At 65.0% G+C, this 85,446-nt stretch carries 89 protein-coding genes, 4 tRNA genes and 2 riboswitches; of the genes, 37 read left to right on the top strand and 56 right to left on the bottom strand.

Annotated features, from left to right (window positions below; genetic code table 11):
• From ACOQFP_RS01715 to ACOQFP_RS01725, 3 genes are all read right to left on the bottom strand, one after another.
• The coding region (locus tag ACOQFP_RS01715) for an acyl-ACP desaturase (RefSeq protein WP_421583254.1) at positions 1-342 on the bottom strand (342 nt) is incomplete at its 3' end.
• A gap of 260 nt (positions 343-602) precedes the next feature.
• Positions 603-678: transfer RNA gene (locus ACOQFP_RS01720), tRNA-Lys, on the bottom strand.
• Between the two features lie 68 nt (positions 679-746).
• Positions 747-1,970 carry a lipase family protein gene (locus ACOQFP_RS01725; protein WP_421583255.1) on the bottom strand — a complete coding sequence of 408 codons (1,224 nt, stop codon included), beginning with the start codon at positions 1,968-1,970 and terminating at the stop codon, positions 747-749.
• 684 nt (positions 1,971-2,654) lie between these two features.
• Between ACOQFP_RS01725 and ACOQFP_RS01730 the strand changes: the two genes are divergently transcribed.
• From ACOQFP_RS01730 to ACOQFP_RS01755, 6 genes are all read left to right on the top strand, one after another.
• On the top strand, positions 2,655-3,323 hold the full coding sequence (locus tag ACOQFP_RS01730; protein ID WP_341245526.1) for a TetR/AcrR family transcriptional regulator: 669 nt from the start codon (positions 2,655-2,657) through the stop codon (positions 3,321-3,323).
• A 79-nt stretch (positions 3,324-3,402) separates the two neighbouring features.
• Positions 3,403-3,475, top strand: a tRNA-Glu gene (locus tag ACOQFP_RS01735).
• A 124-nt stretch (positions 3,476-3,599) separates the two neighbouring features.
• Positions 3,600-3,673: transfer RNA gene (locus tag ACOQFP_RS01740), tRNA-Asp, on the top strand.
• A 56-nt stretch (positions 3,674-3,729) separates the two neighbouring features.
• Positions 3,730-3,806, top strand: a tRNA-Phe gene (locus tag ACOQFP_RS01745).
• Positions 3,807-3,943: 137 nt separating this feature from the next.
• Complete coding sequence (locus ACOQFP_RS01750; protein ID WP_341244875.1) at positions 3,944-4,510, top strand: DUF6584 family protein; 567 nt, start codon at positions 3,944-3,946, stop codon at positions 4,508-4,510.
• 81 nt (positions 4,511-4,591) lie between these two features.
• Positions 4,592-4,894 carry a hypothetical protein gene (locus ACOQFP_RS01755; protein WP_421583256.1) on the top strand — a complete coding sequence of 101 codons (303 nt, stop codon included), beginning with the start codon at positions 4,592-4,594 and terminating at the stop codon, positions 4,892-4,894.
• A gap of 13 nt (positions 4,895-4,907) precedes the next feature.
• Here the strand turns inward: ACOQFP_RS01755 and ACOQFP_RS01760 are convergent, their stop codons facing one another.
• The 8 genes from ACOQFP_RS01760 to metE form a co-directional block, all read right to left on the bottom strand.
• Complete coding sequence (locus tag ACOQFP_RS01760) at positions 4,908-5,207, bottom strand: ANTAR domain-containing protein (RefSeq protein ID WP_421583257.1); 300 nt, start codon at positions 5,205-5,207, stop codon at positions 4,908-4,910.
• A 90-nt stretch (positions 5,208-5,297) separates the two neighbouring features.
• Positions 5,298-5,882: a helix-turn-helix domain-containing protein gene (locus ACOQFP_RS01765; RefSeq protein WP_206487992.1), complete on the bottom strand. Its 585-nt coding sequence runs from the start codon at positions 5,880-5,882 to the stop codon at positions 5,298-5,300.
• Between the two features lie 54 nt (positions 5,883-5,936).
• A complete protein-coding gene (locus ACOQFP_RS01770; RefSeq protein WP_206487994.1) occupies positions 5,937-6,857 on the bottom strand; it encodes a pseudouridine synthase in 921 nt (306 codons plus the stop codon).
• Between the two features lie 90 nt (positions 6,858-6,947).
• Entirely contained in the window at positions 6,948-7,943 is a 996-nt protein-coding gene (locus ACOQFP_RS01775) for an NADP-dependent oxidoreductase (RefSeq protein WP_421583258.1), read from the bottom strand.
• 11 nt (positions 7,944-7,954) lie between these two features.
• On the bottom strand, positions 7,955-8,380 hold the full coding sequence (locus ACOQFP_RS01780; protein ID WP_421583259.1) for an organic hydroperoxide resistance protein: 426 nt from the start codon (positions 8,378-8,380) through the stop codon (positions 7,955-7,957).
• The gene (locus ACOQFP_RS01785) at positions 8,377-8,835 is read right to left on the bottom strand and encodes a MarR family winged helix-turn-helix transcriptional regulator (protein ID WP_206487999.1); all 459 of its coding nucleotides are present in this window, start codon (positions 8,833-8,835) and stop codon (positions 8,377-8,379) included. Before ACOQFP_RS01785 ends, ACOQFP_RS01780 begins: the two co-directional genes overlap by 4 nt.
• A 53-nt stretch (positions 8,836-8,888) precedes the next feature.
• Positions 8,889-9,929 carry an iron-siderophore ABC transporter substrate-binding protein gene (locus ACOQFP_RS01790; RefSeq protein WP_421583260.1) on the bottom strand — a complete coding sequence of 347 codons (1,041 nt, stop codon included), beginning with the start codon at positions 9,927-9,929 and terminating at the stop codon, positions 8,889-8,891.
• A 109-nt stretch (positions 9,930-10,038) separates the two neighbouring features.
• Entirely contained in the window at positions 10,039-12,294 is a 2,256-nt protein-coding gene (metE, locus tag ACOQFP_RS01795; protein ID WP_421583261.1) for a 5-methyltetrahydropteroyltriglutamate--homocysteine S-methyltransferase, read from the bottom strand.
• 138 nt (positions 12,295-12,432) lie between these two features.
• A riboswitch (cobalamin riboswitch) is annotated at positions 12,433-12,641 on the bottom strand.
• 237 nt (positions 12,642-12,878) lie between these two features.
• On the opposite strand from metE, the gene ACOQFP_RS01800 reads away from it, so the two are divergent.
• Positions 12,879-13,967, top strand: a complete 1,089-nt coding sequence (locus ACOQFP_RS01800) for a 3-deoxy-7-phosphoheptulonate synthase (RefSeq protein ID WP_421583262.1) — start codon at positions 12,879-12,881, stop codon at positions 13,965-13,967.
• 31 nt (positions 13,968-13,998) lie between these two features.
• Here ACOQFP_RS01800 and ACOQFP_RS01805 read toward each other — a convergent pair whose 3' ends face one another.
• The 3 genes from ACOQFP_RS01805 to ACOQFP_RS01815 all read right to left on the bottom strand — a co-directional run bounded on the left by ACOQFP_RS01805 (position 13,999) and on the right by ACOQFP_RS01815 (position 16,886).
• Positions 13,999-14,619 carry an alpha-ketoglutarate-dependent dioxygenase AlkB gene (locus ACOQFP_RS01805; RefSeq protein WP_421583263.1) on the bottom strand — a complete coding sequence of 207 codons (621 nt, stop codon included), beginning with the start codon at positions 14,617-14,619 and terminating at the stop codon, positions 13,999-14,001.
• Positions 14,620-14,697: 78 nt separating this feature from the next.
• Complete coding sequence (locus ACOQFP_RS01810) at positions 14,698-15,717, bottom strand: AraC family transcriptional regulator ligand-binding domain-containing protein (protein ID WP_421583264.1); 1,020 nt, start codon at positions 15,715-15,717, stop codon at positions 14,698-14,700.
• On the bottom strand, positions 15,714-16,886 hold the full coding sequence (locus tag ACOQFP_RS01815) for a pyridoxal phosphate-dependent aminotransferase (RefSeq protein ID WP_421583265.1): 1,173 nt from the start codon (positions 16,884-16,886) through the stop codon (positions 15,714-15,716). Before ACOQFP_RS01815 ends, ACOQFP_RS01810 begins: the two co-directional genes overlap by 4 nt.
• 61 nt (positions 16,887-16,947) lie before the next feature.
• Between ACOQFP_RS01815 and ACOQFP_RS01820 the strand changes: the two genes are divergently transcribed.
• Positions 16,948-17,934 (top strand): LLM class F420-dependent oxidoreductase, encoded by a 987-nt coding sequence (locus ACOQFP_RS01820; RefSeq protein WP_206488013.1) that lies wholly within the window; start codon positions 16,948-16,950, stop codon positions 17,932-17,934.
• Between the two features lies 1 nt (position 17,935).
• Here the strand turns inward: ACOQFP_RS01820 and ACOQFP_RS01825 are convergent, their stop codons facing one another.
• From ACOQFP_RS01825 to ACOQFP_RS01835, 3 genes are all read right to left on the bottom strand, one after another.
• Positions 17,936-18,604 carry a DUF3239 domain-containing protein gene (locus ACOQFP_RS01825; protein ID WP_206488015.1) on the bottom strand — a complete coding sequence of 223 codons (669 nt, stop codon included), beginning with the start codon at positions 18,602-18,604 and terminating at the stop codon, positions 17,936-17,938.
• A gap of 65 nt (positions 18,605-18,669) precedes the next feature.
• The gene (locus ACOQFP_RS01830) at positions 18,670-20,325 is read right to left on the bottom strand and encodes a DNA repair helicase XPB (RefSeq protein WP_206488017.1); all 1,656 of its coding nucleotides are present in this window, start codon (positions 20,323-20,325) and stop codon (positions 18,670-18,672) included.
• Between the two features lie 88 nt (positions 20,326-20,413).
• Entirely contained in the window at positions 20,414-22,705 is a 2,292-nt protein-coding gene (locus ACOQFP_RS01835) for a helicase-associated domain-containing protein (RefSeq protein WP_421583266.1), read from the bottom strand.
• A gap of 61 nt (positions 22,706-22,766) precedes the next feature.
• Here ACOQFP_RS01835 and ACOQFP_RS01840 point away from each other — a divergent pair, with 61 nt between their 5' ends.
• Entirely contained in the window at positions 22,767-22,955 is a 189-nt protein-coding gene (locus ACOQFP_RS01840) for a hypothetical protein (RefSeq protein WP_008719333.1), read from the top strand.
• A gap of 87 nt (positions 22,956-23,042) precedes the next feature.
• Here ACOQFP_RS01840 and ACOQFP_RS01845 read toward each other — a convergent pair whose 3' ends face one another.
• The 3 genes from ACOQFP_RS01845 to ACOQFP_RS01855 all read right to left on the bottom strand — a co-directional run bounded on the left by ACOQFP_RS01845 (position 23,043) and on the right by ACOQFP_RS01855 (position 24,737).
• Positions 23,043-23,654 carry a resuscitation-promoting factor Rpf1 domain-containing protein gene (locus tag ACOQFP_RS01845; RefSeq protein ID WP_206488020.1) on the bottom strand — a complete coding sequence of 204 codons (612 nt, stop codon included), beginning with the start codon at positions 23,652-23,654 and terminating at the stop codon, positions 23,043-23,045.
• A gap of 8 nt (positions 23,655-23,662) precedes the next feature.
• Positions 23,663-23,865: riboswitch (cyclic di-AMP (ydaO/yuaA leader) on the bottom strand.
• Positions 23,866-24,141: 276 nt separating this feature from the next.
• On the bottom strand, positions 24,142-24,516 hold the full coding sequence (locus ACOQFP_RS01850) for a YccF domain-containing protein (RefSeq protein WP_206488022.1): 375 nt from the start codon (positions 24,514-24,516) through the stop codon (positions 24,142-24,144).
• A gap of 2 nt (positions 24,517-24,518) precedes the next feature.
• Positions 24,519-24,737, bottom strand: a complete 219-nt coding sequence (locus tag ACOQFP_RS01855) for a hypothetical protein (protein ID WP_206488024.1) — start codon at positions 24,735-24,737, stop codon at positions 24,519-24,521.
• A gap of 254 nt (positions 24,738-24,991) precedes the next feature.
• Here ACOQFP_RS01855 and ACOQFP_RS01860 point away from each other — a divergent pair, with 254 nt between their 5' ends.
• On the top strand, positions 24,992-25,408 hold the full coding sequence (locus tag ACOQFP_RS01860; RefSeq protein ID WP_206488758.1) for a cold-shock protein: 417 nt from the start codon (positions 24,992-24,994) through the stop codon (positions 25,406-25,408).
• Positions 25,409-25,426: 18 nt separating this feature from the next.
• On the opposite strand, the gene ACOQFP_RS01865 is transcribed toward ACOQFP_RS01860, so the two are convergent.
• From ACOQFP_RS01865 to ACOQFP_RS01875, 3 genes are read right to left on the bottom strand one after another with little or no spacing between them, the layout of a single operon-like run.
• The gene (locus tag ACOQFP_RS01865) at positions 25,427-25,939 is read right to left on the bottom strand and encodes a DUF2771 domain-containing protein (RefSeq protein ID WP_206488026.1); all 513 of its coding nucleotides are present in this window, start codon (positions 25,937-25,939) and stop codon (positions 25,427-25,429) included.
• Positions 25,936-27,609, bottom strand: a complete 1,674-nt coding sequence (locus ACOQFP_RS01870) for an MFS transporter (RefSeq protein WP_421583267.1) — start codon at positions 27,607-27,609, stop codon at positions 25,936-25,938. Before ACOQFP_RS01870 ends, ACOQFP_RS01865 begins: the two co-directional genes overlap by 4 nt.
• Before the next feature lie 4 nt (positions 27,610-27,613).
• Positions 27,614-28,480 carry a glutaminyl-peptide cyclotransferase gene (locus ACOQFP_RS01875; protein ID WP_421583268.1) on the bottom strand — a complete coding sequence of 289 codons (867 nt, stop codon included), beginning with the start codon at positions 28,478-28,480 and terminating at the stop codon, positions 27,614-27,616.
• Positions 28,481-28,539: 59 nt separating this feature from the next.
• Here ACOQFP_RS01875 and ACOQFP_RS01880 point away from each other — a divergent pair, with 59 nt between their 5' ends.
• From ACOQFP_RS01880 to ACOQFP_RS01890, 3 genes are read left to right on the top strand one after another with little or no spacing between them, the layout of a single operon-like run.
• The gene (locus ACOQFP_RS01880; RefSeq protein WP_421583269.1) at positions 28,540-29,574 is read left to right on the top strand and encodes a DUF3027 domain-containing protein; all 1,035 of its coding nucleotides are present in this window, start codon (positions 28,540-28,542) and stop codon (positions 29,572-29,574) included.
• Positions 29,571-32,300, top strand: coding sequence for a sacsin N-terminal ATP-binding-like domain-containing protein (locus tag ACOQFP_RS01885; RefSeq protein ID WP_421583300.1), 2,730 nt, complete (start codon positions 29,571-29,573; stop codon positions 32,298-32,300). Before ACOQFP_RS01880 ends, ACOQFP_RS01885 begins: the two co-directional genes overlap by 4 nt.
• Complete coding sequence (locus tag ACOQFP_RS01890; RefSeq protein WP_421583270.1) at positions 32,290-32,841, top strand: phosphatase PAP2 family protein; 552 nt, start codon at positions 32,290-32,292, stop codon at positions 32,839-32,841. The genes ACOQFP_RS01885 and ACOQFP_RS01890 overlap by 11 nt, the downstream gene beginning before the upstream one ends.
• Here ACOQFP_RS01890 and ACOQFP_RS01895 read toward each other — a convergent pair.
• Both ACOQFP_RS01895 and ACOQFP_RS01900 read right to left on the bottom strand, forming a co-directional pair.
• Positions 32,810-32,953 carry a hypothetical protein gene (locus ACOQFP_RS01895; RefSeq protein WP_198289516.1) on the bottom strand — a complete coding sequence of 48 codons (144 nt, stop codon included), beginning with the start codon at positions 32,951-32,953 and terminating at the stop codon, positions 32,810-32,812. The two genes, ACOQFP_RS01890 and ACOQFP_RS01895, sit on opposite strands and share 32 nt — an antisense overlap.
• Before the next feature lie 141 nt (positions 32,954-33,094).
• Positions 33,095-33,334 carry a DUF2530 domain-containing protein gene (locus ACOQFP_RS01900; RefSeq protein WP_206488032.1) on the bottom strand — a complete coding sequence of 80 codons (240 nt, stop codon included), beginning with the start codon at positions 33,332-33,334 and terminating at the stop codon, positions 33,095-33,097.
• 80 nt (positions 33,335-33,414) lie between these two features.
• On the opposite strand from ACOQFP_RS01900, the gene ACOQFP_RS01905 reads away from it, so the two are divergent.
• Genes ACOQFP_RS01905 through ACOQFP_RS01915 form a run of 3 tightly spaced genes read left to right on the top strand, consistent with a single transcriptional unit; the run spans position 33,415 to position 36,676 of the window.
• The gene (locus tag ACOQFP_RS01905) at positions 33,415-34,866 is read left to right on the top strand and encodes an NCS2 family permease (protein ID WP_206488034.1); all 1,452 of its coding nucleotides are present in this window, start codon (positions 33,415-33,417) and stop codon (positions 34,864-34,866) included.
• Positions 34,867-34,918: 52 nt separating this feature from the next.
• Complete coding sequence (locus ACOQFP_RS01910) at positions 34,919-35,347, top strand: MarR family winged helix-turn-helix transcriptional regulator (RefSeq protein WP_206488761.1); 429 nt, start codon at positions 34,919-34,921, stop codon at positions 35,345-35,347.
• Between the two features lie 57 nt (positions 35,348-35,404).
• A complete protein-coding gene (locus ACOQFP_RS01915; RefSeq protein ID WP_341243995.1) occupies positions 35,405-36,676 on the top strand; it encodes an MFS transporter in 1,272 nt (423 codons plus the stop codon).
• A 5-nt stretch (positions 36,677-36,681) separates the two neighbouring features.
• On the opposite strand, the gene ACOQFP_RS01920 is transcribed toward ACOQFP_RS01915, so the two are convergent.
• From ACOQFP_RS01920 to ACOQFP_RS01940, 5 genes are read right to left on the bottom strand one after another with little or no spacing between them, the layout of a single operon-like run.
• A complete protein-coding gene (locus tag ACOQFP_RS01920; protein WP_421583271.1) occupies positions 36,682-37,320 on the bottom strand; it encodes a response regulator in 639 nt (212 codons plus the stop codon).
• Positions 37,320-38,447 (bottom strand): histidine kinase, encoded by a 1,128-nt coding sequence (locus tag ACOQFP_RS01925; protein WP_341243994.1) that lies wholly within the window; start codon positions 38,445-38,447, stop codon positions 37,320-37,322. Before ACOQFP_RS01925 ends, ACOQFP_RS01920 begins: the two co-directional genes overlap by 1 nt.
• Before the next feature lie 40 nt (positions 38,448-38,487).
• Positions 38,488-39,261 carry an ABC transporter permease gene (locus ACOQFP_RS01930; RefSeq protein WP_421583272.1) on the bottom strand — a complete coding sequence of 258 codons (774 nt, stop codon included), beginning with the start codon at positions 39,259-39,261 and terminating at the stop codon, positions 38,488-38,490.
• A complete protein-coding gene (locus ACOQFP_RS01935) occupies positions 39,258-40,208 on the bottom strand; it encodes an ABC transporter ATP-binding protein (RefSeq protein WP_206488043.1) in 951 nt (316 codons plus the stop codon). The genes ACOQFP_RS01930 and ACOQFP_RS01935 overlap by 4 nt, the downstream gene beginning before the upstream one ends.
• The gene (locus tag ACOQFP_RS01940; RefSeq protein ID WP_206488045.1) at positions 40,208-40,432 is read right to left on the bottom strand and encodes a hypothetical protein; all 225 of its coding nucleotides are present in this window, start codon (positions 40,430-40,432) and stop codon (positions 40,208-40,210) included. Before ACOQFP_RS01940 ends, ACOQFP_RS01935 begins: the two co-directional genes overlap by 1 nt.
• Positions 40,433-40,599: 167 nt before the next feature.
• Between ACOQFP_RS01940 and ACOQFP_RS01945 the strand changes: the two genes are divergently transcribed.
• The 3 genes from ACOQFP_RS01945 to ACOQFP_RS01955 are packed head-to-tail and all read left to right on the top strand — an operon-like array spanning position 40,600 to position 42,943.
• A complete protein-coding gene (locus ACOQFP_RS01945; protein WP_421583273.1) occupies positions 40,600-41,154 on the top strand; it encodes a hypothetical protein in 555 nt (184 codons plus the stop codon).
• Positions 41,151-42,290, top strand: a complete 1,140-nt coding sequence (locus tag ACOQFP_RS01950; protein ID WP_421583274.1) for a sensor histidine kinase — start codon at positions 41,151-41,153, stop codon at positions 42,288-42,290. Before ACOQFP_RS01945 ends, ACOQFP_RS01950 begins: the two co-directional genes overlap by 4 nt.
• Positions 42,287-42,943 carry a response regulator gene (locus tag ACOQFP_RS01955; protein ID WP_421583275.1) on the top strand — a complete coding sequence of 219 codons (657 nt, stop codon included), beginning with the start codon at positions 42,287-42,289 and terminating at the stop codon, positions 42,941-42,943. Before ACOQFP_RS01950 ends, ACOQFP_RS01955 begins: the two co-directional genes overlap by 4 nt.
• Here the strand turns inward: ACOQFP_RS01955 and ACOQFP_RS01960 are convergent.
• Positions 42,940-44,139, bottom strand: coding sequence for a GNAT family N-acetyltransferase (locus ACOQFP_RS01960; protein WP_421583276.1), 1,200 nt, complete (start codon positions 44,137-44,139; stop codon positions 42,940-42,942). The two genes, ACOQFP_RS01955 and ACOQFP_RS01960, sit on opposite strands and share 4 nt — an antisense overlap.
• A 76-nt stretch (positions 44,140-44,215) precedes the next feature.
• Between ACOQFP_RS01960 and ACOQFP_RS01965 the strand changes: the two genes are divergently transcribed.
• Positions 44,216-45,019 carry an RNA methyltransferase gene (locus ACOQFP_RS01965; RefSeq protein WP_341243991.1) on the top strand — a complete coding sequence of 268 codons (804 nt, stop codon included), beginning with the start codon at positions 44,216-44,218 and terminating at the stop codon, positions 45,017-45,019.
• Entirely contained in the window at positions 45,016-45,285 is a 270-nt protein-coding gene (locus ACOQFP_RS01970; protein WP_421583277.1) for a DUF2537 domain-containing protein, read from the top strand. The genes ACOQFP_RS01965 and ACOQFP_RS01970 overlap by 4 nt, the downstream gene beginning before the upstream one ends.
• A gap of 56 nt (positions 45,286-45,341) precedes the next feature.
• Here ACOQFP_RS01970 and ACOQFP_RS01975 read toward each other — a convergent pair whose 3' ends face one another.
• From ACOQFP_RS01975 to ACOQFP_RS01995, 5 genes are all read right to left on the bottom strand, one after another.
• Positions 45,342-46,085: a DUF6928 family protein gene (locus ACOQFP_RS01975; RefSeq protein WP_341243990.1), complete on the bottom strand. Its 744-nt coding sequence runs from the start codon at positions 46,083-46,085 to the stop codon at positions 45,342-45,344.
• Between the two features lie 94 nt (positions 46,086-46,179).
• Complete coding sequence (gene sepH / locus ACOQFP_RS01980) at positions 46,180-47,076, bottom strand: septation protein SepH (RefSeq protein ID WP_206488060.1); 897 nt, start codon at positions 47,074-47,076, stop codon at positions 46,180-46,182.
• 109 nt (positions 47,077-47,185) lie between these two features.
• Positions 47,186-47,860, bottom strand: coding sequence for a rhomboid-like protein (locus ACOQFP_RS01985; RefSeq protein ID WP_206488062.1), 675 nt, complete (start codon positions 47,858-47,860; stop codon positions 47,186-47,188).
• A gap of 91 nt (positions 47,861-47,951) precedes the next feature.
• A complete protein-coding gene (serC, locus tag ACOQFP_RS01990; RefSeq protein WP_421583278.1) occupies positions 47,952-49,073 on the bottom strand; it encodes a phosphoserine transaminase in 1,122 nt (373 codons plus the stop codon).
• Positions 49,074-49,159: 86 nt separating this feature from the next.
• Positions 49,160-50,278, bottom strand: a complete 1,119-nt coding sequence (locus ACOQFP_RS01995; protein WP_206488067.1) for a citrate synthase 2 — start codon at positions 50,276-50,278, stop codon at positions 49,160-49,162.
• 135 nt (positions 50,279-50,413) lie between these two features.
• On the opposite strand from ACOQFP_RS01995, the gene pdxH reads away from it, so the two are divergent.
• The 5 genes from pdxH to ACOQFP_RS02020 all read left to right on the top strand — a co-directional run bounded on the left by pdxH (position 50,414) and on the right by ACOQFP_RS02020 (position 55,537).
• On the top strand, positions 50,414-51,031 hold the full coding sequence (pdxH, locus tag ACOQFP_RS02000) for a pyridoxamine 5'-phosphate oxidase (RefSeq protein ID WP_421583301.1): 618 nt from the start codon (positions 50,414-50,416) through the stop codon (positions 51,029-51,031).
• A complete protein-coding gene (locus ACOQFP_RS02005; RefSeq protein WP_421583279.1) occupies positions 51,028-52,320 on the top strand; it encodes an MFS transporter in 1,293 nt (430 codons plus the stop codon). The genes pdxH and ACOQFP_RS02005 overlap by 4 nt, the downstream gene beginning before the upstream one ends.
• A complete protein-coding gene (locus ACOQFP_RS02010; protein WP_421583280.1) occupies positions 52,304-53,233 on the top strand; it encodes an aldose 1-epimerase family protein in 930 nt (309 codons plus the stop codon). The genes ACOQFP_RS02005 and ACOQFP_RS02010 overlap by 17 nt, the downstream gene beginning before the upstream one ends.
• Positions 53,230-54,168, top strand: a complete 939-nt coding sequence (locus tag ACOQFP_RS02015; protein ID WP_421583281.1) for a carbohydrate kinase family protein — start codon at positions 53,230-53,232, stop codon at positions 54,166-54,168. Before ACOQFP_RS02010 ends, ACOQFP_RS02015 begins: the two co-directional genes overlap by 4 nt.
• A gap of 70 nt (positions 54,169-54,238) precedes the next feature.
• Positions 54,239-55,537 carry a citrate synthase gene (locus ACOQFP_RS02020; protein WP_206488075.1) on the top strand — a complete coding sequence of 433 codons (1,299 nt, stop codon included), beginning with the start codon at positions 54,239-54,241 and terminating at the stop codon, positions 55,535-55,537.
• A gap of 260 nt (positions 55,538-55,797) precedes the next feature.
• Here ACOQFP_RS02020 and ACOQFP_RS02025 read toward each other — a convergent pair whose 3' ends face one another.
• Positions 55,798-56,601 carry a carbon-nitrogen hydrolase family protein gene (locus ACOQFP_RS02025; protein ID WP_421583282.1) on the bottom strand — a complete coding sequence of 268 codons (804 nt, stop codon included), beginning with the start codon at positions 56,599-56,601 and terminating at the stop codon, positions 55,798-55,800.
• A gap of 183 nt (positions 56,602-56,784) precedes the next feature.
• On the opposite strand from ACOQFP_RS02025, the gene ACOQFP_RS02030 reads away from it, so the two are divergent.
• Positions 56,785-57,144, top strand: a complete 360-nt coding sequence (locus ACOQFP_RS02030) for an FKBP-type peptidyl-prolyl cis-trans isomerase (protein ID WP_057479261.1) — start codon at positions 56,785-56,787, stop codon at positions 57,142-57,144.
• On the opposite strand, the gene ACOQFP_RS02035 is transcribed toward ACOQFP_RS02030, so the two are convergent.
• The 4 genes from ACOQFP_RS02035 to ACOQFP_RS02050 all read right to left on the bottom strand — a co-directional run bounded on the left by ACOQFP_RS02035 (position 57,119) and on the right by ACOQFP_RS02050 (position 60,472).
• Positions 57,119-58,159, bottom strand: a complete 1,041-nt coding sequence (locus tag ACOQFP_RS02035) for an isopenicillin N synthase family dioxygenase (protein WP_421583283.1) — start codon at positions 58,157-58,159, stop codon at positions 57,119-57,121. The two genes, ACOQFP_RS02030 and ACOQFP_RS02035, sit on opposite strands and share 26 nt — an antisense overlap.
• 62 nt (positions 58,160-58,221) lie before the next feature.
• Entirely contained in the window at positions 58,222-59,523 is a 1,302-nt protein-coding gene (locus tag ACOQFP_RS02040) for a sensor histidine kinase (RefSeq protein WP_421583284.1), read from the bottom strand.
• Positions 59,520-60,248 (bottom strand): response regulator transcription factor, encoded by a 729-nt coding sequence (locus ACOQFP_RS02045; RefSeq protein ID WP_206488082.1) that lies wholly within the window; start codon positions 60,246-60,248, stop codon positions 59,520-59,522. Before ACOQFP_RS02045 ends, ACOQFP_RS02040 begins: the two co-directional genes overlap by 4 nt.
• Positions 60,249-60,265: 17 nt before the next feature.
• Entirely contained in the window at positions 60,266-60,472 is a 207-nt protein-coding gene (locus ACOQFP_RS02050; RefSeq protein WP_241256525.1) for a hypothetical protein, read from the bottom strand.
• Positions 60,473-60,613: 141 nt separating this feature from the next.
• Between ACOQFP_RS02050 and ACOQFP_RS02055 the strand changes: the two genes are divergently transcribed.
• A complete protein-coding gene (locus ACOQFP_RS02055; protein WP_421583285.1) occupies positions 60,614-61,942 on the top strand; it encodes a cryptochrome/photolyase family protein in 1,329 nt (442 codons plus the stop codon).
• A gap of 6 nt (positions 61,943-61,948) precedes the next feature.
• Here ACOQFP_RS02055 and ACOQFP_RS02060 read toward each other — a convergent pair whose 3' ends face one another.
• The 6 genes from ACOQFP_RS02060 to ACOQFP_RS02085 form a co-directional block, all read right to left on the bottom strand.
• Positions 61,949-62,866, bottom strand: a complete 918-nt coding sequence (locus tag ACOQFP_RS02060) for a DMT family transporter (protein ID WP_421583286.1) — start codon at positions 62,864-62,866, stop codon at positions 61,949-61,951.
• Between the two features lie 135 nt (positions 62,867-63,001).
• Positions 63,002-64,858 (bottom strand): propionyl-CoA synthetase, encoded by a 1,857-nt coding sequence (locus ACOQFP_RS02065; protein ID WP_421583287.1) that lies wholly within the window; start codon positions 64,856-64,858, stop codon positions 63,002-63,004.
• Positions 64,859-64,868: 10 nt separating this feature from the next.
• Positions 64,869-65,366: a hypothetical protein gene (locus ACOQFP_RS02070; RefSeq protein ID WP_341244063.1), complete on the bottom strand. Its 498-nt coding sequence runs from the start codon at positions 65,364-65,366 to the stop codon at positions 64,869-64,871.
• Positions 65,363-66,610, bottom strand: a complete 1,248-nt coding sequence (locus tag ACOQFP_RS02075; RefSeq protein ID WP_341244062.1) for a molybdopterin-dependent oxidoreductase — start codon at positions 66,608-66,610, stop codon at positions 65,363-65,365. The genes ACOQFP_RS02070 and ACOQFP_RS02075 overlap by 4 nt, the downstream gene beginning before the upstream one ends.
• Before the next feature lie 93 nt (positions 66,611-66,703).
• Positions 66,704-67,312, bottom strand: coding sequence for a TetR/AcrR family transcriptional regulator (locus ACOQFP_RS02080; RefSeq protein ID WP_421583288.1), 609 nt, complete (start codon positions 67,310-67,312; stop codon positions 66,704-66,706).
• Entirely contained in the window at positions 67,309-67,974 is a 666-nt protein-coding gene (locus tag ACOQFP_RS02085; RefSeq protein WP_421583289.1) for a methyltransferase domain-containing protein, read from the bottom strand. The genes ACOQFP_RS02080 and ACOQFP_RS02085 overlap by 4 nt, the downstream gene beginning before the upstream one ends.
• A gap of 118 nt (positions 67,975-68,092) precedes the next feature.
• Here ACOQFP_RS02085 and ACOQFP_RS02090 point away from each other — a divergent pair, with 118 nt between their 5' ends.
• On the top strand, positions 68,093-68,476 hold the full coding sequence (locus ACOQFP_RS02090) for a hypothetical protein (RefSeq protein WP_341244061.1): 384 nt from the start codon (positions 68,093-68,095) through the stop codon (positions 68,474-68,476).
• 1 nt (position 68,477) lies between these two features.
• Here the strand turns inward: ACOQFP_RS02090 and ACOQFP_RS02095 are convergent, their stop codons facing one another.
• The 6 genes from ACOQFP_RS02095 to ACOQFP_RS02120 form a co-directional block, all read right to left on the bottom strand.
• Positions 68,478-69,965, bottom strand: coding sequence for a carboxyl transferase domain-containing protein (locus ACOQFP_RS02095; protein WP_421583290.1), 1,488 nt, complete (start codon positions 69,963-69,965; stop codon positions 68,478-68,480).
• Positions 69,966-69,989: 24 nt separating this feature from the next.
• Positions 69,990-71,189: an ABC transporter permease gene (locus ACOQFP_RS02100; protein ID WP_421583291.1), complete on the bottom strand. Its 1,200-nt coding sequence runs from the start codon at positions 71,187-71,189 to the stop codon at positions 69,990-69,992.
• Complete coding sequence (locus ACOQFP_RS02105; protein ID WP_421583292.1) at positions 71,186-72,079, bottom strand: ABC transporter ATP-binding protein; 894 nt, start codon at positions 72,077-72,079, stop codon at positions 71,186-71,188. The genes ACOQFP_RS02100 and ACOQFP_RS02105 overlap by 4 nt, the downstream gene beginning before the upstream one ends.
• Positions 72,080-72,095: 16 nt before the next feature.
• Positions 72,096-72,650, bottom strand: a complete 555-nt coding sequence (locus ACOQFP_RS02110; RefSeq protein WP_206488101.1) for a hypothetical protein — start codon at positions 72,648-72,650, stop codon at positions 72,096-72,098.
• Positions 72,647-72,919 carry a helix-turn-helix transcriptional regulator gene (locus ACOQFP_RS02115; RefSeq protein ID WP_032372936.1) on the bottom strand — a complete coding sequence of 91 codons (273 nt, stop codon included), beginning with the start codon at positions 72,917-72,919 and terminating at the stop codon, positions 72,647-72,649. Before ACOQFP_RS02115 ends, ACOQFP_RS02110 begins: the two co-directional genes overlap by 4 nt.
• Positions 72,920-72,983: 64 nt before the next feature.
• Complete coding sequence (locus ACOQFP_RS02120; RefSeq protein ID WP_206488103.1) at positions 72,984-73,439, bottom strand: MarR family winged helix-turn-helix transcriptional regulator; 456 nt, start codon at positions 73,437-73,439, stop codon at positions 72,984-72,986.
• 81 nt (positions 73,440-73,520) lie between these two features.
• Here ACOQFP_RS02120 and ACOQFP_RS02125 point away from each other — a divergent pair, with 81 nt between their 5' ends.
• Entirely contained in the window at positions 73,521-74,354 is an 834-nt protein-coding gene (locus ACOQFP_RS02125; protein WP_421583293.1) for an alpha/beta fold hydrolase, read from the top strand.
• A gap of 64 nt (positions 74,355-74,418) precedes the next feature.
• On the opposite strand, the gene ACOQFP_RS02130 is transcribed toward ACOQFP_RS02125, so the two are convergent.
• Complete coding sequence (locus tag ACOQFP_RS02130; RefSeq protein ID WP_421583294.1) at positions 74,419-76,050, bottom strand: ABC-F family ATP-binding cassette domain-containing protein; 1,632 nt, start codon at positions 76,048-76,050, stop codon at positions 74,419-74,421.
• 54 nt (positions 76,051-76,104) lie between these two features.
• Here ACOQFP_RS02130 and ACOQFP_RS02135 point away from each other — a divergent pair, with 54 nt between their 5' ends.
• The gene (locus ACOQFP_RS02135) at positions 76,105-76,953 is read left to right on the top strand and encodes an aldo/keto reductase (protein ID WP_206488109.1); all 849 of its coding nucleotides are present in this window, start codon (positions 76,105-76,107) and stop codon (positions 76,951-76,953) included.
• 25 nt (positions 76,954-76,978) lie between these two features.
• Complete coding sequence (locus tag ACOQFP_RS02140) at positions 76,979-77,800, top strand: uroporphyrinogen-III synthase (protein WP_421583295.1); 822 nt, start codon at positions 76,979-76,981, stop codon at positions 77,798-77,800.
• Here the strand turns inward: ACOQFP_RS02140 and ACOQFP_RS02145 are convergent.
• Complete coding sequence (locus tag ACOQFP_RS02145) at positions 77,797-78,864, bottom strand: NAD(P)-binding domain-containing protein (RefSeq protein WP_421583296.1); 1,068 nt, start codon at positions 78,862-78,864, stop codon at positions 77,797-77,799. The genes ACOQFP_RS02140 and ACOQFP_RS02145 overlap by 4 nt on opposite strands.
• Before the next feature lie 61 nt (positions 78,865-78,925).
• Between ACOQFP_RS02145 and ACOQFP_RS02150 the strand changes: the two genes are divergently transcribed.
• The 3 genes from ACOQFP_RS02150 to ACOQFP_RS02160 all read left to right on the top strand — a co-directional run bounded on the left by ACOQFP_RS02150 (position 78,926) and on the right by ACOQFP_RS02160 (position 81,855).
• Entirely contained in the window at positions 78,926-79,657 is a 732-nt protein-coding gene (locus ACOQFP_RS02150; RefSeq protein ID WP_206488114.1) for an enoyl-CoA hydratase, read from the top strand.
• Positions 79,654-80,988 carry an ammonium transporter gene (locus tag ACOQFP_RS02155; protein ID WP_421583297.1) on the top strand — a complete coding sequence of 445 codons (1,335 nt, stop codon included), beginning with the start codon at positions 79,654-79,656 and terminating at the stop codon, positions 80,986-80,988. Before ACOQFP_RS02150 ends, ACOQFP_RS02155 begins: the two co-directional genes overlap by 4 nt.
• A 192-nt stretch (positions 80,989-81,180) precedes the next feature.
• Positions 81,181-81,855, top strand: coding sequence for a hypothetical protein (locus ACOQFP_RS02160; protein ID WP_341245135.1), 675 nt, complete (start codon positions 81,181-81,183; stop codon positions 81,853-81,855).
• Positions 81,856-81,908: 53 nt separating this feature from the next.
• On the opposite strand, the gene ACOQFP_RS02165 is transcribed toward ACOQFP_RS02160, so the two are convergent.
• Complete coding sequence (locus tag ACOQFP_RS02165; RefSeq protein WP_421583298.1) at positions 81,909-82,856, bottom strand: alpha/beta fold hydrolase; 948 nt, start codon at positions 82,854-82,856, stop codon at positions 81,909-81,911.
• A gap of 185 nt (positions 82,857-83,041) precedes the next feature.
• Between ACOQFP_RS02165 and shbA the strand changes: the two genes are divergently transcribed.
• Positions 83,042-83,623, top strand: a complete 582-nt coding sequence (shbA, locus tag ACOQFP_RS02170) for an RNA polymerase sigma factor ShbA (protein WP_206488121.1) — start codon at positions 83,042-83,044, stop codon at positions 83,621-83,623.
• A 146-nt stretch (positions 83,624-83,769) separates the two neighbouring features.
• Complete coding sequence (locus ACOQFP_RS02175) at positions 83,770-85,416, top strand: purine-cytosine permease family protein (RefSeq protein WP_421583299.1); 1,647 nt, start codon at positions 83,770-83,772, stop codon at positions 85,414-85,416.
• Positions 85,417-85,446 lie beyond the last annotated feature (30 nt).

Raw genomic sequence — 85,446 nt, forward strand, 5'->3', positions numbered from 1 at the left:
CATGACGATGCCGTGGCGGTTCTCCTCGGCGGTCCACCGGCCGACCCAGGTTCCCCATGCACCGTCCTGGGAGAAGTTCTCGGCGATCTCCCGGTGGTAGGAGGGCAGGTTGTCCTCGGTGAGCAGGTTGGTGATCATCGCCGCCTGCGCGACATCGGAGAGCTTGGACTGCTCGGGGTCGTAGTCCTGGCCACCCAAGGCAGCGAAATTGCGGCCTTCGTCCCACGGCACGTAGTCGTGGGGATGCCATTCCCGCGCCATCGACATGTGACGGTTCACGTTGTCCTCGGCAGTGGGCACCAGCTCCTGCAGAAGCTCGAGCTGTGTCAGATCCCTCGCCATTAGATCGCCTCCATAGATTGCGTACGACCGGTCTAGCTTACGGCACCGTAGGTTCGGTGTGAACCGTCTCGTGCCTGTTCACCTGCTGTTCCGGCGATCGTGATGTCCGATGCCGATCGACTCGAACGTCCTCGTTCGTCGATCTCTCGCTCGGCCTCCGCGACTGCTGCGGCCCCCCTGCACGTCGCTTCGTTTCGGCCGATCGTTACGTCCGAGTGTACGTACCCGGCAGGTGTGATCACCGTTACCGGAGTTGCCTGTGGTGCCCCCAGTAGGACTCGAACCTACGACCTGCGGATTAAAAGTCCGTAGCTCTACCAACTGAGCTATAGGGGCGCGGCTCGAAAGTGTATCGGGCCGCGCAGTACTGACCGACATGTACCCCCGGCAGCAGTTCTACCGGGTCAGCGACCGAAGCTGCTGCATCCGCTCGGTGCGGGAATGCCTGCCAGTCGATCGTCGATCCAGGAGTAGGCACCGGGGATTCCGGTGAGTGCGACGACGAGATGCTCGCCGACGTACTCCTCCAATCGGACGCGTGCACCGTTGGCGCACCATTCGTCGTAGAGGGTCTCCGGTCCTTGCTTGGGGATCCAGAATTCTTGTTGCCCGTGGTAGATGAATATGGGCGCGGAGGGTGTTCTGTTTCCGCCCATGCGGGTCGCTGCGATGATCTCTTCTGCGATCGGGGTGCGGTCGACGTCCGGTATGTCCGACAGGGCCTGTGCCGGGATGGGTGCGACGATCCCGCCGGGAGCGGTGAGGTAGATGCACATGTCTTTGGCGATGGTGGCCAGGCGCAGCCCGTTGGCGTTCATCAGCGTGAACATCTCGGGATACTCCCTGGCGACTCCGAGCGTGGCGGACAGGAACAGGGTCGAGCCCACCGTTCCGTTGAGCGAACGGAGGAGAATGCGGTAGTCGGTGGGGGCCCCGCCGAAGGCCACGCCGACGAGATTGACGTCCGGTGCGTAGGTGGGAGCGAGCTGCGCGGCCCATCCTGATGCGATGGCACCTCCGGAATATCCGGTGGCGGCGATGGGCGACTGCGCCGGTAGGCCCAGTTGGGGCAGCGCAACCATCGCGCGAAGCGCGTCCAGAATGGCGTGCCCCGCCATCGGCCCGGCCGCGTATCCCTGGCGCGGGCCCTGATGGTCGGTGACCACGACGGCGTAGTTCTTCCTCAGGAACGACTGCACCGGAACGATCTCGGGGGCGATGCCACGGGGGAGGGTCCACGACGGAGCGCACGTGTTTCCTAGTGAGTCGATGGCCATGTTGTACGCCACTACCGGTCGGCTTCCCGGGCCCGTCCACGGGGCTGTCGGCACGATGACGGTGGTCACTCCCGCGACGGGCCGATCCTTGGAATCGTTGGTGCGGAACAGGATCTGCGTCGACGTCACCGGTGTGAGCAGTGGTCCGACCTGCACGGTTCGGGTTGCCAACACCGACCCCGGCGGGCGTTGTTCGAACCCTGCGGGTGGATCGAACCACGGTTCACCCAGCGGGGTCGGTAGGTACAGGGCTGGATCGGCAACGGGTGCAAGGAAGTTGCCGATGGGGTCCGCTGATGCGGTGCCTGCGGCCGACAGCGTGAGGATCGACGCTGTGAACAATGCTGTCATGGAACGGAATACGCGAACCGCCACTGTCATTGCGCTCACTCGTCTCCGATAGGCAAAGCAGGATGTGTGATTCAGATCACACTAGACGGACGCGGGTGGCAGGAGTGTCTTCTCGTGGAGAACGTGTTGAAACCGTTACCGATAGGCGCGCCTTCGATATGCATTATCCGGCAAAGCATTTCGAAATGAAGCTCAAAATCGCATTGGCAACGTGTTGTCGTGCAACATATTTGACATGCTAAGAAGGATGGCGAAGGATCTCGAGACGAGATCCGTTATGGGCAAATGTAATTCGGCTTTCAAGCGAAATCGAGTGATATGCCCGGGAGTGTACGAGCGAAGCGTCGATCGATCGATTGTCGATGCGCGGATCGGGCTTTGTGTGTGGTTTCGGCTCGGAACTCGGCGACGGGTTCGGTGGAGTACGCCAGGGTGCGCCGCTCGGCCGGGCGGAGTGGGTCGGAGAAACGAAAAGAGGCTCGAGTGCGCACCCCCTGCAGCGCACTCGAGCCGCGGATATCATACCACCAGGCTTGTTTCTATTGTCTAAGCAAATTTTAGGTCGGCTCAGCGGGTCGAAGCGAACCGCAGGTGAGTCGCTACGCGTGTCGTTCGGGTGACGTACTCTCTATCTGTAATACCTGTGGATACGCAGGGGGGCTTGGGCTCGGAGGCACTGACTAAATGGCACAACAGGAGCGCGCACGGCGGACCCGGGCGGCCATAGTAGAGGCGGCGGCGGCGGAGTTCGCCAAGCGTGGATATGCGGCAGCATCGGTCAACACCATCTTGGAAGGCTCGAACGCCACCAAGGGTGCGATGTACTTTCATTTCCAATCGAAGGAGGATCTGGCCCGAGCGGTTCTGGCTGCCGGGTTGGATCGATACGTCGCCATCAGCGAGAAGTGGGTCGACACCACCGCGCATCCGTTCTATGTCATTCGCGGCATCGTGGACGACATAGCGCTGAACTTTCAGCACGACGTGATCGTGCGCGCCGAGTTCCGGCTGATCGTCGAACCCGAGTTCTATGCGGAGGTGCACTCGGGCGGCGGCCGCGTGTGGGGGGCTCAGGGGCACAAGCAGGCAGAGCGCGCCCTTGCGATGGGAGATCTCAAGCCGCAGTTCGATGCCGACAAGTTCATTCGAGTGCTCGCTGCCTCGATGGCCGGTCAGCGCTACATGTCGGATCTGGTTGCCGACAACGCGGATCTGCGTGAACGGTTCGAGGAATCCGTAGAGGTCGTTCTGTTGGCGATGGCCTCGGACCGTTGGCTCGCCGAACTCGAGCTGCACGGGTGGGAACAGTTCGGCGAAAACTATGCCGAGAATGCCTCTGACCTGCCGGTTTGAGATTTGCTGCGGAAGTGTCCTAAGCTATCCCAGCTCCCAACGGAACGCCGTTGAGGGTAACGTCGGAGCAGTTCGGCGGGCCCCCTTCGTCTAGCGGCCTAGGACGCCGCCCTTTCAAGGCGGTAGCGCGGGTTCGAATCCCGTAGGGGGTACGTAGGAAAAGATCGGATTGACAATCCGGTCTGCGGTACAGCATTCTTCATCTCGCACTTCGCGAGACGCGGATTTGCAGTTCGGAGAGTTACTGCGCTAGAAATAGCGCGGAAACAACAGCAAGGCCCTGTGGCGCAGTTGGTTAGCGCGCCGCCCTGTCACGGCGGAGGTCGCGGGTTCGAGTCCCGTCAGGGTCGCAACATCGGTGAGAAATCACCGACATTGCGATGGCATTGAAGTACCGGTGCCGCCCGGCCAGGTAGCTCAGTTGGTACGAGCGTCCGCCTGAAAAGCGGAAGGTCGCCGGTTCGATCCCGGCCCTGGCCACCATAGTTTTGTCGTCAGCGCATCGGTGCCGATCGAAATGTACGAGTAAGGCCCCTCCCGCACCCGGGAGGGGCCTTACTCGTGGTCACCACACCTGTGTCCGGTGACGACCGTGCGCGTCGAGCGCTATGGTCGACACCGTGGATGTGATCGATCGAGCGCAAGAGGATCTGGCGCGTGGAGACAGCCTCGCTGCCCGAGATCGGCTGATGTCGGCTCTGGTGCGCAACCCGGCCTCGCCCGGCGTCCTCGAGTTGCTCGCGTACACGCATCTTGTGCTCGGTGATCGTGCGGCCGCCGGTGCTGCATGGTTCCTCACCGACAAGTCCGACGACGATCCGACGGCCTCGGCTGCGTTCGCCGCTCTGGAAGCGCAGTGCCGGTCGCCGCTCGCTGTGGCCCGAGCCCTCCCCATCCACGCTCCCTCCGACTGGTATCCCACCCGGGCCAGAAACCGGCTGGAGCGGCTCGAAGCCGCGATCGAAGCCAACGGCCAACACTGGTTCCCGCCGCGTGACGTCGTCTACTTCGACGAGGACGGACTGAACTCCGACGACTTCTACGACGCCGAGGTGGACCAGGACGACGACCGGGCTCGCGGTGGTTCGAGCTACCGCTCGGTGCGACAGCGCGCGATCGCAGCGACCATCGTCATCGCCATCGTTGCGACCTCGGCATCGGTTGTTCTGGCCCTCGTCTTCGGCTGACACCATCCGAGTACGAATGCCGGGCGCGGAGCGTAGAGTCGCCACAGAAATTCATGCCGACGACCGAGAACGAGTTCTTTGATGGGCACAGCGAACGGCATACCGTCACCGGCACCGAGGGACGACAACTATGCCGTCAACCTCGAACAGGCGAGAGTGTTCGCCAGGGGGCTGGCCGAGCACATAGAAATCTGCTCGACGGCCATCGAAAGTGCGCAGTCCAAGGCATTTCGAGCGCGTGCGGATCGCGCCGAATCCCGAGCCCGCGCCTTCGAGGCGGAGGCGTCGACGCTCCGGACCGAGCTCTACGAGATGTACCGGCACATCGATGCGATGACAGCGCGGTTTCCAGAACTACGCAACGACCCGGCCGTGCGCGGCTAGATCCGTCCGTCGATCACACCGCAGCGGTATCGGTGACCACGCCGAACGTGGCATCCGCGCCGCGACGGCCGAGAGCAGAGCCCCACACCGCGTACACCGCATCCAAGGTGGAGGATCGCTCGACATCGCGGCCCTCCGCGACGGTGATGAGAGTGCGCGAGAGCTCGAACAAACTGACCCGGTGTTGTTTGGCGGTCCGGAACAGCTCGTCTATGGCGTCGGCGACGGACCCGCCGTGAATGCCGACGAGCACTCCGGTCGCGATATCCACGTCGGTGCGAGACGCAGGTGAATCGGGCAGTCTGTCGGTCATCTTTTTCCTCGAGATGGTGTGGTCGGTGCGGATGACCGAAGCGAATTCTGGCGTCGAGCGGGCTTCACTGTCTCACACGGAAGTGACATTTCATACCATCGGTTTTGCCCGCACATGCATCCGCTCGCCCTGGGGGCCGAACAGGCTCAGTAGCTCGACCGGGCGAGGTCCGACGGCACCGAACCAGTGCGGCACTCGGGTATCGAACTCGGCCGCTTCGCCGGGCTTCATCGTCAGATCGTGCTCGCCGAGGATCAGTCGCAGGGTGCCGTCGAGGACATAGAGCCACTCGTAGCCCTCGTGCACCTTGGGGCTCGGCTCTGCGTCCGTGGGCCGGACCAGGAGCTTGAACGCCTGCAGGCCGCCGGGGCGCAAGGTCAGGGGAAGAATGGTCACGTTCTCGCGGACGGTGGCCGTCGTGCGCACTCGGGGGTCGGCGACGGGCGGCGCTGTCACCAGGTCGTCGAGCGCCATCTGGTGGGCACGCGCGATCGGCCACAGGAGTTCGAGGCTCGGTCTGCGGTCGCCCGATTCGAGTCGCGACAGGGTGCTGATCGAGATTCCTGTCGTCTCCGACAGCGCAGTGAGGGTGGTGTTCTTCTGCATCCTGATGCGTTTGAGGCGAGGGCCGAGGCCGGCGAGCACATCGTCGAGGCTGATTGCTGCTTCCGTCATCTCTTTATTGCAGTTTCAGCAATCAGGTTTGTCAAGAGGAAGAATTTCGATCCGTCATTCGGACGGCGGATGCAGAGTCCGGTTGCTCTGGAACGTCCGCATCACGCCACTGAGCGGATCGCGGAACTCGATCGAGCTCGCCAGCAACCGAAGGGGGTCGGAGTAGTCGTCATCGGCGACCTCGCGGAACGACGGGTAGAAATTGTCGCCGACGATGGGAATCCCCAACGAGCACAGATGTATCCGCAGCTGATGTGTCTTTCCGGTATGGGGATGAAGTCGATATCGACCGTACGGGCCCACCGTGTCGACGAGTTCGATGCGAGTCTCGGCGTTGGGCTCGCCCGGCACCTCGCGGGCCTGAAGAACGCCGCGTTCCTTGATGATTCGACTGCGTACCGTCAGCGGAAAGTCCACGTCGGGTGCCAGGGGCGCGATCGCGTCGTATCTCTTGACGATCGTGCGTTGAGCGAACAGCTCCTGGTAGGGCCGGCGTGCCTGCGCTCTGACGGTGAACACGAGGACGCCGGCGGTGAGCCGGTCCAGCCGATGCGCCGGGCTCAACTCGGGTAGGTCGAACCGTCGACGCAACAACACCAGAGCGGACCGTGCGATATACGCACCGCGTGGCGTAGTGGCCAGAAAATGCGGCTTGTCGACGACGAGGATGTTCTCGTCGCGGTGAAGTACGTCGAGGGAGAACGGGACCGTCGGCTCCACCGGTGGGTCCCGATAGAGGTAGATATCCGCCCGAGGCCGCGCGATGGTCGCCGAATCGATGGGAACCCCTGCGGCGTCGACGATCTCCCCACCTGCGACCTTCTCGGTCAATCTGGCGGCGTCCCGAGGGAACCGGGCGCGCAGATACTCGAGCACCGTGATCCCGGTCCCTGTGGCGGTCTGACCCACCGTGTCGGGCATCCGTACCCGGGTGGGGTCGAGGCCGTCGCGTAACGGCAGGGGAGCGGTGGGCATGCATCGACTGTAATCGGTGGCGCAGGGAAACACCCCGGTCGGCAAGTGCCGACCGGGGTGCTTCACAGTGGTGGAACCGTGGGGTCCGAATCAGATGGTGACGACCATCTTGCCGGTGTTCTCGCCCTTCATCAGGCCGATGAACGCCGCAGGCGCGTTGTCGAGACCGTCGACGACTGTCTCGTCGAATTCGATTGCGCCACTGCCCAGCCACTCGGTCATCCTGGTACGGAACTCACCGGTGAGGTGCGCGTACGAGCCGACGATGAAGCCCTTGAGTGTCAGCTCTTTGCCGATCGCCAGAGCGAGGTTGCGAGGTGCCGGGGTCGGTTCGGTCGAGTTGTACTGAGCGATGGCTCCGCACATGGCAATCCGGCCGTGCTTGTTCATCGATCCGATGGCCGCCTCCAGATGCTCGCCGCCGACGTTGTCGAAGTACACGTCGATTCCGTCCGGTGCGGCCTGCCGCAGCTGCTCGGCCACCGGGCCGTCGTGGTAGTCGAACGCCGCGTCGAATCCGAGCTCGAGCAACCGCGCCACTTTGGTGGGAGAGCCGGCACTACCGATGACGCGAGATGCGCCGAGCGCCTTGGCGATCTGGCCGACGAGCGATCCCACCGCACCGGCTGCGCCGGAGACGAACACGACATCGCCCTTCTCGAACGAGGCCACCTCGGTCAATCCGGCATATGCGGTCGTGCCCGTCATTCCTAGTGCGCTCAGGTAGGCCGAGGCCTTGGCTGCGCCGAGATCGACCTTGCTCGCGCCCGCGGCCGGGACGATCGCGAGATCGCGCCAACCCTTGCCGTGTACGACGGCGTCGCCGACCGCGAATCCTTCGGCCTTGGACTCGATGATCTCGCCGACTGCGCCACCGTCGAGCGGTGCGTCGAGCTGGAACGGTGGGACGTAGGATTTCACGTCGTTCATTCGCCCACGCATGTACGGATCGACCGACATCACGAGGTTGCGGACGAGGATCTGCCCGTCAGCGAGTTCGGGGAGGTCGACGACCTCCGCGCGAAAGTTGTCTTCGGTCGGCCAGCCTTCTGGGCGGGACGCGAGGTGAATTTCGTGTGCCTTCATGGTGTTTCCTCTTACTCGTCTTCGGTGACTGTGACGGTGACGTCGATGTTGCCGCGGGTGGCGTTGGAGTACGGGCAGACCTGGTGGGCCTTGTCGGCCAGGGCCTGGGCTTGCTCGCGGTCGAGGTTCGGCAGCGTCACCTCCAGGGTGACGGCCAGCTGGAATCCGCCTGCATCGTTGGGGCCGATGTCGACGCGAGCGCCGACGGCCGAATCGGTGATGTCTGCCTTGTCCTGACGCGCCACCAGCTGCAATGCGGAGTGGAAGCAGGCGGCGTATCCGGCGGCGAACAGCTGCTCGGGATTGGTGCCGTTTCCAGTGCCGCCCATGGCTTCCGGGATGGCGAGGTCGAGGTCGAGACGTCCGTCGGAGGTGCGGGCGTTGCCGTTGCGTCCCTCGCCGGTGGCGAGGGCCTCGGCGGTGTAGAGGGTCTTCATGATGCTCCTTCTGAGGTGCTCGAATCGGTGTGATGCAGAGCGTTGGTCAATGCGTCGAGCGCGTTCTTGAGCGCGACCAACTCCTCGACGCCCATGCCGGTCTTCTCGGCCAGCTTGCGCGGGATGTCCAACGCTTTCGCGCGCATAGCGCTTCCGGTCTCGGTGAGGTGGATCTCGACGCGGCGTTCGTCGGTGCTCAGGCGTCGGCGCTCGATGAATCCGAGACCTTCGAGTCGCTTGAGCATCGGCGACAAAGTGCCGGTGTCGAGATCGAGTTCGGCGCAGATGTCCTTGACGCCGCGCCCGTCCTGTTCCCACAGCACCAGCAACACCAGGTACTGCGGGTATGTGACGCCGAGCTCGTCGAGCATCGGGCGATACACCGCGGTGGTAGCCCGCGATGCGGAGTACAGCGCGAAGCACACCTGACGGTCGAGTGCGAGTTCGTTGCCCATGCGAAGAACGGTAGTACACGTTTTAGTTGTGCGCAACCTACCTTTTTCTCGGGTCAGCTCTGCAGGGCGTTCTTCAGGCCATCGAGCACGATCGTTGCCGCCGTCGGACCTGCATTGAGGTACCACGGATCGTGGTCGACGCGAACGATGTGGTTCTCGGTGGCCGCGCTCATTCCAGTCCACAGCGGGTTCGTCGTGTACGACGCGGCGCTCGAATCGGCTCCGGCGTCCTGGCTCGACACGAACACCCAATCGGCGTTGGCCAGTTGGATCTCCTCCTCGCTGAAGTCCTGCGAGGTCTTGGCGAACTGCTGACTTTCCGGTCGGGCCAGGCCTGCGTCCCAGGCGATGAAGCCGGCGAACGACGCGATGCCGAACACCCGCGCGCGGTCTGCGGTGAAGCGAACGAAGGAGACCGTGGGTGCGCCACTGCCGGCAAAGGACTCACCCAGTGCCGCCGCGTCCGAGGTGAAGGTGTCGATCACGCCCCTGGCCTGTTCGGTCCGGCCGAGCGCGTCGGCGAGCAGCACGAAGTCCTGCTTCCAGTTCACTCCGGTGCCTTCGGTGAGCACGGTCGGTGCAATGGTCGCCAGCGTCGAGTAGATATCCCCCGAGCCGGTCTCGTTCGCCAGGATCAGGTCGGGTTCGATCGCGGCGATCGCCTCGATGTCGACCTCCTGCCGGTTACCCACGTCGACGAACTGCGTCATCTGATCCGCGTACTGAGGGAACGAGAAGCTGATGTAGTCCGGGACCAGTTCTGCACCGCTGCCGTAGGCCACCCCGGTGGGGACGACGCCCAGTGTCAGGGCCGCGTCGAGCTGACCGGTGGCGATGACGACGATCTTCTTCGGTTCGGCAGGGATTTCGGTGGAACCGCCGAAATGGCCTACGGTGCGCGGAAATACGCCGTCGGCGGCTCCCGAGCCCATGCCGTCGGGGATGTCGGTCGGCCCTGGTGCGAGAGCGGCGGCGTCGTCGGATGACGCAGTGCTGCCGGGAGGGGTGGCCGTCTGCTCGGCCGTGCTGCCGCACGCGACTGTGGTCACGGCGGTGACCGCGGCAATGGTTGCGGACAGGAGTAGGCGCTTCACTGTTGTTCTCTTTCACCGGACGGGGATAAGGAAGGCAAGCCTAGCCTGTATCCGGCCGAGCTGGTGAGCGGAACTTCGCCGCAGAGCACGAAGTTCCGCTCACCCGCGGTCAGCGAAGCGCCGCAGCCGCCTGCACCACATGTGTCAGTGACCGTTCGATCTCGGCCACCCCGCGGGTCTTGAGTCCGCAATCGGGATTGACCCAGAGACGCTCGGCAGGAACAGCTCTCAATGCCGCACGCAGCGACTCGGTGATCTCGTCGACGCTCGGCACCCGTGGTGAATGGATGTCGTACACGCCGGGGCCGACGCCGAGATCGAATCCGACGGAGTTGAGGTCGTCGAGTACCTCCATGTGCGAGCGAGCCGCCTCGATGGATGTCACGTCCGCGTCCAGGGCCACGATCGCGTCGATGATCTCACCGAACTCCGAGTAGCACAGATGGGTGTGGATCTGCGTTTCGTCGGACACGCCGGATGTCGCGATCTTGAACGAGTGCACTGCCCACTCCAGGTACGCAGCCGTATCGATCGCGCGCAACGGGAGTAGTTCGCGAAGGGCCGGTTCGTCCACCTGGACGATGCGGATGCCCGCTGCCTCCAGGTCGACGCTCTCGTCTCGAACAGCCAGGGCGATCTGGGCCGCGGACTCGGCGAGCGGCTGGTCGTCGCGCACGAACGACCACGCGAGAATCGTGACCGGCCCCGTCAGCATGCCCTTGACCGGCTTGTCGGTGAGGGACTGAGCGTAGGTGATCCAGTCGACGGTCATCGACTGGTCACGGCTGACGTCACCGAAGAGAATCGGCGGACGTACACACCGAGAACCATACGATTGGACCCAACCGTTGGTCGTTGCCGCGAAACCGTTCAGCTGCTCGGCGAAGTACTGCACCATGTCGTTGCGCTCGGGCTCACCGTGCACCAACACATCGAGACCGATGTTCTCTTGTAGCGCAATGGTATTGGCGATCTCGGACTGCATCCGGCGCACGTACTCGGCGTCATCGATCTCACCCGAGCGGTGCGCGGCCCGCGCGAGTCGAATCTGCGTGGTCTGGGGATACGATCCGATCGTGGTGGTCGGCAGTGCCGGCAACTCCAGCCCCTCGGCCTGTGCCCTGCGGCGTTGCTCGGCCGGGGCGCGGTCGACGCGGATGCCCGAATCCAGTCGGGTCCGCACGGCTGCGTCGTGGACGCGCGGGTCACGGCGACGGCTCTCGCGTGCAGCACGCGCCTCGTCGAGCTCGGCGGACACCGAGTCGATGCCCTCGCGCAGCGCGCGTGCCAGCACCGTCACCTCGGTGACCTTCTCGGCTCCGAACGCCAACCACGACCGGAGCGGATCGACGATATCGGTCTCGGCCGCGAGGCTGTACGGAACATGAAGCAGCGAGCAGGAACTCGATACCGCGAGCGCTCCGACGCTGCCGAGCAGCCTGCCCAGAGTCGCGAGCGCTCGGTCCAGATCCGTTCGCCAGATGTTGCGCCCATCGACGATGCCCGCCACGATGCGCTTGTGCGCGAGCGCAGGCACGCCGGCAATCTGCTCGACGGTGCCCGGTACCGTCACGTCGATCGAGAGCCCTTCGACCCCGGTCGATGCGAGCGCGGGTAGCGCGGCGCCGAGATCGCCGAAGTACGACGCCACCAGAATGGCCGGCCTGGTCTCGAGGGCGCTGAGGTAGTGGTAAGCCTGCGTGGCGCAGTCGATCTCGTCCGAGGTGCGATCTGCAACGAGCGCAGGTTCGTCCAGCTGAACCCACTCGGCACCGGCAGCGGCCAAGTGCGTCAACAGCTCTGCATACAGCGGCAGGATCTCGTCGAGTCGGTCCAACAGCGGGGCTCCGCTGCCGACAGCCTTCGACAGCAGCAGGAACGTCACCGGCCCCACCAGCACGGGTCGAGCCGGAACGCCCAGCGCGCGCGCCTGTTTCAGCTCGTCGAGGATCTTCTCCGGATGCAGGGAGAACACCGTGTCCGGTGCGATCTCCGGGACCAGATAGTGGTAGTTGGTGTCGAACCACTTCGTCATCTCGAGTGGTGCAACCGTGTCGTTGCCGCGGGCCGCGGCGAAGTACCGGTCCAGTTCGTTCTCGATGTCCTGCACCCGTTTCGGTAGCGCGCCGAGCATGACCGCGGTGTCGAGGATGTGGTCGTAGTACGAAAAGGTGCCTACCGGAACGGAGTCGAGGCCGGCCGCGAGCAAGCCCCTCAGATTGTCCTCGCGGAGCCTTTCGGCCACCGATTCGAGAGCGGACGCATCGAGTGCGCCTGCCCAGTAGGACTCCACAGCTTTCTTCAACTCGCGCTTCGGTCCGATTCGGGGGGACCCGAGGATCGTGGTGGTGAATTCGAATGTCACGTCGTGTTTCTCCAGGTACGTCACAGGTGGGTGGCACACCACCGAGCGTGCGAGAACCTGAGCCCCATGCGTCGGCATACGCCGAACAAGCTGCAGGTCTACTCGCCCATTCCACGGGGCGGTGAACCGCTACGCGCGGCGCGCGCAGCACAGGAGGCAGGTATTCGGACTCACAGGCACGTGATCGGAGATCACACCTACTGGCCGTCGCTTCCCAGAGAGGCTTCTCCAGTGCTCGTTGACGGCGGTCGTTCCTGCATACCGCTGCGGGACAGTCCCGGATTCTCACCGGGTTCCCTCTCACGACGCGCAAGACATCAACGCATCGCTTCGACGCCGTGGTGAACTTCGGGGCTCCTCGTGACCACCCGGCGAACCGACTGCAGGGACGAGCATAGATGCCGTCGCCGACGGTCTGTTACGGTACATCCCATGCAGCGCACGTATTTCTGGTTTAGCAGGCCGGCCCCGGGTGGGTCAGCCAGCGACGCCATGCGCTGACCTCCACCCCACGAGCCGGATGCAGACCGGCTCGAAGTGCGCGTGGAGCATGAGGGCCGGCCCGAGAACAGGAACGCCCTCTCATGACACTCTCTCTCGAAACCCCATCGCTCGACGATCAGCGAACGATCAGCATCAGCCCGCTGGCAGCGCCGTCGGTGCTGCGCCGCGAACATGCCGTCGACGATGCGATCTCGGCCACGGTCCGTACCGGCCGCGCCGGAGTCGTCGACGTTCTCGACGGCCGTGACGATCGCCTGATCGTCGTCGTCGGACCGTGCTCGGTGCACGACACCGACGCTGCTCTGGACTACGCCCGGCGTCTGGCGACCATCGCGTCCGAACTGGGCGATCGACTGCACATCGTCATGCGTGTCTACTTCGAGAAGCCGCGGACGACGCTCGGTTGGAAAGGTCTGATCAACGATCCGCACCTCGACGGCAGCTTCGATATCAACTCGGGCCTGCGGGTGGGGCGTCAACTGCTGCTCGATATCTCCGCCCTCGGTCTGCCGGTCGGGTGCGAGTTCCTCGACCCGATCACCCCGCAGTACATCGCCGACCTGGTCAGTTACGGTGCGATCGGAGCACGGACCGCGGCGAGCCAGGTGCACCGTCAACTGTGCAGTGCACTGTCGATGCCGGTGGGAATCAAGAACTCGACCGAGGGCGACATTCAGGTGGCGGTCGATGGAACGCGAGCCGCTGCGGCGAGCCACGTGTTCCCCGGAACCGACCTGGACGGCCAGGGTGCTTTGATCCGCACCGTCGGAAACCCGGACTGCCATGTCATACTGCGCGGCGGCGTCGACGGGCCGAACTACGATGCCGAGTCGGTTGCCGATACCGTCGCACGACTACGTAAGTCGGGTTTGCCGGAACGTGTGGTCATCGACGCCAGCCACGGCAACAGCCGCAAGGACCACAACAAGCAGGTCGACGTGGTCACCGACGTGGCCGCCAGGGTTGCAGCGGGTGAACACGGGATCGTCGGCCTAATGCTCGAGAGCTTCCTGGTCGCCGGGCGTCAGGATCTCGAACTCGGCCGTCGCGAGGATTTGGTGTACGGGCAGTCCATCACCGATGCCTGCCTCGACTGGGACACGACGGCAACACAATTGAGGGTATTGGCCGCGGCCGTCGAGGAGCGTCGAAGCGCGCGCGCCGAGTGACCGAGGACCCCGCGCGTCGGCGAAGGGTGTTTCAGCGAACCCCGCGTGGTCGGAACTGCACGCTGATGCGTGGGCCGACCGCGCGGGTCGACTTGGGGATGGCGTGTTCCCACGTTCGTTGACACGAGCCGCCCATCACCACCAGGTCGCCGTGGCCGAGTGTGAATTTCAGCGACGAGCCGCCACCGCGAGGTCGGAGCAGGAGTTGCCTCGTGGCACCGAGCGATACGATCGCCACCATCGTGTCCTCGGTGGCGCTGCGTCCGATGTTGTCTCCGTGCCAGGCGACGCTGTCGGATCCGTTGCGGTAGTAGCACAGTCCGGCGGTGGCGAAGGATTCGCCGAGCTCGCTGCGGTAGTGATCGTCGAGAACATCGCGTGCGGTGTACAGCGCGGTATCCGGCCAGCGCTCACGCTCGGCGTAGAACCGAACCAGACGCGGCACGTCGACCACCCGGTCGTACATCTGCCTGCGCTCGGCGCGCCAGTCGACGGCGTGTACGAGTGAATCGAACAAGTTGGTATCGGACAACCAGCCCGGACGCACGTCCACCCAGGCTCCGCGGGTCAGCTCACGGCGGGTGACCGAATCCAGCGTTCCGACGCCACCGTCGTCCTCACCGAACAACGAGCCCTGCATCGCGATCGACATGACATCCACCGTATCGAACAGGTGTTCCCATTTCCAGTGAGCGGAGTTCTGCGTCGGCTGAGCTACAGATATGCGCTGTTACCGATATGCGCTGGGAGTCTGGCCGGTCCAGCGTTTGAAGGCTCGGCGGAACGCACTCGGCTCGGAGAAACCGAGACGGGTCGAGATGTCGTCGACGCTGTCGCCGCGGCTGAGTCCGGATATCGCTGCATCGCGCAGCACTTCTTCTCGTATCTGGTTGATGGAGGTGCCCTCCTGGCGGAGGACGCGCCGCAGGTGCGGCGGGCTGATGTTGAGCATCTCCGCGATGGCCTCGGTTCCCGGTGCGCCGCCTTTGAATCCGGTTTCGAGAGCGCGGCGAACCTGGCTCGATGCGGTGCTGTCGTAGTCTCGGGACGAGAAGAGCAGATTGGGTGACTCCGCGAGATACTCGGCGAGAGTGTCCTCGGTTTGCACGATCGGTGCGCGCATGACTGCATTGTCGAATTCCAGTGTGGCACGGTCGGTTCCGAATTCCACCCGGGTGCCGAAGATCGCGTCGTACATTTTGGCGGCCTCGGGCCCCGGAAACTCGTACGGCAGTTGCACCGACAGCAGCTTGACCCGGTTGCCGATGAGCCAGGCAGCGAATCGGTGCAGCAGAATCAACAGGAAGTCGGTCAGCAGTCGCTCGGCGAGTTCGTTGGCCTCGGCGCTCAGATCGGTGGTGGCGTGGACGTGCACCGTCAACACCGTCGAGTCCTCGGTTCTGTTCAGCATCATCGGCTGGACCGGAATCAGCACGCGCATCGTCTCGGACATCCGGGTCAGCGCGGCCGATAGATTCTCGGTGTGAATGAGGGTCTGGCACACCACCCGAAAGGTGCCGCGCCGCACCGGTACTGCGGCGAGGCCGAACAGCTCGTCACCGGTCATCGCCCAGACCGCCTTGGTGAACGAGGTGACCTGTTCGGTGGTCAGGCGCTTCGTCGGGTCGTCGAGGATGGAGGTTGCGATGTCGGCCATCGACAACGGGTAGGTCAAGTCCGCCCCACCGCTCGCTGCGAGGTCGACGGCTTTTCGGATGAAATACGCCGGAATGGTGGGCTGGGGAGTCACAATTTCCGTAGCCTCTCGGCGGCCTCGGCAAGCACCTCGTCCTGCTTGCAGAATGCGAAGCGCACCAGTGACGTCCATTGGGCTGGCTCGTCGACGAACGCCGTGACCGGAACTGCCGCGACACCCACCAGTTGCGGCAGCGACCGGCAGAATTCGTAGGCGTCACCGCGCCCGAACGACGCGATATCGGCACACACGAAATAGGTTCCCGCGCTGTGCTTCACATCCGCTCCAGCGGTGGACAGCGCAGCCGAGAGCGTGTCTCGTTTGCGTTGGAGCCCGTCGCGCATCGCCGCTATCCACGCCTGTTCGTGCTCGAGTGCGTACGCAACTGCTGGCTGGAAAGGAGTGCCGCCGACGAAACTCATGAACTGCTTGGCGGCGCGGACAGCGTCGATCAGAGCGGCAGGGCCCAGCGCCCAACCCGTCTTCCACCCGGTGGCATTGAAGGTCTTCGCTGCACTCGACACGGTGACGGTGCGCTCGAACATTCCCGGCAGTGTCGCGATCGGCGTATGTACCCCGCCGTCGAACACGAGGTGTTCGTACACCTCGTCGGTGAGCACGAGCAGATCGTGGGCCGTTGCGATCTCGGCGATGCGGACCATGGTGGCGCGGTCGAAGACCGTACCCGTCGGATTGTGTGGGGAGTTGACGATCAGCATGCGCGTGCGCGGCCCGACGGCGCGTTCGAGGGCATCGGTATCGACGGTCCACCCCGCCCCGTCGGCGACCAATGGTACGGAGGTGCGCGTGGCACCGGCGAGGGCGATGGCGGCTGCGTAGGAGTCGTAGAACGGCTCTATCAGAAGGACCTCGTCACCCGGTTCGATCAATCCGAGCAGGGTTGCCGATATCGCCTCGGTGGCACCGACGGTGACGAGCACCTCGGAATCGGGGTCGTAGCCGAGCCCGAATCGCCGCTCGCGGTCGGCGGCGACAGCGCGGCGCAGTACCGGCATGCCGGGGCCGGGGGAGTATTGGTTGAGCCCCTGTGCGATGGCTTCGCGTGCCGACTCGAGCATGGCGGGCGGCCCGTCGGTATCGGGAAAGCCCTGCCCGAGATTGACGGCGTCGGTGGCCACGGCTAGGGACGTCATCTCGGCGAAGATCGTCGATGCGAACGGGCGCAGGCGCGCGACGGTGCGCGAGGGCGGCATCTCGGACATTCCTGCAGCGTAGTTCACAGTGCGGAGCCGAATATTCGGGCTGCGTCTGTACTGTGCTGTCATGCGATTCGGATTGTTCGTTCCACAGGGCTGGCGGCTGGATCTGGTCGGTATCGATCCCGCTCGGCACTGGACGGTGATGCGCGATCACGCGCTCGCCGCGGAGGCCGGACCATGGGAGTCCCTGTGGGTGTACGACCACTTCCACACCGTTCCCACGGCCACCGACGAGGCGACGCACGAGGCCTGGTCGCTGATGTCTGCGTTGGCCGCGAGTACTTCCCGGATCAGGCTCGGCCAGATGTGCACCGCGATGTCGTATCGCAATCCGGCCTATCTCGCCAAAGTTGCTGCCACGGTGGACATCATTTCCGGAGGTCGCGTGGAGATGGGTATCGGCGGGGGCTGGTACGAACACGAGTTCCGCGCCTACGGCTACGGTTTCCCCTCTGCTGGAGAACGATTGGGACGGCTGGACGAGGGCGTTCAGATATTCACTCAGGCCTGGACGACCGGCGAAGTCTTTTTCGACGGAAAGCACTACCGGATCGACGGTGCCGTGGTGCGTCCGCTGCCGCTGCAGGAGGGCGGAATTCCGCTGTGGATCGCGGGCGGCGGCGAGAAGGTGACGCTGAGGATCGCGGCGAAATACGCGAAGTACACCAACTTCGACGGAACCCCCACCGGGTTCGCGGCCAAATCGGCCCTGCTGCGCGAGCACTGCTCCGCCGTGGGCACCGACTTCGATGCCATCGTCCGCTCGGCGAACTACAACGTGATCATCGGCGCGACCGAGGCCGAGGTGGAGGACAAGCTCCGCGCGCTCGAGAGTCGGCTCACCGAGTACGTGGGTGCGGACAAGGCGGCGGGAGCTCTGACGGCATTTCGCGGCATGCCTGCCGTCGGCACTGCCGAACAGATCGTCCGGAATCTGACGGCGCTGCAGCAGCAGGGGATGACCTACGGCATCTTCTACTTTCCCGAGGCTGCCTACGACCGTTCCGGTATCGAACTGTTCGAGCGCGAGGTCATCGGGGCGCTGGGGTAGATCAGCGCAGGTCCTCGGGTAGCTCCGCTCGATCGATGAGCAGTTGCTGGTTCTTGGACGTGCGCACCTTCTCCGACAGTCCGATGTTGGCATGCAGCAACGCCCATTCGCCCTCGGTGATGGCATCGGTTGCGCGGGCGAGGACCGCCTGGTCGGTGGTGCCCCAGGCAATGGGCATCACCGAGACCAACTGCCACGTCCGCCCGCCCTTGTTTCTGCCGCGATCGGCGAGTACCGACACCGAGGGCACCTGGGCACCGCGTTCCATGGCGTGGCCGGGGAGCGCGCGGACTCTGCGGGTGATCAGCACGTAGTACGGTTCGTCCACCCCGGGCTTCCCGATATCGATCAGCGCGAGCAGCAGCGCACCGTCCGGTAGCTTCTCGGCCACCACCGAAGGGACCAGATCGCCTGCGGCATATCGTGATTCGATGGAGCCCATCTTGCGAGGTGCCCACACCATCACCCACAGCGAGGTGGCCGCACCGATGCAGAACACCGCACCGAGGATGTAGGACCACGCTGTGGCGATCCAGATGAACCATGCTCCGAGGGCGATCAGGAAGACTGCCGTGACCGCTGCGGAGGTGCGTAGCCGGCGAAGCTCGGTGAACGTCTCGTTGACCGACTTCGCATGGGCTACGTCTACGGGGAACTGGAACTTGCGCACAGGGCTATTCCTAACACGCCGAGGATGCGTGCGTCCTACCACGACGGCAATGCGGACGCGTGGACTCAGATCGCCGGGCCGAGCAGATCGTCTGCGTCGGTGATGCGGTACGCGTAACCCTGCTCGGCGAGGAAACGCTGCCGGTGTGCGGCGTACTCGGCGTCGAGGGTGTCGCGCGAGACCACCGAGTAGAAGTGTGCCTGACCGCCGTCGTGCTTGGGCCTGAGCAGGCGGCCGAGACGCTGCGCTTCTTCCTGCCGGGACCCGAACGTTCCCGAAACCTGAACTGCCACCGATGCTTCGGGCAGATCGATCGAGAAGTTCGCGACCTTGCTGACGACCAGGGTCTGGATCTCGCCCTTCCGGAAGGCCTCGAAGAGCACCTCGCGTTCCTTGTTCTTGGTCGAGCCCTGGATCACCGGCGCGTTCAGCGCTTCACCCAGCTCGTTGAGCTGATCGAGGTACGCACCGATCACCAAGGTCGGAGCATCCTGATGCTTGTCGAGAATCGACTTCACGACGGCTGTCTTCGTGTGGGCCGTCGAGCACAATTTGTAGCGCTCCTCGGGTTCGGCGACGGCGTACGCCATGCGCTCGGCGTCGGTGAGGGTGACTCGGACCTCGATGCACTCCGCCGGGGCGATCCAGCCCTGAGCTTCGATGTCCTTCCACGGCGCGTCGTAGCGCTTGGGTCCGATCAACGAGAACACGTCACCCTCGCGGCCGTCCTCTCGCACGAGCGTCGCCGTCAGGCCGAGGCGTCGACGCGATTGCAGGTCTGCCGTCATGCGAAACACCGGAGCTGGGAGCAGGTGCACCTCGTCGTAGATCACCAGACCCCAGTCGCGGGAATCGAACAGCTCGAGATGCTTGTATTCACCCTTGGTGCGACGCGTGATCACCTGGTACGTGGCGATTGTCACAGGGCGAATCTCCTTGCGCTCGCCCGAGTACTCGCCGATTTCCTCCTCGGTGAGCGAGGTACGCGCAATGAGCTCGCGCTTCCACTGCCGACCGGCGACGGTGTTGGTCACCAGAATCAGCGTGGTGGCCTTCGCTCTGGCCATCGCGGCCGCGCCGACCATCGTCTTGCCTGCGCCGCAGGGAAGCACCACCACGCCGGAGCCGCCGGCCCAGAACGAATCCGCCGCCATCTCCTGGTAATCGCGCAGAGTCCAGTTGCCGCCCTCGGTGTCGAGCTCGATGGGGTGCGCTTCGCCGTCGACGTAGCCGGCGAGATCCTCGGCCGGCCAGCCGATCTTGAGCAGCATCTGCTTGAGGTGGCCGCGCTCGCTGGGGTGGACGATGACGGTGTCCTCGTCCACCTGTGCGCCCAGCATCGGGGCGATCTTCTTGTGGCGCATCACTTCGGTGAGCACTGCGCGGTCGAGACTGATCAGTGCCAGGCCGTGGATGGGGCTCTTGACCAGTTGCAAGCGGCCGTAACGGGCCATGGTGTCGACGATGTCGACCAGCAGGGGCTGCGGTACCGCGTACCGGGAGAAATTCACCAGGGCGTCGACCACCTGCTCGGCGTCGTGGCCGGCCGCTCGCGCGTTCCACAGGGCCAGCGGGGTGATGCGGTAGGTATGGACGTGCTCGGGGGCACGTTCGAGCTCCGCGAACGGTGCGATGGCCGCCCGCGCTGCGCCCGCGAGTTCGTGATCGATCTCGAGCAACAGCGTTTTATCGGACTGGACGATCAGCGGGCCGTCGGTCACGGTTCCTCCTAGAGACTTCTGCTGCGCCCGAAAGAGCGCAACTTCTCCATTGTCCACAGGTAGGGGCGTGCGTGCACGCGAGCCCGGACTAGTCGACCAGAGCGACCGAGGTGATGCGGTGCAGGGTGAAGCGCCGAACGCCTCCGGTGGCGGGGTCGAAGGCATCGAGTTGGCCGCCGCCGATACTGATCGGATCGACGATGCGATGGCTCGCGACGCCCTGTGCGTCGACGTAGCCGATACTGACGCTGCGCTTGACCTTTGCCGCGGTCTGCAACAACGTGATCGTCGCGGTGTTGCTGGCGCGGCTGCCGTCGGCGCGCACCACCGGGCCGCCGTTGCCTGCCGCTCGGTCGGCCGCCCGCATCCCACGCACCAACGAACCCAACTGTTCCTCGGTGGGGACCGCCGGTGTGCGGTAGTTCTGGCGCGGACGCCGCGCCGATACCCGTGCTCCGCGAGCTCGGAGATCGACGATGGTGCCCGACGCATCCTCCCCTGCGGGAGCGAATCCGGCCCCGGCCAGCACCGTGAGTACCTCGGCGAGTGGTGCCTGTGAGATCGCGACGGTCGGGGCAAGGGCGCGCAGAGCCAAGGATTCGGCGGCGGCCGAGGCCATCACCTCGGCCAGCAATGCCGGGTCCTCGCAGCGGACGAACGCCGCGGCGACACCCGCCCTCAGTCGGCCGTGCCGACGTGCCACATCGTCGATCAGGTAGGTCAGGGCCTGCGGAACCGGTGTCCTCGAATGGGTCGTGAACAAGGCGTGCAATTCCGATGCGGTCAAACCCACATCGAGGGCGCGGCGCAGGCTGGTGTCGCTGATCCGATACATGGTCGCTGCCCCGGCCGATTCGACATCGGCGACGAGTTCGATCCGATCGTTCAGCTCCGGTTCGAGCGGCCCGGGTGCGACCAGCGTGAGGTCGGCCTGCACCAGGACGTAGTCGATCGGCTCGGGGAGTGCCGCGCGCATATCGGCCTCGGCATTGCCGTCGTGCAGCAAGGATCGGCCCGGTGTCGACATCGCGCCGCGGCCGACGATGCCGAGCGCGGTTGCTTCTGCGATGACGTGTCGGACGGGTGTCACACCGAAGCGTCCGGACCATCGGGGGCGACGCCAGGCCAGGGTTCGGGCGAGGTCGGCAGGCGTCGCCGAGTGACCGCTACCGAGTTCGGCGAGCAATTCGAGGATCATCCGTCGGTCCCGCGGTGCGGCCGGCGAGCGAACCTCGTCGGACAGGGCAGCGATGGGCTTGTCGTTGGGGTCGCGCATTCCGATCACCCACGGAGCCCTCGGCACCTCGAGCCAGGCGGAGGCGAGCGTGTGCCATCGGGCCGCCGGAGTGGCACCGAGCCAGGCTTCCACCGCGGGAGTCGGTGCCCAGTAGTCGTCGCCGGTGTCGGACTCGGGGACGGGATCCGGTGTTCCGCTCGAGATGAGATGGGCTGCGGCCAGTAGTTCGACGAGGATGCCGACTCGGTCGTCGTCGAGCCCGGTGGCTTTGCTGATCTTGCGGAGCTCGCGCACTCCCAGCCCTCCCGCCTTGAGGGCAGGGGCAGGCGAATTCGACAGGGCCTCGATGACCAGGACGCAATGCCTGCCGAGCTCGAGCGCCTCGCCCGCGGCAGCGGCATCGACGTCGGCGAGGGAATGGGTGTCGGTGGTGAGGGTGGGCTCGGCGAGCGAGCGTGGGTCCGACATCGGCTCGCCGCGAAGGATCTGCCCTACCTGGACGGGCAGTTCGACGGTTTGCTCGTCCAACCAGAGCAGCAGGCCTGCGGCGAGCAGTTTCTGGACCGGTCGGTCGGGGGCAGTGCCCGGTGCCGCGTCTCGCGTGCGCCCGGTCGGGGAGGATCTGGCGAGGGTGTCGAGCAGGCTGCGTTCCCCGTCACCGAGTTCGGCGAGGGCAGCGGTGATGTGCGATTCGGTGAGGTTGTCCACCGGGTCGAGTGCGCGGCCGATGCGCCACGGCACCGCGTCCACCGCGGCGGCGCTGATCCGGAACCCCGACGCATCGCCCCACACCAACAATCGTTCGCGGAGCCGGGCGAGGGCCTTGTCCACGCTCTTGGCCGGCGCACGTTTGGCGACGACGGCGAGCAGTGCGGCGCGGGTGACGGGTCGCTCGTAGGCCTCTTCGATGGCGAGGATCTCGAGTACGGTCAGCGCGAGTGTGTCCAGGGTGTCCGCGGTGTGCAGGATCGACCGGCGCTGCTCGGCGCGTCCGGCGAGCACGGACAGTGAGGCGGGCGGCGGCGCGGTCAGATCCGGACGCAGCGACATGGCCCTGATCAGCTCGGCGTCGGAGCGAGCTGCGATCCACTGAGGGAGATCAGGGGGCGTGTCGGTGGGTCGTGGCGCAGTCGTGTCGGTCATCGTCTATCAGATTAGAGACCTGGACTGGTGCTCGCCGCAGGGCAGGTGTCAAAATGGGCGCATGGTGAACAAGTCGAAGAAGCCCTATGTCGATCCAGGCTGGCCGGAAACCGCTCGCGGTGACCACGCGGTGACCGAACTCTCGTCCGCTCGATCGGGTGGCTTGTCGCCCTTCGGCGAGGACACCGAGTTCCCGCTGCCCGTCGAAGACCTGCCGTACGCCCATCCGGTGACCGTGGTCAATCGCTGATTGCTGCGCTCCACTACGGAGAAAGCCCCCGACATCGAATCGATGTCGGGGGCTTTTCTCGTACGAGCGGGAAACCGTCTCGGGCACTTACTGGGGCAGGAATGCCTTGTTGGCCTGGTAGAAGTCCACGATCTGCGGATCGAGCTGGATGCCCTGCGCGGCGTTCTGGATGAACGAGGCGATCTGCGGATCGTTGGTGATGTTCTGGACGGCGGTGACGATGCCGTTGACGACCTCGGCGGAGCTGTCCACTGCCGGTACGGAGGACAGATCGGGGAGTGCGGGAACCTCCGGTGCCTTGGGGGTGACCGGAACGCTGCGCTCGGTCGGCGCGCTGTTCAGGCCGAGGCTCGAGGAGCAGGACGGCCATGCGCCCCAACCCTGTGAGTCGAGGACCTTCTCGGCGACTGCGATCTGCTCTTCACGGCTGGCCTGGTTGGCCGTGGCCGCGTACTGCTGACCGCCGTGCGCGTTCCAGGTGCTCGGGGAGAACTGCAACCCGCCCTGGTAACCGTTGCCGGTGTTGATGGCCCAGTTGCCGCCGGCTTCGCACTGTGCAAGGCGATCCCAGTCGGAATCCGGTGCCGCGTTCGCGGTGCCGGCGAAGGCGATGCCTGCGGTGCTCATGATGGCTCCGGTGACGGCGACCTTGGCGACGGTCTTGCCAGTGGTGCTCGGCTTGCGATGACGTCCGCTCATACGAGTTGAAATCCTCTCCACACGCGCCTGCGAGGTCAGCTGTCGGGTTCGGGCTGAGAGGTAGCCCGGCCTGCTCGGTCACTGCAGTTTCAGTGGCCAATTGGGCTTCACCCCAAGGGAAGTCGGTGCGGCTTCGTGAGTCGCGACAACTTCCCGGTTGTCCCTGGAGGACGTGGGTCCCCCGTCCTCGTCCCCTGGGTGATCATCGAGGGTGTTCCGGTGCCCGCGGGACGAGGTTTGGCGCTGCGGGTCGGAATTCGGCCGAACTTTCCGGCCGCTGATGACCGTACTGAAATTCCCGGCCCACGTCACTATTTGGTAACTGTCGATTTCGCGTCGGGACGGGAGGGGCGTGTGCGGTCGTTTCGGGTCGGCCGAGTCTGCCCAGCTAGTGGGCGTGCCAGCCGATGAACCCCGGTCCGTTGCCGGTCTGTTACCTCAGCGTTATGTGATGGAAGTCACATTCGGCCCGGGTCGTCTTCGCGTGTCACGGAATGGCAACGATGTCCTTGCCGAGGGGCATCAGCGACACGGGGATCAACTTCAGGTTCGCTATCGCCAACGGGATGCCGATGATGGTGATGGCCATCGCGATCGCGGTGATCACGTGCATCAACGCCAGCCACCACCCGGCGAGAACCAGCCAGAGCACGTTTCCGACGAGCGCACCGGCACCGGACCCCGGTTTGTCGACGATCGTGGACCCGAACGGCCACAGGGCGTACACCCCGATGCGAAACGACGCGATGCCGAACGGAATGGTCACGATGAGAATGCACAGCACGATGCCGGCGAGGAAATACCCCAGCGCCAGCCACAGCCCGCCGAAGATCAGCCAGATCACATTCAGAATCAACCGCATCGTCAGCGCGCCCTTCGTCCGGATGCCAGCGCGTACACCAGTGCCAGCACGAATCCTGCCGGTGCGGAGAACATGGCGGTGAGATACAGGCTCAGTGGCGGCTTGGCGTCGGAGAAGACCGGAAACAGCAGGATCGCGATGATGGCGACGAGGCCGATCGCGAACAATGCCAGCGCGATGCGGAGCAGAACGGTGCTGCTCTTACGAGTCGGTGTGTCCACCGCTACCACGGTAGTGCGAAGTGCGGGGCTGTGACGCGCGGTGCGAGTAAGAACTCGAATGCTCGATCCGGGCCTGCCGCGCTAGACTGATGCATTCGCGTCCTACGTTCTCGTGGGGCGCGAATCTTGTGCGGACCGCGCCTCGGAACAGTCGTGTGTCCGAACAGCTACGTGTCCGAACAGCCGTGGACTCGACAACGAGAGTCCACGAGCTACGCAACATCGAAACAGCAACAGATGAACGGGTGAGCTCAGTGCCGACCGGCAAGGTGAAGTGGTACGACGTCGACAAGGGATTCGGATTCCTCTCGCAGGAGGAAGGCGAGGACGTCTATGTGCGTTCGTCGGCGTTGCCCGAAGGGGTCGAGGGCCTCAAGGCCGGTCAGCGCGTCGAATTCGGCATGGCCGCGGGCCGTCGGGGACCACAGGCTCTGAGCTTGAAGGTGCTCGAGCCGGCACCGTCGGTGCGCCAGCAGACCGGAAGCTCACGTCGCGAACCCGTCGAGCGCAAGCACACCCCCGACGAGCTGCACGGGATGGTCGAGGACATGATCACCCTGCTCGAGGCGACGGTGCAGCCCGAGCTACGCAAGGGCAAGTACCCGGATCGCAAAATCGCGCAGCGCATCTCCGAGGTGGTTCGCGCCGTCGCCCGAGAGCTCGACAGCTGAGCCCGGCCGGCACGCGTCCTAGGGGCGCGTGCCGATCGACCAGATGGCGTGGCTGACGAAGCCTTCCTGGTTGGTGTCGGTGTCGATGATGCCGGTGGGCAGACGAACTTCGATGCCGAGCAGAGTGCGGTCGGCATCGTCGGACGTGGGGACCGTGACACTGTGCCTCGTTCCCGGCTCGTTGAACTGTGTGTTCTCCACCACGATCCCGCTCGCGTCGCCGTAGACCACGGCGAGTACCCATGGTGCCGAGTAGATGGACTCGGGAAGCGAGAGCTGAACCGTGCGGGCCTTTCCGATGCCGATCTCGGCGGTCTCACCCACGTTGTCGCACAGTGGGTCGCTGACAGCGCAGTAGAGGTAGGGCTCGACCACGACGGTGTGCCCGTCGGAGTACGCGGTCACGGTCGGTTCCCGGTCCGGCGCGTTGCCGATCAGCAGGGCGAGTACCGCGACGAACGCGACAACGATGACGAGTAGACCTGCGGCGATGATGCCGGCGATCTTCTTGGTGCGGGGAGCGAGATTCACTTGGTCACGTTTTCGCCGTAGGAGCTGTCGGACATTTCTTGCGCGACGTGGTCGGGGCGGTTGCCGCCGAAGCCGGGCAGAAGCGATCTGCCGCGGTAGGTGAGGAATGTCTGCACGAGGCCGATCGTAAGCAACACCGATACGACGGTGAAACCGAGCCAGTATTCGGTGGGCAGCAGAACGCCGAGGGTTCCGCCGAGGACCCAACACAGCTGCATGACGGTTTCCGATCGGCCGAATCCCGAGGCGATGGATTCCGGCGGCAGATCTGCCTGCAGTGACGCGTCGAGGGAGACCTTGGCCAGTGCGCTGGCGGTCGACGCGACGAGAGCGGCCACGGCTGCAGTGAGCAGGCTGTCGGTGACGGCCGCGACGACGGCTACCGCCGTGACCGCGGCGGTGCAGCGCAGGACCACCAGCGACGGTCGACCGAGCTTGATCCTGGCACCGATCGCGTTGCCGGAAAAATTGCCGAGTGCCGCGGCAGCTCCGACGAGTCCGAGCATCGCAGCCTGCTGGAGCGGCTCGTGCTCGGTCCGGGATTTGGCGACGAACGCAATGTAGAGCGTGAGGAACCCGGTGAGAATCCGGATGGTGCCGTTGCCCCACAGTCCGACGATGACGGCCCTGCCCAAAGGCTGTCTGCGGTTCTTGGCACCGGAGTCGGGGGACGGCGGTGTGCGGCGGAGATGCTCGGTCGGTGCATCGCTTCCGGGGAACGCGTTGCCGCCGTGCTGGTCGGGGTGGTAGCCGAGGGTGGCGGGCACCTCCCCCTCGGTGATCTCCACCCAGGACGGAATCCGCATGCTGAGGTATCCGCCGAGGACGGTGATCGCGGCGACGAACCACAGTGCCCCGGGCGAGTCGGCGACGAACGCGATGCCGCCGGCCACGGCACCTGCCGCGATGGTTCCGCCGAGCAGGCCGAACACCGTCAGTCGCGAGTTGACGCGGACGAGATCGATCTCCGGCGGCAACACGCGCGGTGTCACCGCGCTCTTGAGCACCGCGAAAGACTTGCTGAGAACGAGCATGCCGAGCGCAGCGGGATACAACACCCAACTGTCGAAGTTGAACACCAGCACCACCGCCAGCACGGTGCGCAACCCGAACGACGTGGCCAGTGCGATGCGTCGGCCGTGCTGCAGACGGTCGAGCAAGGGCCCGATCAATGGGGCGATCAACGCGAAAGGCGCGATGGTGATGACGAGATACAGGGCGACCTTGGTCCTGTCCTCACCGGCGGCGGCGGAGAAGAACAGTGTGTTGGCCAAGGCGATCGCCAACGCGGCGTCCGAGGCGAAGTTCGCCATCGTCGCGTAGGTGAGCGCCGTCAGACCGGACTTGTCGGCACCGTCGGCCTTCGCGGCCCGCTGGAACGATGCGATGCCCTTGCCGGTGAGCTCGCGCCCACGCATCGCGGCGACCCGGGTGACGGTCAGCTTCTTCGGCATCGGCGGTGGCTTGCGGCCACCGGATCGTCCACGCGGCGGGATGATCCGTTCGGTCCGCGGTGGGTGCAGGGGCGGCAACGGCTCACGACGGCTCGGAACGTGGGTGGACGCGAGTGGCGCTGCGGTTGGGTAGTTGGCCAAACCCGGGTGCTCAGGGCTGTCCTGGCCTGAGTCGTCCGCACCCGACGGGGTGTGGGGGAGACGGGGATCGGTCACGGGTTCAATTCTGTCCTACCGGCGCGGAAGAGGTGAATCGCACCTCGAAGATCTTGGGCCAGAACTTGCCGGTGACGAGGAATCGGTCGGTGCACGGGATCTGCGCGATGCCGTTGAATACATCGGCTCCCGTGCGATCGGCGGCGGACATCGAGTTCCACAGCGGCGTGCCGTCGATGACGGCCGTCACCTTTCCGCTGGTGGGGTCGATGCGCATGATGTCGAAGCTCTGCCACACGTTGGCGTAGACCGATCCGTCATCGGCGCACTCGAGCTCGTTGAGCTGTTCGACCGGATTGCCGTCGAGGGTGACGTCCACGGACGCCTCGGCGTCGAAGGACGCAGGGTCGCGGAAGGTCAGGGTGGAGGTGCCGTCGCTCATCACCAGGCGTTCGGCCGAGCTGTCTCGACGCTCTGTGCTCGATCGCTCGGTGCACAGCCCCCAGCCTTCGCCGTCGTAGCTCACTCGACGCTGTTCCGCGAGCGTGTCCCGGTCCCGCGCGATCGCGACGCCGTTGCGCCAGGTGATCTGCCACAGCGTGTCACCGTCGACTGTGATGCCCTCGCCGAACAGGTCGGACGGCAGATCCACCCGGTCGAGTTCGGTCATGTCGTCGAGGGAAGTGCGCCGCACGAACGACGAGCCCTCGAGCCCGGTGCCCTCGTAGAGCACGCCGCCGTCGATCTCGAATCCCTGGGTGAACGCATCGTCGCCCCGGTCGTACTCGCGTACCACCTCCGGTGTCAGCCGTGGAACCGAATCGGAGGTGATGGTCGACGCCGTCGCCGGGGAATCCGGCGTCGACGAGCAGGCACCGGCCGCCAGTAGAGCGGACAGGGCGGCGGCGAAGGCACGAACGCGGACGGTCATTGCATCCATGATGGCAGCCCGAACTGGGCGTCACCGAGTCGATGCGGCAAACTGAATGTGTGAGTTTCGCATCTTCTCCAGAGCTCGATTCCATCCGCCCCGTCTTGGCCGATGCCGTGGACCTCGCGCGGCAGGCTCTGCTCGACTTGGGAGAGGCAGGTATCGGCGAGTACCTCGGGGTGACCGTCGAGGATGCCAGCGCAGCCACCCACCGATTCGCCAGTGATCTCGAGGGGTACCGAGGGTGGCAATGGGCCGTCGTGGTCGCCGCCCCCGAGGACGCGGATCACGCCACGGTCAGTGAGTTGGTTCTGCTGCCCGGCCCCGACGCTCTCGTTGCGCCGAGCTGGGTGCCCTGGGACGAACGGATTCGTCCCGGCGATCTGGGTCCGGGCGATCTGCTCTCTCCTCGCCGCGACGACCCGCGCCTCGTACCGGGATACGTCGAGTCCGGCGATCCTGCCATCGATGAGGTGGCCGGTGAAATAGGTCTGGGCCGCAAGCAGGTCACCAGCCTCGAAGGACGACTCGACGCCGCTCAGCGCTGGCACGACGGAGATTTCGGCCCCGATACCGAGATGGCCAAGGCAGCACCGTCGACGTGTGGGCGCTGCGGTTTCTACCTGCCCATCGCCGGGTCGCTGTCCGCAGCATTCGGGGTGTGCGGCAACGAGTTCGCCGCCGACGGTCGTGTGGTGCACGCCGAGTACGGATGTGGAGCACATTCGGACACCGAACTCCCCACCGGCGCGGGGTCACCGCAATTCGAGCCCTACGACGACGCGGCGCTCGACGTCATCGCATCGCCTGCGCCGAAGGAAGAGCCTGCGCCGACGGAGGAGCCTGCTAACCCGGTGGAGACGGCTGCCCCCGAAGAGACGGCATCCACAGCAGAGGCCGCCGCGCCTGAAGCGGCCGAGCCGACGCAGAACGAAGCAACGGCATTGGAAACAGCAGCTCCGGAATCGGCCGTCTCCGATAGCGCTGGTTCCGATGACGCTGCGTCCAACAGCGCTGGCTCGGATGGCGCCGAGTCCGACAGCGCCGGATCCGATGATGACGCCCAGGGCGAGGGCTCGGCATCACCGAGCTGATCGATCCGTTCGATACCGGGTCGCTGCGCGAGTCGATTCTCGAGGCGTGGAGTTCCTCGCCTACCCGGTTGCGTGAGGATTCGGCATCGGAGTCGGATCTGGTTCGCGGTGGCTATCGGGATCGACTGCTGACGGAGCTGGCACAGAACGCCGCCGATGCGGCCGCACGTGCCGGTGTTCCGGGCAGGCTTGCGGTCTGGACCGATGGCGACGGTACCGTTCACGTTGCCAATACCGGTGCTGCGCTCGATGTTTCGGGTGTCCAAGCGCTGACCGCGCTGAGGGCCTCGGCCAAGACTGCCGGAGATGTGGGCGTCGGGCAGTTCGGGGTTGGATTCACTGCGGTGCGGTCGGTGTCCGACGAGGTCGAGGTGCGCTCGCGTCAGGGTGGTGTGGTGTTCAGCGCACGCAGAACGCTCGACGCCCTGGGCCGGCGAGGGATGAGTGTGCCGGAGTCGGGAGTGCCGGTGCTGAGGCTGGCCTGGCCGGTCGAGGTACCGCCTGCCGCGGGATTCGATACCGAGATCCTGTTGACGCTGCGACCGGAGGTCGATGCCGAGTCCTTCGCTTCCGGCTTCGCGGACGAGGCGGTGGATCTGCTGCTCGAACTCGAGGCGCTGGACTCGATCGAGATCGACGGCGTCGTGATGACCTGCATCAGAACAGAACTCGACGACACAAGCACCGAGGTGGCGATCGGAGCGCGAACCTGGCGGCAGTTCACCACCCCCGCTGCGCGGTGGCTCGCGCCGGTGGTCGACGGAATTCCGGTGCCCGTGCATGCCGATGTGTTGCGAGCTCCCACTCGGTCGGACGAGCTGTTGTCGTTGCCTGCGTTGGTGATTGCCGATGTGCCGATGCAGCCCGACCGTCGACGCGTGCTGCCTGGCGTGTCGCTGAACGAGGTGGCGCACGGGTATGCCGATTTCGTTGCCTCGCTGCCTGCCGCGTCGAGGGTGTCGTTCGTGCCCGAGGTCGGATTTGCGCGCAGCGAGGTCGACGGCATGTTGCGAGACCTGATCTTCGGTCGATTGTCCTGCGAGCCATGGCTTCCCGGTGCACGGGGACGCGATCTGGTGCCGGAGAGGTCGAACGTCGTTGCGGATGCGGGCGAGGAACTCGTCTCGGTGGTGGTCGACGTGGTGCCCGATCTGGTCACCGCTGCGCTGTCGGGTGCGCGGCACGCGTCGGCGCTGGCCGCGGTGGGGGTGCACCGAATCGGCCTGGCGGGACTGGCGGAGTTGCTCGGCGGTCAGCACCGCGAACCGCGCTGGTGGCAGCGACTGTTCGACGCGTTGGCCCCACTCGTCGTGGACGGTACTGCAGCGGAAGAGCTTGCCGCACTGCCTGTTCCGCTCGCGGACGGGCGCACTGTCACCGGTCCGCGTACCACGGTGATCGGTTCGGATGCCTCGGCTACGGTGACCTGGGTGCGGCTGGTGCATCCGGATGCGGTCAGTCCACTGCTCACCCGGCTGGGCGCTCGTGAGGCGACCGCGTTCGAGTTGCTCACGGATCCGGCGCTCGAGGCTGCCCTCGACGATCTGGACTGGGACGACCGCGACAGCGTCGAGACTCTGGTGCACGCGGTGCTCGCCCTGGCGGGGGATGCCGGGGAATTACCGGGCTGGCTCGGCGGCCTGCCATTGGAGGACGAGCACGGCGAGCTGCGTAGTGCGGACGAATTGTTGCTTCCCGGAGCGCCGTTGGCCGATCTGCTGGTGCGAGATTCACCCTTCGGCGTTCTCGCGCCTGCACTGGTGGACCGGTTCGGTGAACGGGCGCTGCGGGCAGTGGGCGTCGGCTGGGGATTGTCGGTGGTGCGCGACGAACTACCGACCGGGCCCGACCACGATCTGGACGACGAGCCGGCGTGGTGGTCGAGTCTGTCCGTCGAGCCCGATGCGCTCGTTGCGGTGCGCGATCTCGACCTCGTGGCCTCGGACGCCTGGTCCGAGGCGTTGACCGTGCTGCTCGACGACCCGAGTACCCGTGCGGCTCTGACTGATCGGAACGGATATACCGCGTGGTGGCTCAGGCGTCATGCGCGGCTGCACGATCGGCGTCCGATCGAATTCAGGGCACCGTCCGACGATACGTTCGCCGGGCTGCTCGATCCGTTGGATCATCCGCGCGCGGACGAACTGGCGACGGTGCTCAGTGCCTCGGAGTGTGAGGATGTCGATTGTGCGCGCGTGCTCCTTCGAGCGCTCGCGGATCCGGAGCGTAGTCCGACACCCGCGGTGATCGCGCGCACCCACACCCTTGTCGCTACCGCTGTTGCCGAAGGCCGGATCGAGGTCTCCGACATCGATCCACCGGATCGCGTCCGCACCCTCGGCGGCATCGTCGTGGATGCGTCGAGAGCGTTGGTGATCGACAAGCCGTGGCTGGCGAGTGTGGTTCCACCGGATGTCGCTGTGCTCTCGGACATGGTGACCGCTCTCGCGCTCGCCGACGTCCTCGATATCAGGCCCGCGTCGGAGGGGATCGGTGCAGAAGTGCTCGGCGTGGGACGCGTCAGCTCGTGGGACCGTGAACCCGGAGCGGTACTGGCCTGCGCGGTCATGGGCGTGCCGCTGCCTCGGGGCGGGCTCGTGATCCATCGCGAGCTGGTGGTGCGGCTGACCGGAGCCGTCAGCGGCGAGCACAGCGTTCCTTGGTGGGTGACCGAAGACGGAACCGTGCACTGCACCGAGCGTTGGGAGCGACCCCGTGGGGTGTGACACCGCGGTACTGAACTGGATGGTCGATCACCGCGTCGACTGGGTCACGACGGTGTTCTGGGTCATCACCACAGTGGGGAACACGTTCGCGATGTTCGTGTTGTCGACTGCGGCATGGGCGGCGTTGCTGACGTCGAAGAGAAATGTCGACGCGTGGATGGTCGCGGCCGCGATGCTCACCGGCTGGGGACTGATGAATGCGCTCAAATTCGCGTTCGGGCGGGAGCGTCCACCGTTTCCGGAACGGTTGGTGGAGATTGCGAGCCATTCGTTTCCGTCGGGCCACGCGATGATGTCGATGGTGCTTGCCACGGTGGCGATCGCGGTGATGCTGCGATCGGCCACTGCGTGGCTGCATTGGCCGGTGCTACTGGCATTGCCTGTGATCGCGTCCCTGCTGATCGGATTCTCTCGGATCTACCTGGGTGCGCATTGGACCACGGACGTGCTGGCCGGCTGGGTGTTCGGTGCCCTGTGGGGGCTGGGCTGGATTTATGCTTTCACGCTGATCAGCGCGAGAAATCCGAGCGCTGAGCGATGACGAGCAACTCGTCGCGCATGGCCGGGCTGGAGACAGCGTTGGCGCGTGCGTAGAGGGCGCGGAGCGAGCGGACGTGGTTGCGACGGTTGCGGTACTGAGCGACGAGCTTCATGGCCTGGCTTTCGTGGATCAAGTGGTTATCTGAACTGACATAACCCATGGTCCACGTTAACTTTGTGTTACTCAACCGGCTGACGGGTTAGTTTGCCCACGTCAGAGCAGGTTTCGTGACCGGGCTAACGTGATCGGGATCTCAATCGAGGCCGCGTTGGGCGGTTCTGCTCCCGCGACGTGACGCGGCTCTCTGCGTCAAGAAGATCGCGAACCCCACGGCACCGACCGCGAGGCCCGACCAACAGGTGGCGAGGACATCGTCGTCGCGGTCTCCAGTGGCGGTGAACACGACCAGCGCGACTATCCAGCCGAGGATTCCGATCGCCAGCACCGGCACCGGATCGGTGAGGCTGCGCGGAATCTGGGGGAGTTCGGCCACGAAATCACGCTACGCCATCGCCAGTGGCGGCCGCTGCGTTGCGGCTACCGAAGTGTCGGAGTGTGCTTTATCGTTCGCTCATGCAATTGTCGTCGCGGCTACTCGACAACTACTTCAAGATCACCGAGCGTGGCTCGACCGTCGGTTCCGAGGTCCGAGGTGGCGTGGTCACCTTCGTTGCGATGGCGTACATCGTGGTCCTCAACCCGCTGATTCTGGGCAGCTTCTCGGCCGACGATGCAGCGGCCAAGACCGACGTGCTCGGCAACATCCTGCCGGTCGCGCAGGTCGCCGCCGTGACGGCGCTGGTGGCCGGGTTCATGAGCATCGCCTTCGGCGTCATCGCCAACTATCCCTTCGGTATCGCGGCGGGTCTGGGCATCAACACGTTGCTCGCGGTGACCATCGCACCGCAGGTGACGTGGCCCGAGGCAATGGGTCTGGTGGTGATCGACGGCATCATCATCGTGCTGCTGGCGGTGACCGGTTTCCGCACCGCGGTCTTCAACGCGATCCCGGCCGAACTCAAAGCCGCGATCGCCGCAGGTATCGGTGCGTTCATCGCGTTCATCGGGTTGGTGGACTCGGGCTTCGTGCGCAGAATTCCCGACGCCGCAGGCACGACGGTTCCTGTGGGGCTCGGAATCGACGGGTCCATCGCATCGTGGCCGACGGTGATCTTCGTGTTCGGGTTGCTGCTGATGGGTGTGCTGGTGGTGCGCAAGGTGCGGGGCGGTCTGCTGATCGGCATCGTCGTGACGACCGTCTTCGCAGCGATCATCGAGGCCGTCACCGACGTCGGACCGTCCAACGGCGTCGACCCCAAGGGGTGGAATCTGTCGGTTCCGCAACTGCCGACCCAACTGATCCAGTCTCCTGATCTGGCTCTGGTGGGCAATGTCGATCTGTTCGGAGCGTTCACGCGCATCGGTGTGCTGGCCGCAAGCCTGTTGGTGTTCACCCTCGTGCTCGCCAACTTCTTCGACGCGATGGGCACGATGACCGGTCTGGGTAAGGAAGCGAATCTGGACAAGGACGGGAAGCTGCCGAACATCGGCAAGGCTCTGGTGGTCGAGGGTGCCGGGGCGATCGTCGGAGGCGGCGCGTCGGCGTCGTCGAACACGGTGTTCGTCGAATCGGCCTCCGGCATCGCCGAGGGTGCCCGCACCGGGCTGGCCAATGTCGTCACCGGAGTGCTGTTCTTGCTGGCGATGTTCTTCACGCCGCTCACCGCCGTCGTGCCCATCGAGGCAGCAGCGCCGGCGCTGGTGGTGGTGGGAGCGCTGATGATCGGGCAGGTACTCGACATCGACTTCCGACGCTTCGATTACGCCCTGCCTGCCTTCCTGACCATCGTGGTGATGCCGTTCACGTACTCGATCGCCAACGGAATCGGCGTCGGTTTCATCACCTGGGTCGTACTCGCGGTCGGGTCTGGTCGAGCGAAATCGGTCCATCCCCTGTTGTGGATCGTTGCACTACTGTTTGTGGCATATTTCGCCGTCGGACCCATTACCGAGGCGGTTACATGACGCGCGGTCGGTACCAAGGCGTATCCTCTGCGCTGTGACGTCGGGAAACAGTGTGAAAGACCATCGTGCTTTGGCAAGTGACCTATCGCTTGCTGTGGTGAGGCTGACTCGCCACCTTCGAGGTAGGCGAGTGGACTCGCAAGTCTCGCTGACGCAGCTGTCGGCTCTGGCCACGCTCAGTCGCGAGGGCGATATGACGCCGGGGGCGTTGGCTGCGCGCGAAAGAGTGCAGCCACCGTCGATGACGCGGGTGATCGCGTCCTTGGCCGAGCTCGGTCTCGTGGCGCGTACGCCACACCCCACCGATGGGCGGCAGGTGATCGTGTCGCTCTCGAAGGCGGGGAATGATCTGATCGCCGACGAGGCCAGTGCGCGCGAGGCATGGATGACTGCGCAGCTCTCGGGCCTCGGTCCCGAGCAACTCGACATCCTCAGAGAAGCCGTGGACATCATCAGCGCCTTGGTCAGCGACTCGGAGTAGTTACCTAGGTTTATTATTTGAACGGTGGCCCCTGCTTCCCCTACCTCCCGTTCGACGATGTTTGCTGCACTGAAGACTCGCAACTACCGATTGTGGGCGTCGGGGCAGATCGTCTCGCTGGTCGGGACGTGGATGCAGCGGGTCGCACAGGACTGGCTCGTCCTGACGCTGTCCGGCGGCAACGGCTTTGCTGTCGGCGTGGTGATGGCCCTGCAATTCGGTCCGACGCTGTTCCTGTCGGTCTGGGGCGGCGTGCTGGCGGACCGCTACGACAAGCGCAAGCTCCTCATGATCACCCAGGCCTTCGCCGGCGTATGCGGCCTGGTGCTCGGAGTCCTCGACGTCGGCGGCCTGGTCGAGCTGTGGCACGTCTACGTGATCGCCTTCGTTCTCGGTTGCTCGTCCGCCATCGACGCCCCGGTGCGGCAATCGTTCACCATCGAGATGGTCGGCAAAGAGACCCTCGCAAATGCCATCGCCCTCAATTCCATGACGTTCAACATGGCGCGCATCGTCGGGCCGGCGGTGTCCGGGGTGCTGATCACCCTCGTCGGCACCGGCTGGGTGTTTCTGATCAATGCGGTCTCTTTCGCAGCGGTGTTCGGTGCGCTCGTGGCGATGAACGTAGCTCAACTGTTCCGCGTCGAACCGGCACCTCGAGCGAAAGGGCAGGTGCGAGAGGGCTTTCGGTACGTCTGGGGGAGGGGTGATCTGCGGGTCCTGCTCGCTACGGTGTTCATGGTCTCGACGTTCGGCCTCAATTTCCCTTTGAGCTTGTCGGTGCTGGCCCGCAACACCTTCGGTAGCGGAGCAGATGCATACGGTCTGCTCTCGACCACCCTTGCCGTCGGCACGCTGGCGGGGGCGACGCTTGCTGCCCGGCGGGCAACGGCTCCCCGGTTGCGGCTGTTCATCGGGGCCGTCATCGCCTTCGGGCTGTTCGAGCTGATCGTGGGGCTGATGCCCAATTACATCCTGGTGGCAGTCCTGCTGATCCCCACCGGAGCGTTGACTCTGACGTTCACGACGTCGGCGATGAACATTCTGCAGATGTCGGTGCCCTCGGACATGCGGGGGCGGGTGATGGGCATCTACATGCTGTGTTTTCTCGGCGGCACTCCGCTGGGCAGCCCAGTTCTCGGCTGGCTCGCGGACGTGCTCGATCCGCGTGCACCGCTGTTGTTCGGCGGTATCATCTCACTGGCCACGGGGCTCTTCGCTTCGGTATATCTGCTGCGGCACAACAACTTACGGATCACCCTCGTGCCGCGCGCTGCTGGTCGACGGCTGCCGACCCTCGACACGGTGACGGCCACGGCCAAGGTGTGAGACGGTCAGATCCACCCGTGGCGGCGGGCGAGTGCGCAGGCCTCGTGCCGGTTCGCGGCTCCCAGCTTCGCGGCCGCCGACGACAGATAGTTGCGGGTGGTGCCCGGCGACAGATGTGCACGCTGCGCGATCTCGGCGATCGACGCGCCGTCGGCGGCGAACTCGAGCACGTCGGCCTCGCGAGGTGTCAGCGGTGAGTCGCCTGCACCGATCGCCTCGGCGGCCAGAGTGGGGTCGACGTACCGACCACCGCCGTGCACCGTGCGCACCACCTCGGCCAGGGTCGCAGCCGAGGTGGTCTTCGGCAGGAAGCCCCGCACCCCCGCCTCGAGCGCCTTCTTCAGATAGCCCGGCCGGCCGTGACTGGTGACGATGATCGACGCACAGGTCGGTAGTGTCTCGGCGATCTTCTGGGCCGTCTCGATGCCGTCGATCCCGCCCATCTGCAGGTCCAGGACGGCGACATCGGGTGAGAGCGTGGCAGCGTCGCTCAGCGCCTGTTCTCCGGATTCGGCTTCACCGACTATCTCGATGTCGTCCTCCAGATCCAGCATCGTCGCCAGCGCCGATCGAATCAGATTTTCGTCGTCGGCCAGTAGCACTCGAATCACGATGCCGTCCTTGTCGGGTCGTTGCGCAGGCATCACTCCTGCCTGGAGCTCGCAGTGGGCAGTGTCGCAGTGAGGGTGAACTGCTCGTCGGTCGTCTCGGTGTTCAGGATGCCGCCGACCGTGGCCAATCGCTCGCGCAGACCGCTCAACCCGGTGCCGTCGTTGCGGCCAGGAGATGCCCGGGGGTGGTCGTTGCTCAATCGGACGCTGCTGTCGGTCAACTCGATCCGCGCATAGGTGGCGGCGGAGTGGCGAAGAATATTCGTCACGCCCTCCCGCACCACCCAGGCCGCGGCCTCAGCAGCTCGATCTGTGAGATTCGCTGTCCCGCCGACCAATTCGGTGGAGATGCCCGCCGCGGACAGCAACGATCGAGCCCCGTCCAACTCGGCGGCCACGTCGACCGATCGGTACCCCCGTACCAGATTCCTGGCGTCGGTCATCGATTCCTGGGCCAGCAGGCGAACCTCGTCCATCTGGGACGCCGCTCGATCGTCACCCCGGCGAGCGAGCGTCGCAGCGAGTTCGCTCTTGACCGCGATAGCAGAGAGCGCTCGTCCGACGACATCGTGCAGATCTCGCGAGAACCGCAGACGCTCCTCGGCTACCGACAGTGCGGCGGCGGCATCGCGGGTGGCGTCGAGCTCGGTGACGATACGCAACAGCCATACCGACAGTCGTACGGTGACGGCCATGAACGCGATGAAGAGTCCGAGTACCGCAGCTTGGAGTGGTGGGGTTCCCAGAGCCGCTGCAAGTACTGCGGAGACCACGGCGGCCGCCACCGACCATCGAAGTGCGATGAACGCCGCCACCGCGGTGGTGACCAGTACGGCGGCCCACGGTGTATTGCTCGTAGGCCCCGCGGCAATCAACACCACTGCGGCGACGCCGAGAATGATCAGCGGGCTCCGAACGCTCGCGTTGGGCATACCGCCGAGTGCGGGAGTGCGCTGTACGACGACGAAAGCGGCTGCGGCAGCCACGGCCATCGCTACCGAGGACAGGTGGCGCGCTTCCTGCACCGATATCCCGATTGCTCCGCCTGCGACGGCGACGATGATCACCAGGAACGACTGGCGCGTGTAGAGGCGCACCTTCTCCACGTCACTGCTGTCCTTCCAGCCGTGCAGTGGGTTGAGGTACTCGTACAGCTTCATGATCTCCAGCCTTGCAGACGGACGAGAAAACGGGCGATTTTCAGGACCGTGGTTCCCAACGGAAGTGCGTACGAGCGATCAGGATGCTCCCGATGATCCAGGCGAGCATGACCACCACCGGCATTCCCGCTTCGGTGAAGGTGGCAGCGAATCCGATCGACGGGTCGCCGGGCGTGGTGGTGCCGAACCAGCCCAGATTCAACAGATCCGAGACCGCGGCCATCGGGGTGAGATCGATGGCCCTGCTGAACGAGTCCGGCAGCACGTCGCGTAGCAGTGACGAGCCGGCCATGGCGAGCAGGATCACCGGCAGGCTGGTGATCTGCGCCGCCTCGGCGTTGCGGGTGAAGGCCGAGGTGATCAGGGCCAGTGCGGCGAACAGTGCCGCACCGCCCAGTAGGGCAACCGCGACGAGCAACACGTTGGTGGGAACCGGGCCACCGAAGGCAAGCACGACCGCACCGACGATCAGGCCGAGGGCGATGGTGAGAACGAACGAGGGTACCGCCGGGCCCATGAGGATCTGTAGGTCCGAGCTTTCGCCCGTACGAAGTCTCTTGAGTACCAACTCGTCTCGCCGCGTGGCGTACACCGAGAGCATGTTGTAGTACACCATGAACACCAACAGGAACAGGACGAAGATCTCCAACGCAGCTGCGACTGCTGCATCGGTCAATCCGTCGTCGCCTCGGCTGCCGATGATCAGCAGGACGATCGGCAGCACCAGCGGCATGACGATCGCATTGAACAGCAGTACTCTGTTGCGTCCTAGTAGCGTGAACTCTGCTCGCGACAGGGCCGTCATCGTGCTCATGCGCTCATCACCTCGTTGTTCTCGATAGCGGGACGATCGACATCCGGGTTGTCGATATCGTCTGCGATGGAAAGGAACACGGTTTCCAGTGACGCGGCTCGGGCGTCGAGACCGTGCAGTGTCACCTCGTGTTCGCGGGCCCACATCAGCAGATCGGTGAGGGTCTCCTGCACCGAGGCGGTCTGAATGGAAACGGTCTCTCCCGCAACGTCGATCGACGTACCCGGCAGCGACGGGAGTGCCCTGGCCGGCACCTTCAGCTCGATCTTCGCCGGATGGTCTGCGACCACCTCATCCACCGTGCCGCTGCGAACGACACTGCCGCGGTGCATGATCGCCAGTCGATCGCACAGGGACTCGGCCTCGTCCAGGTAATGCGTCGTCAACATGATCGTCACGCCGGAGTCCTTGAGTTCCTGAATCAAATGCCAGGTGTTGCGGCGACTTTCGGGATCGAGGCCGGTGGTCGGCTCGTCCAGGAACAGGATGCGCGGACGGCTGATGATCGCGCAGGCCAGATCCAGCCTGCGCTGCTCGCCGCCGGAGAGGAACTTCACTCGGGTATCGGCGCGGCCCGCGAGATCGACGCGGCCGAGTACGTCGGCGACCGGCAACGGATCACTGCACGTGCCTGCCCACATCCGCAAACTTTCGGTGGTGGTCAGGTCCTGAGGCAGGCCGCCCTTCTGCAACATGATGCCGAGGGACGGTCGAATCGTGCGGCGATCGGACACCGGATCCATACCCATGATCCGCACCGTGCCCGAACTCGGCCGCGAGAGACCCTGAATCACTTCGAGAGTGGACGTCTTTCCCGCACCGTTGGTGCCGAGAAGTCCGAACAACTCACCCTCGGCGACCTGCAGATCCAAGGCCTTGACGGCCTCGTAGGCGTTCTTGCCCGAACCGTAGCGCCGAGTCATCGCGTCGACGTCGATGACGGTCATCACTGCCGTCCCCACTGGCGCAGGCCGATGACGAACCGCACGCCCATGAAGACAACGATGACGCCGAGAGCGATGAACGCCGGAAGTCCTGTACCGACGATCGCGAACAACACGGCGAGAATGGCAATACTGATGACGATGACGACGATTTCACGCGCCATCGTGGGAGCCGGCCCGAACTCCATCAGATCGGTGAACAGGTTTCCTTCGTCTGGTTGTTTCATGACTGCAAGTCTGCTGCCGTCGAACCACCGAAAACAGTGCGCCGCATCATCACCTGAAGTGACACCGTCATGGGCGACCCATGACAAACGTCATGATCTGCCTTCTCCACCCGATCTCCACCCGTGGGTCGATTCGCCACCACTGCGATCTTCGTAGCGTTGCTGCCATGAACCTCGCAATGATTTCTCTCGTAGTCCTCCTGGTCGGATATCTGCTGGTGCGGCGTATGACCGGCCAGCTCATGGAAGCCCGGCGCATGCTGGTGCTGCCCGCCATTCTCACCGTTGTCGGTCTGGCTTCACTGAACTCCGCGACCCTGTCGGCCACCGCCATCGGCTTCCTGCTGCTCGGCTGCATCGTCGGCATCGGCTTCGGCCTGGTGCGCGGCTACACCGTCAGAATCACCGAGCGTGACGGGACGGCATGGATGCGCTATTCCATCGCATCGGTCGGATTGTGGATCGCCGCGATCGCCGCCCGGGTGCTGCTGATTCCGGTGGAGAGCGCCATCGATCCCACGGCCGCGTCCGCGGCAGGCCACGCCACCATGGTGGCCGTGGGCATCGGATTTCTCGCCGAGTCGGTCGTCGTGCTCTACCGCGCGATGCACTCGGACGCGACCATCGTCTGGCGCGCCGACAAGTCCGGTGGTCACACCGTCTCGCCTACGCTGGCCGATATGCACAATCGGGTTCGCGGTGGAGGGTCGAAGATTCGGTGACCTCGTCCACACCCGGCGTACGGTTACCCGCGCTCGACAGCCTCAGGCTGTCGAGCCGGCCGTATGTTGCGGTCATTGCCATCGTCGCTGCGTTCGCCACGTCGGATCTGGGCAATCCGTACATCCTCGCGCTGCTCGTCGTCAACAGTGCCCTGCTGTTGGCCTCGGCGATCCCACAGCGGTTCGTCGGTCCTCGGCTGTCACTGGCAGGCGCGGGTGTCGCGCTCCTCGCATCGGCGACGATTCTCGCTGTGGACGGCACCGCCACAGCCACTCTGTTTCCGTTTCTGATCGCCGGACATGCAGGGTGGCGATTCAAGCCCTCGGTGTCGTTTCCGTTCGCGATCGCGATCAGTGTGGCATGCTCGGCTGCGCTCTCGCTTGCCGCACGCAACGGTATCGACGGATGGCCCTGGGCTGCAGGGCTGTTCGCGGGTTGGCCGGTGTTGATCGGATACTCCCGACGCAGTCGATACGAGGCGTTGCGCAATGCGCGCCGGGCCACCGATGCCGAACTCCGCGAGCATGCTCTGGCCGAGCGTGCCCGCATCGCCCGCGACATCCACGACGTCCTCGCCCACTCGCTGTCGGGGGTGAACATGCAACTCGAGGTGGCCGACGCGTTGCTCGACGCGGGCCGGACGGCAGAGGCAAGAGCGGCGATGGGCAAGGCGCAGAGCCTCGTTCGAGAAGGACTTACCGAAACCCGCAGGGCCGTGCAGACTTTGCGTCAGGATGCGCTGCCCCTCGTACCCACATTGGCCGCTCTGGTGGGCGATGACGCGAGTCTCGAAGTTCGAGGCACCGCCAGGGACCTCGATACGCCGGAGTCCCAGTTCCTCATTCGGTGCGCGCAGGAAGCGCTGACCAATGCCCGTAACCATGCACCAGGAGCGCCGGTGACGGTGGTGCTTCGGTTCGGGGCGGAGGACGTCGAGCTCTCGGTGGCGAACGGCCTGGCACCATCGCCCACCGACCCGATCGAGAGCACCGGGATGGGCCTGATCGGTATGCGAGAACGGGCCGCCCTCGTCGGCGGTACCGTCACCGCCGGTCCGGATGGGCGAGGATGGATCGTGCGTGCTTCGGTTCCCCTGCACCACAGCACCGAGACCGACACGGAGGCCGAAAGATGAGCATTCGGATAGTGATCGCCGACGATCAGACGTCGGTACGCGAGGCGTTGGCGGTGATGTTGGACCTGATCCCGGACATCTGCGTCGTCGCCACCGCATCGGACGGAGCTGCCGCCGTGGCCGAGGTGCAAGCGGCGATGGATGGCGGCGGCGTGGACGTGGTGCTGATGGATCTCAGAATGCCGGGCACCGACGGTATCGAGGCGACGCGAATCCTGAAAAGTATGTTCCCCGATCTGCCTGTCGTCGTGTTGACGACATTCTCCGACGAGCGCTCGATCCTCGACGCTCTCGGTGCCGGTGCACGTGGCTACCTCACCAAGGATGCCGGACGGGTCGAGATCGGGGCAGCGTTGCGGGCGGCGGCAGCCGGGCAGGCGGTGCTCAACCCGCACGTGCAAGCGCGGTTGCTCGAGGCTGTCGACCCGCCCCGAATCACACCGATCCCAGCGGGATTGACGCCACGCGAGGTGGACGTGCTGCGGGCCATCGCCGCCGGACTGTCCAACCGTGAGATCGCGCAGCAGATGTTCGTCAGCGAGGCGACAGTCAAGACGCACATCAATCATCTGTTCGCCAAGGCAGAACTACGTGATCGGGCTCAGGCGGTGCATTTCGCCTTCACTCACGGGTTGGCTGCACCCGTGCGCTAGAAAGCCCACCCCATGACGGCCGGGCGAGACGTTCCGAACGTCAGATCCAGTGCATGCAGTGATGCTTCGTCACGCGCGGTGAGACGGTTGGCCGCAGCGAACAACCGGGCTCGGTGGGTCCCGAAGTAGATGCTGGCCAGCACGTCGATGTCCAGTTCGATGTCCGGTTCGGATTCGACGCGCGTGCAGGTGGCCCTGCCGTCGGTCACGTCGAAGGAGTAGGTACCGCCTGCGTCGAGGAAAGGATCGCGCACGGCGATGATCAGCGAGGTGTCGAGGGCATAGGTGCGCGCTTCGAGCGCCGCCCGGACATCCATGATGCGGGCCCACAATGCATCGTGGTGGGCGGTCACCTTCGGAAGTCGATTGTTCGTCAACAGGAACGGCAGAGCTTCGTCGCGTGACTGCCGGACCTCGATTGTGTCCACCAGGTCCACTCCGATGAGAATCTGCCACATCGCGGCGTAGGCCTCGTCGGTCACCGCGATGAATTCCTGCACCACCACTCGGCTCGGATTCGTGCCGCGGCGGTAGGCGACGTAACCGTCGGGATGAACGATGAAGAACAATGCCGTCAGGCCGCCGCGTCGGTTCTCGCGATCGGCGAAGAATCGCTCCCAGCGGATCGGCGGCTTGGGCTGCGCGCCCGCGGTCTGCTGCTGCCACCGGTGGTAGATGTCGGGGAGCAGTTCGGCGGCCTCGGCCGATTCGATCAGCCGCACGCCCGTCGCCGGGGGAGCGTCCTTGCGGAACTGAGCGAACCGGCGATCGATGGAGACGCTGATCTCCTCGGTCACCGGCCCGTACCCGAAGCGTCCGTAGATGGTCGCCTCGCTGGCCGTCAGCAGCGACAGCGGGGCCCCGGCGTGGTTCAGGGCGCGGTGCTGCTGGGTGAATATCGATCGCAGGATGCCGCGTCGGCGATGCGTCGGGGCCACAGAGACCCAGGAAACACCGGACGCCTCCAGTTGGGCGCCGCCGGGAACGGTCACCGACATCGGGAAATGCATGGCGACCCCAACCGGGGTCTGCCCGTCCCATGCCAAGTAGACGTGCTCGGACTTGGTCAGGATCTGCGTCTCCGCCAGGTCCTCGGCGTTCTGGTGCTCACCGAACGCATGCGCGTCGAGCAGCGCGACCGAGTCCCAGTCGTCGTCGGTGGCGGTGCGGATGGTGATCGATTCGTCGGTAGTCATCACTGTCAACTTTTCCATACCTGTGCATCGGTTCGCCGACGGAGTGCCGAAACAGCTCGGGTGACAAGATGGTCCGGTGGTGCATGTAATCGACGTCGACGACCCGCTCGACCCCCGACTGGACGACTTTCGCGATCTGAATTCCTCGGATCGACGCCCCGATCTTCCCGAGGGCAAGGGGTTGGTGATCGCTGAGGGCGTGCTGGTTGCGCAGCGGCTGTTGACCTCTCGTTTCCCGATGATCAGCCTGCTCGGCGTGGATCGACGGCTCGATGCGTTACGCGAGGATCTCGCAGAATCAGATGTTCCGTTCTATCGGACGTCGGCGGAGGTGATGGCCGAGGTGGTCGGCTTCCACCTCAACCGCGGAGTGCTGGCGGCGGCGAACAGGCCACCGGCCCTCGATCTGGACGAGGTCGTGGCCGGGGCGCGCACGGTAGCGATCCTCGAAGGCGTCAACGATCACGAGAACCTCGGATCGATGTTCCGCAATGCGGCGGGCCTCGGGGTCGATGCAGTGCTGTTCGGGGCCGCCTGCGCCGATCCGCTCTACCGACGTTCGGTGCGAGTGTCGATGGGCCATGTGCTTCGGGTGCCGTTCGCGAAGGTGCCCGAGTGGCCACGTGGTCTCGATCGTGTTCGCGCGCATGGCTTTCAGCTGATCTCACTGACCCCCAACCCAGCGGCGGTGTCGCTTGCATCGGCGATGACGGGGGAGAAGGTCGCGTTGTTGCTCGGTGCAGAGGGCCCTGGCTTGACCGAACATGCCATGCGCGCCACAGATGTTCGGGCCCGCATTCCGATGGCTCCGGGCACCGACTCGCTCAATGTGGCGACGGCAGCGGCCATGGGGTTCTACGAACGCGTGCGCCTGACGTGACCGATCGCGACGCGAGCGTCGGCTGGACCGGGATCCCGATCGCCCTGATCTCGGCGACACTGGCGGCAGTGGCGCTCACGGCATTCGGAATGGAGTTGGCCAGGGTTCATCCGCTGCTCGCACTCGGACTGAACATCGTGATCGTCGCAGGTGCCGCACCGACGGTCATGCGCTGGCTCGCTGCTCCGGTGTGGCGCTGGGTCGTGTACGGAGTCGGCACCGGAGCGATCCTGAGTTTCGTGGCACTGGCGGCGTTGGCCTTCTGACGGTGACCCGACCGGTGACGAAGCAGGCCATCCGCCCCTGACCGAGGTGGAGCGTCCTACTTGCGCGAGAACCAACGCTTCTTCGGTCGCGGTGAATCTGCTTCGGACTTCGGTTCCTGGCCGTTCCGACCGTTCGTGGACTGGTTCGGCGGCGGTGGCTCCTGCCCCGGAACGTACATCGTGAAGCCGCACACCGACAGCGTGCTCGGATCGAACTCCTCTGCGTGGGGAGCGCCCGTGTACCGGAAGCCGAGCCATTCGGCGTTGGCCGTCTCGGCGAATTCCTGTGGGTGGAACGGAAGCGATTGTGGATCAGGCATCACACCAGGGGGATAGATCAACGGGTGCTCACCGGCCCAGAACGATCGCTCCCAGATCAGCGGAAGGCCCGCGTCCTCGTAGATGTACACCGGTGTGGCGCTGAACGATCGGCGAAATTCGCCGCGCTCCCAGTACGCGAACGCACCCCAGGCATGTTGTGGGTCGGAGGCGACGAGGTACGTGCGCTCGGATGCCAAAGGGCGAGTGAAGGACTCGGGCAGCGTCGAGGGCGTGGGTACCGAAAGATTGGATCCGCAGACCACGGTGACTCCGGGATAGCACCCGATGAAGACGTGGTCGTCGTCCACGCCAGCCGATGCCGATATCGGACCCTGGCCGAGGGGCACCGCTGTCAGGTGGGGGTACAGACGGCCGACCAAGGCCGTCGCGGCATTCCAGTCCGAGTCGGGAGTAGCTCGGAGTACAGAAATGGGATCCGGTGCGTCTACGTACCAGATCGTCGATACCTTGGCCCCCACTGACCGCACCTCTTTCTCCGTAACCTCCGTCCGAAGCCTACGGTGTGAGCGTCGGTCATCGACCACCGAGCGGCAAAAAAGGTTACCGGTGAGTTCAGTTGTGACCGCTGCTGCGAACGCCGAGCAGCACGTCTTCCCACGACGGCATCGCGGGCTTGCCGCGCTTGTCCTTGCCTCCGGTGTGGCCGGGGGCAGGCTTGGGCATGGGCTTGGGATCCCGTGCAACCGGCTCGCGTGGGTGCTCGGATTCGGCGTCGGGTGCCTCGTCGACCTCGACGGTCTCGGCAACGATCTCGCTGTCGGCGGTGGTTCCGTAGTACTCGTCGAAGCTCTGCTGCGAGACATCCTCGTCGGTGGAGTCCTGCGCGGACGCGAGAGCGCGTACAGGGGCCAGGCCGCGGAGTTGACGCCCGAAATCGGGATCGATCAGTTCGTGTGCCGTGTCGTCGAGCGGCGAGATGGTGCCACCGTGACCGTCGGGCAAGAACTGCCAGTGCGCCTTGTTGGTGGTGCGCCCGGCCTGCCACTTCAACTGGGCGACCCACTTGTTGTCCTCGTCGCGCCAGGCATCCCATGATGCGTCGTCGAGGTGCTGACCGCGAGCGCGGAATGCGAGGGTGACGATCTCGAGCAGGGTCTGCACGGCGGGTCCGTCGTGCCGGAGTGGATGGCCGGCCTGAGCCATCGACGCTGCCTGTGAGCGTTCGAGCAGAACGGGGTGGGCGAACACCTCGACACGACTGACGGCCATTCCGGAATCTGCAGCGACCTGTTCGATGGTCGCGCCACCACGAATGCGAGCCTGGATTTCTTTCGGCCGGAGCAAGCTGTCCATTTCGATCTCAATCTGTCCTAGTCGAGCGATGTCGCCGCGTGAGGCCGCGCGGAGTTTGTCGTCGGCCGGAAGCCGGAATCTGTCGCCGGTCTTGGGATCTGCGCAGACGACGAACTTTCCGTCGGCCTCGAGACCCACCACTCGTAAGTCTCGCACTGTGACCTCCTCATCGCGCCGGCTCGCGATACCGTCGACTTCGACCCTAGTTCACCCGCTGTACTCGGTGGGTGTTCGACACGCATCTCGTCGCCGGTGATCGTTTCTCTCAGACGAGAGTAGACAGCTGCGGGCTCGGCTGCACCCGATCGGTGGAGGTTGCACCGATTCTCTTGTGAGACAACGCCGATGCATCCTTGCGGAGATACATCGCGCCGAGTCCGAAGCCGATGGTCAGGGCGATCGCGTGCCCGGCGGCGGTGAACGAGGGGTCCGAAACCGCACCGACGAAGACAACGCCGATCCACAGCGCCGCCCAGAGTGACCGGGCCGGCTTGGGCAGATATCGGATCATCGACCCGGCCACGGCAGCGGCTGCATAGCTGACGCCGACGTCCACGGCCATTTCCAGCGAATCGGCGAGCCAGTCTGCGTGAATGCCGACCAACAGTCCGGCGGCAACCAGAGCGGTCGCACCGAGGTGGCCTGCGCTGAAGGTGAGCAGGAAGCGTCGCCAACCGGAAAGCCATTCGGCAACGGCGAACAGGAGAGCGACCGAGGCCAGCCACAGCCAGTTCACCCGGCCCTCGGTGAGGAACACGCTGGTGACGAGTGTGGCGAGGTGGCCGTCGCTCAGATTGTGCAGATTGGTGCTCGCCTCGTGCAGTACGTGCCAGCGGTCGTGCCTGTCGACCTGTCCGAGCGCGATGGTGCCTGCCGTGGCCAGGACGCAGTACGTGATCGTCACGCGAATTCGTAGCGCCAGTTGCAGGAGCTTGAACATGCGAGCGCTCCCTCCGAGATCGTTACGCTTGCTTACTTCAATGCAAGTGTAGGCCGCGAAGGGAGCGCTGTGGCTGTGAGCTGGCTGCGAACTAGCTCAGCGTGGAGACGACCCAGTCGATGCTCTTGGTCAGCGCGGTGATGTCGTCCGGCTCGATGGCGGGGAACATACCGACACGCAACTGGTTACGGCCGAGCTTGCGGTACGGCTCGGTATCGACGATGCCGTTGGCGCGCAGGATCTTGGCGACCTGTGCTGCGTCGACGCTCTCGTCGAAGTCGATCGTGCCGACGACCTGGCTGCGGTGATCGGGGTTGGTCACGAACGGCGTCGAGAACTCGCTCTTGTCTGCCCAGTCGTACAGGCGCGAGGACGAGTCGGCGGTGCGCGCAGTGGCCCAGTCCAGGCCACCCTGGGAGTTCAGCCACTCGATCTGATCTGCGAACAGCAGCAGTGTCGCCACCGCCGGGGTGTTGTACGTCTGGTCCTTGCTGCTGTTGTCGATGGCGATCGGCAGCGACAGGAAGTCCGGAACCCAGCGGCCGCCCGACGCGATCTCCTCGACCCGAGCGAGTGCAGCGGGGCTCATCAGCGCGACCCACAGTCCACCGTCGGCTGCGAAGCACTTCTGCGGCGCGAAGTAGTAGACGTCCGAGTCGGCCACGTTCACCGGCAGACCGCCGGCACCGGACGTGGCGTCGATCGCGATGAGGGCGTTCTCGGAGCCGGCCGGCCTGCTGACCGGAATCGCCACGCCCGTCGAGGTCTCGTTGTGCGCCCAACCGATGAGGTCGACCGACGGGTCGGAGGTGGGCTCGGGTGCACTGCCCGGCTCTGCCTTGACGACGATCGGATCGCCGATGAAAGGATTGTTCTTGGCCACCGAGGCGAACTTCGAGCTGAATTCACCGTTGGTCAGGTGCAGGGACTTCTCCCGGATGAGGCCGAATGCGGCCGCATCCCAGAACGCGGTGGTGCCGCCGTTGCCGAGTACGACCTCGTAGCCCTCGGGGAGCGAGAACAGATCCTTGAGCCCACTGCGTACCCGTCCGACGACATCTTTGACGGGTTTCTGGCGATGGCTGGTGCCGAACACGGACGCGCCGACGTCGACGAGGGATTGCAGCTGCTCGGGGCGAACCTTGGACGGGCCGCAACCGAAGCGTCCGTCGGCGGGCAGGAGATCGGCGGGAATGATCGGCAAATCGGCCATGGAGTAGCGCGTCCTAGCGTCGATGGAATATGGCACTCGGAGGTTAGTCGAACACACAGCCTAGTCGGGTGCCCGGCCACCTTCGACTACCGGATCAGGTCCCAGCCGTCGACGGACTCGGGGGTGCGGGGTTCGGGACCGGTGTAGATCGCGGCGGGCCGAACGAGCTTGCCCAGACGCTTCTGCTCCAGGATGTGCGCACACCAGCCTGCTGTCCGGCCACAGGTGAACATCGCGGGCATCATGTGCGCCGGAACCTCGGCGAAGTCGAGAATCACCGCGGCCCAGAACTCGACGTTGGTTTCGATGGCGCGATCGGGCCTGCGTTCGCGCAGTTCGGTCAGCGCCGCCTGCTCGAGAGCTGCGGCGACCTCGTAGCGCGGTGCGTTCAACCTCTTCGCCGTGGCGCGCAGGACTCGGGCGCGAGGGTCCTCGGCGCGGTAGACGCGGTGCCCGAATCCCATCAACTTTTCCTTGCGGTCCAGGATGCCGGTGATCAGGGCACGGGCGTCGCCGGTCCTCTCGACCTCTTCGATCATCGGCAGTACGCGGGCGGGTGCGCCGCCGTGCAGAGGTCCGGACATCGCTCCGATGGCTCCGGAGAGGCACGCCGCGACATCGGCACCGGTGGAGGCGATCACGCGTGCGGTGAACGTCGACGCATTCATACCGTGCTCGGCGGCCGAGACCCAGTAGGCGTCGATGGCTTCGACGTGCGCGGGATCGGGTTCGCCCTTCCAACGCACCATGAACCGCTCGGTGACCGTGGCAGCCTGATCGATGCGACTCTGCGGTACCGCGGGCTGATAGATGCCTCGGGCGGATTGCGCGACGTACGACAGCGCCATCACCGAGGCCCGGGCGAGATTGTCGCGGGCGGTGGTGTCGTCGATGTCGAGCACGGGTAGATAGCCCCAGATGGGAGCGAGCATCGCCAGACCGGCCTGGACGTCGACACGGACATCACCGGTGTGGATCGGCAGCGGAAAGGGCTCGGCCGGGGGCAGCCCACGCCCGAACTCGCCGTCGACGAGCAGCGCCCAGACATCGCCGAAGGTGACGTTCCTCGCGACGAGTTCCTCGATGTCGACTCCGCGGTAGCGCAGTGCACCGCCGTCCTTGTCGGGTTCGGCGATATCGGTGGTGAATGCTAGGACACCTTCGAGACCGGGGACGAAATCCTCGGGAACGTGTTGGACAGCCATGGCCTGTGGACTCCCTCGTCGCGTTGGCACCCGGTTCTGCGCCGGATCCGGGCGTACTGTGCCAGAACCATAGCCGGGATATGGGCGGGAGTAGCGTTCGGGCTTGTGTCTGCAGACGAACAGCGCCTGGCGAATATGCGCGTGGACTACGGCGAGCCAGAGGACCTCGAGGTCGGTTCTCTCGATGCCGGCTGGCTCGCGCTGGCGCAGCAGTGGTTGTCCGACGCGATAGCGGCGAACCTGCCCGAGCCCAATGCCGTCGTGCTGGGAACCGTCGACGACGCCGGAAGGCCGGCAACGCGCACCGTGCTGTGCAAGGGCCTGGACGAGGACGGTCTGGTGTTCTACACCAACTACGGCTCGGACAAAGGTCGTGCACTGGTCACGAACCCGTACGCGTCGATGACTTTCCCCTGGATCGGACTGGCCCGGCAGCTGACCGTTCGGGGCCCGGTCGTCGAAGTCGACGACGAGACCACCGAACGCTACTGGCGCACCAGGCCGCGGGGTTCTCAGTTGGGTGCATGGGCATCCGAGCAGTCGCGACCCATCGGCTCGCGGGAGGATCTGGCCGCTCGACTGGCCGAGGTCACCGCGAGGTTCGACGCGGCCGTGGTGCCGGTTCCGCCGAACTGGGGTGGCTTGCGCGTGGTACCGGAGACGGTCGAGTTCTGGCAGGGCCGAACCAACCGGATGCACAACCGAATTCGCCTGACCGTAGCAAATGGTGTGATCGAGCGACTGCAACCGTGAGCGGGTTGCGCGGCATCTTCGCCGACACGACACCGTTGAGGACTCGGACCTATCGGCGGCTGTGGCTGGCCAATATCGTCACCGTCATCGGCGCACAGCTGTCCATCGTCGCTGTGCCGCAACAGGTTTTCCAGATCACGTCCAGCTCTGCCTACGTGGGGCTGACCGGTGTCTTCGCGCTGGTCCCGCTCATCGTGTTCGGGTTGTGGGGCGGCGCGCTGGCCGATGTGATGGACCGCCGCACGCTGTTGACGATCACCACCTGCGGCCTGATCGGAACCTCCGCACTGTTCTGGCTACAGGCGTTCCTCGGCCTGGACAACGTGTGGATAATCTTGGTGCTGTTGGCAGTTCAGCAGGCTTTCTTCGCGGTGAATCAACCGACCCGCAGTGCCATCCTCCCCAGAATCCTGCCGGCCGAGCAACTTCCGGCCGCGAACTCCCTGAACATGACGGTGTTCAACTTCGGTGCCATCGCGGGCCCGCTCAGTGCAGGCATCCTGATCTACTACATCGGGCTCGAGACCCTCTATCTGATCGACACCCTCGCGCTGTTCGTGACGTTGTGGGCGGTGATCCGGCTGCCCGCGATCCCGCCGTCGACGTCCGGCCAGCGAGCTGGATTGCGCTCGGTGATAGACGGTTTCGCCTACCTCGCGACGCAGAAGGTGTTGCTGGCATCGTTCGTCGTCGACATCATCGCGATGGTGTTCGGTATGCCCCGGGCACTGTTTCCGCAGATCGCCACCGAGAGCTTCGGAGATCCGGCGTCGGGCGGGCCGGTACTGGGCATGCTGTTCGCGGCGATGTCTGTGGGCGCGGTGCTGGGTGGCGTGTTCTCCGGGTGGTTGCCACGAGTGCGCAGGCAAGGGCTGGCGGTACTGGTGTGCATCGGGGTGTGGGGAGTGGCGATGATCGGTTTCGGGCTCGCAGTCGGGGCCGCCACCGACGGGGCCACCGCCGTCGCGCTGTGGTTCGCGCTGGCCTTCCTCGCGCTCGGCGGCGGAGCCGACATGATCTCGGCGGCGTTCCGCAGCACGATGTTGCAGCAGGTGGCGACCGACGAGATGCGCGGCCGTTTGCAGGGCGTCTTCATCGTCGTGGTCGCCGGTGGACCGCGAGTCGGCGACGTGCTGCACGGGGCCGCGGCCGCGTCCGTGGGGACCGCGGCCGCAGCGGCAGGCGGCGGAGTGCTGGTGGTCATCGGTGTCTCGATCGCCGCGCTGGCCCTTCCTGCGTTCATTCGCTACCGAGTGGGCGCGGTCGTGGACAATGGCTCCCATGGCTGACGCACAGACCTATTCGTTGATCAGCGGCAAGTATCGGGCCGACATAGCGGCCGTCGGAGCGGGCCTGCGGGTCCTCGAGTACGACGGTGCACCGCTCACCGAAACATGGGAGGCGGGCACCAAGCCGCCGCTGTCGGCGGGGCTGGTTCTGGCCCCGTGGCCCAACCGAACGGCCGACGGAACGTTCGTCTTCGATGGCGTCGAACATTCGATGGAGATCACCGAGCCGTCTCGGAACAACGCCAGTCACGGATTCGTCCGTCGCACGGCGTGGACGCTCGTCGAGCACACCGACGCACGCGTCGAACAGAGCGTCGATGTCGGGACGCATCCGGGTTGGCCGTTCTCGTTGACGGTCACCGTGGTGCACGAGCTGTCCGCGGACGGTCTCACCGTGACCTCGACGGCGAAGAACACCGGCGATGCGGATGCGCCGTACGGGATGGGTTTTCACACCTATGTCCGGGTGGGGGATGTGCCTCTCGACGAGTGCACGCTCGAGTTCTCGGCCGGGACTCGGTTGCCGCTCGACCCGGTACGCAATCTGCCCGTGGGCAACTCGGTGCCGACGGCCGATACCGAATACGACTTCGGTCGGCCTCGATCCCTGCAGGGCGTGCAGCTCGATACGCCGTTCAGTGCCTCGCTACCCGATCTCGACGGCCGAGTAAATCATGTTCTGCGCGGTCCCGATGGCACGGCGACCGTGTTGTGGACCGACAGCAACTTCGGCTGGGTTCAGGTGTTCACCGCCGATCCCGCCAACGATCAGGCGTATCCCGATCGGGGGCGAGCCCTGGCGATCGAGCCGATGACGTGCCCGCCGAACGCGTTGAACTCCGAGATCGATCTGATCGTGCTCGAGCCGGGGCAAACCTGGTCGGGTACCTGGGGAATGAGGTACGAGAAATGACGATTCTGGTGTGTGGTGAGGCATTGGTCGACCTGGTTCCCGTGCACGACGGGCCGTTGCTCTCGCCGAAACTCGGCGGGGGACCGTTCAACGTCGCCGTCTCGATCGGTCGACTGGGCTCGCCGGTGGCGTATCTGTCGCGGATCTCTCGTGACCCGTTCGGTGAGCAGATCCTGGCGCGCCTACGTGATGCAGGCGTCGACATCTCGTGGGTGCAGCGCGGCGACGAGCCGACGACGTTGGCGATGACCACACTGGCCGAGGACGGGAGCGCCGAGTATTCGTTCTACGCGGACGGCACCGCAGACCGCCTCGTAGCCGATCCCGGCGACCTGCCCGATTCGATCAGCGTGCTCTCCTTCGGCACGTTGTCGCTGCTCTACGAGCCCGGTGCGTCGATGTATGCGGGTCTGCTGCATCGGGCTCGGGCCGCGGGCAAGCTCACGATGGTCGACCCCAATATCCGACCGGCCGCCATCGACAGCACCAGCGGCGACATCACCGCCGACGGCTTCCGTGACCGCTTCCGCTCATGGCTGCCCAGCATCGACATTCTCAAGGTCTCCGAGGACGACTCGTACTGGCTGGGACTGGGAACGCAGGGGACCACCGTCGACGATTGGCTCGCGGCAGGGGTCACCGCAGTGGTCATGACGCGCGGCGGGGACGGTCTTTCGGTCTTCACCGCGGAGGGCGAGACCTCTGTCCCGGGTGTTGCCGTCGACGTCGTCGACACGATCGGCGCTGGTGACACCGTGCACGGTGCCCTGCTCAGCTTTCTGCAGAAGGAGACCATTATCACATCGAACGCGGTGAAGGCGATGAGCAAGCAAGACTGGCAACGAGCCCTTGCGTTCGCCGCGAAGGCAGCGTCGATCACAGTTTCCCGACCCGGTGCCGACCCTCCCTGGGCGTCCGAGGCGTCGAGAGGCTAGTTTCACTATCGACGTAAGAACTGTCCGTTTTAAGTACGTGTCCGTTACACGAGTTCGAGAGGGACCATTCGTGCCCGCTGATAATGATGCCAAAGCCACCCTCACCTACCCCGGTGGCGAGTACTCCATGTCGATTGCCGAGTCCTCCGAGGGCAACAACGGCATCGAGCTGGGTAAGTTGCTGGCCACCACCGGTTACACGACACTCGATGGCGGGTTCGTCAACACCGCATCGACCAAGTCGGCCATCACCTACATCGACGGCGATGCAGGCATCCTGCGCTACCGCGGTTACCCGATCGAACAGCTCGCGGGCAAGTCGTCGTTCATCGAGGTCAGCTACCTGCTGATCTACGGGGAGCTGCCGTCCGCAGATCAGCTCGAGAAGTTCACCGACAAGATCCGCAGGCACACGCTGTTGCACGAGGATCTCAAGCGATTCTTCGACGGATTCCCGCGTAACGCGCACCCGATGCCGGTGCTGTCGAGTGCGGTCAACGCGCTGTCGGCGTACTACCAGGATTCGCTGGAACCGAACGATCCGCAGCAGGTCGAACTGTCGACCATCCGCTTGTTGGCCAAGCTGCCGACCATCGCCGCGTACGCCTACAAGAAGTCCGTCGGGCAGCCGTTCCTGTACCCGGACAACTCGAAGAGCCTGGTAGAGAACTTCCTGCGCCTGACGTTCGGCTTTCCGGCCGAGCCGTACGAGGTCGATCCCGAGATCGTCAAAGCACTCGACATGCTGCTCATCCTGCACGCCGATCACGAGCAGAACTGCTCCACCTCGACGGTCCGGCTGGTCGGATCCTCGCAGGCCAACCTGTTCACCTCGATCTCCGGTGGCATCAATGCACTGTGGGGCCCGCTCCACGGTGGTGCCAACCAGGCGGTGCTCGAGATGCTCGACAAGATCAAGGCCGAGGGCGGTGACGCCACGGACTTCCTGAATCGAGTGAAGAACAAGGAGGCCGGCGTCAAGCTCATGGGCTTCGGGCACCGGGTGTACAAGAACTTCGATCCGCGCGCGACGCTGGTGAAGGAAACTGCGCACACGATCCTCGGCAAGCTGGGCAACGGCGACGAACTGCTCGACATCGCCCTCAAGCTCGAGGAAACCGCGCTCACGGACGACTACTTCGTCGAGCGCAAGCTCTACCCCAACGTCGATTTCTACACGGGGCTGATCTACCGCGCGATGGGCTTCCCGCCGCGCATGTTCACGGTGCTGTTCGCGATGGGTCGTCTGCCCGGTTGGATCGCGCACTGGCGCGAGCAGAACGAGGACACGACCGGCAAGATCGGCCGTCCGCGCCAGATCTACACCGGCTACACCGAGCGCGATTACCAGGACGTCAGCTCCCGCTAGCTGATACTGCACAACGATGCCGCCGAATCCATCAGGGTTCGGCGGCATCGTTGTTTCTTGCGGCCTCGAGTTCGCAGTTGTGCAGGCGATAGTGCAGCGTTATCAGGCACAACTGCGATTTCGGCGTTCGTTGCCATTCCATCATGGTGTGGGTCAGAGCGACGGTCGGGCTGGATCTGTACGCGACGTCGACGCGCGCCTGGGCACCTACGTACTCGTTCTCGACAGGGATCTGGGCAACCGCATGGTCGTTCGCGGCATCAGTTCTTGTCGAAGTGCTTGCGGTTCTTCAGCACCGGGAGCGTTTTACGTACGGCGTCGACCATTGCGGTATCGATGTCGATGGTCAACATCGCGGGCGTCGCGTCGAGTTGACCGAGAATCTCGCCGGTGGGGGAACTGACGATGCTGTGCCCCACGCCCAGGGGGGCATTGCCTTCGGCGGCAACGGGTTCGGCCTGATCGCACGCAGCGACGAAGGTCGTCGAATCCAGCGCTCTGGCACGGGCAAGCAGGGTCCACTGCTCCACCTTGCCCTCGCCCGCACCCCAGGAAGCAGGTACGACGATCACCTCGGCACCGAGATCGCCGAGCTTCTGGAACAGCGCAGGAAAGCGGATGTCGTAGCACGTGGCAAAGCCCACCTTCACCCCCGCGATCTCCACCAGGGTGGGGTCCGAACCCGGTGCGACAGTATCGGATTCGGCGAAACCGAACGCGTCGAACAGGTGAATCTTGTCGTAGCTGGCCTCGACTCCGTTGCCGGTGACGAGCACGGTGTTGGCCACTCTGCCATCGGCGGCGGGGGTGAACATTCCGGCGACGACGGTGATGCCGTTGGTCGCCGCGATCTCCCGCACCGCGTCCGCCCACTCGCCGTCGAGAGGCTGTGCGAACGTGCGGATGGGTCCGCCGAAGCAGCGCATCGTCGCCTCCGGAAACACGACGACGTCCGATCCGGCCTGCGCGGCGGCGCGGGTGTGGGTGGCGATGAGTTCGAGATTCTCGGAGGGCTGTTCACCACTGGTGATCTGAGCGAGACTGAGGCGAATGGACGAGCTCATGCAGTACATCGTATGCCCTGGATTTCCGAGCGCTCTGACCTGCGGATTCAAGGCTTTTTCGGGTGCCAGCGCCCGTGGGTACTCATCTACGACGTAGAGTCGAAGCGCTGTACGCCCACACAATATTCATCCGTAGCATCACAGCCGGCGTCGGCGGGCCGGCATCAACCGCAGGAGACTTCAGTGACGAAGCCAGTAATCGAATTTCAGGCCGGACCGGCACCCTTGGACTTGGTGACGGTTGACCTCGTCGAGGGTGACGGCGCAGAGGCAGTGGCAGGCGGCACCGTCGAGGTGCACTACGTCGGCGTCGAGTTCGACTCGGGCGAAGAGTTCGACTCGTCCTGGAACCGCGGCGAGTCCATTCAGTTCCCGCTGCAGGGACTGATTCAGGGCTGGCAGGACGGCATTCCCGGAATGAAGGTCGGCGGACGTCGCCAGCTCACCATTCCGCCGGAGCTCGCGTACGGCCCCGCCGGTGCGGGTCATCGCCTCTCCGGCAAGACTCTCGTGTTCGTCATCGACTTGCTGGACGTGAAGTAGCCGCACGTCGCACGCGCTCGGCTTCGCGGGTCGCCGAGGCATTGGCCGTTCCGCCTCGGGAACCCGCAAGCTTCGCGTGAATATGCTCGGCCACGGTGACCGGTTGGTACCGGGCCACCGTGCCGGGTCCGATGCACGACGGCAGGGGCGCGATCACCGCATCGAGGTTGCCGTCGTGAAAGAACGCGGCAGATCGTCGGCGCTGAATCGTCCCGCCCGATACCGGAGGCCGCACCCGGTGCAGAGTCGACAGCCAGCGATCATTGGTCAATCGAGCCGTCAGATCACCCAGATTCACCAGCATCGCGTCCGCTGCGGGCTGGACGTCGTGCCACGACCGGTCGGCGGCGAGAACCTGTAGACCCGGCACGCGATCGGCCCACAGCACAGTCACCAATCCGTAGTCGGTGTGCTCACTCATTCCGGTGAGCTCGTGGTCCGGGACGCCGGTGCCCGGGTCGAGTGCGTAGTTGTTCATGCGCAAGGTGTCGAGGGATCGATCGGTGATGCCGGCGAACAGATCCGGGCAGACCCCGAGGGCGTCGGCGAACACACCGGTCAGCGTCCGCGCCACCCGGGCAGCCTCGTCGAAATAGAGCTCGACGGCGCTGCGGAATCCCGCCACGGTCGGCCAGGTATTCGGCTCGCCGGTACCTACATTGAACGCCTCGAAGAAATCGTTCATGCCCGACGCCGATTCCAGCCCCAGACTCAGACTCAAGGTTTCGCTCTTCGGAGCGGTGTAGCCGCGATTGAGCTCGGGCGGGCAGATGTAGGTCGATTTCTCGGCCGGGTCGAGTTCGAAGAACGAATCCATCGCCGATGCGAGCCCGGCCACTGTCTCCTCGGCGATGCCGTGACCGACGATCTGCATGAAGCCCACGGTGCGGCAGGCCTGATCGACCTCCGATGCCACCCTTCGGCGGGCGGTCGCGTCGTTCGCGGAGAAACGATCACCGCGAACGTACGGGGAGATGTCGATGGTGGGGACGATGAAATCCGACGACGAGTCCATGGCTTCATGATCCTCGTGTCGGGGCAGCTCCGGGGTTTCTCCCGCGTAAAGATCCCGCGATTTCAGCGGTCGTGCAGCTCCAGCACCAGGCGCGCGCCGCCCAGCGGGCTGTCGGTGAAGTAGGCACGGCCACCGTGTAATTCGGCTTGTTGCGCCACCAGAGCCAGACCGAGACCGGAGCCGCCCTTGGCTGCCCTTGTGCCGCGCTCGAATCGGCCGAACACTGTTTCGCGTTCGCTCGGGGGAACTCCGGATCCGTTGTCGTCGATCAGAACCCGCACCGTGTCGTCCGTCCGTTCGGCGGTGATGACTATCGAGGTCGCGTCACCGTGCCGAACGGCATTGCCGATCACGTTGTCCACGGCCAGTCTCAGACCGGTCGGTAGCGCGCGCATCGTGATCTCGACATCGGGGGCCGTCTCGACGCGTATGTCCAACCCGGGGTGCAGTCGTTGTGCATCCTGAGCCGCGACATCGCAGATGTCGATGATGTCGGTCTCGATGCGGTCGCCCTCGCTGGAGAGCTCGCCCGAGGCGAGTCGCTCGAGGGCGGTCAGTGTCGTCTCGACGCGGCCCTGTGTCCGTTCGAGGTCTCCGAGGATTTCCTGCTGCTGTGCGGGTTCGAGATCGAGGGTCCTGAGTACCTCGATGTCGGTGCGCATCGCGGTCAGTGGGGTCCGAAGCTCGTGTGCGGACACTGCGGCGAAGTCGCGTGCGGTGTCGAGCGCGGCGTTGGTGCGATCCTGCGCCTCGTTCAACCTCGTCAGCATGCCGCCGATCGCCACCGCGAGCTCGTCGGCTTCGGTGACGCCAGTGCGTGTTTCGGGAGCAGTCGGCGGCTGCGCGCTGACCTGTCGGGTCAACGTCACCAGTGGTTTGACGGCCCGGCCGCCGAACAGCCAGCCCAGGCCTGTGGAGACCGCGATGGCCGCCAGCCCCAGCAGGATCACCTGCCGCTGCTGCTCGTCGGTGACCTGCTGCGCCTCGATGGCGGGCACGCCGATGGAGATGGAAATCGAGGAGACCGCCGTCGACTCCGCGGTGTAGACGCGGAATCGTTGACCGTTTACGTCGACGGTCTGCGATCCGGTGTCGAGCGCGGGCAGCCGGGTCGGTGTGGATGCGACGACGATATCGCCGCTGCGAATGGTGACGGCGAACGCGCCGGAGAGCTGATCGAGGAAGGCTTCGAGTGTCGTGGAGGTCGGAATCAGCACCTGGGACGCGGCCGTGAGGCGTTCGTCGAGCTGGTTGACGTTGTTGCGAGAAATCGCGACCGAGGTGACCACTGCGAGGGCGGCGACGACGAGGGTGGCTCCGAGCGCGGTGGCGGCGGCGACGCGGGCGCGCAGCGAGAACCTCATGCCGATTCCCTGACGACGAATCCGACTCCGCGCACGGTGTGCAGGATGCGCGGCGACCCGTCGCTTTCGAGTTTGCGGCGCAGGTAGCCGACGAACACGTCGACGACGTTGGTGTCGGCGACGAAGTCGTAACCCCATACCAGTTCGAGCAGTCGCTCTCGGGTGAGGACGACGCCTTTGTTGCGGGCCAGAATTGCAAGTAGCTCGAACTCCCGCTTGGTCAGGTCGATATCGAGTCCGCCGCGATGGACGCGATAGCCGGGGATGTCGACCACGAGGGATCCGATGGCCACGGCCGAGTTCGATGCACCCGAATCCGACACCGGCACTACCGGGTTGGTACCGCGTCGACGCAGCATGGCGCGAATCCGCGCGACGAGCTCGGCGAGGACGAAGGGTTTGGTGAGGTAGTCGTCGGCACCGGATTCGAGGCCGGCGATGCGGTCGTCGACCGAGCTGCGAGCGCTGAGCACGCAGATCGGGATGTCGTTTCCCATGGCGCGCAGCGCGGTCACCACGCTCGCACCGTCGAGCACGGGCATGTTGATGTCGAGCACGATGGCGTCGGGGGTCGAGCGGGACACCACGCCGAGTGCCTCCGCCCCGTCGGATGCGGTGATGACGGTGAATCCCGACAGGCGTAGTCCACGTTGCAACGAGGACAACACGTCGGCATCGTCATCGACGACGAGGACGGTGGCGGGGGCACTCGAGGATTCGGTCACCCGTCCATTGTGGGGGTTCAGGCAGCCCAGCTGTCGACAGTGGTGCGGCGTTCCTCGGGTGTCTTGGCGAAGAATTCCTCCAGCGCGCTACGGCGGCCGGTGTCTGCGTCGAGTGACCAGGCGAGCGCCGGAGCCTTGGCGTAGAGCTGCTCGTAGTACTTCTCGAAAGTGCAGGTGCTGTTTACCAGGGAGAGAGCGCCGGGGAAGGGGCGAATGTCTTTCACGATGTTCTCCTTATCTCTTCTGTGTTTCCCAAGGTAAAGGGCTTTGTTGCGGCTGTGGTGAGTCCTCGTTGGCGGTTCTCTGAGAATTGCCGGATGTGGTCGAGGGGATTGCGGGACGTCGCCGTGGGTAAGACTGCAACCATGTCGATCGTCTGGTTTCGCCGTGATCTCCGTCTGGGGGATCTGCCCACCCTCACCGCCGCTGCCGATTCGGAAGATCCGGCGCTCGCGCTCTTCGTGCTCGACGACCGCCTGCTGACGCCGTCCGGCGGACCGCGCAAGGACTTCCTGTTCCGTTCCCTCGAGGCACTCGACGAGCAACTCGGGGGCCGGTTGATGGTGGTGCGCGGCGACCCCGCGACGGTCGTGCCCGAGGTGGCGAAGGCGGTCGGTGCCGAGGAAGTACACATCAGCGCCGATTACGGCCCCTACGGGCGCGAGCGAGACAGGCGCGTCGGTGAGAAGGTGACCTTGGTCGAGACGGGGTCGCCGTATGCGATCGCTCCCGGCCGGATCGTCAAGAGCGATGGTGAACCGTACAAGGTGTTCACGCCGTACTCACGGCAATGGATGGAGCACGGTTGGCGTGGGCCTGCCGACACGTCCGCGAAGACCGTGGAGTGGATCGACCCGGACGAGGTGAAAGGCGTTCGGCGCGTGAAGATCCCCTCGGAGAAGGACGGGTCCGATGTGGCGGCCGGTGAGGAGGCTGCGACGACGCAGTGGAAGGAATTTCTCGAGCACGTGTCGGCGTACGACGACGAGCGCAATCGACCGGATCTCGATTCGACGAGCCGGATGTCGGTGCACCTGAAGTACGGCACGATTCATCCGCGGACGATGCTCGCCGACCTGGGCAAGCTCCGTAGTGAGGGAGCGGCGTCGTACCGCAGGCAGATCTGCTGGCGAGACTTCTACGCCGACATACTGTTTCAGCGGCCCGACAGTGCTCGTGAGAACTACGTGAAGAAGTTCGACAAGATCGAACTGGACTCGGGAAAGCACGCCGACGAGTTGTTCGAGGCCTGGTGCAAGGGGGAGACCGGGTTCCCGATCGTCGATGCCGGTATGCGGCAGCTGAACTCGGAGAACTGGATGCACAATCGCGTCCGCATGATCGTGGCGTCGTTCCTCGTCAAGGATCTGCACCTGCCGTGGTGGCGGGGCGCGAGGTACTTCATGTCGCATCTCGTCGACGGTGACCTGGCCAGCAATCAGCACGGGTGGCAGTGGACCGCGGGAACGGGCACCGATGCTTCGCCGTACTTTCGGGTGTTCAATCCGATCACCCAGGGCGAGAAGTTCGACCCGACCGGCGACTACGTCCGGCGCTGGGTGCCTGAATTACGCGGCGAAGAAGGCAAAGCCGTGCACACGTTGAAGTTCGGGCGCCCAGAGAAGTACGTGGAGCCGATCGTCGACCACAAGCACGAGCGAGAAGTGGCCATCGCTCGTTTCAAGGCCCTGTGAGCGAGGTCAACGCCTGCGGGACAACCCGACTCCCACCAGGCAGATCACCCCGCCGACGACGGCGAGATAATGCGGAATCTCGCCGAGCAGCAACCAGGCCAGCGTGATGGTGATTGGCGGCACGGCGTACGTGGTGATGCCGAGCTTGCCGGCGTTCATTCGCGTCAACGCGTAGGCCCAGGTGCTGAACGCCAACGCCGTCGGCACCACACCCAGGTAGATCAATCCGCCGGTGGCACCGGCGGAGGCGGCGTCGAGGTCGTCGAGCAGCGCCGGTGCGTACGGCAGCGTGCACACCGCGCCGATGGTGCACGCCATCCAGGTGACCTGCAGTCCGGGGATCGTGCGGAGCACCGGTTTCTGGCTCAGCACGCCGATGGCATAGGTCACCGCAGAGACCAGGCACAGAACGATTCCGAGGAAGTTCGCATCGGTCTTGGTGGTCGAGGTGGTGGTCACCGCGGTGACGATGCCGACCATCACCGCGCCGGCGAATGCGATGCCCGCACCGATCACCAGCCATCTCGGAAAGCCCTCGCCGAGAAGGAGTCCGGCGAACAGGGCAACCAGAAGCGGTCCGATCTGAATGATCATCGACGTCGTTCCGGCGTCGACGCGTTGCTCGGCGGCATTGAGAGAGACGTTGTAGATTCCGAACCAGAACACGCCGATGCTGACGATCTGCAACCACTGCGTGCGGTTCGGCCTGACCCATCTGCGATTGGCCCATCGGTGATTGGCCACGACGATCACGCCGAGTACCGAAGATCCGATCAGCAATCGTCCCAAGGCCAACGGGCCGGCCCCGAAGGATTCGCCGACGCCGCGAATGGCCACGAAGGCCGAGGCCCAGGACACCACGGTGACGACGACCGCACCGAGGGCGAGCCAATCGACGGCAGGCCGGGTCTCCAGATCTGTCATGGGAACGACGGTATAGCGCCGCGCACCCGAATTGCGCGCGGATTTCGGCCATCATTGGGCGAATTAGCGTCGACAGTGCCCCACCCATCGTGCGCCTTTTGCGTACCTCCAGGTACGCAAAAGGCGCACGACGGGCTAGCGGCGGAGCAGCTTCTCCAGTGCATCGAGCACCGCGGGATCCTCGATGGTCGACGGCACGCCGTACTGCTCACCGGCGACGATCTGGCGCATCGTCTTGCGCAGGATCTTGCCCGACCGAGTTTTCGGTAGTGCCCCGACGATCGTCACATCGCGGAAGGTGGCCAGTGCCCCGATCTGATCGCGCACCATGGCGACCAGTTCGGTGCGTAATTGCTCCTCGCTGATGCTCTCCCCGGCCTTGAGGACCACATAGCCGCTGGGCCGTTGGCCCTTGAGGTCGTCATGAATGCCGATGACGGCACATTCGGCGACCGCGGGATGCGCGGCGAGCACCGCCTCCATCGACCCGGTCGAGAGGCGATGCCCGGCGACGTTGATGACGTCGTCGCTGCGGCCGAGGACGTAGACGTAGCCATCGGCGTCGATGTAACCGGAGTCGCCGGTGAGGTAGTAGCCGGGGAAGGTATCCAGATACGAGCGCTGGAACCGTGATTCGTCGTTCCACAGGCCGACCAGTGCACCCGGCGGCAGCGGGAGCGCCACGACGATGTTGCCCTCGGTTCCTGCCTCGACGGGCAGTCCGGTGGCATCGAGGATGTCGACCTGGAATCCCGGCACCGGAACAGTGGGTGATCCTGGTTTTATCGGAAGTGGTTCGAGCCCGCGAAGATTGGCGCAGATGGCCCATCCGGTCTCGGTCTGCCACCAATGGTCGACGACCGGACGATCGAGAGTGCGTGAAATCCACTCGTACGTATCGGGATCGAGCCGTTCACCGGCAACGAAGAGTGCCTTCAGGGTGGACACGTCGTACTTCTCCAGTTCGGCTGCCCGAGGATCCACCTTGCGAATGGCCCGCAACGCGGTCGGCGCAGTGAACAAGGCGCGGACGCCGTGATCGCCGATCACCCGCCAGAACGCCCCCGCGTCGGGAGTGCCGACGGGCTTACCCTCGTACAGAACCGTTGTCGCACCGGCGAACAGCGGCGCATAGACGATGTACGAGTGCCCGACCACCCAGCCGACATCGGACGCCGTCCACATCACCTGGCCGGCACCGACATCGTAGATATTGCGCATCGACCACGTCAGCGCGACGGCATGGCCGCCGTTGTCGCGTACCACGCCTTTGGGTTTGCCGGTGGTGCCCGAGGTGTAGAGGATATACAACGGATCGGTTGCCGCCACCGAAACCGGTTGTGCGGCTGTGGCGTCGGCGATGAGAGTGTCCCAGTCCAGCCACGAGTGGTCACCGGGAATTCCTTCTCGTGACTTCACGATCACTGCGGGCGTGTGCGCGGTCGTGAGCGTCAGGGCGCGCTGCACCAGCGGAAGGTACTCGATGACCCGGCCCGGCTCGAAACCACCGCTGGCGGTGATCAGCAGTACCGGTGCGGCGTCGTCGATACGTGCTGCGAGCTCGTTGGCTGCGAATCCGCCGAACACCACCGAATGCACGGCTCCGAGCCTGGCGCAGGCCAGCATCGCGATGACGGCCTCGGGAATCATCGGCATGTAGACGACCACGCGATCACCGGGCCCGACGCCCTGTGCGTGCAGCACTCCGGCGAACCGAGCGACCTGATCGAGGAGTTCGGCGTAGGTGTAGCTGCGGGTCAGTCCGAGCATCGCCGAGTCGTAGATCAGTGCGGTTGCCTCGCCGTGCCCGGCATCGACGTGCCGGTCGAGGGCGTTGAAGCAGGTGTTCAGCCGAGCGCCGGGAAACCAGTGTGAGCCGTCGAACGCAATGGTGGGCGGGGTGTCCCAGGCGATGTCTGCGGCGGCGTCGAGCCAGAACCGTTCGCGGTTGTCGATGCTGTCGTCGAATGCCTGCCGATACGCTCCGCTCATGTGACCGAGCTTAGTTGGGTGCGTGCTGGCGTTCCCGGTTATCGCCGACGGGAGGAGTGCGCAGCGCCCGCACTGCCTCACGACCGCCGTAGAACACGGCGCTAGCCGCGAACATCGCCGCTACCAGCAGCAGCCAGCGCATCGCGTACGGTTCCTGCGTCAGCCCCGTGGCTGCCTCGTACGTCTGACTTCCCTGGCGGAAGATGCCCGGGGCGAACAGGAGCAGGCTCAGGCCGGCACCGAGGGCAGGAATGCGAACCGCGTTGACGAATCGGCCGAGTCGAGCGACCAGCGCGCGATCGAGTAGGGCGTACAGGGGGAACAGGATCGCGTCGTGCACGACGGCGGCACCGACGAACCACAGGCCGATGGACTGCCACCACACATCGTTGTTCCACAGCGCAGGAAAGCCGATCGTGAGAACGGCGAGACCGGCCAGGGCCAGGCAGCCTGCCGTGATCGCCAGGTGTAGCGGCCCTGCTCCGTACCGGGCCCGAAACGCATTCATGACGGCTCCCCGAAGAATTCGACGGATTCGATCCATTTGGTTGCGTGCACCCCGGGGATCGCCGGCATCATGATGCGAGCGGGATAGCCGTGATCGAGGGAGAGATCGGCCCCGTTCACGCGAAGTGCGAGAAGCGAATCGGGATGTGTCATCTGGTGTCCCCCGAACGTGACGCGGTTGAACGAGCCGGAGGGTTCGAGTGAACGAACCTCACCGGTGTCGACGGCGTCGATGCCGGCAAGGGCTGCGAGGTCGCGCAGCCGAACACCGGTCCAGGTCTGGACTGTCGACCAGCCCTCGACGCACGAGATCGGTAGATCGACGGTGTGCAGGTCCATCTGCTCGAGTTGGGCCCTGTCGAGCACGACCTCGGCGTTTCCGGCGCGAACGGTCAGCCGCCACGAATCCCCTGTCCGCGCCTCGTCGATGCCTGCGGCCTCGGCTGTGCGGTTGATCTGAAAATCGTTCGGCCCGTCGCCGTAGGATCGCCCGCGGGGGAGCAGGATCGCTGCCCCGCGAAGGATTCCGCCTGTCGTTTGTCCGACGCTGAGAACCGCGACGAACAGTGCGCTGCCGCCGACGAGGGCGAGCGCTCCGCGTCGGCTGATCGTCGCGGGAGCTGGATCGGTTGCGGCCAAACCGGATTCGTCGTCCTCGTCGGGCACCGTGTCGTCCACCTTGATGCGCATCAGTTCCAGGAACGGTCTGGTTCGGAGCGCAGTGACCATGGTCGGAAATTTCAGCACCACGTGGGCGAGGAACCCGGCGATGAACACCCATGCGCCCCAGTAGTGCGCGGTGTAGAAGCTGAACCCGAAGAGATAGTCGTACTGAATGTTCAGCACGCCGGTGATGATCTCGAAGAGGATTCCGCCGACCAAGGCCAGCAACGATATCCGTTCGAGTAGGTGGGCGACGCTCCGAATCGGTGGCATCTCGATCAACTTGGGGATCACCGACCACAGCTTGGCCAGAACGATCGGCACCATGATCAATCCGAGACCCACGTGTAGGCCCTGGGTCAGCCGGTAGAACCAGACCGGTTCGGTCGGCCAGTCGAACGACGGAATTCGTAGCCAACCGACGTCGCCCGGCATCGCCTGGCCGAACTGGGGACCGTAGGCCACCCACGAGAGGAATCCGGTCACGGTCACGATCGGCAGCGCGACGAGCAGAACGGATGCCAGTACGGAGGTGAACCAGACGCCGCGAATCGGGCTACGAAAGGTGGGAAGTCGTTGCATTCTGGTTCCCGTCTCAATTTTGTACCTTGTAGTACAAACTGTCAGGTCGAGGCTAGCGCACTTCGGAGCCGACCGCCAGGGTTCGCGGAGATGTCAACTGGTGGTGCGGCGTCGGTGCACGGCAGCGACGGCGGCGTCGAGCGCGTCGCGCAGCGGTTGTACGTCACCGGCGAGCCGCGCGATCAGCATGCCGCCCTGCAACGACGCGATCAGAGTGGCGGCAGTCGCGGCAGGATCGGTCGCCACGTCGAGTTCTCCGCGGTCGATCATGCGGGCAAGTCCCTGCTCGAGCGGTTGCTCCCAGCGCCGGAAGGCGGCGTGAAGACTGGGGACGAACGCCGCATCGTTCTTCAGTTCGGCGGCCAGCGATCCGAGAGGGCACGAGAACGGGCCACCGGGTTGCTCGTGATTGCGGACGATCTCGGCAGCCCACACGTCGATATCGTCGAGACTGTCGATGCGAGAGAGCATCGGTTGGGCGGCGAGGACGCGTTCGAGTTGACGCTCGATGACGGCCTCGACCAGATCCGACTTATCGGAAAAATAGTGGTAGAGCTGCGATTTCCCGGTCTCGGATGCGGCAAGGACATCGTCGAGAGTGGTCCCCGCGACGCCGCGCTCGTACATCATCGACGCCGCGGCGTCGACGATCGCAGCTCTGGTTCGTCTGCCCTTGGCCGTTCTCGGTAGCTCCTTGCTCACGGGATGTCGGCTCCTCGGTCGCAACTGTGAACCGCGAGTTCCATGAACACGCGACCGTTGCACTCGATGGTTCGCCGGACCTGCAGTCCGGCGCTCGATGCCAGTGAGTACAGCGCGCGGACTCCGACACTGGCCCAGGTGAACCAATCTCCCACCGAGTCTTCGGTTTCCCATCGAACCAGCGCTCTCCGATCGTCGACCTCGAAGGAGGATTCGACGATGGCCGTCCCTGCGTCGTGCAGCAGCGCCCGAACCGTGGCCAGCAGCGCGGCAGGATCGCCGCCGATGCCGATATTGCCGTCCGCGAGGAGGACGTGTGACCACCGACCTGCTGCTGGCAGCGCGGAGAATATGTTCTGCTCCACGGCGAATCCACCGCGATGGTTGGTCATCTCCACAGCCACCGACGAGGTGTCGACGCCGAGGGCCGGTACGCCTGCTCTGGTGAGAGCCTCGGTCAAACGCCCTGGCCCACAACCGAGATCGAGGGTCGGGCCGGTGCAGAAGGCAATCGAGGCCTCGTCCGCTCTGAGGTCCTCGGCGGTCGAGAAAGTGCCGCCCATCCAGCGCGCGATCGGCAGGGGAGTGCGACGGCCGTCGGAATCGGTGATCCAGGAGGGCAGCCCCGCTCGGCCGCGGCGGTACACGTCGTCTGCAATCACCCGATCGAATGTACCAGGGAGTACAGGACGTGGCTCATCATCAATTTTCGAGCCGGGACCGTCAAGATTGCGTCAACACCCCTGTTCGACGCCACCGCCCGGCGCAAGACTGCTTCTCATGACACTTCTCGACATGCTTCCGTCTCTCGGTGCGGCATATGTTCCGCGGTGCGATCCAGCGCTCTGGCCCGCCGATACTCGCTGTGTGTGCGGGCGCATCACAGTCGACGGCCTCGCGCTGGAGGACCTGGCCGATGCGCAGGGCACTCCGGTGCGTTGGGGCCCGATCCTGGTGACGCGGGTGCGTTCGGTGATCGCCGGCGAGGTGGGCGTCGACGCCGAGTTCGGGGATCTACTGCAGGCAGTGGTGGTCAACCGGCATTCGGTGGGTGCGGTGATCAAGGTCGATGTGCACGGCCCGGGGCGCGGCTGCGTCGTTCCTGTGGAGTTGCCCGCAGACCTCCGAGCGGGTGATGTGCTGGCGTTGATCTGCAGCGGATAGCTCAGGTGCCCAGCGTGCGGTAGCGGCCGAATCGGTTCCGAACCCGGGTGGCGGCGTCGACGGTGGACAGCTCGCGTAGTTCGCGGGCAATGGCATCGGCGACTCGTACGGAGAATGCAGCCGGTTCGTCGGCGGCATCGGGGAGTTCGGGGACGATGGCGTCGACGATGTGCTCGCGCAGCAGATCGACCGAACGGATGCCCTGAGCCTCGGCCATATCCGATGCATGAGCGGTGTCGCGGTGCACGATGGCACTGGCACCCTCGGGTGGGAGCGGTGCAAGCCAGGCATTCTGGGCACACAGCACGCGGTCGGCGGGCAGCAGCGCGAGTGCTCCGCCGCCGGTGCCCTGGCCGAGGAGGACCGACACCGTCGGGGTGTTCACGGTGACCAGATCGGAGATCGAACGCGCGATCTCGGGCGCCAGGCCGCCCTCTTCGGCTTCCTTGGACAGTGCCGCCCCGAAGGTGTCGATCACCAGGACCAGCGGGATGCGCAGTTCCTCGGCCAAGCGCATGCCGCGTCGAGCCTCGCGCAGCGCCGCCGGTCCCATGGTTGCGGTGGCAGTACTGCTACTTCGATCGTTGCCGAACAGCACTACCGACACGCCCCGGATACGGCACAGCGACAACAGAATCGAGGTATCGGCCTCGCCCTGTCCGGTACCGCTCAGTGGAACTTGTTCGCCTGCAGCATGTTCGATGAGCTCTCTGATGCCGGGCCGGTCCGGACGGCGAGACGCCTGCACCGAATGCCAGGCGGACTGCTCGGGAATCACCGAGGGCCCCTCGTCGACGGAATCGGGCCACACGGTGGCGTCGACGATCACCCGAAGGGCCCGGATCAACAGGTGTCGTAGTTGGTCGACCGGCACCACACCGTCGATCACGCCGTGCTGGTACAGGTTCTCGGCGGTCTGCACTCCCTCGGGAAAGGGCTTGTCGTACAACGCCTGATAGACGCGGGGCCCGAGAAATCCGATCAGGGCTCCTGGTTCGGCGACGGTGAGGTGGGCCAACGACCCCCAGGACGCGAAGACCCCGCCCGTGGTCGGATTACGGAGGTACACCAGGTAAGGCAGGTGCGCCGCTTTGTGCGCGGTGACGGCGGCAGCGATCTTGACCATCTGCACGAAAGCCAGCGTTCCCTCTTGCATACGCGTGCCGCCGGAGGTGGGGGAGGCGATCAGCGGCAGCCTCTCGGCGGTGGCCCGTTCGATTGCGCGGGTGATGCGCTCGGCCGCCGCGACGCCGATCGAGCCGGCGAGGAAGGCGAACTCGCAGGCGATGATCACCACGCGTCGGCCCTCGACGGTGCCTTCGCCTGTCAGTACCGATTCGTCGACGCCGCTCTTCTCCCGAGCCTTGGCCAGGTCACGCCGATAGGAGTCGTCGGGATCGACGTCGACGGGCTCGGAGTCCCAGGACACGAACGATCCGCCGTCGAGAACGGAATCGAGAATCTCGGCGGCGGATGTTCGTGGGCTCATATCGGGGAGCCTACGCAGCGAACCCTAGCGAGAAAACGCTTCCTTCCACGAGACGGTCTTGCCGATTCGCAGGATGGATCGTTGGTAGATCTTGGCCGCGCCCATGGCCAGGATCGCCGTGGTGATGATCATCAGCACCGCCGAGCCGACGATCTGCATCGGCGAGGTCACGCCTGCCGCGATGCGCAGCGGCATCATGATCGCGGAGAACGGTGGTATCCAGCTCAATGTGTTCGCCAGGGTGCTCTCTGGATCGCTGACGGAGTAGAAGGCCGCGAAGAACATGGCCATGATCAGGATCAGCAGCGGCATGGTGGTCGAGTTGACGTCCTCCTGCCGCGAGACCATGGACCCGCCCGCTGCATAGAGCACTGCGAAGAAGGCGAAGCCCAGGATGAACCAGGCCAGCGTCGCGGCGAAGACGCTCACCGCTGCACCGGTGACGGTGAGCACTCCGGTGCCCAATCCTGCACCGACTCCGGCGATGCCGTACAGGGCAAGCTGCAGGATGCCGACTGCGCCGATGCCGAGAATCTTTCCCCACAGCAATTGCAGGGGGCGCACGGTGGACAGAAGCAACTCGACGACGCGCGAGGATTTTTCTTCGACGACGCCCATCGCGACGTACATGCCGAAACCGATGATCTGGGCATACAGCAGGAACACTGCCGACAGAGCCAACGCAGTTCGCTGACCGGACTCGGGGTCAGGGGGATCGATCGCGTCGACGGTGACCGTCGCGGATCTCGTTGCTGCTGCCAGCTCGCTGCGATCCACACCCTGTTGCGCCAGTGCGGTATTCGTGGCCTGTGTGGCGACGCTACCCTCGACGACGGCGCGCAAGGTGCCCGTCAGGTCGGACTCGGTGACGGCTGTGTAGGCACCGGCGGATCCGTCCGGGATCAACGCCACATCGAGATCCCCGGATTCGACGCCGCTGCGGGCGGCCGCCGCGTCGGCGATCTCACGGACCTCCACCGGAGACCCGACGGCGTCGCCGGTTGCCTCCAACACCGCCGCGATGGACTGGTCTCCGGCTACGCCGATCACCTCGCGTTCCTCGTCGCCGCTGCCGGAGAAGATCGAGTACGCGATGATTCCGCCGACGATGACGGCGAGAACGATGACATTGCTGATGACTAAGCTCTTCTTCATCACCTGAACGGTGAACTCGCGCTTGGCTATCAGTGAGACCGCGCTGAAGGAATTCAGTTGGGAGCTCATGCCACTACCGCCTCTCGGAACAACTCGCTCAGGGAAGGTTTCTGGACCGAGAACTCGTGGACCGGCCCGGTGGCGAGTGCGGCCCGTAGGATCTCTTGGTCATCGGCGCCGGGGGCGAGGCCGAGCACGGTGACGCCGTCGCTGTGCTCGAGGGTGTTGACTCCGGCGATGCCCGACGCCCATCCGGGTGCGGCGCCGGGTGCGTGCACGTGTAGTTGCGAATCCCCTGATCCGCGAAGCTCGTCGACGGTCCCGATGGCCTTCATCGAGCCTGCGGCGATGATGCCGACGCGATCGCACAGTCGTTGCACCAGATCGAGTTGGTGGCTCGAGAACACCACCGGCACTCCGGAGGCGGCCTTTTCGCGCAGTACTTCGCTCATCACGTCGACGGCGATGGGGTCGAGGCCGGAGAACGGCTCGTCCAACACGAGAACCGCGGGGTCGTGCACCAGGGCGGCCGCCAACTGCACGCGCTGCTGATTCCCCAGGCTCAGCGCGTCGACCGTGTCGTTCACTCGCTCGTCGATGCCGAGACGTTCGGTCCAGCGAATCACTGCTGCCTTGGCGTCCTTGGACGACAGGCCGTGCAACTCGGCCATGTACGCCAACTGCGGGCCGACCTTCATCTTCGGGTACAGGCCGCGCTCCTCGGGCATGTACCCGATGGTGCGGCGAACATCGAGGTCGACGGTCTTGCCGCCCAACAGAACCTGGCCCGAATCTGCCGACAGAACTCCGAGCGCGATACGCATCGTGGTGGTTTTACCTGCGCCGTTGCTGCCGACGAAGCCGAACAGCTCGCCGGGCCGGACGTCGAAACTCAGGTTGTCCAAGGCGATCTTGTCGCCGTATCTCTTCGAGACGGAATCGATCGTGAGGGTGCTCATGGTGCCCTTTCGGTCGCTACTTCGGGTCGAAATCTTCGGTGTCTTCGAGTTCGGGGTCCGGGGTGATCCACGCGAGAATGACGGCCGGGGTGCATCCGCCCGCCAGTAGCGCAACGAGCGTCCACAGACCTCCGGCATACGGCAGGTGCTCGTTGTCGTACGACGCGGACAGCCCGATCAGGACCAGAACTGCCACCGTCACCAGGAATTGAGTGACGGACAGGCCGATCGATCGTGCTTCGTTGCGCTGCTGCACTTCCCATTCGTCGAGTGCGCCCACCGGTGCGTCGCTGTGACGACGTGACACGGTCTGCAGGATCGTCCACGTGACGAGAAAGATCACGGTGGCCGGGACCCAGATGATCGGTGCCCACGGGGAGAACAGAGACCACACGGCGATCACCAACAGGGTGAGCAGGGAAGCCATCACCGAGACGGCGAGAATGCGGCGTCGGTGCTGCGTGCGCCAATTCGGAAGCCAGTGGCGGGTTTTCGCGTCGTTCTCCAGGAATCGACGCGTGCGATAGGCCTGATAGCGGGTGAGGATGTCTGCAGTGTCGGGCGTGGTCATCGATCCTTCTCCCTTCGGAAGAGTTCGGCCGAGAGTGGTCCGAGTTCGGTGCGTGAGAACACTGCTTCGATCGGTAGGTCGAAGACGTCGCAGATGCGCATCGCGAGATCGAGGCTCGGGTAGTGGTCACCTCGTTCGAGGGCGCCCACTGTCTGGGGGTTGACTTCGACGAGTTCGGCGAGTTGCGCGCGGCTCATCTTCCGTTCTGCCCGCAGAACACCCACCCTGTTGAAGATCGGGAGCGCGGTACCGCGCTTGACGGGGCTCATGACAATGAAGTGTTGTATAAACCCAACGATATGTCAACCATCGGCAATGGATCTGGTGATCCGTCTACGTGTCCGAACTCGTCCGGACCGAGGCGACGACGGCGCGCATGGTGGTCAGGAACTCGTCGATCGTCGCCCGCTGCTCGGGAGTGAAACGCTCGAGTTCGCGGACTGCTCGCCCGATGACGGGGCCGAAGAAGCTGGTACCGAGCTCCGATGCGTGCGCGGTGACGGCGAGCAGCACGCGCCTGCGATCGGATGGATCGGGTTCACGGACCACCAGATTTCGCTTGCTCATTCGATCCACGAGCGCTGTGACGGAGGCGGATTCGAGCCCGAGCTGGGTTCCCAGCCAGCCGGGTGTCGCGGGTGTGCCGGATCGATCGGCGTCGAGGAGGCAGATCAGTGCGCGGATGTCCGTCGGGTGGAGGTGGTGGCTCTGGGCGAATTGCGCGCCGAGAAGGTCGAGGTCGACGGTCAGCGCGCGTAGCTGGTGCACGGCGGCGGCGGGTTCGCTCATGTGCTGATCCCTCGGTAGGTGCTGGACGTGATCTCTCTCCATTGTCTATTATCTCGATCATCGAGAGAAATGAGGGCGAGCGTGACGCAGCTCGACGAGTTCTACGCCGCCTACGACAGGGTGCTGCAGAAGTGGCCCGTCGAGGTGGAGTCCATCGACATGAGCACCGCCCACGGAACGACCCGAGTCAACGCCTGCGGCTCAGCCGATCATCCGGCGCTGGTTCTGCTGCCGGGCGCCGGTGCCACGTCCACGGTCTGGTTCGCCAATGTCGCCGCTCTCGCCCGGCACTATCGGGTGTACGCCCTGGACCTGATGGGCGACGTGGGGCGAAGCGTGCCCGGCGAAACCTCCATCGGCTCGGTGGACGAGTTGCTGGACTGGCTCTCTACCGTTCTGGATGGTCTCGACCTGCCGACAGCAGCGATGTGCGGCCACTCCTACGGCGCGATGATCGCATTGGCATATTCACTGCGCAACGGCAGTCGCGTCGAGGCACTCACCCTGCTCGATCCCAACGGCTGCTTCGGCCCGATGAGTCCGCGGTACCTGCTCCACGCGATACCGATCCTGCTCTCTCCCAACGACACGAGGCAGCGGCGCTTCGTAGAATGGGAGACCGGCGGCCGCGAACTGGATTCGGATTGGCTCGACGTCCTGGCGCTCGGTGCGGCTCATTTCCCGAAATCGAAGACCATCGTCCCCAAGCGCCCGAAGCCCGCCGAATTCGAGAACTTCGGGGTCGACACCACCGTGTTGCTGGCAGGAAGAGGGAAAGTACACAACGCTGCCCGTATCGAGTCGGCAGTCCGGGCGGTCCTGGCCCGAGCGAGGACGGTGGTGCTCGAGAACGCCACGCATCACACGTTGCCGATGCTTCCCGCCGCCGAGGTGAACGAAATTCTGCTGAGCTGATGTGAATCGGGTGCAGCTGACCGCGCTCACCGCGGTCAGCTGCACCCGATTTCGATCACCGCGACTACTGTTCCGACAACTGTCCGTCCGCCATCGTCCAGTGCCTCGTGCTGCGGACCGTCTCGAGCATTCTGCGGTCGTGGGTGACCAGCAGAAGCGTTCCCTCGAAGTTCTCCATCGCCCGTTCGAGTTGCTCGATGGCAGGCAGGTCCAGGTGGTTGGTCGGCTCGTCGAGCACCAGCAGATTCACGCCTCGGGCCTGCAGCAAGGCCAGCGCCGCGCGGGTTCGCTCACCGGGAGAGAGCGACGCCGCGGGCCGCAGCGCGTCGTCGCCGCGCAGGCCGAACTTCGCCAGCAGGGTGCGCACTTCGGCGTCGGGCCAGTCGGGGACTGCCGCGCTCAGCGCATCGGATACCGTGCCGTCCCCGAGGAAATATGCCCGCGCCTGATCGATTTCACCGATGGCCACACCGGATCCCAGCGAGGCGCTGCCCTCGTCCGGGATCGACCTGCCCAGCAGTACCGAGAGCAAGGTCGTCTTACCGGAACCGTTCGGCCCGGTGACGAGAATCCGATCACCCCAGTCGATCTGCGTGGTCACCGGGCCGAACGTGAATCCCGATCGGCGCACGACCGCACCGCCCAGTACCGCGACGACGGCTCCGCTGCGAGGAGCGGCGGCGATCTCCATCCGCAGCTCCCACTCCTTGCGCGGCTCCTCCACCACTTCGAGGCGCTCGATGCGCCGTTGTGTCTGACGGGCTTTCGCAGCCTGCTTCTCGGTGGACTCGGCGCGGGTCTTACGGGCGATCTTGTCGTTGTCGGTGGCCTTGCGGCGCGCGTTGCGCACCCCCGATTCCATCCAGTTCCGCTGCATCTGCGCCCGAGACTCCAACGCGGACTTGGTGTCTGCAAACTCCTCGTACTTCTCCCGCGCATGCTGGCGGGCGATCTCCCGTTCCGCCAGATACGACTGGTAGCTGCCGTCGTACACATCGATGCGGCGCTGCGCGCGATCGAGCTCGACGACGCCCGTCACCGTCCGCGCGAGAAACTCGCGATCATGGCTGACCACGACCACCGCCGCTCGGGTCGCAACGACGAACTGCTCGAGTTGCTCGAGGCCCGCCAGATCGAGATCGTTGGTCGGTTCGTCGAGCAGCAGAATGTCGTAGCGCGCGAGCAGGATCGCGGCGAGCCCCGCCCGTGCGGCCTGCCCACCGGACAGCGCGGTCATCGGTGCAGATCCGTCGACATCCAGACCGAGATCGGCCAGCACTTTCGCCGTCCGCTCCGCCAGATCCGCACCGCCGAGCGCCAGCCACTTCTCCAGCGCCGGGGTGTAGAGGTCTTCGTCACTCGAACCGAGGGCCTCGGCAGCCGCGTTCATCACTGCCTCAGCCGCCGTAACTCCGGTCCGACGACCGAGAAAGTCCAGCACCGTCTCCCCGTCGATCCGCTCGGGCTCCTGGGCCAGATATCCCACCGTCGCATCCGGCGGACTGGTGTGGATCTCACCCTCGTGCTCGGCGGTGCCGACCCCGGCGAGCAGCGTCAACAGAGTCGACTTGCCGGCACCGTTCGCGCCGACCAGTCCGATCACGTCGCCCTCGGTCACCGTCAGGTCGAGACCGGAGAACAGGGTGCGGTCGCCGTGAAACGCGGCGAGTTCATCGATGCGGAGCGTTGCGGTCACACCGAAACACTAAGGCCAGGGAACAACAGCACCCCACCCACCGTTGGCATTCATATGACGTATTCAGCCGAGACCAGTACTGTTCCGACGATCGTGCTCAACGACGGCACCTCCATTCCGCAGCTCGGATTCGGTGTGTGGCAGGTTCCCGACGACGGTGCGCACGACGCCGTGGCCGAGGCTCTGAAGGTCGGATACCGCAGTATCGACACCGCCAAGGTGTACGAGAACGAGACCGGCACCGGCAAAGCGATCGCAGAATCCGGCATCGCCCGCGACGAGCTGTTCATCACCACCAAATTGTGGAACGACGATCAGGGGTACGACTCCACTCTGCAGGCATTCGACGCGAGCATGGACCGGCTCGGGCTCGAGTACCTCGACCTCTACCTGATCCACTGGCAGCAGCTCGATCGCGACAAGTACATCGACACCTTCAAGGCATTCCAGAAGTTGAAGGCCGACGGTCGGATCGGGTCCATCGGCGTCTCCAATTTCACCATCCCCACCCTCGAGAAGCTGATCGACGCCGTCGGCGAGGTGCCCTCGATCAACCAGGTCGAGCTGCATCCACGGCTGATCCAGGAGGAGTTGCGGGCGTTCCACACCTCGAAGGGCATCGCCACCGAGGCATGGAGCCCGCTGGGATCCGGCACCATCCTCGACGAGCCGCTGTTCGCGAAGATCGGTGACGCGCACGGTGTCACCCCGGCCCAGGTGATTCTGCGCTGGCACATCCAGCTCGGCAACGTGGTGATCCCCAAGTCGGTGACCCCGGCGCGCATCGCAAGCAACTTCGACGTGTTCGGCTTCGAGCTGAGCAACGACGAGATTCAGCAGATCAACGCCCTCGATTCCGCGGACGGCCGCACCGGCCCCGACCCGGACAAGTTCAGCAGCTGACAGTGGGGGGCCTAGGGTAGTACCCATGTCCGAACCGCTCGAAGGCAAGACCGTTGCCATCACCGCCGAGCGGCGAGCAGACGAATTGGCCACCATGCTCGAACGCCGCGGCGCGAACATCGTTCACGCCGCGGCGATTCAGGTTCTGCCGCTGATCGACGACTCGGAGCTCGAGTCCGCCACCGAGAGCATCATCGAGCATCCGCCGAAGATCGTGGTGATCAGTACCGGCATCGGTTTTCGCGGCTGGCTCGACGCCGCCGAAGAATGGGGAATCCGCGACAATTTCGTTGCTGCGCTGAGACGTTCGAGGATCATCGCGCGAGGACCGAAGGCGCGCGGGGCCATTCGCGGAGCCGGTTTGCGTGACGAGTGGTCACCGGCAACCGAGGCCTCGCAGGAGGTAGCGGATCACCTTGCCGCCGAGGGTGTCTCGAGCGTCGACATCGCAGTTCAGCTGCACGGTGTCATCACCGAATGGGAACCGACGATTCACCTGGGCGACGCGCTGACCGAACTGGGCGCACACGTGCGTCCGGTACCGGTGTACCGATGGATCCGTCCCGTCGATCAGACCCCGCTGATCGGTCTGTTGACGCAGATCATCGAGCGTCGCGTCGACGCGGTGACGTTCACCAGCGCCCCGGCCGTGGCTTCCCTGCTCTCGACCGCGAAGGACAACGGCCTGCTCGACGCTTTCCTCGACGCGCTGGCAGGCCCCGTCGCCGCGATCTGCGTCGGGCCGGTGACTTCGGCACCGTTGGACGCGTTGGGCGTGCCGACCTCGATGCCGAGCCGGGCGCGACTGGGCGCGCTGGCGAAGTTCGTGACCGAGCAGCTCGGCTAAGCCAAGGTCTCTAGCAGTTCGGTGACCGCGGCCCTGCCGGCTCGGTTGGCCCCGATGGTGCTCGCGGACGGTCCGTAACCGAGCAGGTGGACGCGATGGTTCGCGGCCACGCGGGTGGCGAGCCTGCCGTCCATGACTATTCCTCCGCCGTGCCCGCGCAGGCGCAGCGGAGCGAGGTGGTCGAGCGCGCTGCGAAAGCCGGTGGCCCACAGGATCACGTCGGCATGCTGACTCGAACCGTCCTCCCACACCACCGAATCTGCGGCGATCCTCGCGAACATCGGCCTGCGCTCGAGAGCGCCGCGCTCACGTGCGGCGGCCAGCGCGGGTGTCAGCAGCAGCCCGGTCACCGAGACCACCGAGCCCGGTGGCAGGCCCGCCCGCACCCGCTCCTCGACCATCGCGACAGCCCTGCGTCCGGCATCGTGATCGAACGCGCCCTCGCGGAACACCGGCGGTCGACGGGTCACCCAGGTGGTCGTCGTGACTCGGGAGATCTCGTCGAGCAATTGAACGGCAGAAATTCCGCCGCCCACCACCACGACGTGCTTGCCGGCGAACTCCTCGGCCGTCGTGAAGTCCTTGGTGTGCAGTTGCCTGCCGGTGAACGTCTCGGCCCCGTCGTAATGCGGAACGAACGGCTTCTCCCACGTTCCGGTCGCGTTGATCAAGCCCTCGGCCATCACGACGGTCTCGCCGGCCTCCACCCGGAAACGACGCTCGCGATCGCACACGACGGTCACCGTGACGGGGCGTCGGACCTGCAGTTCGAAGCGCTCTTCGTACTCGCGGTAGTAGCGGGGGACGGCGTCGGCGGCCGGAACGGCCTGAGCCTGCTGATCTCCGAGTGTCTCGGCGAAGGCCATACCCGGCAGGTCGTGCACGCCGTTGACCGTGCTCAGCGTCAACGACGGCCAGCGAAACTGCCACGCGCCGCCAGGTCCGGGTGAGCGGTCCAGCATCGAAAAGCCTGCACCTGCGGTCAGGCCGGCCCGGTGCAGGTGGTAGCCGGCGGAGAGCCCGGCCTGTCCCGCGCCGATCACGGCCACTCGAGTCTCGATCACGGATACCAGTAGATCAGCCTCGCTAGGTAAAAACCCGTACTGGTCGGTAACCTCTGGTGTCGTGATCGGACTCTCTCGTGACGGCGATGTCGTCACCCTGGAATTGCAGCGCCCGGATCGACGCAATGCGCTCAACAGCGAGTTGTGCGTTGCAGTGCGCCACGGCGTCGAACAAGCCGAGCGGGACGGGGCGCGGGTTCTCGTCATCACCGGGCAGGGAACCAGCTTCTGCGCGGGCGCGGATCTGACCGGGGACGCGTTCCCGGAGTCGTTCGGGGAGATCCTCGAGGAGATGCTCGCTGCGATCGAGTCCGTCTCGATCCCGGTGATCGCGGCGATCAACGGCCCGGCGGTGGGGGCAGGTACCCAGTTGGCCATCGCCTGCGATCTGCGGGTGGCCGCGCCGAGCAGTTTCTTCGAGATTCCCTCGACGCGTCTCGGTATCGCCGTGAGCAACTGGACCATCCGGCGGTTGGCGGCGCTGGCCGGGGGAGGTGTCGCGCGTACGGTCCTGATCGGCGGCGAGCGGGTGCATGCAGATCAGGCGTACACGTGCGGACTGGCCAACAAGCTCGGCGATGTCTCCGACGCGACCGAGTGGGCCCAGTCGATCACCGAGCTCGCTCCGCTGGCGTTGCGTCACCTCAAGCTCGTGTTCAACGACGATGGATCTCACGATGATCCGACGCCGCAGCAGGCCGCTGCCTTCGCGGCCGCGTGGACCAGCACGGACATGAGGGAAGCGCGAGCCGCGCGATCCGAGAAGCGCAAGCCGAAGTTCGTGGGCAGATGATCAACGGGACGCCCGACGCGGGCGATACCGCATGGCTGTTGGCCAGTACCGCGCTGGTGCTGCTGATGACGCCGGGGCTGGCGTTCTTCTACGGCGGCATGGTGCGCTCGAAGAGCGTGCTGAACATGATGATGATGAGCTTGTCGGCCATCGCGGTGGTGTGGCTGTTGTGGTTGGTGTTCGGATTTTCGATGGTGTTCGGCGACAACGTGATCGGTGGTTGGATCGGAAACCCGCTGCAGTACGCCGGTCTCGAGGGTCTGCTGGGTGGGGTGTACACCTCGGCTGGGGGAGCGGTATCGATTCCGTTGGTGGGAACAGTTCCGGCGCTGGTGTTCGCGGCATTCCAGGCGGGGTTCGCCATGGTGACGGTTGCCCTGATCTCCGGAGCCGTCGCAGACCGGATGAGGTTCGTTCCCTGGGTGGTGTTCGCAGCGCTGTGGTCCACGCTGGTGTATTTCCCGGTGGCGCATTGGGTGTTCTCGCTCGACGGGCTCACCAGTGAGTTCGGCGGTTGGATCGCCAACAGGCTCGGCGCGATCGACTTCGCAGGCGGTACCGCGGTGGAGATCAACGCCGGGGTTGCCGGGTTGGTACTTGCGCTGGTGGTCGGTAAGCGTCGGGGTTGGCCACGAGATCCCATGCGCCCGCACAACCTTCCGGCCGTCATGCTCGGTGCCGGTTTGCTGTGGTTCGGCTGGTTCGGTTTCAACGCCGGTTCTTCCCTTGCGGCCGACGGCGTGGCCGCGGTGGCCTTGGTGAACACGATGGGTGCCGGAGCGATGTCGATGGCGGCGTGGCTCGTCGTCGAAAAGCTACGGGACGGTCGTGCGACGTCGTTCGGTGCAGCCTCGGGTGTGGTGGCCGGATTGGTGGCCATCACGCCCTCGTGTGCAGCCGTGACCCCCATCGGTGCAGCCGCGATCGGCATCGTCGCCGGTGCGCTCTGTGCCCTGGCCATCGGTCTCAAATACCGCTTCGGTTACGACGATTCACTCGACGTCGTGGGTGTGCACCTCGTCGGCGGCGTCGTCGGCACGCTGATGATCGGGCTCGTCGCCAGCGCTCGGATGCCGGCCGGCGTCGACGGGCTGTTCTACGGCGGCGGCGTGCATCAGTTGTGGGTTCAGGCAGTGGCGGTAGTGGCGGTGTTCGCCTACTGCGCCGTGGTCACCGCCGCGATCGCGTTCGCGATCAAGGCGCTCATGGGAGTGCGCGCCGATGCGCAACACGAGGCGGACGGACTCGACGAACACGAGCACGCCGAGTCCGCGTACGACTTCGGCGTGAGCCACGGCGGCAGCAACAAGCCAGGGCTTTTCGGTAAGTAGGGACAAGGCGTACGCGCCCTTTACGAACCGATCGGTCGCTGAGAGTTGTTCTGTCCCTTTCGTGTTGATGCGAAAGATCGTTGTTCGGTTTCTCCCCGTTCGTTCATCTTCGGTTCGCCTCGCTCGCCTGTTGTGCCCATACCTTTTCGCTGCTCGGCATCGAGCGATGGACACGACGAAAGACTGAGGAACATGAAGCTGACTCGATTCGCGGCAACGTCCGCATTGGTCATTGCAGCGATGACGACCGCCATGGGCACCGCCTATGCCGATCCGGCACCGGCCATCGGCGCTCCGGTCGGTTGGAACGTCACCCAGGCGGGCAACCAGGTCCTGGTCGACACGGCCGCAGGATCACTGAGCAACGAGAACAACCACCTCGTCGTCCGCGACGCCAACGGCGTCATGGTCGATTCCGTACCGCTCGCCATTGCCGCAGACGGATTCTCGCACCCCGTCGCCGCCGTGATCGACGGAAACCACGCGACCCTGACCGCCGATGTCTCGCCTGCCGCGGCAACCCCGGTCTCCGCCACTGTTCCCGGACTTCAGCAGGTAGACCTGCCCGCTGCAGTGTCGGGCGTCAAGGACAACCTCAGCCTCTCCGCCACGGTAGGTGGATTCCTCGGTGCCGCAACTGGTCTGGTGACCGGATGCTTCCTCGGTGCCATCGCTGCCGGAACTGTCTCCGCGCCTGCGCTGCTGCTCTTCGGTGCCGCACCGGTTGCCGGATGCGTCGGCGGCGCACTGCTTCTCGGCTCGGGTGCATCACTTGCCGGTAGCACCATCGGTGGCCTCGGTGCTATCGCAGCCAACGCCGGACAGTTCATTCAGTTGCTCAACGCTCCTCCCGCCGTCAAGAAGTAGTTCTCTCGACCGCGCTGTGGCCCGCACCGAACACCGGTGCGGGCCACAGCTGTCTACCGGGCCAGGGCGAGGTCTCGCACGTGCGCCGCCCGGGCCGCCGCCGCCAGTTCGACGACGGCCTCCGCCACCTCGGTGGCGCGTTCGAGGATCACCATGTGTCCGGCCTGCGCCACGCGGACCAACCGGGCCTCGGGTAAGTGGGCGGCGATGGTTTCCGAATGCCGCATCGGCGTCATCAGGTCATCCGAGCCACACAGCACAAGTGCAGGAATCGAGGCCAGCACGGCCAAGCCGGCAATCTCGTCGAGGCCGCGAAACGCCTCGAGGAACGCGGCCATCGTCACGATGGAGGTGTCGCCGAGCATGGCCGTCGCCAACGTGATCACCCGAGGGCTGACCCTGCGAGATCCGTACCCCGCCGTTCTGACGATCGGTGCGCACACGCCGCGACTGAGCTTCTTGGCACCGGACATCAGTCGAGGGGCGCGTCGAACGGCGGCTCGAAACGCAGACACCGCCGGGTGCGCCAGGCAGTGTCCGAGCCCGTCGTCGGTGATTCCGCCTGCCGATGTGGCGATCAGACCGACGCCGATCAAGCGCGAGCCGATGGCATCGGGATTGTGGCGGGCATAGGACAGCGCCGTCATGCCACCCATCGAGTGTCCGATCACGACGAACGGTCCCGAGGGGACGACGGCGCGGATCACGTCGGCCAGGTCCTCGCCGAGCCGGTCGATGGTGTAGCTCTCGGGGGAGGCCGCGCTCGATTCCCCGTGCCCACGGTGGTCGTACATGACGATCCGAACGTCCTCGCCCCAGGTCTGCTCCAACTGCTGCCGCAGATCGGTCCACGACTGCATGCGCAGACAGTGCCCGTGCACGAACACCACGGTCAGAGGGGCATTCGGGTGCCCGAACTCGCGCACCGCCAGCGTGGTGCCATCGCAGGCGGCGACAGAACTGCGGCGTCCGACCTGATGACTCTGCTCGCTGGGGTACATGGCGCTCCGTAGGTGGCGGTGTCACATGTTGTTGCCCGATACGTCGCTGCGCCGACACGCCGTGTTACGTGGATCACATACGCCTGGATTGTGGTAACGGCAAGACCAAGCCGAACCGGAGACGGCACCGAATGACCCATGAGCGTTCAGGCGAGGGCGCGCGTTGCCAATGAAGGAGATCGGCCATGAGCAAGTGCGTGGACAGGCTCGAAGAGGTCGTGCCGCAGGCCGTCGCGGGAGACCGAGCCGCACTGGAACAAGTGCTCGTGCTGATTCAGCCACCGGTACGCCGCTACTGCGCGGCCCGGATCGGCAACCTCGACGTCGTCGCAGACGATGTGGTGCAGGACGTCTGCCTCGCTTTGGTGACCGCAATTCCGAAGTACCGCGACATGGGTAAGCCCTTCATGGCGTTCGTGTACGGAATCGCGGCGCACAAGTTGGCCGATGCAGGCCGTAGATCAACTCTGCGGCAAACGTTTTCGATCGACGACATGCCCGAGGAGCGGTCCTCGGATGCCGGCCCGGAGCAGCTCGCACTCGGAGACGAGCTGCGCACTCATACACAAGCGTTGCTGGACACCTTGCCGCCGAAGTACAGCAAGATCCTGCTGATGCGGGTGGTGTGGGGCATGACGGCACCGCAAACAGGTCGGGCGCTGGGAATGACCGCCGGTGCGGTGCGGGTGGCGCAGCATCGCGCCCTGAACATGCTTCGTGCCGAATTGGTGAACTTCTCGCTGTTGGACACCCGCGTCACCGCCTGAGGTTCTCCAGCAGCGGGCGTGTCGTATACAGGGAAAACAAGGTGCGGTCGGCTCCCGAGACGAATGTCCGAAACGCCCGATAGAGTAACCGCAGCTACATATACGTAAGACACGTAGGCAACGTTGCGGTTCTACGTTACTGATCCATGACCGCCGTACAGCCAGCGCCGACAGACACCGCGCTCAAAGAGACGCTCGAGGACTACACGCTGCGTTTCGCGCCGCGTAGCTACCGTAAATGGGGAACCGGTGTTGTCGCGACGTCCGCGCTCGGCGGCATCGCGTACCTCGCGGACTTCGCCATCGGTGCCAATATCGGAATCTCCTACGGAACCGGCAACGCACTGTGGGGCATCCTGGTGTTCGCCGTCGTGATCTTCCTGACCGGGCTCCCGCTCGCATACTATGCCGCGCGCTACAACATCGACCTCGACTTGATCACGCGCGGAAGCGGATTCGGCTACTACGGATCGGTGGTCACCAACGTCATCTTCGCGACGTTCACGTTCATCTTCTTCGCGCTCGAAGGTTCGATCATGGCGCAGGGGCTCGAACTGGGTCTGAGCATTCCGCTGCCCATCGGGTACGCGGTCTCGACCCTCATGGTGATCCCGTTGGTCATCTACGGCATGAAAGCTCTTGCCAAGCTCCAGGTCTGGACGACGCCCCTGTGGTTGGTGCTGATGGTGCTGCCGTTCGTCTATCTCGTGGTCAGCAATCCGGATTCGGTCGGGGCCTTCTTCGCATTCGGCGGCCAGGACGGCGCCGACGGCACAGGCGTCAACGTCGGTTCGGCGTTGCTCGCAGCAGGTGTGTGTCTTTCGCTCATCGCGCAGATCGCCGAGCAGATCGACTACCTACGGTTCATGCCGCCCAAAACACCCGAGAACTCCCGGCGCTGGTGGACGGCAGTGCTTCTCGCAGGCCCTGGCTGGGTCATCTTCGGTGCACTCAAGCAGGTCGTCGGCCTGTTCCTCGCGGTGTACCTGATCGCCAACGTCGTCGACGGCTCCACCATCGCCAACGAGCCGGTGCACCAGTTCCTGGAGATCTACGAGAACTTCATGCCCGGCTGGCTGGCGATGACGCTCGCGGTGATCCTGGTGGTCATCAGTCAGATCAAGATCAACGTCACCAATGCCTACTCCGGATCGCTGGCATGGACCAACTCCTATACCCGCATCACCAAGACCTACCCGGGGCGCATGGTGTTCGTGCTGTTCAACCTCGCGATCGCACTGATCTTGATGGAAGCCGACATGTTCAGTTTCCTGAACGACATTCTCGGCTTCTACGCCAACTGCGGGATCGCCTGGATCGCGGTGGTGGCCTCGGACATCGTGTTCAACAAGTACATCCTGAAGCTCTCACCCAAGGTGCCCGAGTTCCGCCGCGGCATGCTCTACAACATCAACCCGGTCGGGTTCGGTGCCATGGCGACCTCTGCCATCGTGTCGATCCTGGTGTTCTTCGGAGCCTTCGGATCGACCATCAAACCGTACTCGCCGATCGTGGCTCTGCTTCTCGCACTGGTACTTCCGCCCATTCTGGCGATCGCAACCAAGGGAAAGTACTACCTGCGGCGCACCGACGACGGCATCGATATTCCGATGTTCGACGAGTACGGCAACCCCACCGACGCCACCCTGCTGTGCCACGTCAGTGGAATGGAATTCGAACGACCCGACATGATCGCCTCGAACGTGCCGGGGCCCAACGGAGAGAAGCAGTACATCAGTTCGCTGTCGCTGAGTACCGACAAGACGGGGGAGCACATCCTCCCGCCGCAGTGACCCGTCGTGCGCCTTTTGCGTACCTATATG

Origin of the sequence: Rhodococcus sp. MALMAid1271, from assembly GCF_049195265.1 — a bacterium.
In the GTDB taxonomy this organism is placed as follows: Bacteria; Actinomycetota; Actinomycetes; order Mycobacteriales; family Mycobacteriaceae; genus Rhodococcoides.

What these genes read in the sequence shown, in the direction of transcription:
- ACOQFP_RS02140 (WP_421583295.1), top strand. Translation starts at nt 76,979, where the DNA reads ATGTCCGAACCGCTCGAAGGCAAGACCGTTGCCATCACCGCCGAGCGG.
- ACOQFP_RS02120 (WP_206488103.1), bottom strand. Translation starts at nt 73,439, where the DNA reads ATGAGCGAACCCGCCGCCGCCGTGCACCAGCTACGCGCGCTGACCGTC.
- ACOQFP_RS02075 (WP_341244062.1), bottom strand. Translation starts at nt 66,610, where the DNA reads ATGCAACGACTTCCCACCTTTCGTAGCCCGATTCGCGGCGTCTGGTTC.
- ACOQFP_RS01955 (WP_421583275.1), top strand. Translation starts at nt 42,287, where the DNA reads ATGAGCATTCGGATAGTGATCGCCGACGATCAGACGTCGGTACGCGAG.
- ACOQFP_RS02025 (WP_421583282.1), bottom strand. Translation starts at nt 56,601, where the DNA reads ATGAGCTCGTCCATTCGCCTCAGTCTCGCTCAGATCACCAGTGGTGAA.
- ACOQFP_RS02100 (WP_421583291.1), bottom strand. Translation starts at nt 71,189, where the DNA reads ATGAGCTCCCAACTGAATTCCTTCAGCGCGGTCTCACTGATAGCCAAG.
- ACOQFP_RS02040 (WP_421583284.1), bottom strand. Translation starts at nt 59,523, where the DNA reads ATGAGGTTCTCGCTGCGCGCCCGCGTCGCCGCCGCCACCGCGCTCGGA.
- ACOQFP_RS01725 (WP_421583255.1), bottom strand. Translation starts at nt 1,970, where the DNA reads ATGACAGCATTGTTCACAGCGTCGATCCTCACGCTGTCGGCCGCAGGC.
- ACOQFP_RS02135 (WP_206488109.1), top strand. Translation starts at nt 76,105, where the DNA reads ATGACGTATTCAGCCGAGACCAGTACTGTTCCGACGATCGTGCTCAAC.
- ACOQFP_RS01805 (WP_421583263.1), bottom strand. Translation starts at nt 14,619, where the DNA reads ATGTCGATCGCGATGCAGGGCTCGTTGTTCGGTGAGGACGACGGTGGC.
- ACOQFP_RS01765 (WP_206487992.1), bottom strand. Translation starts at nt 5,882, where the DNA reads ATGACGGAAGCAGCAATCAGCCTCGACGATGTGCTCGCCGGCCTCGGC.
- ACOQFP_RS01925 (WP_341243994.1), bottom strand. Translation starts at nt 38,447, where the DNA reads ATGAAGCTGTACGAGTACCTCAACCCACTGCACGGCTGGAAGGACAGC.
- ACOQFP_RS02065 (WP_421583287.1), bottom strand. Translation starts at nt 64,858, where the DNA reads ATGAGCGGAGCGTATCGGCAGGCATTCGACGACAGCATCGACAACCGC.
- ACOQFP_RS01730 (WP_341245526.1), top strand. Translation starts at nt 2,655, where the DNA reads ATGGCACAACAGGAGCGCGCACGGCGGACCCGGGCGGCCATAGTAGAG.
- ACOQFP_RS01875 (WP_421583268.1), bottom strand. Translation starts at nt 28,480, where the DNA reads ATGACCGTCCGCGTTCGTGCCTTCGCCGCCGCCCTGTCCGCTCTACTG.
- ACOQFP_RS02070 (WP_341244063.1), bottom strand. Translation starts at nt 65,366, where the DNA reads ATGAATGCGTTTCGGGCCCGGTACGGAGCAGGGCCGCTACACCTGGCG.
- serC (WP_421583278.1), bottom strand. Translation starts at nt 49,073, where the DNA reads ATGGCCGATTTGCCGATCATTCCCGCCGATCTCCTGCCCGCCGACGGA.
- ACOQFP_RS02155 (WP_421583297.1), top strand. Translation starts at nt 79,654, where the DNA reads ATGATCAACGGGACGCCCGACGCGGGCGATACCGCATGGCTGTTGGCC.
- pdxH (WP_421583301.1), top strand. Translation starts at nt 50,414, where the DNA reads ATGCGCGTGGACTACGGCGAGCCAGAGGACCTCGAGGTCGGTTCTCTC.
- ACOQFP_RS02105 (WP_421583292.1), bottom strand. Translation starts at nt 72,079, where the DNA reads ATGAGCACCCTCACGATCGATTCCGTCTCGAAGAGATACGGCGACAAG.
- ACOQFP_RS01760 (WP_421583257.1), bottom strand. Translation starts at nt 5,207, where the DNA reads ATGACCGACAGACTGCCCGATTCACCTGCGTCTCGCACCGACGTGGAT.
- ACOQFP_RS02160 (WP_341245135.1), top strand. Translation starts at nt 81,181, where the DNA reads ATGAAGCTGACTCGATTCGCGGCAACGTCCGCATTGGTCATTGCAGCG.
- ACOQFP_RS01845 (WP_206488020.1), bottom strand. Translation starts at nt 23,654, where the DNA reads ATGAGCGGACGTCATCGCAAGCCGAGCACCACTGGCAAGACCGTCGCC.
- ACOQFP_RS01820 (WP_206488013.1), top strand. Translation starts at nt 16,948, where the DNA reads ATGCGATTCGGATTGTTCGTTCCACAGGGCTGGCGGCTGGATCTGGTC.
- ACOQFP_RS01800 (WP_421583262.1), top strand. Translation starts at nt 12,879, where the DNA reads ATGACACTCTCTCTCGAAACCCCATCGCTCGACGATCAGCGAACGATC.
- ACOQFP_RS02015 (WP_421583281.1), top strand. Translation starts at nt 53,230, where the DNA reads ATGACGATTCTGGTGTGTGGTGAGGCATTGGTCGACCTGGTTCCCGTG.
- ACOQFP_RS01850 (WP_206488022.1), bottom strand. Translation starts at nt 24,516, where the DNA reads ATGCGGTTGATTCTGAATGTGATCTGGCTGATCTTCGGCGGGCTGTGG.
- ACOQFP_RS01815 (WP_421583265.1), bottom strand. Translation starts at nt 16,886, where the DNA reads ATGTCCGAGATGCCGCCCTCGCGCACCGTCGCGCGCCTGCGCCCGTTC.
- ACOQFP_RS02110 (WP_206488101.1), bottom strand. Translation starts at nt 72,650, where the DNA reads ATGACCACGCCCGACACTGCAGACATCCTCACCCGCTATCAGGCCTAT.
- ACOQFP_RS01960 (WP_421583276.1), bottom strand. Translation starts at nt 44,139, where the DNA reads ATGACTACCGACGAATCGATCACCATCCGCACCGCCACCGACGACGAC.
- ACOQFP_RS01775 (WP_421583258.1), bottom strand. Translation starts at nt 7,943, where the DNA reads ATGAAGGCACACGAAATTCACCTCGCGTCCCGCCCAGAAGGCTGGCCG.
- ACOQFP_RS02090 (WP_341244061.1), top strand. Translation starts at nt 68,093, where the DNA reads ATGACACTTCTCGACATGCTTCCGTCTCTCGGTGCGGCATATGTTCCG.
- ACOQFP_RS01940 (WP_206488045.1), bottom strand. Translation starts at nt 40,432, where the DNA reads ATGAAACAACCAGACGAAGGAAACCTGTTCACCGATCTGATGGAGTTC.
- shbA (WP_206488121.1), top strand. Translation starts at nt 83,042, where the DNA reads ATGAGCAAGTGCGTGGACAGGCTCGAAGAGGTCGTGCCGCAGGCCGTC.
- ACOQFP_RS01840 (WP_008719333.1), top strand. Translation starts at nt 22,767, where the DNA reads ATGGTGAACAAGTCGAAGAAGCCCTATGTCGATCCAGGCTGGCCGGAA.
- ACOQFP_RS02010 (WP_421583280.1), top strand. Translation starts at nt 52,304, where the DNA reads ATGGCTCCCATGGCTGACGCACAGACCTATTCGTTGATCAGCGGCAAG.
- ACOQFP_RS02035 (WP_421583283.1), bottom strand. Translation starts at nt 58,159, where the DNA reads ATGGACTCGTCGTCGGATTTCATCGTCCCCACCATCGACATCTCCCCG.
- ACOQFP_RS01995 (WP_206488067.1), bottom strand. Translation starts at nt 50,278, where the DNA reads ATGGCTGTCCAACACGTTCCCGAGGATTTCGTCCCCGGTCTCGAAGGT.
- ACOQFP_RS02055 (WP_421583285.1), top strand. Translation starts at nt 60,614, where the DNA reads ATGTCGATCGTCTGGTTTCGCCGTGATCTCCGTCTGGGGGATCTGCCC.
- ACOQFP_RS01755 (WP_421583256.1), top strand. Translation starts at nt 4,592, where the DNA reads ATGGGCACAGCGAACGGCATACCGTCACCGGCACCGAGGGACGACAAC.
- ACOQFP_RS02060 (WP_421583286.1), bottom strand. Translation starts at nt 62,866, where the DNA reads ATGACAGATCTGGAGACCCGGCCTGCCGTCGATTGGCTCGCCCTCGGT.
- ACOQFP_RS01920 (WP_421583271.1), bottom strand. Translation starts at nt 37,320, where the DNA reads ATGCCTGCGCAACGACCCGACAAGGACGGCATCGTGATTCGAGTGCTA.
- ACOQFP_RS01895 (WP_198289516.1), bottom strand. Translation starts at nt 32,953, where the DNA reads ATGAAGCTCGTCGCTCAGTACCGCAACCGTCGCAACCACGTCCGCTCG.
- ACOQFP_RS01905 (WP_206488034.1), top strand. Translation starts at nt 33,415, where the DNA reads ATGCAATTGTCGTCGCGGCTACTCGACAACTACTTCAAGATCACCGAG.
- ACOQFP_RS01785 (WP_206487999.1), bottom strand. Translation starts at nt 8,835, where the DNA reads ATGGGCAACGAACTCGCACTCGACCGTCAGGTGTGCTTCGCGCTGTAC.
- ACOQFP_RS01985 (WP_206488062.1), bottom strand. Translation starts at nt 47,860, where the DNA reads ATGTTCAAGCTCCTGCAACTGGCGCTACGAATTCGCGTGACGATCACG.
- ACOQFP_RS02165 (WP_421583298.1), bottom strand. Translation starts at nt 82,856, where the DNA reads ATGTACCCCAGCGAGCAGAGTCATCAGGTCGGACGCCGCAGTTCTGTC.
- ACOQFP_RS02175 (WP_421583299.1), top strand. Translation starts at nt 83,770, where the DNA reads ATGACCGCCGTACAGCCAGCGCCGACAGACACCGCGCTCAAAGAGACG.
- ACOQFP_RS01930 (WP_421583272.1), bottom strand. Translation starts at nt 39,261, where the DNA reads ATGAGCACGATGACGGCCCTGTCGCGAGCAGAGTTCACGCTACTAGGA.
- ACOQFP_RS02115 (WP_032372936.1), bottom strand. Translation starts at nt 72,919, where the DNA reads ATGAGCCCCGTCAAGCGCGGTACCGCGCTCCCGATCTTCAACAGGGTG.
- ACOQFP_RS01935 (WP_206488043.1), bottom strand. Translation starts at nt 40,208, where the DNA reads ATGACCGTCATCGACGTCGACGCGATGACTCGGCGCTACGGTTCGGGC.
- ACOQFP_RS01945 (WP_421583273.1), top strand. Translation starts at nt 40,600, where the DNA reads ATGAACCTCGCAATGATTTCTCTCGTAGTCCTCCTGGTCGGATATCTG.
- ACOQFP_RS01915 (WP_341243995.1), top strand. Translation starts at nt 35,405, where the DNA reads ATGTTTGCTGCACTGAAGACTCGCAACTACCGATTGTGGGCGTCGGGG.
- ACOQFP_RS02095 (WP_421583290.1), bottom strand. Translation starts at nt 69,965, where the DNA reads ATGAGCCCACGAACATCCGCCGCCGAGATTCTCGATTCCGTTCTCGAC.
- ACOQFP_RS01770 (WP_206487994.1), bottom strand. Translation starts at nt 6,857, where the DNA reads ATGCCCACCGCTCCCCTGCCGTTACGCGACGGCCTCGACCCCACCCGG.
- ACOQFP_RS01835 (WP_421583266.1), bottom strand. Translation starts at nt 22,705, where the DNA reads ATGACCGACACGACTGCGCCACGACCCACCGACACGCCCCCTGATCTC.
- ACOQFP_RS01780 (WP_421583259.1), bottom strand. Translation starts at nt 8,380, where the DNA reads ATGAAGACCCTCTACACCGCCGAGGCCCTCGCCACCGGCGAGGGACGC.